We start from the raw sequence: 83819 nt of genomic DNA on the forward strand, positions 1-83819 counted from the left end.
AGCGACGCCGCAGTGCTGACGTCGAGAATTGCGGCGATGCCACCTTTTCCGGAGGTCGTCGGCACGCTACGGAAGTTGAAAGCAATGGGATACCGTCTCTGTATTGCCTCGAATACAGACGACGACATCATTGCCGGCAACGTCGCACAACTCGGCGGCTACATCGACAAGGTCATTACTGCACAACAGGCCGGGGCCTACAAACCAGCGCGCCGGCTGTTCGACTACGCGCACGAACAGCTTGATGTGTCGAAGGACGACGTTGTTCACATTTGCGCCAGCCCGCATCTTGACCATGCGGCGGCGCGAGACATCGGATTTCGTTGTGTGTGGATCGATCGAGGCACGGGTCGACAATTGCTGCCGGACTATACGCCGGACGCGACGTTGCAGACGCTGGACGAAGTGCCGGAACTGTTTGCTACGCTCGGCTGGTAGGCGGTTGTCCCATTGCCCCGATCGTGGTCTGCCGGAATGCATGGAATGTTGCCGGAAGAAGCAAAGCAGCGGCTGAACATGGCCGCTTAGTTTCTACTTCTGAACCCCGTGGAAAACGGGGGGATTACCTGCCGCCATCGTGCTCCGCCGACGGGCGAAACGGCGCTGAGAGCGTCTCCGCATGATCATTGACCGATTTCGCTCATCACGTGGTTGTTACTTGGAAAGCCCTGTCCCAAAAGGCTTTTCAACGCTCTCGACTTGCGAGCAGTCTCTGTTTGCACAATTTAATGGTCAAGATATGATCTTTATCGATCAATTGATATGGGAGCGGCCATCGTGCGAACAGACTTCAGTCTGCGCGACATAGAGATCTTCCACGCAATCGCGACGGCGGGATCGACACGACAAGCTGCGGTACAGCTCGGCATCACGCAGTCGGCCGTCAGCCACGCGCTTGCCCGGCTCGAGGAAGCTCTGCACATTCGGCTTTTCGCGCGCGAGAACCAGCGACTGCAGATATCTCCCGCCGGACGCTACATGCTCGACGAGGCCGTGCAACTGCTCGACAGGTTGAACCGCATCGAGGAGGAAATTTCACTGTTGCAGGAAAGCGGGGTGGCGTCGCTGCGGGTTGGCTGCGCGCCCGGACTGTGCCATCGCTTCGGCCCACAGCTTGTACAGCAGTATGCACAAGCACATCCAGGCATCGGTGTCACACTCGACGTCGCGGCAAGCGGTCGACTCATCTCCGACGTGGAAGGCGGGCGTCTTGACCTGGCGATCGTGTCGTACCAGATCCATGAACCCGGTCTGATCTTCACCCCGGTGTTCGGTGCAAAGATGGTCGCCCTGTTGACACGCAAGAACCGGCTCGCCAAGCGCAAGCTGCTCACCTATGCCGATCTCGCCGACCAGCAATACATCAAACCCATTCAGTCCGACCACTTGATCTATGACGATTCGAGTGACCGGCGGCAGTTGAGCTATGAGTTGCGCGTCAGCATGAGTTCACTCGGCGAGGTGATTCGCCTCACGCATGGCGTGAGCTTGCTCAACGCACTCACAGCTGCCGAGCTGTGCACCAACCGGGAACTCGTCGCCCGAGCGTTCGATTCCAGTCAGTGGTTCAACTTCTATGTGGTGCATCGCCATGTCATGAAGGACAACCGCGCCGTAGCAGACATCCTCGACATCGCGCAGCGCTACGTACTGGAGACCGCGAGAGGGACGGACTATCCCGACGCATTTTCGATCGACTGAAGCATCGGCGAGATCCGATGTGTCGCGGCATTGACACTGCCGCCATTCGACGCACGAACCGGACATTCACCTGGCAGCGTGGCTAACGTACCCGCTCTGCCCTTGCCGTTGTGCTGGCACAGGCGTATTTGCCGCAAGCGGCTTGATCCGGCGAAGTGGCTGACCGGCTTGCCGCAGCGGCGCAAGAAACATGACCGGGAATTTTTGGCGGCTGAGGCAAGCTTCTTACCGGCCCGGCACCTAGTTAGAATGCTCGCCATCGGTGCGCCAACGAAACCCGGCTACAAATCAGCGTACATCTTCACCCAGCCACTTCTTGCTGATCGCGTCGTACTCCCCATCCTTGTACAGGGTGTCGAGTGCCGCATTGATCGCGTCGCGCAGCTTCGGGCTGTCCTTACGAACCGCAATGCCCACCTTCTCAGGATACAGAAGCGGTCCGACCGACTTCGCGCTGATGTTCTTGTCCCGGATGGTCAAGATGCCTGCGATACGATCCGTGACAAACCCGTCGATGCGACGGTTCTGCAAATCGATCAGGACGTCCGGCAGTCCCTTGTACGTTTTGAGTTGCACGTCGGGCTGGTTTTTGCGCAACCACGCCTCGTAGGTTTCGCCAAGGACCACGCCGACCACCTTGCCCTTCAATTGATCGACGCTCTGTACACCGCTGCTCTTCGGCACAAACAACTGGGCGCCGGATCGATAGTAGCTCTGTGTGAAATCGACTGCTTTCGCCCTTTCCTCGGTTATGGCCATGCTGCCAATGATCGCGTCAAATTTCCCCGCCAACAGTCCGCCGACGATGCCATCCCATGCAGTCGTCACCGGTACCGGCTTCGCACCCAGCTTCGCCGAAATCCGGTCGCCAATATCAACGTCGAATCCCTTGAGTTGACCCGATTCATCGACAAAGTTGAACGGCGGGTACTTGCCGCTCATCGCAAACGTCAACGATCCGGTGCGCTTCACCTTGTCGAGGTCTTCTGCATGGGCTGAGAAACTCGCGAAGCCAACCAGCGTCGCGCAAGCGGTGATCATGAATGACTTAAGGAAGATCATCCTACGGCTCCTAAGTGGTGTTGCTAACACGTACAGTTGGAATAATCGGCAGATCCGGACGTGTCCGCCGTCACCGGTAGTCCACCTCGAACAACGCGGCGGCTCCCTGTCCGCCGCCGATACACATCGTCACAACCACATACTTGACCCCGCGGCGCGCGCCTTCGAGCAACGCATGACCCACCATCCGTGTGCCGGTCATCCCGTATGGATGGCCAAGCGCGATGCTGCCGCCATTCACGTTGACCGTTTCGTATGACAGTCCGAGCGCGCCGACACAATGCACGACCTGCGACGCGAACGCTTCGTTGAGTTCCCAAAGGCCCACGTCCGCGACCGATAGTCCCGTGCGTTCGAGTAGCCGGCGCACGGCGGGCACCGGCCCGACGCCCATCTCGTCGGGCCGACACCCGGCGACCGTGCACGCGACCATCCGCCCGAGCGGCGGAGTTGATAGCGTGTCCAGCATCGAGTCGGACACGACCGCGCACGCCGCCGACCCGTCGGCCAGCGCGCAAGCGTTACCGGCCGTCACAGTACCGCCATCGCGCACCGCATCGAGCGCGGACAGGGCGTCGATGGTCGTCCCCGGCCGTCCGCACTCATCGGCCGTCACACGCAGCGCGCGCGGGGAACTCGTACCGGTCGCCTTGTCATGCTCGAGTTTGAGCACGTCAACCGCGACGATCTCGTCGTGCAGCAGTCCGGTCTGTGCCGCATGCGCGGCGCGTTGCTGGCTGATGACTGCATAGTCGTCCTGCGCTCGACGCGACACGCCGTACCGGCTGGCAACGATGTCGGCCGTATCGACCATGGGCATGTACGCATCCGGATGCTGCTCGAGCAGCCGTTCATCCTGCTGCCTATGCCGATTCATGTGCGCCTGTACGAGGCTGATCGACTCGACGCCGCCTGCGAGAATCGCGCCTGCGTCGCCGCCGGCAATGCGCGCCGATGCGAGTGCGATCGACATCAGTCCGGACGAGCACTGCCGGTCGACAGTCATGCCAGGGGTCGTCACGGGCAGGCCCGCAGCAAGCGCAGCGAGCCGACCGATGGTGTAGTACTGCGTACCTTCCGGCAGCGCGCACCCCAGGATCACGTCGTCGATTCGTTCAGGATCGATACCGCTGCGCGCCACTGCCCCCCGCAACGAAAATGCCGCGAGTGTCGGCGCCGTCGTATCGTTGAACGCACCGCGAAACGCACGGCCGATGGGTGTGCGCGCATAGCCGACGATCCATGCATTGCGTGAGAATCGGGTCATTCGAGTTCCTCTTCAACCGTGAAATCGGCTTCGGTAATCGTGCGCAATTCGCGTATGCTCAACTCACTGAGACGCTCGATAAGTCTTAGCCCTTCGTCACCACACGCGAACACCGCATGCTCCGTGATGATCATTGACACCCGCCGTCTCACGGTGAGCGGCAGCGTACAGTGCGTGACGATCTTCGGCTTGCCGCTCTTGTCGACGTGCGGCATCGTGACGATCACTCGGCGCGCCTTCTGTGCCAACTCGGCGCCGCCGCCGATGCCGGCAACGAGGCTACCCGGTACAAGCCAATTCGCAAGGTCGCCGTGCGCGGACACCTGCAGCGCGCCGAGAAATGTGATGTCGATCAGCCCGCGGCGGATCATTCCAAACGATGCCGCGCTATCGACGATCGAGCCGCCCGGCACGATCGACACGTACCCGCCTCCCGCATCGATCAGATGGCTGTCGAGATCGTCGGGATTCGCGAGCGCGCCAACGCCGACGATTCCATTCTCCGAGTGGATCCAAGCTGCCGACGGATCGTCGAGAAACGATGGAATCAGCGTCGGCAAGCCGATACCGAGGTTGATCAGCTGACCTCGCGCGACTTCGCGTGCGGCGCGCCGCGCGATCACGTGGCGCGGGTCAACGCTGGATGGGGCGGTATTCATCGAGGTCTCCGTCGATTTGAATCAAGCCGTGCACGTGAATGCCGGGCGTATGCACGCTACCAGGCGCGAGCGGCACATCGGCGATCGTGAGCGTTTCAACGAGAACGTGATCCGCCGCCATTGCCATCAGCGGCGAAAAATTTCGCGCGGCACCGCGATAGCTGAGATTGCCGTACGTGTCGGCGCAATCGGCGCAAAGCAATGCGAAGTCGGCTCGCAGCGCCGGCTCGAAGTACAGCGTCCGCCCTCCGACCGTGATCGACTCGCGCGATGCGCCCAACTCGGCTGGCAACTCGATGTCCGTGACGACGCCAGGCAGCCCGACGCCCGCGCAGCGAATGCGTTCAGCGAAGAGCCCCTGCGAAAAGAATTCGACCTGCAGCGTGCCGGCGATATGCGCACGCCGCGCGGGGCCACTCAGGCCGAGATGCGTGGTCAACAGCCGACTTACGATGCCCGCCTCGATCAGTTGCGACACGCCGTAGCCGTCCTGGTTCGCGTCGTTCTTGATGATCGTGAGGCCCTGCTTGCGCTGCCGTTTCAGCTCCGCAAGTAGCGAAAACGGCGTACCGGGCGACCCGAACCCGCCCACCATGATCGATGCGCCATCCGGAATCTGCGCGATCGCATCGGCCAGTTGCATGCGTTTGCTCATTGCACCCGCCTCAACGCGCCACTGCTCGGAACGCTTCGTCGAGCCCCGCGACGATTTCGTCGCATTGCGCACGCGTCGTGATGAGCGGCGGCGCAATCAACGTATGGTCACCCGTCTCGCCCATCAGCGACTTGCGCGGATAGATAATCACGCCGTGTTCGCGTGCGACTCGCGTCACCTGCTCGCCGAACTTCAGCGAAGGCTCGAACGGCGTTTTTGCGGCGCGGTCAGCCACATACTCGATCGCGAGCAGGAAGCCACGGCCGCGCACGTCGCCGATGAAGTCGTATCTATCCGCGAGCTGTGCGAGTTGGCTCCGCAGATATTCACCGGTTGATGCAGCGTTCTCGACAAGCCCGTCACGCTCGATCACGTCTATCACCGCGAGCGCCGTCGCGCTCGCGAGCGGATTGCCCGCGTAGGTGTAGCCGTGCTGGAAGCCGCCCGCCGCGAGAATCGGATCGGTCAGCTCCGCACGCGTGACGATCGCGGAAGTCGGATAGTAGCCGGCACCGAGTCCTTTCGCGAGACACAGGATGTCGGCCTCGACGTTCCAGTGCTGGAAGCCGAACCACCGCCCCGTGCGACCGACACCCGTCATCACTTCGTCGAGAATCAGCAGGATTCCGTGCTGCGAGCAGATCTCTCGGATGCGCGTGAAATACACGTCGTGCGGCACCTCGGCGCCGGTACTCGCCCCCCCGATCGGCTCCGCGATAAACGCCGCGACGTTGTGCGCGCCGACTTCCCGAATTGCTGCATCGAGTTCGTCTGCACAGTCGAGCGCATGCTGCTCGGCGCTCTTGCCGTCGGGGACCCGATACTGCGTCGGCGACGCGATCTTCGGATAGAGCTGGAACATGGGCTCAAATGGCTTCGTCAGCGGTGTATAGCTGGTCATCGCGAGCGCACCCATCGTTGAGCCGTGATAGGACGGCTTTCGAGCGATGAATACGTTACGCTGCGGCTCGCCCATACACACCCAGTGCTGTCGTGCGAGCTTAAGTGCCGACTCGACCGACTCGGAGCCGCCACTCGAGAAGAACACGCGATCGAAGCGCCCACCGACGAGGCCGATCAGCCTGTCTGCCAGATCGAGTGCCGGCTGGTTTTCGAATTGGGTGCGATACGCGAACGCGACCTTGTCGAGTTGCGCGAGCATCGCGTCACGGATCGCCGGATGTCCGTGTCCGAGCTGCGCGACGATCGCACCAGAGCACGCGTCGATATAGCGCTTGCCACCGGTATCCCACGCATAGATGCCCTCCGCACGCGCGATTGTCGGCAGTTGCACGGCGGCCTGGTAGAAGAGATAGTCGCTCATTGAAGTCCTTTGCTTGGTTTACGCGTGATTGCTATCTCGCACTCAGCGGATGTCGGCGAGGAACGCCTGCGTGCGCTCATGCGACGGTTGATGGAAGATTTCAGACGGACGGCCCGCCTCCACCACTCGGCCGTCCGCCATGAATACGACACGGTCGGCTACACGCTCGGCGAAGCGCATCTCATGCGTGACAATCATCATCGTCATGCCCGCCTTTGCCAGGCGCTCCATCACGGCCAGCACGCCGCCGACCATCTCCGGATCGAGCGCGGACGTCGGTTCGTCAAACAGCATCGCGTCCGGCTTCAGCGCGAGCGCCCGCGCGATCGCGACACGCTGTTTCTGGCCACCGGACAGATTCCCCGGATACACGTGCTGCTTGTCGAGCACGCCGACGTTGTCCAGCAACGCGCGCGCTTCGTCACGCGCCTGTGACGCGCCCAGCCCAAGCAGCTGCATCGGTGCCAGCGTCAGGTTTTCGAGCACCGTCAGGTGCGGAAACAGGTTGAAGTGCTGAAACACCATGCCGACTTTCATGCGCATCGCATTCAGGTAGCGCTCTTGAGCGCGATGGCTACGACGCGGATCGTTGACGAGGCTGCCCAGCACTCGCACCTCACCCGCCGTCGGCGTTTCAAGATGATTCACGCAGCGAAGCAGCGTGCTCTTGCCCGAGCCGCTCGGGCCAATCAGCACGACGACCTCGCCCTTGTGAACGTCGAGCGAAATGCCCTTTAGAACGTCGAGCGCCCCGTAAGTCTTGTGAATGTCGCGCAGCGCGATCTGTGGTTCCGACCGTGTCATGCGCGACCTCCCTTCAGGATCAGGCGTCGTTCCATCTGGCGCAGCAGCAGGCTCGTGCCGGTCGTCAACAATGCATAGATCATGGCGCAGGCAAAGTAGAGTTCGAATGGCTTGAAGGTCGCACCGACGAGCTGCTGCGTGCGCATGAACAGCTCCGCAAGCGTGATCGTCGACACGAGTGACGTGTCCTTGGTCAGGATGATCAGGTTGTTGCCGAGCGGCGGCACGATCAGCTTCAGCGCCTGCGGCAGAACGACAAGACGCATCGTCCGTGCCGCTCCGAAGCCGAGTGAGCGGGACGCCTCTATTTGCCCGTGCGGGATCGAGAGGATGCCTGCACGAATCGTTTCCGCGTTGTACGCACCCACGTTGAGTGCGAGTCCGATCACGCCGGACGCAAACGGCGACAGTTCGATCCCAAACTGCGGCAAACCGAAATAGATGATGAAGAGTTGCACGAGCAGGGGCGTCGAGCGAATCAGCCAGATATACGCGCTCATTGCATCGCGCAGTATGCGATGTCGCGACAGTTTTCCGAGCGCGGCACCAAGGCCTATCGCGAGACCAAACACAGTCGCGAGCAGCGTCAGTTGTACCGTAACGCCGGCTGCTTCAACCAGCATTGGCAAGTACTTGAGAACGAGTTGGAAATCGAACATGGTGTGATCGACCAGCGCGTTTCATCGAATGTGCGAAACAGCGCTGAGAAGTGTCTCCGTATCAGGATTGACCTATTTTTTTCATCACCATCGCGCTGCCGCAAAGTGCCGACGGCATAACGGTTTGGTAACGCTCTTGACTGGTCGGCAGTCTCTCTTTGCATAATTTTTTGGTCAAGATATGATCTTTATCGATCAATTGATACGGAACCGGATATCACGCGAGCGACCTTCCGTCGTCACGGTATCGAGGCTGATCACACTAGCTGAAACAAGCATGTTCCAAGGAAGAAGTGAAGCAGTCGGGCTGGATGCGGCGTGTGCAGGCAACTCGTATTACTGGGCAGCGCGAGCCGGTTTCGTTTCGGCAGCCATGAAGCCAGCGCCGATGCAGATAGCGTTCGCCGCAAGCAGATACGCGACAGGGGACAGCGGATTGCCAGTCGTGCCGATTAGCCAAGTGATGATCAGTTGCGCGGTACCGCCGAAAAGCGACACTGCGACTGCATACACGATCGAGAAACCCGTCGAGCGAACCTGCGAAGGAAAGCTCTCTACGATCAGCGCCGCACCGCTCATTCCATGGAGTGCGGAGAGAACCGAAATGGTGCTCAGGAATACTAGCGGCGTCGGATGCGAGACGATCAGGCTCAGCGCGGGAAAGATCAGCAAGAGCAACGCCACGCGTGGTCATATCAGCACCGTGCGTCGGCCAAAGCGATCGCACAGTCGCCCACCCGCGACCGCAAACACCGCGAGCGCGATACCGGTGACGAGCGTCGCGAGCATCGCCACGCCGCCGGGCAAATGCAGGTGGAATGATCGGGATTTTCATCTAGACGGATTGTTATGAGTTTGACAAAACGTCTAGTTATGGCCAAACTGCCCAGCATGCCAAAGAAAATCACTGGACCCAACATGCCGAAGAAGACTCCCGAACAGCAGCTACTGCTTGGGCAGATCAAACAGGTCGCGGAAGGGCTGGCCCAGACCTTCGCCCCATTTACCGAGGTCGTGGTCCATGACCTCCTCGACCCGGAGCACGCGGTGCTCGCGATCCACAACAATCTGTCAGGTCGAGAAGTCGGGCAACCCGCGACTGAACTGGGGCTTGCGCGGATCATGGACGCTGCCTACGAGCCGATCATCGCCAACTATCCGAATCAGTTCGCGGATGGCCGCCAGGTGAAGAGCACTTCCATCGGCATCAAGGACTCCAAAGGCGACTACATTGCCGCGTTGTGCATGAACGTCGACCTCACGCTGTTCCGAGGGTTTCAGAACATGCTGAGCAGCTTCATGGCGGTCGAGGGCACCACGCCTGCCAGGGAATCGCTGGACCCCGCTAGCGCCGATCTCATTCGCACCCGTATCGACGCGTTCGCCGCACGCATGGCGTCGACACCGCGCTCGCTCAAGCCGGAGGACCGCCGCTCGCTCCTGAAGGAGCTCAAGGCGGCCGGCCTGCTCGAGGTCCGTCGGGCGATGGACACCATTGCCGTCTATCTGGGCGTCTCTCGCGCAACGGTGTACAGCGATGTCAAATGACGCCACGCTACTTCTCGTCAACAAGCATGTCGTCGATCAATTGCTCGTCCCGGACGACGTGATCGCGGTGGTGCGCGAGGCTTTCGAACTGCACGGACAGCGCGCGGGCCGCGTATTTCCGGTCGTGCGCGAGCAACTGAGCAAAGGCGGTATCTTCGGTATCAGCGTGTTCGACATGACTGGCCTAGCCTTGCAGGATTTGACCGTTGCTCGATTGATCCACCGCCGCGCCACTAAACTCGGCGTCGGCGTCACCGTGGCGTGGCCGTGGTGACCGCTCCCGGCCTGGACCCGGAATCCGGACGATCCGCGATGATGGCTCGCACCGTGCATGCTCGCCTTCATCGCACGGCCCGGTGCGACCACCGCACGCGGCCCATCGCGGCTTCTGCCGATGATTCGCCGAAGCCAAGGACTCCTTGCGTTTGGCTCGCCAAGGGACAGATTTTCGTCAATCAATTGCCTTACCGTAACACCGCCAACGTCACAGCCATCATCGTCTTGCTCTTGCAGCGATCCGGTATGTGCCAACGAGGAGTCGGAAAACGTGAAACCGCACTATGTTGAGCCGCTCAGCGGCACCACTTATCCCCTAGACACGCCTCGGTGGTGTTCGGACGACCGCAGACCGCTCCTGATCTCGCCGCTGGCTGGAATTTCCCGGGATGACATTGACCGACACCTTCGCTCTCAATGGCGCTATCGCGCATCGCTTCCAGTCGAGATCGTCGCTCCCATCTCCATGGGGGAAGGGTGCACCCCTCTGATCCAGAAGACGTGGGGCGACCACCGGCCGCATTTCAAGCTGGAGTGGTTTAGCCCGACAAGCAGCTTCAAGGATCGCGGCACCACGGTGATGCTCTCGATGTTACGGCAACAAGGTATCACGTCGGTTCTGGAGGACAGTTCTGGCAATGGCGGAGCGTCGGTGGCGGCTTATGGTGCTGCAGGCGCCATGCGCGTGAAGATTCTGGCGCCCGCATACGCGTCGCCCGCGAAGATCGCCCAGATGCGAGCCTATGGGGCGGAGGTACAACTGGTCGACGGGCCTCGACAGGCGTGTGAGGATGAGGCCGTCCGGCAGTCCGCGAGCATTTTCTACGCCAGCCACAATTGGCAGCCATTTTTCCTCGAAGGGACCAAGTCGGTCGGCTACGAGATCTGGGAGGATCTCAACTTCGAGGCGCCGGACAATATCGTCATGCCTGCAGGCGCGGGCAGCAATGTACTCGGCTGTTATCTGGCGTTCTCGGAACTGATGCGCGCGGGCCAGATTCACAAAATGCCCAAGCTCTTCGTTTGCCAGCCATTGAACTGCTCTCCTATCGATGCCAGCTTCCAGGCGGGCGTCACGACTCCCGTTCCGCGCGAGGTGCGAAAGACGGTCTCCGAGGGGACGGCCATCGCCCATCCTCTACGGCTGGCGCAGGTAGTCAACGCTGTCAGAGATACGGGTGGCACGACCGTGGCTGTGGAAGAAGAAGCAATCGCCGAAGCGCTCCGGCGGATTGCGCGACTAGGCCTGCTGCCGGAGCTGACTTCGGCAACTGCGGTTGCAGGATTTGATCGGCTCGGGCAACTTGGGGCGATTCGGGCGCGAGAGGAAACGGTTGTCCTCCTGACAGGCACGGGTATCAAGAACGCCGGAGCCATCGCGGATATGTACTCGGACATTCTCGACACTCCTGTCTAAAGGTCAAATTCAATGAAAATCGGACTCCTCAATTGCGGCGGCACCATCACGGAAAGCTATCAGATTGATGGGACGATCAAGCGTCTATTGGCACGCGATCTGATCGTATTGAGCGGTCAAGCAGACTGGATCGGACGTGACATCGATCCTGTCGATAGCTGCGATCTGACTTTCGCCTCACTTTGCCACGCTCGTGATGTCATGCGGCAGGATCGCGAGAGCGAGGCTTTCGTCATGTGCTGCGGCACTGACGCAATGGAAGATGTCGCCTATGCTGCCGCTCTGCTTTTTGATCGCGACCGGCCTGTCGTCTTGACCGGTGCGGCGATCCCCGGCGGTAATGCCAACGCAGATGGTCCGCGCAATCTGGCGGACTCTGCAAACCTGGCACGGGTCATGCCGAAGGGCGCGAGCGTCCTCGTGGCCTTCGCCGGACGGATTTTCGATCCGGTCTCGATCGTCAAGGTATGGCCGCAGGCCATTCAGCCCTTCGGACCGGAAACAGCGATTCGCGGCTCCATCGAGGCCGACATCGTCGCGCTCACGGGGTCGTGCATCGTTGACGAGAGTTACGCAGAACTCGGCGTATCCGAACTCGGCGCCCGCGTTGCGATCGTCATGGAAACCTTCGGGTCACTCGTTGGCTTTCCGGATATCGCCGGACTCGACGGTATCGTCGTGGCCGGCAAGGGTGCAGGGGGCTTCTCGGCGCAGTCCGAGCGATTGCTGAGCGAAGCCGCTGCGCATATCCCTGTCGTACTATCAACACGCTGCGCCCATGGTTTCCGGGTCAATTCAGCCGTAACCAAATATGCTTACGATCGCGCTCACAATCTCGGCCTGACCACGGCAGGCTATGACGGTCTTAACGCATCAAAGGCACGAATTCGGCTCATAGCGGAGCTTGGCCGTGCAAATCGCCGCGAAACGGCTGGGCGCTGATCGGCGCCTCGTCTCCTTCTGGCCCGTTTGAGCATCTTTCTCTGTCAATCACGGTCGCGATTCACCGCTTGCCATGCCCTCATACCGAGCGCACGACAAAAACGCCGCCGGGGCCGGCGGCCATTCAAGGATTTCAGCAAAGATCCACTCGCTCGCGTGCGGGCGCGGGGGCTTCGCGGCTCCCGCGTCGGCCTGCTTCCATTACATTTTCTCGACCCCGATCAGCGTCCGCTTGCCTTTGACATACTTGTAAAGTGAGATGGAGCTGTCCTTCAGGTCGCCGTGCTCGTCGAACCGGATATTGCCGATCAGTGTGTTGAGATTCGTCGAGGGCATGGCGGACAGGATACCGGCGCGCGTGATCGAGTTTGAGCGTTTCATGGCATCAACGATCACGTAGACGGCGCTGTATGCGACCGGCGAGTAGACCACCGGATCGTGACCGTACGCTGCCTTCAGTTCCTTGGCGAACGCGGCGCTGCCGGCCATTGCGGCCAGATCGCCACCCGCGACCGAGCACACCAGGTTGTCCGCGGCGCTGCCGGCGAGCCTGGCCAGGTCGGTCGTGCAGACACCATCGCCCGCCAGGATCTTGGCGGAGACTGCCAACTGCATGGCCTGCTTGGCGAACGGGCCGCCGGTGGCGTCCTCGCCGCCATACATGATGGCGTCGGGGCGTTCGGCCTTGATCTTGGTCAGGATGGCCTTGAAGTCAGTGGCCTTGTCGTTGGTAGCGTCACGCGACAGCACCTGGATGCCTGCGGCCTTGGCGGTCTTCTCGAACTGGTCCGCAAGGCCTTGCCCGTAGGCCGTGGCGTCGTCGACGATGGCGACCGTCTTGACCTTCTGGCTTTGAGCGTACTTGGCCAGCGCGGGGCCTTGCTGCGCGTCGGTACCGATCACGCGGAAGGCGGTCTTGTAGCCTTGCAGCGTGTACTGCGGGTTCGTAGAGCCCGGGGTGATCTGGGTGACACCGTTGTCGCGGTAGATTTTGGACGCGGGAATGGACACGCCGGAGTTCAGGTGGCCGATCACGGCCACGACGCCGTCGTCGGCCAGCTTCTGCGCGACGTTCGTACCGATCCTGGGATCGGCTTGGTCATCCAGCGATTCGATTTCCAGGACGACCTTCTGGCCACCGATCACCAGATTGCCGGCCTTGTTGATTTGCTGGACCGCGAGCTTGGCGCCATCGGCCGCATCCTGACCCATGTGGGCAATGTTGCCGGTCAGCGGTTCGGCGCTGCCGATCTTTACGATCACGTCTGCGAGAGCAGCTTGACCGCAGGCCATGGCGATGCAGGCGAGAGGCAGTGCGGCGTTGATGGGTTTGAGTTGAAATTTCATATGCTTGAGCCCCTTGTTGAACTGCGTTGCTGTTGAAAAATGCATGCGGCGTCTCCTATCGAAGTTTCGACATTGGCGACATTTTCGAATGTGAGTATTCGCCAGAACAGCCCATCACTCGTGAGCAGACAAATTAGCATTCCGTAGCGTTGTGATCGGGAACCTGACCGCTCGTTAGCGATCCGTCCGTCCCATGGGACACCTCTTTCTAGAAAGATTATCTAGAATTAAATAAAATGTATTGTAGGGGTAAACGCTGAGTCATTGTCCGGAATTGATCGGGGCTGAACTATGTACTGATAGACAGGAACACCAACCACCCGCCCCACCATTCCCCAATCCCCGTACCGGCAATCGTCAAACAAACTGTACCGGTACTGTACATAAAACCGTCGCTACACTGACTCCATCCCAGTCCCGAACACGAATGGAGAATCCGCGATGGAATTCCTCACCCTGAGCGCGCTGCCCGCCGGCATGCTGTTCGCGCTCGTCACGACGATCACGCCCGGCCCGAACAACACGATGCTGCTCGCATCCGGCGTCAATTTCGGCTTCCGCCGCACGATGCCGCACCTGTTCGGCATCAGCATCGGCGTCGCGATCCTGATGCTGTGCGTCGGCTTCGGGCTCGGCGAAGTGTTCCGCCGCGTGCCGATCCTGTACACGATCCTCGAAGTCGCGAGCGTCGCGTACCTGCTGTACCTCGCGTGGCGCATCGGCACGTCGGGCGAAGTGAAGGCGCAAGGCGCCAAGCCGCGGCCGATGACGTTCCTCGAAGCCGCCGCGTTCCAGTGGGTCAATCCGAAGGCATGGATGATGGTGCTGACCGCCGCGACGACGATCCGCCTGTCCGCCGACTACGGCATGAATGCCGCATGGATGGCCGTCGTCTTCATCCTGATCGGCTTCCCGTGCATCAGCCTGTGGGCCGCGTTCGGCCTCGGCCTGCGCCGCTTCCTGTCGAACAGCCGCGCGCTGCGCATCTTCAACGTGACGATGGCCGTGCTGCTGGTTCTGTCGCTGTACCCGCTCGTCGCGCACCTGCTGCCGCAGTAAGCACTCACCGCGCGCCCGTTGAGCTTCGCCCCATGCAGGCGTACCCTTTTGGTACGGGCGCGTGCAACCGCTTCGGCGGTCGCACCGTCGCTGCATGGAGAGTGTCGATGAAGCCAATGCTGAAAACCGGCGAACACATCGAGGGCATGCACTGGACGGCCGAGTATCACCCGCTCACGCACGACATCCGCGTGCTGCGCGAAAACATCGAAGTGGGTACGTACTGCGCGCCGCCCACGCTGTTCGGCGACGAGGAAGAGATGGGCGCCGCGAATCATGCCGATCACCGCAGCCAGGAGGCCGCGCTGCGCGCGTATCTGCGCAACTTCGTCAAGGAGCACGACGCCGAGGAGTAACGGCGCGATGTGCCGAAACGACGACGGGCCGCCGAAGCGACCCGTCCTGTCGTTGCGTGTCGGCCATCTTGCATCCCACCGCAGCGACCTCCGCACACGCAGGGCCGGCGCATCGCCCCGGCCCCGCTCCCGCTCAATGCCCGAGCGATTCGATCTTGCCGGCCGGCTGCGCGACGCCGTGCGGGCGTGCTCGCTGCTTGATCAGCAACGCGGCGCACGCGAGCAGGCCTGCGACCGCGATCGTCGCGAACACACCCGCGAACGAGAAGTGCCGGCGCGTCAGCTCCGCCACGAGGAACGAGCCGGCGATCCCGCCGAAGCGGCCGACACCGAGCATCCACGCGACGCCCGTGCCGCGCCCTTCGGTCGGATAGAACGCAGCGGCGAGCGCCGGCATCGACGATTGCGCGGTGTTCATCAGCACGCCGGCCACGAACACGACGAGCACGAGCAACCCGACGTTCCCCGCCGCCTGCCCGATCGCATACACGCTGATCGCGGTCAGCGCGTAGCACACGGCGATCACGCGGTTCGCGTTGAAGCGGTCCATCAGCACGCCGCACAGCACGGCGCCGACGCCGCCGAGCGGGAACAGTGCCGAAATCAGCGTCGCGCTCTTCGGCGTGAGGCCCGCATCCTTCAGCAGGATCGGCATCCAGTTGATCGACGCGTAGAAGATCACGAGGCCCATGAAGTAAGCGATCCAGAGCATCACCGAGCCGACGATGTACGAGCGCGACAGCACGACGCCGAGGCCCTGGCTGCCGGTCTGCGGCGCCGCTTCGGTCATCGCGAACGAGCCGGCGTTCAGCGCATCGCGCGAGATGCGTGCGAGCGTCGCGCGGATCCGGTCCACGCTCTTCCCGTGCGCGACCATGAAACGCACCGATTCGGGCATCTTCAGCAGCAGCAACACGCCGAGCAGCAGCGGCGTCACGCCGCCGAGCATCAGCACGCTGCGCCAGCCGAAATGGGGGATCATCCACGCGGCGAGAAAGCCGCCGAACGCCGCACCGAGCGGGAAGCCGCAGAACATCAGGTTGATCACGGTCGCGCGGCGCTTGTCGGGGCAGAACTCGCCCATCATCGTGACCGCGTTCGGCATCGCGGCGCCGAGGCCGACGCCGGTAACGAAACGCAGAATCGTCAGGTGTCCGATGGTCGTCGAAAACGCGGACGCAAAACACGCGGCGCCGAACAGCAGCACCGAGCCGACCAGCAGCGAGCGGCGCCCGAGCCGGTCGGACAGCGGGCCCGACACCAGCGCGCCGCACGCGAGGCCGAACAGCGCGGCGCTCAGCACGGGGGCAAGATCGGGTTTGGTGAGGTTCCATTCGCCGAGCAGCGACGGCGCGATAAAGCCGATCGCGGCCGTATCGAAGCCGTCGAGCAGCACGATCACGAAACACATCAGAAACACGAGCCACTGAAAGCCGCCGAACGGCTGCTCGTTGATGAAGGTCTGGACATCGACCACAGGTGCGCGATTCATCGCGAGTCTCCTTGTCGACCGAAGCTGGCGCTTGTGCGCTGCCGCGGTCCCATTTAACGCCGATACGAACAACGCGGCCACCTGGCCGCGTGTTTCCTTGTGCGCGCGCCGATTCGCCGCCGGCGCGTCATGCTTCGTCGAGACACCTGCCGGCTGCGGCAGGCGTCGCGATCGGGTCACGTCCGGCGCGAGCCGGCCATGTCATGCAGCCTGTTGCTCAGCCGCATTAAGCGGCCCCACCTAGGCGGCCCCATCCTGTTCCTTGAAGATCTTGTCCGCGAGATGGAACGCGGAGTTCGCGGCCGGCACGCCGCAATAGATCGCGGTCTGCAGCAGCACTTCCTTGATCTCGTCGCGCGTCACGCCGTTGTTGCGCGCGGCCCGCAGGTGCAGCGCGAGCTCCTCGCCGCGGTTCAGCGCGACCATCATCGCGATGGTCAACAGGCTGCGCGTATGACGCGGCAGGCCTTCGCGGGTCCAGATCTCGCCCCACGCATAGCGGCTGATCAGGTTCTGGAATTCCTCGGTCACCTCGGTGCGGTTCTCGATCGAACGATCGACGTGCGCGTCGCCGAGCACCGCGCGGCGCACCTTCATCCCTGCTTCGTAACGTTCCTGTTCATCCATCGTCGGTGCCTCATGCGGTCAGGAATTCGAGCAGCGCGCGGTTGAAACCGTCGGTGCATTCGATGTTCGAAATGTGCGCGGCGTCGAATTCGACGTGACGCGCGCCGGGAATGGCGGCAGCCAGCGCACGGCCCTGGTCGGGCGGCGTCGACATGTCCTTGTCGCCGGTCACGACGAGCACCGGCAGCGCGATGCCCTTCACTTCCTCGCGCAGGTCGGCGGCGTTCAGCGCGTCGCAGTTCGCCGCGTAGCCGTCCTTGTCGGTATGCACGAAGGTGTCGCGGATCGCGTCGAACAGTCGCGGCTCGCGCCCGACGAACGCGTCGGTAAACCAGCGCGGCAGCACGGCGTCGGCCAGCGCGGCCATCCCTTCGGCGCGCGCCTTCTGCGCACGCGGCGCCCACACTTCCGGCGAGCCGATCTTGGCCGACGTGTTCGCCAGCACGGCGCGCACGATGCGCGACGGGAAGCGCGCGGCGAGCGCGGCGCCCGTCAGCCCGCCCATCGAAATCCCGCAGAAATGCGCGCGGTCGATGCCGACGTGGTCGAGCAGGCCGATCACGTCGCCCGCGAGCTGGTCGACCGTGTACGAGCCGGCCGGCGCTTCGGAATGGCCATGGCCGCGCGTGTCGTAGCGCAGGATGTTGAAATGCTGCGTGAGCGGACGAATCTGCGGCGCCCACATCTGCAGGTCGGCGCCGAGCGAGTTCGAGAAGACGAGCCACGGCGCGTCGTCGCGCGCGGCACGGTCGATCCGGTAATGCAGTTTCACGCCGTTGACAGTGGCGAAGGGCATCAATGTTCTCCTGGTTATTGCGCGCGCGCGTGCAGCGCGAGCACGGCGTCGACGTAGGCCTGCGCCTCGCCGACGTAATGTGCGGGATCGAGCAGCCGCGCGAGCGCGTCGCGCGACAGGTGGGCAGACACGGTCGCATCGGCGGCGAGCACGTCGAACAGCGTCGCGCCGGTGCGCACCGCTTCCTTCGACGCGTGCTCGACGACGTGATGCGCATCGAGCCGGCCGATCCGGTCGCCGAGCGCGAGCATTACCGCTTCGCCGAGAATCAGCCCGTGCGTCAGATCGAGGTTCGCGGCGAGGCGTTCGGTGTTCACGTCGAGGCCCGCGACGATCTGCGCGATTTGCGCGAGCGCGCCGCCGGTCAGGCGTGCCAGATCGGGCAGCGCGTCCCATTCGGCCTGCCAGCCGCCAAGCGCGCGCTCGTGCTCCTGCACCATCCCCGCGAACACGGTCGCGACGAGGTTCGGCGCGCGCACCGCGGCCGTCAGCACGGCCGCGCAGCCGACCGGGTTGCGCTTGTGCGGCATCGTCGACGAGCCGCCCTTGCCGGCGGCCGCCGGTTCGCCGAGTTCGCCGACTTCGGTCTGCATCTGCAGCGACACGTCGCGCGCGATCTTGCCGAGCGTACCGGTCAGCATGCCGAAGCACGACGCGGCTTCCGCGATGCGGTCGCGCTGCGTATGCCACGGCACGGCCGGCACGGCGAGCTTCAGGTCGGCCGCGAGCGCGGCGCTCACGCCGGACGCGTGTTCGCGCAGGCTCGCGAGCGTGCCGGCGGCGCCCCCGAACTGCAGCACCAGTACGCGCTCGCGCAATGCGGCGAAGCGCGCGCGATGGCGCAGCAGCGCATCGAGCCATTGAGCGAATTTGAGGCCGAGCGTGATCGGCAGCGCCTGCTGCAGCCACGTGCGGCCGATCATCGGCGTCGCGCGATGCGTGCGCGCAAGCGTCGCGAGCGACGCGCACGCTCCGTCGAGCAGCGGCTCGAGCACGTCGAGCGTGTCGCGCAGTTGCAGCACGGTGGCGGTGTCGATGATGTCCTGGCTGGTCGCGCCCCAGTGCACGAACTTCGCGGCCTCGGCGTCGTCGGCCTTCACTTGCGCGGTGAGCTGCTTGACGAGCGGAATCGCGAGATTGCCGCCGAGCGCGGCGCCGTGGGCAAGCGCATCGGCGTCGAGCCGATCGGCATTGCATGCGCGTTCGATCGGCGCGACCGCGGCGGCGGGAATCACCTGCTGCGCGGCGAGTGCACGCGCGAGCGCGGCTTCGACGTCGAGCATCCGCTGGATCGTCGCGCGGGGCGACCAGATCCGGTTGAGCGGCTCGGTGCCGCAGATGAGGGAGGTCAGGCGGGCGCTGTCTTCGAGCATGGCATCAGAGTAGGGGAAACGGCGTGCGCCTATTGTCTACCCAAGCGTGCCGGCGTGCGCTCGAGCGAGCGGGCCGGCACGCTCGCGGGTCAGGCCGCGGCCTTGCGCGTCGCGTCGATCAGCGGCACGCCGGTCAGCTTCTGCAGTTCGTCGAACGACAGGTCGGTGAAGATCTCGCTCACCGCGAGGCCGTCGGCCGTCACGTCGAGCACGGCGAGATCCGTATAGATGCGGCTCACGCACTGCACGCCGGTCACCGGATATGAGCACGCCGCGACGATCTTGCTCTCGCCCTGCTTCGTCAGGTGCTCCATCATCACGAACACCTGCTTCGCGCCGATCGCGAGGTCCATCGCGCCGCCGACGGCCGGAATCGCATCCGGCGCACCGGTGTGCCAGTTCGCGAGGTCGCCGTTCGCCGACACCTGGAACGCGCCGAGCACGCAGTAGTCGAGATGGCCGCCGCGCATCATCGCGAACGAATCGGAGTGATGGAAATACGCGCCGCCGGTGAGCAGCGTCACGTGCTGCTTGCCGGCGTTGATCAGTTCGTCGTCTTCCTCGCCGGGCGCGGGCGCCGGGCCCATGCCGAGCAGGCCGTTCTCGCTGTGCAGGAAGATTTCCTTGCTCGGGTCGAGGTGGTTCGCCACCAGCGTCGGCACGCCGATGCCGAGGTTCACATACGCGCCTTCGGGGATGTCCAGCGCGACGCGCTTGGCCATTTCATCGCGGGTCAGTCGTTTCATCTTGGTCTCCTCAGGCGGCTTGGGATGCGGCACGTTCGGCGGCCAGCTCGGCCGCATGCGCGGCCTGCGGCACTTCGACGACGCGCTGCACGAAAATGCCCGGCGTCACGATGTGTTCCGGGTTCAGCCCGCCAAGCGGCACGACTTCCGACACCTGCACGATCGCGACCTTTGCGGCGCTGGCCATGATCGGCCCGAAATTGCGCGCCGTCTTGCGATACACGAGGTTGCCCCAGCGATCGCCCTTGTACGCCTTCACCAGCGCGAAATCGGCGTGGATCGGCGTCTCGAACACGTACGACTTGCCGTCGATCACGCGCGTTTCCTTGCCTTCCGCGAGCTTCGTGCCGAAGCCCGTCGGCGTGAAGAAGCCGCCGATGCCGGCGCCCGCCGCGCGGATGCGCTCCGCGAGGTTGCCCTGCGGCACGAGCTCCAGCTCGATTTCGCCGGCGCGGTACAGCGCGTCGAACACCTGCGAGTCGCTCTGGCGCGGGAACGAGCAGATGATCTTGCGCACCCGCTTCGCCTTGAGCAGCGCCGCGAGGCCCGTCTCGCCGTTACCCGCGTTGTTGTTGACGATCGTCAGGCCGCGCGCGCCCTGCTCGATCAGCGCGTCGATCAGCTCGGACGGCATGCCTGCCGTGCCGAAGCCGCCGATCATGATGGTCGCGCCGTCGTGGACGTCCGCGACCGCCGATTGAAGCGATTCGAAAATCTTGTTGACCATGTCTCTTCCTGATACGAACCCGCGGCACGATGCGCGGCCTGTCGAGGGGACACGCGCGTCGCGCGTGCCGCGCCGGAGGCCTTAGTCGACCCTCGGCTTTTGTTCGCTATTCGAACCGAGATTCGATTAGCGAACGATGGGCCGATCATAGAGTCGCGCACAGCGCGTTGTCAAGGCGGGATCCCTCGGGGGTCGCCGCATCGTCGAACGGCAGGCCGACGTAGTTTTCGGCCAGCGACTGCGCGGCGGCCCGCGAGCGGGTCACGTATTTCAGTTCCGCGAGCTTCAGCCGGTTGACGAACGGCGTGTCGTCCGGCGACGCATGCAGCATGTTCGTCATGAAGTACGAGAAGTGCTCGGCGCGCCACACGCGCTCGAGGCAGGTCGCCGAATAGCGCTCGAGCGGCGTCGCGTCGCCGTTCCGGTAGCGCGCGCCCAGCGCGCGGGACAGCGCGCGGACGTCGGCCACCGCCAGGTTCATCCCCTTCGCGCCGGTCGGCGGCACGATGTGCGCGGCGTCGCCGGCGAGGAACAGCCGCCCGTGCTGCATCGTCTCCGACACGAAGCTGCGCATCGGCGTCACGCTCTTCTGCGTGATCCGGCCCTCGGTCGGCGTCCAGCCGGTGTCGTTCGAGAAGCGCGTGTGCAGTTCGTCCCAGATCCGCGCGTCGGACCATTCGGCGAGGTTCTCGTCGGGCTTGCACTGCAGGTACAGGCGCGTGACCGTCGGCGAGCGCATCGAAAACAGCGCGAAGCCGTTCGCGTGATGCGCATAGACGAGCTCGTCGAGCGACGGTGCCGCGTCGGCGAGGATGCCGAGCCACGCGAACGGGTAGACGCGCTCGAACGTATTCAGCCGCTCGGCCGGAATCGTCTGCCGCGCGATGCCGTGGAAGCCGTCGCAGCCGGCGATGTAGTCGCAGTCGATGCGGTCGGCGCGGCCGTCCGCGTGCTTGAACGTGACGAACGGGTGCTCGCTTTCGACGTCGTGCAGCGCGACGTCGCTGACTTCGAAGTGCATCTGGTGGCCATGCGCGTCGCCGGCCGCGATCAGGTCGCGCACGACTTCATGCTGGCTGTAGACGGTAATCGCGCGGCCGCCGGTCAGGCCGCTGAGGTCGATGCGATGGCGCCGGCCGGAGAACAGCAGCTCGATCCCGTGATGCTCGAGCCCTTCGCGGCGCATCCGGTCGCCGAGGCCGGCTTCGTTCAGCGTGTCGACCGTGCCCTGCTCCAGCACGCCGGCGCGGATGCGGTTCTCGCAGTATTCGCGCGAACGCGCTTCGACGAGGATGGAATCGACGCCTTGCAGGCGCAGCAGGTGGGAAAGCAGAAGGCCGGACGGACCGGCGCCGATGATCGCGACTTGGGTACGCATTGTTCGTCTCCAGAACATTGGTTCGAGTAATGGAACACATTTGAGCGCTTTCCCGACTATGCGGCAACGCGATTCAGGAGATATGTTGTATGCGTTTTTAAGATACTGGCCCTGGCGATGGAACCGCTCGATCTGAACCTGATTCCGTACCTCGTCGCGCTCGACGACACGCGCAACGTGAGCCGCGCCGGCGACCTGCTCGGCGTGAGCCAGCCGCGCGTGAGCACGGCGCTCGGCCGGCTGCGCGCGTATTTCGGCGATCCGCTGTTCGTGCGCACGTCGCGCGGGATGGAGCCGACGCCGCGCGCGCTCGCACTGCTGCCCGCCGCGCGCGACGCGCTCGCGCAGATCGAGCGCGGCCTGGTCGCGCCGCACGACTTCGACCCGGCGGCGAGCACGCACACGTTCTCGATCGCGCTGTCGGACGTCGGCGAGATCGTGTTCCTGCCGAAACTGCTGCAGGCGTTCGCGACGCGCGCGCCGTATGCAAACCTGCGCTCGGTCTCGCTCGCGCACGACGAAGTCGGCCGCGGGCTCGAAGCCGGTTCGATCGATCTCGCCGTCGGCTACTTCCCCGATCTCGACGGCAACAACTTCTTCCAGCAGCGTCTGTTCACGCACCGGTTCGTCTGCCTGATGCGACGCGGTCATCCGCTCGAACAGGCGCGCCCGTTCACCGCCGAGCAGTTCCTGTCGTGCGGCCACGCGGTGGTGCGCGCCGAGGGGCGCAGCCAGGAGGTGCTCGAGAAGTACCTCGCGAAGCAGCGCATGCAGCGCCGCGCGGTGCTCGAGACGCCGCACTTCATGAGCCTGCCGTTCATCCTGAGCCGCACCGACCTGATCGCGACGGTGCCGCACGCGATCGGCTATGCGTATGCGGCCGAGCATGCGTTCATCGTGCCGGTCGAGCCGCCGTTGCCGCTGCCGCGCTTCGACCTGAAGCAGCACTGGCATCGCAAGTTCCACAACGACCCGCGCACCGCGTGGCTGCGCGGCGTCGTCGCGTCGCTGTTCAACGACGAGCAGGACGAATGGCCGAAGTGAATGCAGCCGGACGGCCGGTAAGCGGCGAGCGGCGGCGGCCCGCACGCACGACCCGCGAAAGCATGAAACAATGGCCGGATCGCGCCGCCACGGGCGGCTGTATTCGATGGAGCCACTAGATGGGTAACGGAAAGAAAACCGCGCCGCCCGAGCCGGGCGCATCGCGGCCGAGCCGGGAAGAAGCCGAGGATGCCGTTCGCGTGCTGCTGCGCTGGGCCGGCGACGATCCCGCGCGCGAAGGCCTGCTCGACACGCCCGCACGCGTCGTGCGCGCGTACGAAGAGTTCTTCGCCGGCTACGCGCTCGAGCCGCGCGACATCCTCGCGCGCACCTTCAGCGAAGTCGACGGCTACGACGAGATGATCGTGCTGAAGGACATCCGCTTCGAAAGCTACTGCGAACACCACATGGTGCCGATCATCGGCCGTGCGCACGTCGCGTATCTGCCGAACCATCGCGTCGTCGGCATCTCGAAGCTCGCGCGCCTCGTCGATGCGTTCGCGAAGCGTCTGCAGATCCAGGAAAAAATGACCGTGCAGATCGCCGACACGCTGTTCGACGTGCTGCAGCCGAAGGGCGTCGGCGTGATTCTCGAAGCCGCGCACCAGTGCATCTCGACGCGCGGCATCCACAAGCCAGGCGTCGAAATGGTCACGTCGCGCATGCTCGGCACGTTCCGCACCGATCCGTCGACGCGGCGCGAATTCCTGTCGATCGTCGCGAATCCTTCTTCAGTCAACCTGACGAATACGTAATGCAGTCTACGAAGCAAGCGGCGAACGCGCCCGTCGTGCTCGTGACCGGCGCCGCGCGCCGGGCGGGGCGCGCGTTCGCCGAGTATTTCGCCGCGCACGGCTATCGCACCGCGGTGCACTACGACCGCTCGGCCGATGCCGCGCAAGCAGCCGCCCGCACGATCGCCGAGCGCGGGCACGATTCGGTCGCGCTGCAGGCCGACCTGTCGGATGCCGCGCAGATCACCGCGCTGATCGACCAGGTCTACGCGCGCTTCGGCCGCCTCGACGTGCTGGTCAACAACGCGTCGGTGTTCTGGCAGGACCACTTCCCGAGCTTCGACCTCGCGGCGTTCGACCAGGCGTGGGCCGTCAATTGCCGCGCGCCGATCCTGCTCACGCGCGCGTTCCACGAGCGCGCCCGCGCGGCCGGCACGCAGGGCGTCGTCGTCAACGTGGTCGACCAGAAGATCAAGGAAAACTTCCACCGCGACCACTTCAGCTACACGGTCGCGAAGGCCGCGCTCGGCAACCTCACGCAGATGCTCGCGCTGTCGGCCTCGCCGGTGCTGCGCGTGAACGCGGTGTTCCCAGGGCTGATGCTGCCGAGCGATGACCAGACGCAGGCCGACTTCGAACACGCGAGCCGCGCATCGACGCCGCTTGCGCGCATCGCCGGCCCCGACGACGTCGCGAGCGCGATCCTGCTGCTCACGGGCAGCGCGTACAACGGCGTGGATTTCGTCGTCGATGCGGGGCAGAACCTGATCCGCGTCGACCAGGACGTGCTGTACAAGCACCGCTCGCCGGCCGGCAAGCACTGAGGCTTCGATGAACGGCGGCTGCGCGCCGCCTTCATCCGCTAGGTCGAACGGGGCCGCGCGCCGGCTTCATGCGCCGGGTCGAACGGGCTGCGCGCCGCCTCCATGCGCCGAGCCGAGCGGGCTTCGCCCCGCTCACGCCCGACAGCGGCCCGGCCGCCGACCACTCCGCCTCATCCATTGCGTTGCGCAGAGCGACGCGCGTGCGTTCGCGCACCGCGTTACGGCTTCTCGGCGCTCCCGCCTTCCCGAACCTTGCCCTGCGCGACACTCGTGCCGGGCGGCACGCTGTGCGTGAGCCACACGTTGCCGCCGATCACCGAGCCGCGCCCGATCGTCACGCGGCCGAGAATCGTCGCGCCCGCGTAGATCACGACGTCGTCCTCGACGATCGGGTGCCGCGCGTTGCCCTTGACCAGCGTGCCTTCGCCGTCGGCCGGGAAACTCTTGGCGCCGAGCGTGACGGCCTGGTACACGCGCACGCGCTCGCCGATGATCGCGGTTTCGCCGATCACGACACCGGTGCCATGGTCGATGAAGAAGCTCGGGCCGATCTGCGCGCCCGGGTGGATGTCGATGCCGGTAGCCGAGTGCGCGATTTCATTGATGAACCGGGCGAGCAGCGGCACGCCGAGTTGGTGCAATGCATGCGCGAGCCGATGGTGCATCATCGCCAGCACGCCGGGGTAGCACAGCAGGATTTCGGTGATGTGCTGCGCGGCCGGATCGCCGGCATACGCAGCCTGGATGTCGCTGACCAGCAGCGCGCGGATCGCCGGCAACTCCCGCCCGAATTCCCGCGCGATCTCGAATGCGCGCTCGTCGAGCTCCGCGAACGGCGTGTCCGCATGCTCGGGCAGGAACGGCAGCGCGCGGCGAATCTGCTCGGACAAAACGCGCAGCGTGCTTTCCAGTGTATGGCCGACGTAATAGTCGACGCTCTCATCGGTAAGATCGGGCGCACCGTAATGTGTCGGAAACATTGACGCGCGCAGGCCGGTGACGATCTTGCAGATCGCGTCGCGCGACGGCAGTTCGCGAATGCCGCGCGGATGACGCGTGCGATGGAGTTCCTCGCGCGACTCGCGCAAACCGGCGACGATTTCTTCGAGGCCCCACTGACGGGCGGGTGATGTCGACATATGCCAATGCAGGCAGCCGCGCGGAGTGGCACGGCCGCTAATAAAGTGACGGGTTCCGCAAGATTACCGCGTTTTTCGTCCGGCAGCGGCCCGCGGCGGGTCGGCCGGATGGCCAATCCTGCCGGTGCGCGACGGCGTCAGATCGTGATGCTGCTCGCGTCGATCCAACGCACGGCCCAGTCGCGCGCGTGCGCGATCGCGTCGCCTTCGTCGTTGAACTGGAGTTCGATCGGGAAAAAACGATTGGCCACGAGTTCCCCGTCGCTCGATCGGGAGATCACGACATAGGGCTTGAACGACCCGTCACTGGTGCGCGCGGGCGCGCAATTCAACAGATAACCGCGGTGCGTGAACGCAGTAGTCGCTTGCATGAATCCGCCACCTCTAGTCCCTTGCTTTGTTGTTCACTACCCGTCTTTAAGGGTGCTGCGGCCCCCGGTGCGGGTAGAGGCGGCGAGGTCGCTTTCCCTGTCGCCGCTTCGCAGGAAAAGAATCATACTCTGTAGCAAACGGGTGTTCTAGCTCAAATAAATCATGACAAATCAGTGCGCGTCACGCGACCGCGGCGATCGCCCGCGCGCCTTTTCCCCGTCGTGCCCGGAACGGGACTTGCTAAGATCCGGAGCGCTTCGCCGCCAGGAGAGCCGCGATGGAATCGTCAGCTCAAGCGCACACCGCGCGTCCGCGCAGTATCGAACTCGACAACGACGACACGCACGACAGCACCGTCGACACCGACGGCAAGAACCGCGAGGCGTCGCGTCTTGCAGCCGGCGGCGCGATCTCGCCCGACCAGGTCACGCGCAGCAACGCGTCGCTCGTCAACGCGATGCCCGAAGCCGGCGACGGCTTCGCGGGCTTCGACAGCCGACCCGGCGGCAATCATCCGGCGTTCGCGCTGCGGGCCGGCTACACGGTGATCGAGAAAGGTTTCGATGCGCCGCCGCAGAAAGGCGACGCACTGTTCGGCCCGGTTCACCGGATGTACGGCAGCGCGTACTGGCCCGGACACGGACGCCGCCCCGAACGCGTGATCGAGATCGCCGCGGTGCCGAGATAGCGTGCGGCGTTTGAATCGATCGTTCGTTTGCCGGCGTGACGCGCCAGCCGAAGGCCCGCGCGTGCGCGACTCGTGTTCGGTGCGCACGCCTGATGTGCCGTATCGGTATCGATACCGGCGCCGGCTCGCGACGACGCGCGGGCGCACCGCGACTTTCGATCGATGTGAATGCATCGATGTTGATCGAAATCAGGGCGCTCGCGGTGCGGTTGCGGTTCAATGGACGCATGCGCGCGGGATTCGCCGAAGCGGACGTTGTCATGCATCGGCGGACGGCACTGCATGTCGCGCCATCGCGCGACGCCGGTGCGGCCGCCGTTGGCAACGATGCGGTATCCGCACGGTGCGCGTGCGCCGCCGCCTCGCCGCAGATTCCCGCAACGCACCGCCCGGACGGTCGACGCGACGCGCGACCCACCTCGTCCGTCACGCGGCGCAACATGCGACGCGCGCATCGCTCGCGATGGCCCGCACCGCAGCGACGATGCAAGCGCCGCGATCGCGCGTGCCGATCGATACGACCGGCACGGCGCTGCAAAGTCCCTGCCGTTGGTTTACTCTGCCTCGCAGCAACGCGCGGCCTGCCCGGCCGTTCGGCCGACTTCCGTTTAACCCGCCACTCGGAGACACTATGTACACGCGTATTCTGGTTGCCATCGACGGCAGCGACACGTCCCGCCACGCATTCGATGCCGCACTCGCACTCGCGAAAGAGCACGGCGCGGAGCTGCAGGCGTTCTACGTCGTCGAGAACGCCGCGATCTACTACAACGTGCCCGGCTACGATCCGTCCGTGCTGCGCGACCAGCTCGTCGCGCAGGGCAACGCGCTCGCGGCCGAGTTCACGAAGCTGATGCAGGCGGCGGGCGTGAAGGGCAAGACGCTGATGAGCGAAGCGTCGTCGCTCAACGACGTATCGACGCTGATCCTCGACGGCGCGAAGGCGTTCGGCGCCGATCTGCTCGTGCTCGGCACGCACGGCCGGCGCGGTTTCCGCCGCCTCGTGCTCGGCAGCATCGCCGAGCAGTGCGTGCGCCATGCAACGCTGCCGGTGCTGCTGATCCCGGCCGCTTCGCACACAGATGAGCAGGAGAGCTGAGCATCTCGGCGCGCACCCCGTGCACACGCGATTGTCCGGCATGCACGGATGCCGGTGCGACGCCGCGCGGCATGCGCGCGCGGTCGCGACGTTTTGTCACCCGACAGCGCCAACTTGCGGTGGGACAATGATTCCGTCGATTCAACGCCGGAGTAAACGATCATGCTGACGCCCGTCGCCACACGCCCCGCGGCCCATTCCCATGCAGGCAGCTGGGCACCCCGCCAGGCCCCGCACTGCTCGTCGTGCGCAATGCGTCATCTGTGCATGCCGCAGGGCCTCGCACCCGAGGCGCTCAGCCGCCTCGAATCGGTCATCTGCGCGGCGCGCCCGGTCAAGCGCGGCGAAGCCTTGTTCCGCGAAGGCGACGCGTTCGACAACCTGTACGCCGTGCGCTCGGGTTCGCTGAAAACCGTCGCCACGCGCCATGACGGCCGCGAACAGGTCACCGGCCTGCACCTGGCCGGCGAAGCGCTCGGCCTCGACGGCATCTGCGACGACACGCACCCGCGCACCGCGGTCGCGCTGGAAGACAGCTCGGTCTGCGTGATTCCGTACAGCGCGCTCAAGTCGCTGTGCTCGGAAGCCGGCACGATGCAGCTGCGCATGCACAAGCTGATGAGCGAACAGATCGTGCGCGAAACGTCGCAGACGATGCTGCTCGGTTCGCTGAATGCCGAAGAACGTGTCGCCGCGTTCCTGCTCGACGTGTCGCAGCGCTACCTGAAGCGCGGTTACTCGCCATCGGAATTCAACCTGCGGATGACGCGCGAAGACATCGGCAGCTACCTCGGCATGACGCTCGAAACGGTCAGCCGCACGCTGTCGAAGTTCCAGAAGCGCGGGCTGATCGAAATGCAGGGCCGCCACGTGCAAATCGTCGACTTCGACGGCCTGCATCACGTCTGACCCGGCTCGGTGCGTGTAATACGCGCCGCACGCCTGCTCCGCCGCGATCAGTCGAGAAACAGCGCGGCGCGCGCCTTCAGCGCCGCGCTGAAATCGTCGAGCCAGCCGATCGACAGGCGCCAGCTCTGCCAGTAAAGCTCGATGTCGACCGTCCGCCCGCGCGACATGTCGACCAGTTCGCCCGCGCCCAGTTGGCGATCGACCATCCGGTCCGGGCACATGCCCCATCCCAGCCCCGTTTCGCACGCGCGCAGATAACCGGCGACGTGCGGGATCCAGTGTTGCGGCGGATCGAGCTCCGCGCGCGTCACGCGCCGGATGAAACGCGCCTGCAGCCCGTCCTTCGGATTGAACATCACGCACGGCGCGCGGCGCAGCGCATCGCGCGTAATGCCCTCGGCGAAATAGCGATCGTGAAACGCCGGCGAACATACCGCGCGATAGCGGATGCGCCCGAGCCGCGTCGACCTGCATCCCTGGATCGGTTCGGCCTGCGCGGTTACCGCGCCCTGCACGCTGCCGTCGCGAATGCGCGCGGCCGTGTAGTCCTGATCGTCGATCACGAGGTCGAGCAGCGTCTCGCGCTCCGTGCAGAACGGCCCGACCGCGTCGATGAACCACGTCGCGACGCTGTCGTCGTTCACGGCCACGCGCAGCGTCGGCCATGCGCTCGCGATCTGGCCCGGCAATGCCGGCATCCGGCCGCCCAGTTCGGCCTCGAGCAACTGCACGCGCTCCGTATGCCGGCACAGCAGCGCGCCCGACGTCGTCGCGATGCACGGCTGCCCGCGCTTGACCAGCACACTGCCGACGCGCTCCTCCAGCAGTTTCACGCGCTGCGACACCGCCGACGGCGTGACGTTCAGCTCCTTGGCCGCCCGTTCGAACGAGCCGTGCCGGATCACCGCCGCGAGGGCGTCGAGCAACGCGTAGTCCAGCATTAGATTTCCTTAATCGACATTAGGTGAATTAGCTTCTCTTATTCGAGGGCTGACCGCAGACTAGCGCCAACCGATTCACCCGTCTACTGCTGTCAATTCCCCATCATGAACTGGATCGCTTTTTCTCACGGCGTGGCCCTGTGCGCGTCGCTCATCGTTACCATCGGCGCGCAGAACGCGTTCGTGCTCCGGCAAGGCATCATGCGCTCGCATGTCGGCAAGATCGTGCTGCTGTGCGCGCTGTCCGACATGATCCTGATCGGCGCGGGCGTCGGCGGCGCGTCGGTGCTCGTCGAGCGCTATCCGACCTTCGTCCACGCGGTGCTGTACGTCGGTCTCGCGTATCTCGCGTGGTTCGGCATCAACGCGCTGCGCCGCGCGTTCAAGCCGGGGCACGACACGCTCGACGTGCGCGGCGACGCGGTCGCGCCGCCGCCGCAGGGCGCGCTCGCGATCGTGCTGATGACGCTCGCGTTCACGTGGCTCAACCCGCACGTGTATCTCGACACGTTCCTGCTGATCGGCACGGCTGGCGCGCGCGAGCCGGAAGGCACGCGGCTCGCGTTCGCGATCGGCGCGATGACCGTCAGCGTCGTGTGGTTCCTCGGGCTCGGCTACGGTGCGCGGCTGCTCGCGCCGTGGTTCCGCAAGGCCGTTGCGTGGCGCGTGCTGGATGGCGCGATCGGCGGGATGGTGCTGTTTCTCGCGGCCGTGCAGTTGCGCTGACCGAACCTTCTGCAAACGGGCGGCGGCCTGCCGCCCGGCTTTCCCTCCGCGTCGGCGCCCCGCCAGCGCACCCTGACTGACTCCCGTCGTACACTCCGCCGCAAAAAAAATTCGCTCCCGATCGAACGTAGCCGCACGGGGCGCTCACGTAGCGGACACGGTATCCGCCATCTGCCGCAAGCCGTCCACCATCGCGGCGGCACGCCGCCTGCACGAATCGAAACGATCGGCGAGAATGTCCGGTGTCCCGCGACCACGGCGGAAGCGCACCGCGCCCCCGGCCGTCCCGCCGCGATCGCCCCGACCCATCTCGCAGTTCAATCCCGCAGTTCAGTCCCGTTACCTGCAGTTATCGGAGAGGAACATGGCACATCGCACCCTCGGTACTTCCAGCATCCAGGTTTCACCGCTCGCCTTCGGCGGCAACGTCTTCGGCTGGACCGTCGACGAGAACGCATCGTTCGCGCTGCTCGACGCGCTCGCCGATACCGGCATCAACTTCATCGACACCGCCGACGTCTATTCGGCCTGGGCGCCCGGCAACAGCGGCGGCGAATCGGAAACGATCATCGGCAAGTGGCTCAAGCGCTCCGGCAAGCGCGAGCAGGTCGTGATCGCGACCAAGGTCGGCGCGCTCGCCGCGCGCGCGGGGCTGAGCAAGGACAACATCCTGAAGGCCGCCGACGATTCACTGCGCCGCCTGCAGACCGACTACATCGACCTGTATTTCTCGCACCGCGATTTCGCCGACACGGCCCCGCTCGACGAAACGCTCGCCGCTTATCAAACGCTGATCGACGCAGGCAAGGTGCGCATCATCGGCGCGTCGAACTACAGCGGCGCACGCCTGCGCGAAGCCGCCGCCATCAGCGCGCGCGACGGGCTGCCCGCATACCAGGTGATCCAGCCGGAATACAACCTGGTCGACCGCGCCGAATACGAACGCGATCTCGAACCGGTCGTGCGCGACCTGAAGCTCGGTGTCGTCAACTATTACGCGCTCGCGAGCGGGTTCCTGTCGGGCAAGTACCGCAGCGAGGCCGACCTGAAGAAGAGCGTGCGCGGCGATCGCGTCGCCGGCTATCTCAATGAGCGCGGGCTGCGCATCCTCAACGCGCTCGACGCCGTCTCGGCGAAGCACGGCACGCAGCCGGCCGCGATCGCACTCGCATGGCAGATCGCGCGGCCCACGATCACCGCGCCGATCGCCAGTGCGACGTCGCTCGAACAGCTCGCGCTGCTCGGCGAAGCGATCCGCGTCACGCTCGATCAGGACGACATCCGCCAGATCGACGCAGCCAGCGCGCCCTGAAGTCGTCGGCGGTCGGCCGCACCGCCGGCGGGCCACGTGATCGTCGAGTTCCGCGGCGGCAAGATGGGTTACGCAGAGGACGTCCCGCTCGGGCTGCCGTCGTCTTCATCGAAGTCGAAGTAAGCCGGCAACGCTTACCCCGAAGCTGCACACGTGTCTTGACTCGCACGGCCGCTTCCGTTGATCCACACGGACATCGATCGCGCCATCACCCGCCGCGCCCCGCTGCAAGCGCGTCACACGCATGCCCCGGGTCTTTCACGGATTGACCGCGGCGTTCGGCGTGGCCGAGACTGCCCCGCTCGGACCGTCATCGGGAGAACGTCATGCCGGACACCAGCACGGAGATCGCCACGATCTCGACGCGCGCCGTACGCGGCGCCGAGCGCGTCGACTTCTGGGTCGACCATGTCGCGCGCACGCTCGTGCGGATCGAATGCAGCGGAAGGTCGTCCGAAGGGATCGATGCGTCGCTGCGCAAACGCGATCTCGGGCTGTTCCGCGCGTGCGACATCGTCGCGAACCGGCACGCGGTCGTGCGCACGCCGCACAACATCCACGCGGACCAGCGTGACGCCGTGTTCATCTGCCTGATGCACGAAGGGCACGGCTATACGTTCCAGGACGTCGACTGCATGCAGCACGGGCCCGGCGACCTCGTGCTGTACGACACGTCGATGCCGTACGGTCACGGCTTTCCCGCCGACATGGCGATGACCGTGCTCGACGTGCCGCGCGACGTGTTCGAGGCGCGCGTCGGCCCGTGGCGCTATCGCAGCCTCGTCAAGATCGACCGCGGCGACGGCGTCGCGTCGTGGGCCGTGCGGCAGGTGTATGCGCTGCTCGCCGCGCCGCCGGAGCCGACGCCCGACGCGCGCGAACGGCGCGCCGCCGCGATCCTCGATCTCGTGCAGTCGATGCTGCGGCTGCATGACGGCGACGCGTCGCCGACCAAGTCGACGGTCCACACGCTGTCGCGCGCGAAGGCGTTCATCGACAGCCATCTTGCCGACGACGACCTCGACAGCCGCTCGGTCAGCCGCGCGATCAACCTGTCGCCGCGCCAGCTCGCGCGCGTCTTCGAGATCGAGGGAATGCCGCTCACGCGCTATATCCTCGCGCGGCGGCTCGAACGCTGCCGCGCCGACCTGCGCGACCGGTCGCTGAAGCACCTGACGGTCAGCGAGATCGCGTTCCGCTGGGGCTTCAACAACAGCGCGCACTTCAGCCGCAGCTATCGCGCGCGGTTCGGCGAGACGCCGAGCGATACGCGCGCACCGGCCGGTGCGTGCTAGCGCCGTTCCCGCTCCCTGCCGCTCGTAGCGCCACTCGCCTCATGTCCCGGCGAGGCAAGCACGGCGTCCACCCCAGTCAAATAGGGCCCCAACCCACTCGCTAAGCTGGCTTCGTGCGCGGCGGCACTCGTTCCGCCGCCCGACAGCAAGGAGAAGAAGCGGGATGGAGACGTACGACCACATCGTCGTCGGCGGCGGTTCGGCCGGCTGCACGGTTGCGCACCGGCTGGTGAAGGCCGGCCGGCGCGTGTTGCTGCTCGAGGACGGCCCGAAGGACGACAGCCTGTTCATCCGGATTCCGGCGACGTTCATCCGCGTGCTCGGCACGCAGCGCACGGTGACGTTCGAAAGCGAGCCGCAGCCGGGCGCGGCGGGACGCAAGACCTACGTGCCGCAGGGCCGCACGCTCGGCGGCGGCAGCTCGGTCAACGCGATGCTGTACGTGCGCGGCACGCGCGACGACTACGACGACTGGGCCGCGCTCGGCTGCACCGGCTGGAGCTGGGACGACGTGCTGCCCGTGTTCAAGCGCGCCGAATCGCATCTGCGGCTCTCGGAGCCGTACCACGGCACCGACGGGCCGTTGAAGGTCGGCGACACGCGCTTCCGGCATCCGCTGAGCCTCGCGTTCGTGAAGGCCGCGCAGGAAGCCGGCATCGCGTACAACGACGATTTCAACGGCGCCGCGCAGCATGGCGTCGGCTTCTATCACACGACGATCTTCGACGGGCAGCGCGGCAGCACCGCGGCCACCTACCTGGCCAACGTGATCGCCGATCCGAACCTGCGCGTGCTGACCGGCTGCCGCGTGACGCGCATCCGGTTCGATGGCCGCCGCGCGACCGGCGTCGAATGGCGCACCACGAGCGGCGCGACGGGATCGGCCACCGCGCGCGCCGACGTCGTGCTCGCGGCCGGCGCGCTGAGCACGCCGAAGCTGCTGATGCTGTCGGGCATCGGGCCCGGCGCGCACCTGCACGCACATGGCATCGACGTGCTACACGACTGCCCGGAAGTCGGCGCGAACTACCAGGACCATCTCGAAGTGTCGATCTACGGCTACAGCCACGCGCCGATCAGCCTGCTGGGCGAAGACCGCGGGTGGAAGGCGCTGCGGCACGGGCTGCAATGGATGCTGTGCCGCTCGGGGCTGCTGACGTCGAACGTCGTCGAATCGGGCGCGTTCGTCGACACGACGGGCAGCGGCCGCCCGGACATCCAGTTCCACGTGCTACCGACGCTCGTCGGCGACGTCGATCGCGAACCGCTGCCCGGCCACGGGCTGTCGATCAACCCGTGCCTGCTCCGGCCGCGTTCGCGCGGCTCCGTGCAGCTGCGCGGCAATGATGCGGCCGCGCCGATCCGCTTCGACAGCGGTGCGCTGTCCGATCCGGCCGATGTCGACCGCCTCGTGCGCGGCGTCGCGCTCGCGCGGCAGATCATGCGCGCGCCGTCGCTCGCACGCATCGTTCGCGAAGCCGAGCCGCTGACCGATGCCGCGCTCACCGACTACGTGCGGCGTCGCGCGAAAACCGTCTATCACCCGGCCGGTACGTGCCGCATGGGCAACGACGCGCACGCGGTCGTCACGCCGCGTCTCGCGGTGCAGGGTGTCGACGGATTGCGGATCTGCGATGCTTCGGTGATGCCGCGCATCGTGTCCGGCAACACGAACGCGCCGACGATCATGATCGCGGAGCGCTGCGCTGAGTTCATGCTGGCGGAGTGACGCGATGCGCATGCGCTTCGCCGCACCGAAACCGAAAGCGGCGCGTCATGCACGCGCCGCCGCCGCCCGCCACCGAATCATCGAAAAGCCAGCATCAGCCCCCGGCCGCACGCGCCGCATCGCGCAGCGCCATCGGCGACGCGCCGTAGCGCTCGCGGATCGCGCGGCTGAAGTGCGCCTGGCTCGAGAACCCCCAGCGAAACGCGATCTCGCCGATGCTCGTCTTGCGCAGCCGCGCATCCGTCAGCTCGCGATGCGCGTGCGACAGCCGTTCCGACCAGATGTGCTGCGTGATCGACTCGCCTTCGGCCGCGAAGAGGCGGCCCAGATGCCGCAGCGACAGCCCGACCGCATCGGCGACGGCTTGTGGTCCGAGCTCCGGCTCGCCGAGATGCGTCGCGATGTACTGCTTCGCGGTCAGCAGGTACGACAGCGACGCGCGCGATGCGCCCGCGCCGTTCACTTCCGTGTCGATGAGCTCCGCGATCAGCGTGCGCGTGTGCTCGACGAACCGTGCGGCGTCGCGCTCGACCGGCGCCTTCATGAACCGCTCGACGCTCGCGCGCAACGTCGCGCCGAGCATCGCGCCCGCGCCCGGCTTCGGCGCGATCCGCAGCGGCAGCGCGGCCAGTTCCGCATCGAAGCGATCGTCGAACGTCGTAATCGGGATATCGATCAGCAGCTGCCGCATCGGCGTCAGGAATCCGAACAGATAAGGCACGCGCGTGTCGTAGACGACGACATCGCCCGCTTCCGCGAGCAGACACCGGTCGTGCTGGATGAAATACGCGCGCCCGCTGACGATCTGGCACGCGAACAGCGACTCCTTCGGCAACTGGCGCACCAGCGCGGGGCTGCGCTCGATCACGTGATCCTGCCCGCTGATGTCGGCGATGCCGAGGCCGGGCAGCGCGATGTCCGTCTTCTCGGCTTCGAGCCCGGCCGGCGACAGCGACGAGCAGCGCAGGCCGACCAGCGTCGCCGCATTGAACGCATCCCAGTACGCCATCCTGTCGCGCGCCGGCACGTCGGCCGTCGAGCCTCGCGTGCGTGAAAGAACGGTCGTATTCGTCACGTCGCCTCCTGCGGGCGGCTGTCGTGCGGAGCCGCACGGATTGGGGGATGGTTCGTCTGGATGCTGATGCGATGCAATGTCCGGCGCGGTCAAGCAATTCGTCCAGCCCAGTCAAGAGCGGCGCGCACCGGCTGGCTAAAGTCGAGCCCACGACAACCCATACAAGGAGACACACCGTGGTCGACAAAGCCGTATCCGAATTCTGGCAAAACATCCCGGCGATTGCCAATCCGTTCAAGCCCGATGCGCTGCCCGAAGCCTATATCCCGAACGCGGCCACCGACGACGAACGCTATTACGTTCCGTTCACCGAAACGGTTTCGTCGCGCCCGCTGTGGATCTCGCCGTCGCAGAACAAATGGTGCGACATCCTGATGGCGAAGGAAGCCGGCCTCGTGAACCGGCACTATCACCCGCACGAGGTGTTCGCTTACACGCTGTCAGGAAAATGGGGCTACTTGGAACACGAATGGACCGCGACGCGCGGCGATTTCGTGTACGAGACGCCGGGCGAAGGCCACACGCTCGTCGCGTTCGACCACCCCGAGCCGATGCGCGCGTTCTTCATCGTCAAGGGCCCGCTGATCTGGCTCGACGAAGAAGGCAATCCCGACGGCTACTTCGACGTGCATTCGTACATCGCGATGTGCAAGGCGCACTACGAGAAGGTCGGCCTCGGCGCGCACGCGATCGAGAAGCTGTTCCGCTGACGCGCGGCGAGGCTCACGATGACGTCCCCTTCCTCCTCTGCCTCCACGCCCGCCTGGACATACGAGAACAGGCTGCTGCTGATCCTGTTCATGACGTTCGGCTTCGTGTTCTTCGACCGCCTCGCGCTGTCGTTTTTGTTCCCGTTCATGTCGGCCGAGCTGCACCTGACGAACGCGCAGCTCGGCATGGTGTCGTCCGCGCTCGCGCTCACGTGGGCGCTGTCGGGCGCCGCCACCGGCGCATGGTCCGACGCGCGCGGTACGCGCAAGCCGCTGCTGGTCGCGGCCGTGCTCGGCTTTTCCGTGTGCTCGGCGCTGTCGGGGCTCGTCGGCGGCTTCGCGAGCCTGATCGCGTTTCGCGCGCTGATGGGCATCGCCGAAGGCCCCGTGCTGCCGCTGTCGCAATCGCTGATGGTCGAGAGTTCGACGCCGAGCCGCCGCGGGCTGAACATGGGCCTGCTGCAGGGCTCGGCCGCCGGCCTGCTCGGCGCGATGATCGGCCCGCCGGTCGTGATCGGCATCGCCACCGCATACGGCTGGCGCGAGGCGTTCTACGTGTCGTGCATTCCGGGCTTCCTGATCGCGTTCAGCATCTGGCGCTGGGTGCGCGAAGTGCCGCCCGGCGGCGTGCGCCACGCGCAGGCGGAAAGCGCGACCACGCATGGCGCTCAGGCAGCCGGCGCCGCCGAGGTCAGCCGCTGGGCATTGCTGAAGGAACGCAACATCCTGCTGTGCGTGCTGATCAGCTGCTTCTTCCTCACGTGGTTCGTCGTGATCATCTCGTTCGCGCCGGTGTTCCTCGTGGAAAGCCGCCACCTGTCGCCGTCCGACATGGGCGTCGTGATGACCTGCCTCGGCGCCGCGTGGGTGTTCTGGGGCTTCGCGGTGCCGGCGATCTCCGACCGGATCGGCCGCAAGCCGACGATGATCGCGTTCGCACTGATCGCGGCCGCGTGCCCGGTCGTGCTGATCCACGTCGGCGCGGTGTGGGCGCTCGGCGCACTCGTGTTCGTCACGTACACGGGGCTCGGCTGCTTCACGCTGTTCATGGCGACGATCCCGGCCGAAACGGTGCCGCCGCGCGCGATCGCGAGCGCACTCGGGCTGATCATGGGCGCCGGCGAGCTGATCGGCGGCTTCGTCGCGCCGACCGTCGCCGGCTTCGCGGCGGACAGGTACGGCCTGCAGTGCGCGATGTGGACGTCGGCCACCGGCGCGATCCTCGCGTGCGTGCTGTCGTTCGGCCTCGTCGAAACCGCGCCGGCCGTGCTGCGCAAGCGCGCGCTCGCAGGCGCCGCCGGCCGCCTCGACACGCAGAACCTTGGAGGACGCTGACATGCGCGCACTTCAATGGCATGGCCCGCGCGACGTCCGTCTCGTCGAAATCGACACGCCGCGCGTCGGCCCCGGCGACGTGCGCATCGCGGTCGCGTATTGCGGCATCTGCGGCAGCGACCTGCACGAATACGCGGACGGCCCCCACGCGATTCCGGTCGACGCGCCGCATCCGCTGTCGCGCCGCACCGCGCCGCTGACGCTCGGCCACGAGTTCTGCGGGACCGTCGTCGAAGTCGGCGAAGGTGTGATGACGCTGCGCGCGGGCGATCGCGTCGCGGTCGAGCCCGAGTATCGCTGCAGCCAGTGCGCGTACTGCCGCGCGGGGTCGTACAACCTGTGCGTGTCGATGGGCTTCGCCGGGCTGATGGGCGATGGCGGGATGGCCGACTTCGCGGTCGTGCCGGCCTACATGCTGCATCGCCTGCCCGACGGCGTGAGCCTCGAACAGGCCGCGGTGATGGAGCCGGCCGCCGTCGCGCTGCACGCGCTGCGGCGCGCCGAACTGCGGCTCGGCGACACCTGCGCGGTGTTCGGGCTCGGGCCGATCGGCCTGCTGCTGATCATGCTCGCGAAACTGCAGGGCGCGACGACGATCGTCGCCGTCGACGTGTCGCCGGAACGGCTCGCGGCGGCCACGCGCTTCGGCGCGACGCATGCGTTCGACGCGCGCGGGCTCGATGCGTACGCGTTGCAGGACGCGATTCGCGCGGCCACCAGCGGCCTCGGCGTCGATACGAGCTTCGAAGCGGCCGGCTTGCAGGCCACGTTCGAATCGGCGCTGCGGGCACTGCGCAAGGGCGGCCGCGTCGTGATGGTCGGCCTGATGCCGCACGCCGGCTTCGACGCGTTCCGCGCGGTCAACGACGAGCTGACCTTCACCGCGAGCGTCGGCTATCGGCATGCGTACGAAGACCTGCTGCGCATCGTCGCGTCGGGTGCGCTCGACCTCACGTCGATCGTCACGCGCACCGTGGCGCTCGAAGATGCCGTCGCCGACGGCTTCGACGCGCTGCTCGCCGATCGCGCGCAGATCAAGATTCTCGTTTCACCCGCGCAGCGGCCGGCCCGCCGCGCCACCACCATCGGGAGTGTCGAGCATGAGTCGTCAGTGGACGTTTGAAGGGCAGTCCGTCGTCGTGACGGGCGGCACGTCGGGCATCGGCGCGCGCACCGCGCTGCGGTTCGCGCAGGCCGGCGCATCGGTCGTCGCGCTCGGACTCGACGCAACCGGCCCGCATGCGCCCGTGCATGCGGGCATCCAGTGCGTGGAGCTCGACGTGGCCGACAGCGCGGCACTGACGCGCATGATCGCCGCGCTGCCGCGGCTCGGCGTGCTCGTCAACGGCGTCGGCATCAGCCGCCACGCGGACGAATACCGGATGGATCAGTTCGAGCACGTGCTGAACGTGAACCTGACGTCGGTGATGCGGGCATCCGACGCCGCGCGGCCCGCGCTCGCGGCCAACGGCGGCAGCATCGTCAATATCGCGTCGATGTACACGTACTTCGGCAGCAAGGACCGGCCCGCGTACAGCGCGAGCAAGGGCGGCATCGCGCAGCTCACGCGTTCGCTCGCGCAGGCGTGGGCCGACCGCGGCATCCGCGTGAACGCGGTCGCGCCCGGCTGGATCGACACGCCGCTCAGCAGCGCTCTGATGGCCGACACGCAGGCGTCGCGCCGCATCGTCGAGCGCACGCCGCTCGGGCGCTGGGGCACGGCCGACGAAGTCGCGGAAGTGATCCTGTTCCTGTGCTCGCCCGGCGCGTCGTTCGTGACCGGCGCGGTCGTGCCGGTGGACGGCGGGTATTCGACGGTCTAGCGCGGCGGGCAGCGCGCGGCACATCGGCAGATCGACACGACATGTCGATGCCGCTGCGCGCCGCCGCTCCCTTTGACTGTCGCTGAACCGGGCCTGCCCGGCTCAGGTTTCTTCATATCAATCAGTAGTCCGACTAAAAATATCCGACTCGATCGGACCATGTGAGGAGCAGTTTGGAGATGACGAAAAAGACCTTTCTGGCGCTCGCGGCCTGCACGCTTCCGGCTGCGGCGTTCGCCCAGAGCAGCGTGACGATGTTCGGCCTGATGGATACCGGCATCAGCTACGTCAGCAACCAAGGCGGCCACGGCGCCGCGAAATTCGACGACAACATCTTCTTTCCGAACCTGCTCGGCTTCGAGGGCAAGGAGGATCTCGGCGCGGGCACGCGTGCGATCTTCCGGCTCGTCAACCAGTATTCGCTCGGCAATGGCGCGATCATCGGCGGCGGGCTGTTCGCGCGCACGGCCTATGTCGGGTTGCAGAACGACCGGTACGGCACGCTGACGCTCGGCAACCAGTACGAATTCATGGTCGATTCGCTGGCCGCCAGCGGCAACGAGATCGCGCAGGATCTCGTCGGCCTGTACGGCTTTCGCAACGGGCCGTTCGACCGGCTCGCGCTGCCGAACAACCCGACCGGCGCATTCGACTGGGATCGCGTCGCCGGCAGCAATCGCGTCGCGAATTCGGTCAAGTACACGAGTCCGTCGCTGTCGGGCCTGACCTTCGGTGCGCTGTACGGCTTCGGCAACGTCGCGGGGTCGATCGGCGCGAACAATACGGTCAGCGTCGGCGCAAGCTACGACAATGGCCCGTTCGGCGCGGGCGCCGCCTATACGAACCAGAAATACGGCGCGGCCGACGGGCTGCCGCTCACCAGCGTGCGCAACTGGGGCGCGGGTGCGCACTACACGGTCGGCACGGTCACGGGGAAGGCGCTCTTCACGACCGTGCACAACGCGTGGAACGGTGCGGGCGCGTGGTCGGCGGAAGCCGGCGCCGCGTGGCGGCCATCGCCGGTATGGGTGATCGGCGCGAGCTACACGTACATGAAGGGCAACGACACACTCGACAACGCGCACGCGCACCAGTTGCTCGCCGCCGTTCAGTACTGGTTGTCGAAACGCACGATGGTGTATGTCGCGGCGGTGCATCAGCGCGCAAGCCGCGGCGGCAACGCGCAGATCAACGGCGTGATGGACGCGAACGGCGCGTCGAGTGGTGCGTTGCAGTCGATCGCGCGGATCGGATTCAGTACGCGGTTCTGACGGGAAAGGGAGCGTTGGCCACGGCGACGATATGCAGCGATTCGCGGACGAACCCCATCATCCGCTGCCGTTACCCGATGCAAAAAGGGCTGGGTTCCGTGCAATCCAGAACCCAGCCCGATCAGCCCCGGCCGCCGGGGCTTGCTTCAGCCACGTTGGTTAGCCGATGCTCACGCCATGAGCTTCGGCGAGCGGCTTCAGGCCGCCGGCGAAACCCTGGCCGATCGCCTTGAACTTGAACTCGTCGTTGTGACGGTACAGTTCGCCGAAGACCATCGCCGTCTCGGTGGACGCATCTTCGGACAGGTCGTAGCGGGCGATTTCCTTGCCGTCGGCCTTGTTCACCACACGGATGAACGCGTTGGAGACTTGGCCGAACGACTGCTTGCGGCTTTCCGCGTCGTGGATGGTCACGGCGAAGACCAGCTTCTTCACATCGGCCGCCAAGCCGGTCAGCTTGACGACGACCTGTTCGTCATCGCCTTCGCCCTGGCCCGAACGGTTGTCGCCGAGGTGCTCGATGGAGCCGTCAGCGGACTTCTTGTTGTTGTAGAAGATGAAGCCGGCATCGCTCAGAACCTTGCCGCTTTCCCCGGTAACGAAGATGGACGCGTCGAGGTCGAACTCGGTGCCGTCGGTGACACGCGGGTCCCAGCCGAGGCCGACCAGCACTTCGCTCAGGCCCGGGGCCTCTTTCGTCAGGGAGACGTTACCGCCTTTGGACAGACTCACAGCCATGGTGCAACTCCTTGTTCGGTTGAATTGAGCGATCAGAAGCTCATGCCGTAGCCATTGGCCAGCGCGCGCAGGCCGCCGGCATAGCCTTGTCCGACGGCGCGGAACTTCCACTCGTTGTTGTTGCGGTACAGCTCGGCGAAGATCATCGCGGTTTCGACCGATGCGTCTTCGGCGAGGTCGTAGCGAACGATCTCGGCGCCGTTGGTCTCGTTGACGATGCGGATGAACGAGTTGGCGACCTGGCCGAAGTTCTGCTTGCGCGCGTCGGCGTCGTGAATGGTGACGGTGAAGGCGATCTTCTCGATGTCGGCCGGCACGCGGCTCAAGTCGACCTTGATGACCTCGTCGTCGCCGTCGCCGGCGCCGGTGCGGTTGTCGCCGGTATGCTCGACGGAGCCGTCCGCGCTCTTCAGCTGGTTGTAGAAGATGAAGTCGGCTTCGCCGCGCACCTTGCCGCCGGCGCCCAGCAGGAAGGCGCTGGCATCCAGGTCGAACTCGGTGCCGTCGGTGGCGCGCGGGTCCCAGCCCAGGCCGACCAGGATCCTGGTCAGGCCCGGTGCTTCCTTGGACAGGGAGAGGTTGCCGCCTTTTTGAAGAGTCAGTGCCATGAGTACAGCTCCTTGTGGTTGCGATGGATTACGGGTTGTCGGCCGATGCCGTGACGGAAGCGGTGCCCTGCTTCCGGTTTCTTAAAGCTCGAAGTCCGCCGGGCTCAAGCCGAGCTCCCGGCAGATCAGGCGACAGGCAGCCTTCTCCTTGTCGTCGAAGTTGCCGTCCGAACCGCCGATGGCGATGCACACCCGCACCAGCAGGCGCGCTTCGCCATCCTTGCCCTTGATCTTGCTGATGATCTTCAGGGCCTCGGCCTGGCCGATCTGGAAGTCGAACTCGAACTTCCCGCAGGCGTCGGTGAACACCTTGATCACATCGGTCAGGTTGAAGACCTTGAGTTCCGGGGAGTTGTTGATGAAGCCGACCATCTTCATCTTCTCCTCGGACTGGATCTCGCCATCGGCGGCCGCGATGAGCGCGCAGCCGTTGGCGACCGCTTCCATGAAGGCCCGGTTCTTGAACTTGGCGACTTCCGTCGTCAAGGTTTCGCGCGCTTTCGCCGCGTTGGTTTTCAGCCACTCGAGCATGGTTTCCTCCTCGTTGGGCGGAGCCCGCCGGCCCCGCCGGACATATTGGTTACTTGGAGCCGGCGGCCCAGCGCATCCCCCAGCCGTTGGCACGGTCCATCTCTTCGTGCCCGCGGTGGAAGTCGACGCGGCGGGTGACCTTGACCGAGCCGCCCACGTTTTCGAGCAGGGCGATCGCGCACATGCCGTAGCGGCCGCCCTCCTCGTTCAGCCGCACCTCGATCTCCGGCTGGCCGGGAACGAAAATGGTGACCACCCCGTCGGTCGCCTTCCAGTTCGGCGCGCCCTCGTAGATGAACGCGTAGACCAGGATGCGTTTGATCTGGCTCCAGTGCTTGCCGTTGATGTGCAGCCACTCGCCGCCTTCGACGGAGCCGGTGCGGTCGTCACCCATGAGCTGGATGTAGGGCTCGTCGTTCAGGGCTCCGAAGGTGTTGCCGAGCGCCTGGACGGCGCCCTTGTAGCCGTCCTGCAGTTCGAACAGGCAGCCCACGTCGAGGTCGACGGAATTGCTCTTGCCGAACAGGCCGCCCAGCAGGCCGCCGCCGCTTCCGTTTCCGCGGTTCCAGTTCAGGTTCACCCTGATCTCGCCGAAACCGGCTGCGGGCTTGTCGAGGCTGATGCTGGAGCGAGACTTGTCCAGCGTGACCTTGCTCAGGCTGACCGTCGATTTCGGCGGGGCCGGAGGAACGGGAGCCGGAGCCGGCGTGGCAGCAGCAGCGGGGGCCGGAGCCGGAGCGGAGGCCGGCGCGGCGATGTCGACACCGAAATGCTTGGCCAGCGGCTCCAGACCACCCGCAAAACCTTGACCGACGCAGCGGAATTTCCACGCGCCCTGCCGCAGATAGAACTCGCCGAGGATCAGCGCGGTCTCGGTCATGCCGTGCGTCGGAATCTGCGCTTCGATGCCGCCGGTGACGGCCATCGCCAGCGTCGACACGCGATCGAAGGCGGCCTTGTTCTCGTAGATGGTCGCGGTCAGCGCAACCTTCTCGACGGCGGGGTCGACCCGGCCGAGGTCCAGTGTGAACGCGGCTTGACCCGCGGCACTGCCGGTCAGTTCGACCGCCCCGCCCAGGATGCGGGTCTGGCCGTAGAAGCACATGTCGCCGTCACCGCGGACTTTGCCCGTGGCGGTCAGCGCGAATGCGGAGATGTCGATGTCGGTGCCCGGGATCGGGGCGTAGCGGATGTCGACGCGAAGTTGGCCGGTGGCGACCGGCGCGTTGCCGCCAGGAACCAGCGTGGTCATACGCGCACCGCCTGAATGGCCAGGTTGACGAGGTCTTCGGCGGTGCGGCCGTTGGTCGACTGGCCGATCGCCTTGAACTCCCAGCCGCCGTTCCCGCGACTCAGGCTCGCCATCACCACGCCGGTGTGGCGGCCTTTCTCGGCCAGGTTGAAGCGCGCGAGCTCCTGGTTGCCGGATTCGTTCACGATGCGGCAGTACGCATTCTCGACCTGATCGAAGGTCTGGCCGCGGAAGCTGTTCACCGTGAAGACCAGATGCTTCGCCATCGCCGGCAGGTGCTGCAGGTTCACGGAGATGGTTTCGTCATCGCCATCGCCCTCGCCGGTCAGGTTGTCGCCCGAGTGTTCGATCGAGCCATCCTTCGAAGCCAGCTGGCGGAACCAGACGACATCGATCGGCGCGTAGTCGCCATCCAGCACGATGCACGACGCATCGAGGTCGATCGAGTCGTTCCCGCCACCCAGCATCCTGGACAGGAAGCCGCCGCTCTTCACCGGATCCCAGCCCAGGCCCAGGCTGACCTTGCTCAGGCCGGTGCCGGCCGTTTTCTCCAGCGAGATGCTCTGATTCTTGCTCAGGGTGAGTGCCATGATTAACGCTCCTTGTTGGTTTTCAGTGTTCGTTCGGGGTGAAGAGGCCAGGAAGCGCCTCTCGATCCCGGCTTTCTTGAACTGCGGGTATTGATTGCCCCACGCTCCAGGCGGCGGGCCGCTTCCAACCTGGAAATGCGAAGCGGGAACGGGCGCAGCGTGTCCGCCCGCGAGCCGGCTTCATGCGTGTCGATACGCATCAGCCGACCTCCGCGAGACGGATGCTGGGCTCGCTGCACGCAACCACGGCGGGCTTCACCCCGAGCCATTTGGCACGCTCGAGGATGTTGGTCGCCCACTTGTGATGGGTGGCGGGTTCGCACATCGCGTCGTTGTGCTTGAACACCGCCCGCGCATCCTGATCGACGATCAGCCTGGCGGCGTTGAGATCCTCCAGGCTGACGCGCAGTGCGTCCTGGATGAGGCCGATCTGGCGCGGGTGAATGGCGGTCTTGCCCACCAGGCCGTGAGCGATATCCAGTTCCAGTTCGGCTGTCAGGAGATCCGGTGTGGCGAGCTGCTCGAATACCGGGGCGGTCAGCGAAAAACCTTGCGCGCCCATGACGCCGGCCAGCATCGGGATGACGTAACTCATCGGGGTGTCGTAGAGCGTCCTGGCCGGGTTGCGGCGCAGCCCGAGGCACCCCATGAGGTCGTTGCCACCGATCCGCAGTGCGATGATGCGTTCGCCCAAGCCGGCTTTCAGCGCATGGCCCAGTTCGACCATCGCACCCGGGTTGTAGACGTCGGCCGTCTCGAGCGTGGGCATGAGGAGCAGGTCCGGATTGTCGACCGCTTGCTCCCAGCAGCCCAGGCTCTTCAACGTCAGCTTCGGCACCACGAAACCGTCCACGTGCTTCATCAACGGCCAGTCGTTCAGCACCGCCCCCATCCCCGCGTCGCGGGGCCGGACGAACAAGAGCGGGCGTTGCACAGGGCGTCCGCCGCGCGCGTCGATCTCCGCGAGAAGTGCCCGTAGGTTCGCCAGCGCGCACTCGACATCGATCGCCGCCACGGCGTCTTCCAGGCACACCACGAGCGAGCGGAGCTCGGGGAGCTTGCTGCCGAAGACCATGTCCGGAATGTCGTCACGGGTGGCCGGCATGTATAAGGTCGCGCCCAGCGCGAACGGCGAAATGGCCTTCATCGGTTCGCACTCCGGATGATGGTGGCTGCCCGGTAAGGACCCAGGTCCGAGCCGGCCTCTTCGACGGCCACGCCCGCGCACTCGGCGAGATGCATCAGCAACTGCACATCGGTGTCGCCGCGATCGCGAACCAGCACGTGGTCGGGTACACGACGAAGGACGGCGCGCGTCGCCTCGGCGATACCGGGCTTCACGCGGTTCATGTTGGCGATCCCGAAGCGCGCCGCCAGTGAATGCACCACGCTGCCCGCTTGCGCTTGAAGCGTCACGCGCTGATCGGCGGTCCACGGCGCGGCCTGCGGCACCCCGCCCAATGCGGCGCGCTCGGCGTCGATCTGCTCGATGAATTCGCGGGTGACGTCGTGCTCGTGCAGATGGTCGTACGTCACGCAGCCATGCAGGCCGCCTTGCGCCGGCCAGATGGAGCGCGATATCAGGCCCGATACGGTCGCGCCCAGAATGCCGGACGGAATCACCCAGTCCTCGGCCGACGCGGCCAGCCACGCGCGGCCGCACGGATCCGCCAGCACGACGAGGCGCGGCGCTTGCGGAAAGCGTTCGTCGGCGCCGAGCGTGCGCGCGAGTTCGCCGGCAATCGCGCCCTTGCCGGTCCAGCCATCCACGAACACGATGTGCTCGGCACCGTGGAGACGGATGATCCCGTCCAGGGCCACCGTGTCGATGCCGCGGTCGCGGATGATGCTGACGCCGTAGTGGCGGACGTCGCGCCCCATCGCGACCAGTGCACGGCGCAGCAGCACGCCCAGCGGCAGTCCGGCGCGAACGAAGGAAACGAGTGCGATGCCCGGGCCGGTGCAGGCCGCGTTCAACGCCAGCGCCAGCGACTGCACGCCGGTGGCCATGCGCTTGCCGTTCTGCGCCAGCGCACGCGCGTAGAGGCGCTTGTGCAGGCCCGTTGGCGCATGCTCGGTGCTGATCATCTCGGAGTAGTGCTTGCGGTTCGTCTGGATCAGGCGTTCCTTCTCCAGCACGTCCGTCGCCGGCATGTTCATGGGTTGCAGCAGGCAATGCACGTCGTCCGCGGCGTAACTGCCGCTACCGACGGTGACGACGGATGCAAACGGATCACGCATGGATCAGCCCCTGCGCGACCTTCGCCAGCTGGCTGCGGGCCGGCGTAGCCCACATGTGGCAAAGATCCATGAAACCGAGGTCGGTGATGCTGTCACCGAAGGCCAGCACCGGACGTTCGCCGTTGCGCTCGCAGTCGCGGCGCAGCCATTCCCGGGCGGCCGCGCGCTTGTCCAGCCCGTCGGGCAGGAACGCCAGGTTGTTGCCGTTGGCGTGGATATGCATGCCGTCCAGCAGCCCGCGGGCCTGAACTTCGGCAAGCACCGTGGCGAGCACGGCGTCGTCGGATGCGTTGTGCTTGGTCACCACGTAGTGGCACAGCCCGTCCTCCGCCACGACCCAGCCGCGCAGGGAAACGCCGAGCGCCTGGCCGATCCGCAGCGTGGCTTCACTCAGTGCCGGTAGACGATCCTGGAAGGCCCGCAGCGCTTCCGTCATCCGGCCGTGCCAGTCCGGGTCGGGCGTGCCGTCGGCGCGCAGGATCACGCCGCCGTGCGAGCAGATCGCGCCATGCGTGAACGGCAGCTTCACGCGGCGGTAGGCCTCGACACTGCGCGCGGTGACGGGAACGACGTCGGCACATGCCAGCAGCCAGCCGATGAAGTCGTGCTGCACCGGGGTCATGTAGCCGTTCGGCTGGCCGTGCACATCCACGCTCGCCGCGGTGCGTGGCGCGCCCTCCGGCATCTTGCGCGCGGTCTGGAACAGGGTGTCGTCGAGATCGACGAGCACCAGCGGACGCTTACCGGCCATCGACGATGACCTCCGCGCCGAGGGCCTCGACCAGCGCTGCGGACAACGCCTGCGCGGGCGTTTCAGTGCAGATCAGCACCCGGTCGAACTGGCCGGGCTTCACGTTGTAGAGGAAGTTCGGGATGCCGACGCCGTAGTTGTCCGGGAAGGAAAGTGCGTGCTCGATCGCGTGGCCCAACGCGATCGGGGAACGGGTGGTGGCGCTGAAGCAAACGTCCGCGCCCGCGCCTTCCAGGCGCTCCGCCAGCAGGAAAGGCCGCCAGACGAATTCGCCGGTGCCGATCACGATGCACTTCTCGCCCGGCGCGACCCGAAGGCCCGGCGCAAGGGTGTCGTCCACGTTGCGCACGCCCAGTCGCCCCCAGTCGTTCAGCGGCGATAGCCGCCATTCGCCGACCGAGACTGCGCCCACGTCCGGCATGTCCGGCAATGGCGCGCGCGCGTCTTCATGGAACTGATAGGAACCGCGCATGAGCGACACCGACGTGGCCGATTCGCCGATGGTTTTTCCGACGGCCCCTGCGGACCAGTCGGTCAGGACACAGGTGACGACCCGCTCAATTTTCGCGAGGCCGGCCTCCGCCAGCGCGCGATGCAGGTTGACGAAGGTCTTGCCGGTGGACGCTTCATCGTCCACCAGCACCAGCGATCTGGCCTGCAGCATCATCTCCCGCACGTCGGGCTCGACCGGCATGTGGATCAGGTGGGCACTGGCGTGGCTATGCTCCTCCTCGAAGCGGGCGAAGAGATCGGTGCCGAGCGGATGGCGGGTGCTGATCAGATACACGGTATCGGGGCGGGTCGCGCCGAGTGCGCGATGCACACCGGCACCGAGCCCGACGGCGGTTTCCGCCATGCCGATCACGAGCACGGGGCCAGGCAGGTCCGCTGGAATCTCTGCTGCCAGACTCTCGAAGCTGGCGGACATGACGGACGGACGCACCGGTATGTGCCGACCCAGCACCTTGGACACGAACAGGAAGGCCCGCTTCGGGTTGCGGCGCTCGGCGAAGCCGAAGAGCGCGGACGGCGGCAGGACGGCATCGTCGACCTGGACTTCGAGCAGTCCCCGCATCAGCTGTGCGCGGAGGGACACGGGTACGACAGGACGTTCCATAACGGCTTCCTAAATTGGCGCGAGTCGGCAAACCCGGTACCGCGGCCTCGGGATTGAAGTCGACGTGCTGCTACGGGTTCCGCGCCTCGATGCGCCATAGGCATGGCTGCACCTCCCGGGATATCTGCGCTGTGGTGAAGGTCTTGCCCGACGGCGTTCTGGCGGCGGTCACGCCGCAGGCATCCAGGAAGGCCAGTGCGAGGCCGGCCTTCACCGCGAAATTCATGTTCTGTGCATCCGCGACCGTCGAGGTGACCATCCCCACGACCGCACCGGACGTATCGAACAGCGGACTGCCGCTCGATCCCGGCTGGATCGGGGCCGTGAACTGCAGCAGGCTGGCGTCGTTGCGCAGGCCGAACAGCGCGGAGACGCCGCCCTGGGTGACCTGCAGGCCCCCGCCGGTCAGGCCGGCCAGCGGGAAACCCATCGCGACCACCTGATCGCCCAGGTCGCAGCCCGTGCCGTCCCCGAAGGAGACTTGCTTGAAGACGGGCGCACCCTGGACGCGCAGCAGCGCCAGGTCGTTCCGGCAGTCGACCACCACGGGCTCCGCGCGGTGCCGGCCCTCGAACGAAGCGATGTGGATTTCCTGCATGTCCTCGATGACATGCGCACAGGTGAGAACGTGTGTCGGACTGACGGCGAAGCCGGTGCCGGTGGCAGAGCGGCACGCATCGGAGGTGCGTGAGCGCCGCTCGGGATGGGTGTCGTCGATCGCGAGCCCGATCCTGCGGCCGAGCGCGGAAAGGCCGTAGGCCGACCCCTCGGCCAGCGCGCGGAACTTCCATTGCTGGTTGCGGCAATAGAACTCGCCGATGATGATCGCCGATTCGCCGTTCTCGGCGAGGTTCAGGCTGAGTTCGATCTGGTTGTCGATCCGCAGGTGAACGGAGCGGAGTTCGCTCACCGGACCGACGGCCGAGAACGTGTACACGACAACGCATACGCGATCGGCGCCGACCGGAAGCGCAGCAAGGTTCAGCTGGCAACCGATGCGCTCCTGGCTTCCGCTCCAGGCCATCCACCCTTGTTCGACCTGGAACAGGGCCGGATCGCCCTTCGGCTGACGCTTGTCGTCAACCGGGAGCAGAGCGACGGCAGCATATGCCCCGAAGGCCGAGGGGTTCGCGCATTCGAGCGTCCAGGAGCATTGCGGTGCTCCCAAAGCGGTATTTGCGCCAGGCGCCAGTACCATCATCCCCGAGTCGCTCCTTGCATTGGCATCCATACAGAATTAATACAGTCACCATACAAAATATTTGTGACATGGTATCAAAGTTAAGGATTTATGTAAGGAAGATGCAAGCCGTCTTGGCCAATCGGGATACGTCGCCCTGAAGTGAGGTTGCGTTCTGGTCGGACGTCGCGGTTTCCTGCTTCGTTGAATGGTCAGGCGAGGCGATTCCGTTGCCGAATGTGAAGATTCGGCGGGTTCTGGGTGGTGCCCGCCCGGGCACGTCTCGAGCGCGCCCGCTCCGACAGGAGTGTCGGGTCTCAGCGAACGGGCTTCCAGCGCCCTATGGAAATCAGGGTGTTAGGCACATTCACTGAGCATTTCTCGGTCGCGAATTCTCATCATTCGGTGTCGCGGCCTAGTTGCAAATTATGGCCAACCGCGCCGACCGGGCAGCCCTCCCTGACGGGGTCGTGGCCGGAATGCACCTCACGTCCTCACTTTGAGACCGGGGAGAGAAAACACCGGAATGTCCCCCGCTCCCCGTACCCGCCACCCGCCGCCCGCCGCCCGCCTCGCGCGATCAAAAACGAATGGTCACCGATTTCGGCTCGGTATAAGCGTCGATGAACGACGAACCATACTCGCGTCCGATACCGGACCCTTTTGCGCCGCCGAACGGAACGGCCGGGTCGACCAGCGTATGCATGTTCACCCACACGGTGCCGGCTTCGATGCGCGGCACGTAGCGCAGCGCCTTCGACAGGTCGTTCGTCCACAGGCTCGCGGTAAGCCCGAACGGCGTGTCGTTCATCATCGCGATCAGTTCTTCGTCGTCGTCGAACGGCACGAACGCGCCGACCGGCCCGAAGATCTCGTTGCGATACGAAGCCGATTCCAGCGAGCGAGGCAGCACGATCGTCGGCTTCACGTAGAAGCCGTCACGCGCATACGCGTCGCCGCCGGTAACGATCGTGTCGCCTTCCGTGCGCGCGAGTGCGAATGCGTCGAGACACTTGCGGAACTGCGGTTCGTTGCAGACGGGGCCGATCATCCCCGCGTCGTCCATCGGGTCGGCCGGCTGGAAGCTGTCGAGACGCGCCTTCATCCTCTCGACCACCTCGTCGAATTTCGTGCGATGCACGAAGAAGCGCTCGGCGGACGCGCACACCTGCCCGCTATGCAGGAAGCCGGCTTCGACGATGCCGTCGAGAATCTTGTCGACCGGCGTATCGGGCAGGAACGCCGCGGCATTCTTCCCGCCCAGCTCGAGCGTGAAACGCGTGAGGTTCGCGTTCACGGCTTGCTCGCCGATGATGCGGCCGGTCGGCACCGACCCCGTGAACGATACCTTCGCCACGCGCGGATCGCGGATCACCTTCGCGCCGACCTGGCCGGTGCCGTTGATCACGTTGAGCGTGCCGGGCGGCAGGCCGGCTTCGGTCGCGAGTTCGGCGATGCGCAGCATCGTGAGCGGCGTGAATTCCGACGACTTGATCAGCACCGTGTTGCCGGTCGCGAGCGCCGCGCCGAACTTCCACACCGGGATCATCACCGGAAAATTCCACGGAATGATCCCGAACACGACACCGAGCGGCTCGCGCAGCGTGAACGACGTGTAGCGCTCGCCGTTCATGCTCGGAAACGACGGCGCAAGCGTTTCGCCCGCGATCTTCGTGGCCCAGCCCGCGTAATAGCGCAGCCAGCGCGCGGACCACCCGACCTCGATCACGCGCGACAGCCCGATCAGCTTGCCCGACTGCGCGGTTTCGATCTGCGCGATCTCTTCGCCGTGCGCGTCGATCAGATCGGCGAAGCGCAACAGGATGCGCTCGCGATCGGCCGGCGTCAGGTTCGCCCACTCGCCGTGAAATGCGCGATGCGACGACGCGAGCGCGGCTTCGACGTCGTCGTCGGTCGCCTGGGCAACCGAGCCGATCGCCGCGCGCGTCGACGGGTCGCGCACGTCGATGCGTTCGCCGCAGCCGGCCACCGCACGGCCGTCGATGTAGTGACCGTGTTCGCGCGCGAGAAACGCTTTGACTTCGTCCAGCATCCGAACCAGTGCCATCTGTATTCCTCCGGAAATTCCGTTGAATGTGAAGGTGCGTGGGAAATTTGAAAGGCCCGATCAGGCCGCATAAGCAACCAGTCCGATGCCTTTTCGGCGAGCGCGATGTGGCGCGAGCCAGCCTGTTCGATCCGACAGCACAGCTTGCCGACCGCCGCTCGATTCTAGGGACGCGCCGCGCGCGCCGATCGGCGTTGCGTGCATACTTTTGGGCCGAGCGTGCAGATCGATGCCGCGCCGCCGCGGCCGTGGAAAACATGGAGAAACCACGATTGACGCCGCAGCATCAGGCTCCCGACAATGGCGGCGTCTGAACGCGCGTCGCCGCCGTTTGCATTACCCTTGACGCGTTCCCCGGCCCACTCCCTCTTCGGCAATGCCACACGAACTCGTCGTCGACGCCAGCAACAGCAGCGCGAACCTGCGCGCGCTGATCGCGGACAGCTTCCTGCCGCTCGTCTTTCACGACCCCGGCCCGCAATTCCGGATGTCGGTGCGGGTGGCGACCGTGGGCGGGCTGCGGATGGCGGACGTCGACACGAGCGCGATCCGCGTCGATCGCGACCGCTCGCTCGCGTCGCGCGCCGACAGCGACTGCTACAAGATCCTGTTCCAGATCGCCGGACAAAGCCGCGTCATGCAACGCAATGCGACGTCGACCGTCAATCCCGGCGAGTGGGTGATCTACGATGCGACGCAGCCGTACATGATCGAATCGGCGAACGCGTCGCGCTTCGTCGCCGCGCTGACGCCGCCGAGAAGCGGCACGATGTGGCGCTGGTTCGTGGAGCGTGCGGGCGTGCAGGTGCGTCGAACCGTCGGCAATGCGCAGCTGGCGCTTCAATCGATCCATTACCTGATGGACGGGCAGGTGCCGAACGATCCGGAAAGCCTGTTCGGCTTCGAGCAGTCGACGCTGATGCTGCTCGATTCGGTGATCCGCCGCGAGGCGAGCGATGCGCTGACCGGCGCCGATGCGCGCAGCACGACGCTGCGGATGAATGCGGAACGCTATCTGTCGCACCACTACAGCGATCCCGATTTGTCGCCGGGCAAGCTGGCGAGCGCGCTGAACGTATCGCGGCGCACGCTGTACAGCGCTTTAGCCGCAACCGAGCGCACGCCGCAGAGCCTGATTCAGGAATACCGGCTGCAGGCGAGCCGGCGCGCACTGGAAGATCCGGCCGATACCCATCGCACGCTGCTGGAACTCGCGATCGCGTGCGGCTTTTCGGACATCACGCATTTCGGACGGGCGTTCAAGGCGCGGTTCGGGTGTAGTCCGGGCGCATATCGTGTCGCATACCGAACGATCGCGGGGGAGTGACGCGCGTCATCGCGTGGTGCCGCGTGGCGTACGGCGGATTCGTCGGGCCGGCGAACATCGCGACGGGATGTGTGCCGTCTGTCGATATGCCCCGCCGTCAGCGAGACTACCGGTCGCTGGGTCCAGGCGAACGAATCAGGAGCTGGACGCGGAAGCGATACTCGGCGCCCGGTGGCAATACACGGAGTCCCGTCCCCTGCCAGCCCTGCGCGGATAGATTGACAGCATCGGCAACATGCGAAACCGGCTCCAGACAAAAATAAGGACTGCCACCCGGCGCGTGCAGGATGAAATGATCGAGCGGATCGTCCGCCAATAGCGTCAGGCAGCAACCATTGTCGTACTGGACCGTGGTCTCGCGATGCCAGCCACTGTAGTAGACGCTCAAACCCTCGACCGGCAATGCACGGCCGCTGCTGAAGTCCTCGGCCGATGTGACCGGTGTGCGACGAATGGCCACCTCGCCCGCATCCACTGGCCATATATCGGTTGCGCTGAATTGGATACGGGCGCCTGGCATCCGGGAAAAATACGGATGGAACCCACCGCCCGCCGGCATCGCGCCGTCGCCTTCGTTGCGCAGGACGATCTCAGCCTCGAGCCCGTCGGGCGTGAGCGTCAAGGTCTGCTCTGCGAAGAACGGCCACGGCCAGCCGCCGACCACCGGCGTGTAGCGGAAATTGAGCGTAGCGGATGTTGCCGCCAACTTCTCGACGTGCCACGCCCGCGTGTGCCCGACGCCGTGCATCGCATGCGCCTGTCCCGCGTGTGGCGCAAGGCGAATCTCGCGCCCCTCCCACATGAAGCAGCCGTTGCGGATGCGGTTGGAAAACGGCAATAACGGATAGCAGCCAGCCTTGGGCCACAACTGATCGTTGAAGCCCTTCTGCAGGTATTCCTGTGGAATGGGCGCCAACCAGTCCGTGCGCACGCCCGCGCTGTCAATAGAGGCAAGCGACGCGATTCGGCCACCGGCAGACGGCGCAATGTCCATCGCCAAGGTGCCGCAACGTAGCGTATATACGGGACCAGGGGCCATCCAGGTGCCGTCCAGCCCCGAGCTGGATTCCATTTGCGGCAGCGGGTCGGGCATGCAATCAGTCTCCAAACGGCCCTTCCTTGACGAATGCTCCGCCCTGAAACCATCCTGCTGGGTCATCGATGGGCAATGCTGGAGCAGACTCCACCTTGGCACGGTATTGCTCGGAGCTCTGGGTCGGCGCAAAGCCCAACACCGCGGGCCGGTTGTCCCACCAGAGATCCCGATTGGCGGATACGCCGTAGACGATGGCATGGCCGACCCGCGGCACGAACAGCGCACGAACGATCAACTGCTCCAGGTCTTCATAGCCGAGCCAGGTGGAGAGCATGCGGCGATCCGCGGGTTCAGGATACGACGAGCCGATACGCAAACACACCGTTTCAATGCCATAGCGGTCGAAGTAGAAACGGGATAGTTGTTCGCCAAAGGCCTTGCTCACGCCGTAGTACCCATCCGGACGCAACGGCACGCGGGCGTCGATCACTTCGCCCTGCCTGTAGTAGCCGATGACGTGGTTCGAACTGGCGAAAACCACGCGGCGTACACCGTGCCGGCGCGCGGCCTCGTACAGGTGAAAAACGCCCTGTATATTGGCCGGCAGAATTTCTTCAAACGGGCGCTCCACCGACACCCCGCCCATGTGGACGATCGCATCGACGCCCTCGACCAGCGCATGCACGGCCGCGCCATCCGCCAGATCGCAGCGCACGACTTCTTCCTGCATCGCCGCAGCGCCAACATCCACGATATCCGATACGCGCACGATGTCGGCGTAACGCCTGAGGCGGTCGCGCAGCACCTTGCCGAGCTTGCCACCGGCGCCGGTCAGCAACAGACGATGACAATGTGCAGGAACTCCCGCGAGCGGGTCGTCGGAGGAGTCGGGTGTCGAGCGGTTCTGTGTTGAATTCATTTGTATCGGTGTTGTCTGCGATAAAACCAAACGTTCACACGCGTGGCCTGCGTGAACGACACCCTGACTGACCCGGTCGCGAGATTCCCGCAACCGGTTCAGGACACTCAGAAGCGACGAATCTCGACCACCGGGTCGTCGTGACGCGCCACCTCACCGGGTGCTGGCGCCGCACACGGGATGGATGCGCCCGCGCGCGCGAACACCGGAAGCTTGTCCAGCGGCGCGTCTACCGTATGCCACTGTCCGCTCGCAAACGCCGCACCGGTTTCGAAGTCGAACCAAGCTTGACCATCCGGGAGCGCAGGCAGGTAAACACGGCGCGTGACGGCACCAGGTTCGACGACAGGCGCAACGAGCAACGCTGTTCCCAACATGAATTCGTCGCAATCCTGCAGGCATTGAGCGTCTTCCGGGAAATCGTAGAAAGTCGGACGGATGATCGGCTCGTGGTGCGTACTGGCGCGTTCGAACAACGACCACATGTAGGGGATGAGTCGATAGCGCAGCTCGATGGCACGCGTAATCAACGGCGTGACCTCGGGATGCAACCACGGAACAGTCGTGATGCCGCCTTCCTTCCATGAGTTCATGATCATGCGCGGATTCAGACTGCAAGCCTGGGTCCATCGCAGGAGCAACTCGGGGTCCGGCACGGGTCCGTGGAAACCACCCACGTCATGGCCAATGTTGAACATGCCGGACAGGCTCATCTGCAATCCCGTGCGGATGTTCCAGCGCAGCGTGCGCCAGCTCGTGGTGTTGTCACCGGACCAGGTCTGCGCGTAGCGCTGGATACCCGGCATGCCGCTACGGGTGACCGTATATACCGGCTCGTCCGGGCGGTACGCCCGTTGCGCCTCGAACGTGGTACGCGTCATCAGCAGCGGGTGCAGGGCGCGAGCGCGATGCATGGGGATCGCTTGTCCAAAGCCGGCGCACTGCGCGTTTTCATCCTGGATCGCGTATTCGTTGTTGTCGTTCCAGCCAACGTCGATTCCGTAATCCAGCACCTGGCGTTTCAGGCCATCCTGCCACCAGCGAATCGCTTCTGGAGAAGTGAAATCCAGATGCGATCCCTGGCCATCCCAAAACGGCTCGATTACCGGCTCGCCGGTACGTGCATCCGTAATGAAAGCGTGATCGGCCTTGGCCTGGTCGTAGGCTGGATGGTCGTCCAACAGGCAGGGCTTGAGATTCGCGATGATTCTCATGCCATGGCGATGAAAGCGCTCGTTGAGCCCCTTCGGATCGGGAAACTTCTCGTTATTCCACGTGAATACATAACGACGCTTACCACGGCTGGAATATCCCGAGCCGTAGTGAAACGACGAAACGGGCACCCGATGCGCGACTGCCTCATCGATGAAGGCGGTCAGCTGAGCCTGGCCGTCGGGCGCATCCGTCAGCCCCATCGCTGTTTGCGCGAAGCCCAGCGTCCAGCGCGGCGGCAGGTATGTGCCGCCGATCAGCTTCACGAACTGCGCCGTGACTTCAGCGGGCGTTCTACCGACCATCAGGTAGTAGTCCAGATCGCCATCGTCGATTTCGACATAACGATAGAGGCCATGGTAGTTGTCCTGCTCGCAACCGAGGTCGAACGTGCAGGCGGCGAGCGTGTCGTAATAGATGCCGACCCACTGACCGTTCGCAGCACGGCTCATCACGAACGGCCAATGCTTGTATTGCGGATCGCCGCGCTCGGGGTCAACGCCTAATGAGTCGAACGCCATCGTGCGCAACCGACGGCCGTGCAAATTCAACGCACCGGTCTTGTCGCCCAGGCCGAAGAAATGTTCACCGACATCACGTGCCAGATAGTGCCGCACGAGGCCACCGCGCGACTGTCGCAGGTACGCGGTCGTTTCACGATCGCGGACAATCGGTGTTTCAACGCCGAACGCGTGCCATTGCAGCCGCAGCGGCGCGCTTTGCAGCGTCACGGCGAGATGCGCGGTGCCGAAACGGTTGGCCTCGGCCCACGTGGCCGGACGATCGAAGCCCGACAGATCGTCGCGCGAGCGGCCTTCCCACTGCACGTCGGTGCCGGGCGTGGGCGCGATGGCCCAGGTACGCGGTTCGCGCCAGTCCCCTGTCGGACGTAGCGACACGCGCGCCATCGTCTCGGACAGAAAGTGCACACTCAGCTCACCGCCGTCGTCGAGGCGGGCATGGGCCGTCTGAGCGCTAGGGTCGCCTTTAATTGACCAAGGTTCGGATTGCCAGGGTTTCATTGAGAGAAGGACTCCAGTTGGCTGTTGGACCGCGCGGCATTGCCGGCCGCGTCGAAGGTGTGAACGAGACCTGCCGGGGCTTGCAGCCATAAGGTCTGTCCCGGGGCGGGCGTTTGCTGCAACGTCAGCAGCGCTTCCACGCTGGTGCCGTCGGCGAGCTGTCCCATCATCAGCGTGTTCGCGCCCAGATATTCGGTGCTGCGCACCTGCACCGACAGACCCGTGCCTTGCGGGGCAAGCTCCAGGTGTTCAGGACGTACGCCCAGGATGTCGTCGGGCGCGCGCGCGACCACACCCAGACCGGCAGCGATGGCCGCGGGAATGAAGTTCATCCGCGGACTACCAATGAATCCGGCGACGAAGGTGTTACAGGGACGCTCGTAGAGCTCCTTCGGCGAGCCGATCTGCTCGACGCGGCCATCGCGCAGCACGACGATGCGATCGGCCATCGTCATCGCCTCGACCTGGTCGTGCGTGACATAAACCATGGTCGTGCGAAGGCGCTTGTGCAAATCACGCAACTCGGCGCGCATCGATACGCGCAACTCGGCATCGAGATTGGACAACGGCTCATCGAACAGGAAGATCTTCGGTTCGCGAACGATCGCGCGACCAATGGCCACGCGCTGGCGCTGGCCGCCCGAGAGCTGGGTGGGTTTGCGCTCGAGCAGCTTGTCGAGCCGCAAGATCGTTGCGGCCTGACGCACCCGCTCTTCGATCACATTGCGTTTGACGCCCGCATTTTCGAGCCCGAAAGCCATGTTCGCGTAGACGGTCATATGCGGATAGAGCGCGTACGACTGAAACACCATCGCACAGCCGCGGTCGGCTGCACCGATGTTGTTGACACGCTGGCCGCCGATGAGGATGTCGCCGCCCGTGGCGGTTTCGAGTCCGGCGATCAGCCGCAACAACGTCGACTTGCCGCAGCCGGACGGGCCGACGAAGACGACGAATTCGCCATCCTCGGCTTGCAAGCTGACTTGCCGGATGACATCCACGTTCTGGAAGGTTTTGGCGACGGATCGCAGTTCGAGGTTAGCCACGATAGAGATGTGCGATTGGGTTATTTGACGCCGGCACTGGCGATGCCGGTGGTGATATAGCGCTGCAGGAAGACGAAGATTGCCGTGACCGGCAGCAGCGTGATGACCGTCATGGCCAGCAGGTAATTCCACTGGGTGTTGAGTTCGCCGTTAAAGGAATTGAGCGCGAGCTGCAACGTGAAGGTATGCGACTTCGACAGCACGACGAGCGGCAGCAGAAAATCGTTCCAGCGCCACATGACCGAGAAGATCGCGAGCACCGCCAGCGCGGGCGCCGAAAGCGGCAGAATGATGCGCCAGTAGATGCGCCACTCGCTCGCGTGATCCATGCGTGCCGCCTCGATCAGTTCGTCTGGAATGGTCAGCATGTACTGACGCAACAGGAACACACCGGTCGGCGTGGCCACGGTCGGCAAGATCACGCCCCACAGCGAATTGAGCAAGCCCGCCGAGTTGATGACGAGGAAAACCGGAATCAGGATGATGGTCGGCGGGATCATCAGCGTGGCGATGATCAACAAGAACACCGCTTTCTGACCGCTAAAGCGGTACTTCGACAGCGCGAATGCCGCCATCGAGTTGACCAGAAGCGTGAGCAGCGTCGCCACCACCGTGATGAACAGGCTGTTCCAGAAATACTGGCCGAAGTCGAATTTGGCAAATAGCTCCGTATAGTTGCCCACGGCCCAACCGACATGCTGGACGGGCACGCGGTTCTTGACGTTCACCTGTTGCGTATGGTCGGGGTGCGCCGGGTCGACCATCGTGGCCATGATGCCGATGCGGCTGACCTGCGCCATTTCATGCGGGCGGCCCTGTTCGTCGCGTACGGTGAAAAGCGGCAGCGGCTTGTCGTGACCCGCGACGCGCACGGTCGTCTGCGTGTAAGGCAGGAAAGTAGGCGGAAACTGACCGATCGACGCTTCGGTCTTGAACGACGACATCACAAGCCACAGCACCGGACCGAACATGACGAAGAGCCCGACAACCAGATAGGTGTAGCTCAGCACGTCGGTCCAGTGCAGGGACTTGCGGTCACGAGTGCGGGTGAAGAACTGGAGAACGGCGGACATTAGCGCACCTTTTGTCCGGCCTCGGAGGCGCGGGTCAGTTTGAGTTGCATGAGAGTCAACACGATCAGCAGGGCCGCGAGAGACAGCGATGCGGCAGCCGCCAGTCCGTACAGGTGGATCTGCTCGGCGAAGCCTTTTTCATAGATGTACTGAACGATGAACGTCGTCGCTGATCCCGGCCCGCCACCCGTGAGCACGAATACCTCGTCGAACATCTGGACGCCCCTGATCATTGCCAGCACCAGCACGACGATGAAATTGGGCATCAGCAAGGGCAGCGTGATACGCATGAGTACGCGCCACGGCGAGGCCCGGTCCATTTCGGCGGCTTCGTACAAATCACGCGGGATCGCTTGCAGGCCGGCCAGCAGGATCAGCGTGTAGAAACCCATGTGTGCCCAGATCGACACGCAGATGGTCCAGAAGAAAGCCCAACCGCCATCGGTCAACCAGTCCACGGGCTGTCCACCGACGCCGACGAGTACGGCGTTGAATACGCCCTGGCTTTGCAGCAGCCATCTCCAGATGAGTGCCACGACCACCGGCGACAGCAGCACCGGGTAAAAGAACACGCCGCGCCAGAATCCGCGCCCGACGATCTTGCGATTGAGCACCAGCGCGGTGAGCAACGAGAAGGTCACCATCAGCGCGACCTGGAAGACGGTAAATTTGAGCGTGTTGGTGATCGCGCGCCAGAAGACGTCTTCACGGCAGCTCTGGATATCGAGGTAGTTGCTGCACTCGTAGAGACGCAGGAAGTTTTCGGCACCCGTAAACGGCCGCTGCGACGGCAGCAGTTCGACCCCACCGGTTACCGAATAGACAACGTTGAGTACGATTGGCAGGAACGTAAAGATACCGAAGAGCAGCAGGTTGGGCGCAACGAACAGCCAGCCCAGTTTCGACAGTCCCAGCGAGCGCTGGCACAGGCGAAACGGCAGCTCCAACAGATTGAAGAACCAGGCGAAGTATTTCACGGCATCGAAGGTGAGGTAGATGAATCGTGATGCCGTTCCACGATGAGCGTCCATCGTGGAACGGCCAGGCAACACTTACTTCTGGGCCTGCTGGACAGAACCCTTCATGTCGGCCGCGATCTTGGCGACCGCGTCGTCGACGCTCAGCTCGCCGACAATCGCCTGGGTGACGCGGGAGACGGTGGGCATCTGAAGCGCGCGACTGAATTTATAGCCCTGCAAGCGGTAAGCCACCGGCGAGAGGCTGCCCACGTTCGCGGTGAACACCTTCAGTGCGGCGCGGGCCGCCGGCGATGCGTTGGGATAATCGACACCCTTTGCAGCCAGCCCCGTGGACGCCGGGATGTTGCCGCTGCGGCTGATGAACTCCGCATAAACCGGCGCGGACGCCATATAGTCGAGGAACGCAGCCGTTTCCTTGGGCGACTTCGACGTCTTCAGCGCAACCCAGGCCGCGCCGCCGGGCATGCCGGAGCACGCGGCCGGGCCACACGGGTTCGGTACCGCGATCCAGTCGAACTTGTTGTCGACCTCCTTTTGCAACCGGCTGATCTGCCAGGAGCCGGATAGCGCCATGACCACGTTGCCATTGGCGAACTCCCCGATCGTATCCGCGTAACTCGATCCGCCCGAACCAATCCAGGCATCCCGCAACATGGTGCCGTCCTTGTTCCACGCGACGAATTTGGCGATCGTATTGCGATATCCGGCATCGAGCACAAGGTTATCTTGCGCATCGAAGATCGCGGCGCCATTGCTGATAGCGGGCCCGGCAAAACGGTGGCCGGAGCGATCCCACGCCATCGCGGCTTTGGTCTCGGTCGCCTTGGCTACCCGGCGCGTTGCGTCTGCCCACTGGTCCCAGCTGGCCTTGGGGCCGGGCAGCGGGATCTTGGCCTGCTCGAAAAGTGTCCTGTTGACGAATGGCCCGGTGACCGTCAGTTGAGACATGAAGCCATAGAGCCCATTGCTCTTCGCACTGGGGCGCAGCCAGGCGGCCGTGGTGCCGAAGTTGGTATCCCAGTAGCTCCGATCCTTGATGTAGGGGGAGATGTCGAGGTAGTACTTCGACAACCCACCCAGATCGGTAACACGGGCGATGTCGGGCCCGTGGCCAGCAGCCAGTTGCACCGGCAACTGCTCCATGACCGTCTTGAACGGCACCGTGTCGACGATGACCTTGATGCCGGGATGCTGTGTTTCGAAGCGTTGCGCGAATGCTTTGGTCAGATCGCATTCGTTGCCGTCCTGATAGCACATGACGCGAACCTCTGCGCCGAAAGTCGCCGTCGAACCGGCAACAAGGACAGCCATCAGGGCGATACGGAGGGTGCGCTCAACGGTTGCCACGGTGTCTCCTTTTTTCATGATTTGCTGCTTTAGCGGTAGATGCCGAAGCATGGCGACACCGCTGAACTGGGGCGCCCATTATCAGTCATCGTACCATATAGAACTGCGGCTATAATTAGGGAAAACTCGATAATTTCCTGCAAATTCGCCTATATTCACGCCTCATCATTCATACGACTGTGCGGCTTGTGCGCGATACTGTCGTACGACGACGCACGAGGACCTTGCCGACGGCATCGCGCTAGCGCCCGATGTCATGCTCTCCGCTCGACATCCGGTCGCGACCCAAAATTCGCCCCACGCGCCAACCACCGACCCGCCTTACCCGCCCTCGCAATACCGCGACAACCATATCCGTTATTGCTTCAAGCACGATGCGCCAGCATCCCATCGAGAGCGGGTACGGCACTGCTCGTTGACCAGCTAATATCTTAGTGCTTTAATGTTCCGAGTGTAACAGCAATCGAGAGATCATGAAAATCATTCGTGTCACCGTGACCCCCATCGCATTCAAAGACGCACCGTTGCTCAACGCGGCCGGAATCCACGAGCCCTATGCGCTGCGCTCCATCATCGAGATCGAGACGGACTCAGGTCACATCGGTCTCGGCGAGAGCTACGGCGACGCACCGGCGCTCGCGGTGCTCGATGTGGTAAAGAACGAGCTGATCGGCCTCGATCCCTTTCACCTGAACCGCCTGCGCGAGATCGTCGTCGGCGTCGTGGCTCGCATGTCGCCTGCAAGTGCGGCCGGCGCGGAGCTCGCGCCGGGCTCACATGCCAGCAAGGCGGTCAGCAACGCTTACTCCGCGTTTGAGGTTGCCTGCCTCGATGCGCAAGCGCGTTACCTCAACGCGCCGCTCGTCGACCTGCTAGGTGGAGCGGTGCGACAGGAGGTGCCGTTCAGCGCATATCTGTTCTTCAAGTATGCCGAGCACATCGACAGCCCATACGCCCCGGATACGTGGGGCGAGGCCATCAGCGAGGAACAAATCGTCGAACAGGCGCGGCGCATGATCGACAACTACGGTTTTCAGAGCATCAAGCTGAAGGCTGGCGCGCTGGAGCCGGAGCATGAAGTCGCGTGTATCAAGGCACTGAAGGCCGCATTTCCGGGCGTCCCGCTGCGGATCGACCCGAACGGCAACTGGTCGCTCGCTACCGCGCTACGGATGGCCGATCTGTTGGGCGACGATCTGCAGTACTACGAAGATCCGACGCCGGACCTCGTCGGCATGGCGGAACTGCATCGCCGAACGGGGATGCCGCTCGCGACCAACATGGTCGTCACCGATTTCGACGAATTCCGCCGTAGCGTCGCACTGAACAGCGTCCAGATCGTGCTCGCCGACCATCACTACTGGGGCGGACTGCGCGCCACCCAGCAGCTCGCCCGCATGTGCGACACATTCGGGATCGGCGTATCGATGCATTCGAACTCGCATCTGGGAATCAGCCTGATGGCGATGACTCACGTCGCAGCGTCGGTCGAGAACCTGTCGTACGCGTGCGATACGCACTATCCGTGGCAAGAACCGAACGAGGAGGTCATCAAGGGCGGCAAGGTGCCGATCCGCGGCGGTTGCGTGCAGCTGACCGATGCACCGGGGCTCGGACTCGAGATCGACCGCGACCAGCTCGGCACGCTCCACGAGTTGTACCAAACCTGCGGGATCCGGCAACGCGACGATGTCGGCCAGATGCGCAAGTACCGGCCGGACTGGCGGAACGTGAAACCGCGCTATTGAGCGCGTCAGTGATCGGTCAGGAAAGTCGGATGGGTGGCGCGGATCTGATCGATCTGATGGAGCGTGCCGGACAGATGCTTGCGTACCGCAGCCTGCGCAGCATCGGGATCACCTTTTTCGATTGCCAACAAAATCTCCGTGTGATCACGGACGACAGCCTTCGTCTTGCCCTCCACCGGTAGGTGCAAACGACGAAGGCGATCGATATGCCCGCTCAAACGCCGCACCAGACTCCACAGCTGCGGCACGTTCGCCGCCTCGTACATCTGCCGGTGAAACGTCTTGTCCGCGAGATCGAACGCCTCGTAGCGAGCCAGATCGCTCAATCTCTCCTGTTCAGCGAGCGTCGCACGAAGCCGCTCAACCAGATCGGCTTCGTGTTGTTCCGCGAGCGTGCGAACGACTTCCAGCTCGATCGAGCGGCGCAAAAATAACGCCTGCTGCGCGGAAGCGACGCTGATCCGGCTGACCACGGTCGCGTGCTGCGGAAAGATATCCACCAACCCCTCCTCTCCCAGCTTGGTCAACGCGTCCCGGACGGGTGTCTGACTTAACCCATACTGGGCCGCCAATTCAGTGCGCGACAGTATCGTGCCCGGGGCCAGCTCAAGGGAAATGATCATTTCTCGCAGCCGTTCGAACACCTGCGGCGCGGCGTGGCGCGTCCGATCCAGGGGGGCAAATGTGGGGGAGACGTTGCTGGACTTCATGTGTGACAGAGATCGACAGGACAGGGCAGATTCTACCGGGTAGCCTCTCACTAAGATACTAGTACCCGAACGCACATCAGCTACGGCAGGTCGGATTCGATACACGGCTAGGTATTTCCCCCGAAACACACTAATACATTAGTGCCCTATGATTCGATTGCGGCCCTGGCTCAAGCCTGTGGTTTGGTCGCGGAACATTGGGGCATGAACGTCGGGCTGGCATGACGTGTATGCGCTCCATCGATGAACGGTCGCAGAATTAATTAATACCCCGAAATATTCTAGGAGAGCACGGGTGAGGAGACTTCGCTATGCGCACGGCGGCGCCACATTGATTGCGAGTTGTATTTCGCTCTTTGCACACGCACAGAGCAGCGTCACGCTGTTTGGCGTCGTGGACAACGGTATCGGCTATACGAGCAACCAGAAAGGCCACTCGAACATTCAGATCCGCGGCGGTCAACTCAATGCCGACAAGTTCGGTTTGCAGGGCAAGGAGGATATCGGCGGCGGAACCGCCGTGATCTTCAAGCTCGAGCAAGGATATGACATCAATACCGGGGCACAAGCCGTCAGCGGGCTCGCATTCAACCGCCAGGCGAACGTCGGCATCACGAACGATCGCTACGGCACATTGTCGGCAGGCCGGCAATATACCCCGTACTTCTTCCTCCTGGGGCCGATGGCCCCGGCGGCCTACCTGTCGGGGTCGGCCGCTCATCCCGGCGACATCACCAACCTCGACGCCGACTTTCGCGTGAACAACTCGGTGTCCTACATGTCGCCCACGTGGTCGGGTTTCGCGTTCGGTGCCATGTACGCCTTCGGCGGCACACCAGGCAGCGTTTCGAGCGGCAATACGTTCGATGCCGCGGTCAAGTATGCGAATGGCCCGTTCAGCGCCGGCGTAGGCTACCACCGCATGAAGAATGCGACTGGAACCACCAATGCGTGGGCAGGCACAAGCAGCTTGCCGACGTCGGCGATCAATACCGGATACGTGTCCGCCGACACGGTCCAAATCATCGGCGTCGCCGCGCAGTACAGCACCGGCAACGTGAATGTCGGCGCAAACTACGCGAACGTCCAGTATCGGCCCAACGGATCATCCTCATTCACCAGTACAGCAACGTTCAACGTCGCCGGCACATACGTCAATTGGCTGGTGAGACCTGACATATCGCTGAACGCTGCGTACTCCTATACCGCTGCGCGAGCGGCAAACAACATCACCGACCCGGCACGTTACCACCAGATCTCGGCAACCGAGCTGTACCTGCTGTCGAAAAGAACCGCCATTTACTTCGTTCAGAGTTATCAAGTGGCAACCGGCAAAACGCTGGGCTCGGGTGGTATCACGAACCCCATCAGCGCGGTCGCGTCCGTCGGCGATGCGCAAAATGGTGCACCGTCTTCGAACGGACATCAGTTCCTTGCGATACTCGGCATCCGGTCATTTTTTTGACGGGGAATTCTGGAAATGTGGTGAGCCAGGCGTCGAGTCGATGACTTGAACGGGGCGGAAAACAATTGCCTCCGTCTTGTCATCGGCCTTGCGCCAGTGCTCCCGCATTAGCGCCTTCTGGCTGTCTGTATAGTAGATCCGCCGTCTCTGCCTCATTGCAACACGCGTCACTGCCGTGTAACTTCAGCGTGTTGCATCGACGGGTTGAATCCGCACCTTAAAGCTGCCGGTGACGGCGGAGTGGGTCGAATCGCCGCCGTCCATCATTACCTTTGAGCAGCACGCGCTGATCGTGAAGCGTTCAACGGGGATAAACAGAAGACGCGCGACCAGAACCGGTCGCGCGGCAAAAGCAGACGGGAATGAATAATCGCCGAAGAAAAACGTTACGATCCGCCGCCGGCCAGAATCTGCTCGACGGCCATCGAGCGCGCCGCTTCTTCGGCCTCTTCAGGGGTGTCGAACACGCTGTCCGACACGTGGACCAGATGCCATTCGGGTCTGTCGGAAGCGTCGCGGAAAATGCGGAAGCGCGCGCAATAGCCGCGCGGTGTGACCGGGACCACGTCGATTTCGACGGATGCGCCTTCTATCTGATGTCTGACGAAGCCGTCCATGCTGCCCTCCTGACGCCACCGTTGAACGCAGAAATCCTAGCATGACGGGTTCGATACGGCGGGTGCATTGCAGCATGCGGGGGTCGCCTTCAGCGGCCTTCCAGGACAACGCCAGGCTGCGCAACAGGTGCCGTTGGCACGGCACCGCCTGAATTATTCGGTCGACTCGTCCTCGCGGACGGCTCTTCGCGTCGCGCAACGTGGCGTCGGCGAGACGCCCCAATGGCACGTTCCGCGCGCTGCTGTAACCGGGACAGTGGGTCCCTCGCCCAAGGCGGGCGTGGTGAATGGCCGCGGCCAGGCAGGCATGACCGGCTCTTGTCGACCCATCGCCGACGTTCAACGACGCTCGCTTCTACGTCAGCAATTTGTCGGTTTGCAGACGTCTGCGGGAGCGAGCCTCGGCGCAATCGCCTCCGGCACATGCGTGGCCTGCTGTCCGTTCCTGAAGCGGAACGCCCACCGAACTGAACTGACCGACGTTGCGGCCTGCCGGTGGCACTGGTACCGCAGCGGGGTCCGCATTTTCTGCAATGACCCTCTTGAACCCGTGGCGCCCAACTAGCTGAACCGGAGGATCGTCATGGTGGCAGCAAGGCCTGGCTCGTTGTCAGCGAACGCCAAAAAACCATGGTGCAGCGTCGCCACCGCTTTGACGAGCGCGAGCCCGAGTCCGACGCCAGGGGTCCCCCGGCTGCGGTCGCCGCGATAGAACCGCTCTGTCACCTTGGACCGTTCGGCGAACGGGATACCGGGCCCGTCATCCGACACCGTGACGTCGATACGATCGTCACGCTCACACAACGACACCTCGACCTCGCCGTCGTCCTGCGCGTACTTCAGCGCGTTGTCGATCAGATTACCGATCGCTTGCGCGAGCAGCAACGGGTCGACGTCGGCCAGCACCGCCGTTTCCGAACATAGCAACAGCGTCAGCGAAATGCCGCGCAACTCCGCGACGGGCTGATAGAACTCGACGGCATCCGACAGGATGGTCACGACGTCACTTTTGACAAAACCCGAACGCCGCACGCCCGCATCGATCTCGGCGAGACGAAGCAGCGCATTGAAAATGCCGATCACGCGGTCCACGTCGGCTATCGCCACTTCGAGCTGGCCCAGCGTGTCTTCGTCGCCCTTCTTGCGCAGCCCGAGCAACAGCACCTCGAGTCTCGAACGCAGCTCGGTAAGCGGCGTGCGCAGATCGTGCGCAATCGCGTTCGACACATTGCGAACGCCGTCCAGCACTTCGATCAACGCGTCCTGCGCCTGGATGCGCGTCCTGATCTCTTCTTCGAGCCTCGCGTTCTGTTCCTGCTGCAAGCGTTGCAATGCATGCAGCTTCAGATGCATCTGCACGCGCACGGCCACTTCTTCCATTTGCAGCGGCTTGGTCACGAAGTCCATCGCGCCGACGCGGAAACCCGTGATCTTGTCCTCGGTCTGCGTCAGCGAGGTCATGAAAATCACGGGGATATCCCGCGTGACGGGATTGTCCTTGAGCGCGCGGCAGGTCTGGAAACCATCGATGCCGGGCATCACCACGTCGAGCAGGATCAGGTCGGGCTTGACCAGTTCGGCGCGGCGCAGCGCCTCGTGGCCGTCGCGCGCGACGGCCACGCTCAGCCCTTCGGCTTCCAGCGTATCGACGACGAGCGCCAGATTCGCCGCCGTGTCGTCGACCACGAGCACGACGGGCGCGTCTTTGTTGTGCTCTCGCATCGTCAACTCCCTTCGCTGTTCAGATGATGTTCGATCAACGAAAGCAGAGCCTGCGATTCGTAGGTCATGGCAAGTTGCCGCAAACGCGCGGCGAACGGTTCATACTTTTCATGCGAACTCACAAGACGATCGGCGTGCCGGCTGATGTCGCGCATCGAGCCGAGCAGCGCATAGCGGTGCAGCGCCGTCATTTCCTCGCGCGGCGGGATGATCATCGGCCGGTCAGCTTCGCAGGATGGGTCGGCTCCCTGCTGTGTCACCAGGCCGAGCAGCCTTGCGATCGAGCCCAATAGGCGGTCGAGATTGAGCGGCTTTTCGAGAAACACGTTTGCGCCCGCGTCGATGCTCGCGCGTGCGTTCTGTTCGGACGCGTCGGCGGATACGACGATCACGGGCGTCGCTGCCAGTGCTGGCGAACGGCGCAGATGGTGCAGCGTTTCTATGCCGCCCATCAACGGCATCACCGTGTCGAGCACGATCAGTTCGGGCGCGCACGCTGCAGCCTTGTCGAGTGCATCGCGCCCATCGCTGCTTTCGATCACACGAAAGCCGGCCTGTCCCAGCACTTCCGCGAGCAGCGTGCGGTTCGCGGGGACATCGTCGACCACCAGAATGGCGCGGCCCGCGCCATCGAGGCTGCCCGCCCGAACACGCGGTACGCATTCGTCCAGCCCGGCCGCCGACGCGGGCGCATCCAGTTCGAAACCAAACACGCTGCCCTCGCCGGCCGAACTTGTGACTTCGATCTCGCCGCCCATCATGCGGACGAGTTGCCGGCTGATCGCGAGACCCAGCCCCGCGCCGCCGCTGCGCCGCGTGTGATCGCCCGCCTGTTCGAACGGTTGAAAGATCGCTTCCAGCCGGTCGGCGCTCACGCCGATACCGGTATCGCGCACCGCGAAGCGCAGGCGCCCCGCCTCGCCTCGGCTGACCGACAGCGTGACCCCGCCGTGGTCGGTGAACTTGACGGCATTCTCGAGCAGATTGAGCAGCACCTGGCGTAGCCGGCGCTCATCGACACGGACCACGGCAGGAAGATCGGGCGCGGCCACATAGTTCAGCACGAGGCGCTTTTGCTGCGCGCGCACGGCGACGATTTCCGCGATCGTCTCGAGAAACCCGCGCAGCGACACTTCGCCGACCTGCAGTTCCAGCTTGCCGGCACCCAGACGCGCGAAGTCGAGAATATCGTTGATCAGCGTCAGCAGATGCTGCCCGCTCTGCTCGATCACACCGACACTCGCCAGCTGGCGCGTGTCGAGCCGCGCGTCACGCTGCAGTATCTGCGCATAGCCGAGAATGCCGTTGAGCGGCGTGCGCAGTTCATGGCTGATGTTGGCGAGGAACTGGTCCTTCGCGCGGCTGGCCGCTTCCGCCGCGTCCTTCGCGACGCGCACCGTGTCTTCCAGCGCCTTGCGCGCGGAGATGTCCTGAATGATGACGATGACGTGGGTCGTCTGACCTGACGCGTCCTGCTGAAGCGCAACCGACAGCGTTACCCACACGCGCGCCCCGTCGAACCTGACAAGCGGCACCTCCTCCGAATAATGTTTGAGCTTGCCTTCCGTCAGCAGGCGGAACCGGTCGATGCTCGCCACGCTGAAATCAGCATCGATCAGCTCGTGCAGACGTCGCTGTTGCAACGCGTCCCGCGGCCAGCCGACGATCTCGCGCGACCGATGATTCACACGCAGAAAGCGCCCATCGAGATCGCAATGCACGACGCCGACCGCGGCGTTTTCGAAGGTGCCTCGAAAGCGCTCTTCGCTCGCGCGCAGCGCCTGCTCGGTCATTTTCAGTTGCGTGATGTCGACCAGACTGCCGACGAAGCGCACCGGCTTGCCCGTCGCGTCGCGGCGCGCGGTGCCGCGCACCAGCACCCAGCGGTCGGTGCCGTCGCGATGCCGCAGCCGGTTCTCCAGTTCGAACAAGCCGTCGCCGCTTTCGAGGAACGACGCGACCGCGCGATCCGTGCTGTCGCGATGATCGGGATGCAGCACGCTCATGTACGCTTCGTAATCGAGGCGCGCTTGCGGCGTGTCGAAGCCGAGCCACTCGTAGATGTTCGAATAGCGAGCGAAGCCGAGCTTGTAATCGCCTTCGGGCATGTCGATTTCCCACACGCCGACATTCGAGCCGTACATCGCCATTTCGAGCCGCGCATTGGTCTCGCGAAGAATTTCCGCTTCCTGCGCGCGGCGCTTTTGCGTCACGTCGCGAAACACGATCACGATGCCCTGACGTACGCCGCGTTCGTCCGTCATCGGCGTGCCCGTGCATTCGACGGGCAGGTCGCTGCCGCCGCGCACGCGCAGAACGGCGCGCGCGGGCAGCCCGCCGTCGCGCGCGGTTTGCAGCACGGCGGCCATCGGATCGTCGATCAGCGCGAGCGTGTTCTCATCGTGCAGACGGAAAACCTCGCGTAGCGGCCGTCCCGTCGCTTCGCTGCGCGACCAGCCCGTCAGCGCTTCGCCGGCGAGATTGACAAAGGTGACGAGGCCATCGACATCGGTCGACAGCACGCCGTCGCCGATACTCGACAGCGTGATCGCATAGCGCTGCTCGCTCTCGCGCAAACGCCGCTCGGCGCTGTGCTTGTAAAGCGCCATTTCGACGACGGTACGCAACTGCGTGTCGTCGAAGGGCTTGAGCACGTAGCCGTACGGTTCCGCTGCCGTCGCGCGGCGGATCGTCTCTTCGTCCGCATAGGCGGTGAGAAACACGACGGGAATGTCGCGCGCTTCGCGGATACGCCGCGCGGTATCGATGCCGTCCAGTTCGCCTTCGAGCCGCACGTCCATCAGCACCAGATCCGGCTTGCTGCCTGCGGGCAGCGTGTCGAGCAACGCGAGCGCTTCTTCGCCGCTACCCGCGCTGCCGACCACAACATAGCCCGCGCGGTTCATCTGTTGCGCGATATCGCGTGCAACGATGCGGTCATCCTCGACGATCAAGATTTGCGCGCTGGTCATGGCGTGTGGCCGTCAACGTTCGGCTGCATTGAAGTGAATGGTGAAAGTGGTGCCGTGCTGCTGCGCGATATCGACGCGGCCGCGCAATTGCAGCGCGAGGTCGTGAACGAGGCGCAAGCCGAGCGTTTCATCGCGTTCGAACGAAAAATCAGGCGCGAGGCCGACGCCGTCGTCGGCGACGATCAACGCGCAGCGCTGGTCGTCGATCGCCTTGAGCTCGACCTTGAGCACGCCGCCGCGCTGATCCGGAAACGCATGCTTGAGCGCATTCGACACCAGTTCGTTGATGACGAGACCGCACGACACCGCGCGGTTCATGTCGAGCTGAATGTCGTCGACGTCGATCCGCAGGTCGACGCCCAGTCGCCCCATGTCGTAGACACGTGCCAGATGACCGCATAACGTCTTCACGTGCGCCGTCATCGCGATGCGCGCGAAGTTGCCCGCGCGATACAGGTTCTCGTGCACCATCGCCATCGAGCGTACGCGATTGCGGCTGTCGGCGAACAGCTCGGCCACGGCCTTGTCCGTCACGCGCTCCGCTTGAAGATTCAGCAGGCTGCTGATCAGTTGCAGATTGTTCTTCACGCGATGATGCACTTCATGCAGCAGCGCATCTTTCTCGGCGAGCAACGCTTGCTTCTCTTCGAGCGACGCATTTTCGAGCGACACGGCCGCCTGTGACGCAAGCAGCCCGAGCACGGCGAGACGCGCGGGCGTGAACACGCCCGGCGCGAGTTCGTTCTCCAGATACAGCACGCCGATCAGCTTCGACTGCTTGACGAGCGGCAGCGACAGCACCGAACGCGAATGCTGCGCGGCGAAATGCTCGTCGGTCGACCAGGTCTGGTCGGAGAATGCATCGTCGATCAGCAACGCGCGTTGCGTGCGAATGCTTTCGAGCAGCACGGCGCTCGACAGATCCTGCGCATTCACCGGCCTGCTGTCGAAGCGCACTTCCGTGCCTTCGCGCGCCGCCACCGCGGTTGCTTCGATCCACAACGCGTCGGCGCGCGGCAGCACGAGCAGCGCGCGCCGCGCGCCCGCATGTTCGAGCATGATGGTCATCAGCGTGCGCATCAGACGCTCGGGAATCAGTTCGCCGGAGATCGCCTGCGACGCCTTCATCACGGTATCGACGTCGATATGTTCGGCGACGATGCCGGGCGTCGGCGCCTGCTCGACGGGCTCGCGCAGCAACTCGGCATGACGCCCGTCGAGCGACTTCACGCGCGCCATCGCGCCCCAGCGCAACCACGCGCGGCGCGCGTTGCGGACATACGCAGCCGCCGTCGTCGCAAAGCCGCGCGCCAGATAGAACTTCGCGGCGATCTCATGCGCGAGCGCTTCGTCGTGCGGGAAATCATGCTTGCGCGCGAGACGGATCGCTTCTTCGTAGTGATTCATCGCTTCGAACTCGCGGCCCGCAATGCGCGCGATTTCGCCGCGCATCAACGCCGCGCGGCTGCTGAAGTTGCTCGGGCAGTGCTGGGCCCACAGCGCCAGCTGCCGCTGATGCGTGGCGAGCTTGTCCAGATTCCCGGCCTTGGCGTTTTCCGGCGCGCCGTCATGCCAGCGTGCGCGCGCGAGCCCTGCAAAGAACTGATACTCGGCGATTTCGAAATGACCCGACGATGTCCACAGCAACGGCGACGCCTTGCTGTCCGCATGCATCGCGCCGTCGATATCGCCTGCCAGATAGCGCGCCTGCAGCTTGCGGATCCAGTACCAGCACGCCGCGATCGCGAGACTCGGATCGCCGTCGACGCGCTTCTCGAACGCGGCATCGCCGAACGGATCGGGAAGTGGGTCATGCGCGTCGAGGTTGCCGCGCAACGAACGAATCAGCGCGAGCTGCGCGGTGATGATGTCGACGATCAGGCCGAACTTCGCGGCCTGAACGATCTGCAGACGACGCTGCGCTTCCTGCTCGACTTCCGCGAGCGGCTCGCCCGCGGCGATCAGCGTCGTGACCGTGCAGCAGCTGCTGAAGCCGATGTAGGTCAGATCGCCGCCTTCGCTCGCGACTTCGAACGCGCGGCGCAGCAACGGCAAACCGGTACGGATCGGCCGCGTCCACGGCGTCACGTGATACGCGAAGCACATGTAGACGCGCGCCTTGAAGCGGTCCAGTCCGCGCTTGTCCACGAGCGCGAGGCCGAGCTGGCCGAAGCGGTAGCCCGCGTCGTAGTCGTCGAACAGCGGACCCGCGACCATGCCGAGATACGCATAGCCGAGCGACGACGCATCGCTGTTGCCGTACAGCAGGCTCAGGTTCGCCATCCGGCACAGCACGAGACACACGAGCTTTTCATCGCTGAAGAACGCGGGCGGCAACACGGCCGTCAGCACGTTCATCGTCGCGGCCAGTCCGGCATCGTCGAGCAAGGGCAGATCGACCAGCGTTTCGATCGGCGCGCCGCCGATACCCTGCAACAGCGTGTCGTATTCTTCGCGCGCCGCGTCGCGGCCCGGATGCGGATTCCAGTCGATGCCGACATGCCGCAGATAGTCGAGGCACGTCTGCACCGCGAGGTTCATCTGATCGAGCGCCGTGTACAGCGTGACGCGCAGAAACGTGACGGCCGCGCGGTCGGCCAGCGTGCGCGCGCGCGTGTCGAGCATCGACAGCCGTTCGTCGCTGCTTGCCGTGGCGCCCGTCAGAAACTCGCATTCGGCGCGCTGGCTTTCCAGCTGGAATTTGCGCGCATAGTCGGCGTCCCAGCCGCTTTCGCCGAGCAGTTCGCTGCCCGTCGACAGGTACGCGAGCGCCGAGCCATACGCCGACGACGCGCGTGCGCGCTGCCCCGCTTCGAGATTGAAGTCGACCACGCGCGCACGTTCGACGGGATCGTCGAGTAAAGGAATGACGCGGTTGTACTGGTTGACGATCTCGAAGATGCTGCGCGCTTCGTCCGTAGCCGGCTGCGCCGCGAGAATCCGGCCGATCCGCAGATGCGCGTGCGCACGCTGCAGCGGCGGGATCAGTTCATACGCTGCCTCGTGCACGCGGTCGTGCACGAACGCATAGCCTTCGCGGCTGCGGTACAGCAGGCCCGCCTCGACGCCATCGGCGAGTGTCGCAGCCACCTGCGCGTCGTCCAGGCCGCTGATGCGCGACAGCAGCGGCGACGTCGCGCGGCCGCCCAGACACGCGAACTGTTCGAGCAACGCCTGCGTGCCGCGCGGCAACCGTTCGATCTTGCCGACCATCAGATCGACAATGCTGTCCGCGAAACGCGCTTCGCGCAGCCGTTCGTTGTCCCACGTCCAGATGCGGCACTCGAGATCGAACGCGAGGAAACGCTCGTCGGCGAGAAACTGCAGAAACTGCACGACGTAGAACGGATTGCCACCCGTGCGTTCGAACACGAGACGGCTCAGGCCCTCCAGTTCGGGCCGCGTGGTCTTGAGGGCGTCGCCGATCAGATGCGCGACGTCGTCGGGTTGCAGCGGCGTCAGCATGATTTCGTCGACACGCGTGCCCGTCTGCCGGATCAGATCGACCGTGCGTCTGAGCGGATGCGCGACGCCCACTTCGTTGTCGCGATACGCGCCCACCACGAACACGTTGCACACGCCCGGCCCGCACAGCTGTTCGAGCAGGCCGAAGGTGCCCGCGTCGCTCCATTGCAGGTCGTCGAGAAACAGCACGAGCGGCTGGCCGTCGCACGGGAACGCAGCGATGAAGCGCGTGAACACAGCGAGAAAGCGCGCGCGTGCTTCCTGCGGCGCCAGTTCGGGCACGGGCGGCTGCGGCCCGACGATCGCCTCCAGCTCGGGAATCAGCTCGACGATCAGCTGGCCGTTCGCGCCGAGCGCATCGTGCAGGCGCTGGCACAGGTCCGCGTGTGCGCGCATGCCGTCGTCGATCAGCTCGCGGATCAGCGTCTGGAACGCCTGTGCGAGCGTCGCATACGGAATGTCGCGCTTGTAGCGTTCGAACTTGCCCGACGCGAACCATCCGCGCGACGCTGCAGGCGTCATGCGCAACCCGCTCACGAGCGTCGATTTGCCGATGCCCGAATAGCCGGACACCAACGCCACGCCCGTCTCGCCGCTCTGCACGACGCGCTCCAGCGCGGCTTCGAGCTTGTGCTGCTGTTTCTGGCGTCCATAGAGACGAAACGGCCGTTGCAGCTGATCGGGCGCATCGGACGCACCCGGCGCAAACGGCTCGACGTTGCCCGATTTGCGCCATGCGTCGAGACAGCGCCGCAGATCGTGTTCGAGGCCTGCTGCCGTCTGATAGCGCTGCGCGGCGTCTTTCGACAGCAGGCGTGCAACGATCGCGGCCAGTGGCGCGGGCACGCCGTCAATGCATTCGGCCACTGGCACGGGCACCTGCGCCGTATGGCAATGCAGCCATTCCGCAGCCGAAGCGGCCCGATACGGCAACTTCCCCGTCACCATTTCGTACAGCACGACGCCGAGCGAGTACAGATCGGCACGCGAGTCGGACCAGCGGTTCATCAGCCCGGTGCGTTCGGGCGACAGATAGGGGAGCGCTTCGACGGCGATCGTGGGCAGGCCGTCGCGCGGACGCTCGCGCGGCGCACTGGAGACAAGGCCGAGACCCGTCAGCGCGATCGCTTGGGTCGCATCGTCGATGAGAATGTTACCCGGCCGGATGTCGTTGTGCGTGAGGCCGCGGCTGTGCAGCGAGCGCAGCGCCGACGCGAGGTTCACGGCAACGGTCAGGAACCGGCCTATGGGCAACGGCCCCGCTTGCGCGATGCGCAGCGATCTGCCGCCCGGATCCTCGAGCACGAGCGTCACGTTGCGCTCGTCGCGCAGCAGCGCGTGAGGTCGCGCGACATTCGCGCCGTCGAGCATGCCGCGCAGCTGATACGCGTGCTCCAGACGCTCGTGGCTTTCCGGCTGCGGCTGCGATGCCGACAACGTGACCGTCAGCCAGCTATCTGACGCCTCCTGGCTCGTCAGGCGAGACAGCACGAACTGACCATCGTCGCTCAATGTCGTTCTGTCGTAGCCCGTGAGCATCATGGTTCCATCCTCGCGAGACGCGCTGGTCACGCAGCGGCAGTGAGCATGTAGCCCGCGTTGCGGATGGTCCGCAGCAGCGAGCGCTCGAAGCCCGTGTCGATCTTCTGGCGCAGCTTGCTCACGTGCACGTCGATGACGTTCGTTTGCGGATCGAAATGGTATTCCCAGATGTTTTCGAGCAGCATCGTGCGGGTGACGACTTGCTCCGCGTGGCGCATCAGATATTCGAGCAGCTTGAATTCGCGCGGCTTGAGCACGATTGCAGTGCCCGCGCGCGTCACTTTCCGCGATAGCAGGTCCATGCAGAGATCGCCGACCTTGAGCTTCGTGTCAAAGCCGTTGTCCTGCGAACGCCGCGCGAGCGCTTCGAGCCGCGCGACGACTTCGCCGAACGAAAATGGCTTGACGACGTAATCGTCGCCGCCCGCCTTCAGCCCGCGAATCCGTTCGTCGACTTCGTCGAGTGCGCTGAGGATCAGCACGGGTACCTTGCTGCCCGACGCGCGCAGCGCCGCGACGATCCTGAGTCCGTCCATACCGCCGGGCAGCATGCGGTCGAGCACGATCGCGTCGTAGGATTCGCCGATCGCGAGCGCCATGCCATCGCGGCCGTTGTCGGCCCAATCGACGACGTGGCCGGCTTCAAGCAGGCCTTTCTTCAGAAAGCCCGCCACCTGCTGATTGTCTTCGACCAAGAGAATTTTCATTGCTGGATTCGCGGCCCGTCAGTCACGCGTCGTGTGCGCCCTGACAAAAAGGCCGCCGACGTGTGCAGGTCGGGCGAAATTGTGCACCGTCGCGCTGACCTTTCATTATCCCCTCGACGGGACAGATGAAGCGACAACCCCGTATTAAATTTTTTTAATCAACGTGCGCGTGGGTGCGTGCCGCCGCTTGCCGGGGGGCTCGGCGGCATCCGACCGCGCACATTAACAAACGTTAACGGTATCGCCACCCTCCGAAAAGCCGCCGCTTCATAAGATGACGGTGTGAAATTCACACGCGCCGAGCCGCGCGGGCACGTGCAACCCATTCACTCTCTGTCGGATGATGCTTATGAACCCGGTCATGGAACAGTCAGCTAGGCCGCAGTATCGAAGCACCCCCGAGCCTTCCGTCATCGCGTTGGGTGAATTCGAACTGAACCTCGGCATGCGTGCGCTGTGCAAGGCGGGGCACGAAGTGCCGCTCGGCTCGCGTGCGTTCGACATTCTATCGGCGATCGTGCTTGCAGCCGGGCGGATCGTGTCCAAGGACGAACTGATGGAGACCGTATGGCCGGGTGTGTTCGTCGAAGAAAGCAACATCCATGTGCATCTGAGCGCGGTCCGTAAAGCGCTCGGCGACCATCGTCAACTGATCGACACCGTACCGGGGCGCGGCTATCGATTCAAGGTATTCGACGGCGTGCCGGCGGAGCCTGGACGCGACGCACCGACCGAGCGGCATGCGCCGCTCTTGCGCAACGCGGATGCAATGTCCGCGGCGAGGCATCGATTGCCGGGCAGAAGAACGCTGTTCGGTCGCGCCACGGCTCTCGATGAAATCGAGGGCCTCTTTGCGCTCAGCCGCGTGGTCACGCTGACGGGGCCAGGCGGCGTCGGCAAGACCTGCCTCGCCATTGAACATGCGCACCGCACGATCGCCGCCGGCACGTCCGATGTCGTGTTCATCGACCTCGAGGAAGCGGGATCGCTCGCGGCCGTCTCGCAGATCGGGCCAGCGCCCTCGCCGGCCGCCGGTACACTGCTCGTACTGGACAATGCAGAGCACATCGTTGACGAGGTGGCGGACCTCGTGGAACGGCTGATCGGCCAATGGCATGGCTTGCGCGTGCTGCTCACGAGCCGCGAGCGCCTTCGCATCGCGCCCGAGATTGTGTTCCGCGTCGAACCGCTCGCGCTACCGGCAGACGAGTCGTGCCGCGACAGCCTGATGCAGTCGCCTGCCGTCGCGCTGTTCCTGGAGCGCGCAAGCCGATGCGGCGTGCGAGTTGACGACGAGCATCAACTCAGGATCGTCGCTGAAATCTGTCGCCGGCTCGACGGGCTTCCTCTCGCGATCGAGCTCGCCGCCGGGCGTGCGTCCGTATTGGGTCTCGAAGGGGTGCGCCAGCGTCTCGAAGAGCGCTTTCTGCTTCTCGCAGGGGGTTATCGCACGGCGCAGCCGCGACACCGAACATTGCGCGCCGCGTTTGACTGGAGTTTCCAGCGGCTCACGCACAACGAACAGGCCGTCGTTCTTCGCATCGCACGGTTCAACCATGCGTTCACGCTGGATTCCGTGTACGCCGTCGTTTGCGACGACAGTGTCGACCGCACGACCGCGCTCGACTGCATCGCGCAACTGGTCGAAAAGTCGATTCTCGACGTGAGCTTCGTCGGTGTCACGGCAACCTACCGTCTCTCGGAATCGGCTCGCACGTACGCACTTGCGCTCGGATCGGGTAATGAGCCATGCAATGTCGCGAGGCAGTGCGCCCGCTACGCGCAGTGAGCGACGGATGACCGTAGTGACGGTTCAGCGGCAATTTTGAATAAATGCGAGCATTGCCGATCCGGCGGGCCGGGCTGCGTGCCAGCGGAGTGGTCGCGCTGAAGGTCAACGATGTCGACCGTGAGCGCGCGACTTCGGGTAGAGAGCAGGTCAAGGCGCACGCTCTCCGTTTGCCAGACGGGCAGCATATCCATCAAGCCAGCTTCGCCTGGCATGCACTCTATCTGTCTTGCCTGTGCCTTCGATGCCTCCAGCACCGGTTCGATAAACATCGGAAAGTGGTGGATCGCACGACCGTCCACCAGCCTTGCCGTGCAATCGCGCGAAATCCCGCCCCATCCCGCCCCATCCCGCCCCCGATAATCTCCTTGACGACCTATCTTTCGATATATATCTTTAGATATGTTTTACGACATATAGGACACGATCATGCGACACAACCCCTCCCGCGGCCATGCCGGATGCGACGGTCATCGTGCGCATGCCGGCCCTGAATGGTTCGCCGGTGTCTGGCACGCGATCGGCCGCCATCGGCGCGGCCACGATCCGTTCGGTGGCGGCGGCCCGTTCGGTGGCCGCGGCGGACGCGGCGGCTTTGGCGATTTCGGTGACGACGGCATGCCGCGCGGCCGCCAGTTCAGCTCCGACGATCTTCAATTGCTGCTGCTCGCGCTCGTCGCCGAGCAGCCGAGCCACGGCTACGAGCTCATCAAGGCGCTCGACACCCGCTCGAACGGCTTCTACAGCCCGAGCCCCGGCATGGTGTACCCGGCACTCACGTATCTCGAGGAAGTCGGCTTCGTCGCGTCACAGGCGGAAGGCAACCGCAAGCGCTACGCCCTCACCGACGCCGGCCGCGCGCATCTCGATGCGCAGCGCGAACGGGTCGACACCCTGTTCGCGCGCCTCACGCATCTCGCGCGCAAGATGGAGTTCATGCGCCGCGCATTCGCCGGCGAAGCGGCAGGCGGCGAAGCACCGGACGACGCACAGCCCGGCTGGCTGCCGGAGTTCGTCGAAGCCCGGCTCGCGCTGAAGCGCGCGCTGCTGCACAAGAGCGCGGCCGACGCCGACGAACAACGCCGCATCGCGGCCATCATGCGCCGCGCCACTGCCGAAATCGAAGGCGGCCCCGGCGCGTAACCCGCGCCGCCCCGTCAAAACCCAAGGAGAACGGATTGATCCCAAACACATCCGAACGCGCGGTCACCCGCGTGCGCCATACCCTCAAGTTCCGCCTGCTGCAGGTCGTGCGCGTGCACGCCGTGACGCCGCACTTGCTGCGCGTCACGCTTGGCGGCCCCGACCTCGCGGATTTCGAATCGTCGTCGTTCGACGATCACGTGAAGGTGTTTTTCCCGCCGCCCGGCGCCGACCGACCGGCGCTGCCGACGCTCGGCGCGAATGGGCCCGAGTTTCCGGAAGGCGAACCGAAGCCCGTCGCGCGCGACTTCACGCCGCGCCGCTTCGACCGCGCCGCCTGCGAACTGGATCTGGAATTCGTGCTGAACCATCCCGGCCCCGCATCGCAATGGGCCGCGCAGGCGCGCGTCGGCCAATGGCTCGGCATCGGCGGCCCGCGCGGGTCGTTCGTGGTCCCGATCGATTTCGACTGGCATCTGCTGATCGGCGACGATACGGCGCTGCCGGCGATCGCACGGCGTCTCGAGCAATTGCCGGCCGGCTCGCGTGCAGCGGTGGTGCTGGAAGTCGCGGATCGCACCGCGCGGATCGCGTTTGATACGCGCGCCGACGTGCATGAAATCTGGCGGTTTCGCGCCGAAGCGGTCGCCGCGGACGAAGACCTGCTGCTGACCGCCGTGCGCGAGTTGCCGCTGCCGCCGTCCGGCGACGGTTACGTGTGGGCGGCCGGCGAAGCGCAGTCGATGCGCGCGGTGCGCCTGCACCTGACGGGCGAACGCGGGGTGCCAAAGTCGCGGATCCGCGCGGCGGCCTACTGGAAGCGCGGCGCGGCGGCCGTGCACGAGACGCTGGAAGACTGACCGCGCAAGCACGCCCGCCGGCGGGGTTGGCATCGGCGATGCGGCTGGTATATATGTATGTGAGCGGCGCCGCTGTCGGACGACAGCCGCCGCAGCCCGTACAGGAGCGCCCGGTCATGACAAAGGAAAACCACGCGTCGCCGTTCCTTCGCAACCTGAAGATCGTCGGATATTGCGGCCTGGCCGCGATCGTGCTCGCGCTATTCGTCGCGATGTGCGCGATCCTGAAGGAAAGCTCGCTCGAACGCGACGCCGCCCAACATCCGGGCGAGACGCCGGAACTGCACGAAGCGGGCGGCGGCACGTCCGCTTCGACCGAATCGGCCAAGACGCCCGACTGACGGCGTCCGGCCCGTACTTCTCCTGTTGTCCGGCTCAGGGCGCCCGCTCGCGCCCCATCATCACTGCGTGCACCGCGTCGCCGATTCGTTCGAGCGGCTCGACCACACGTTGCCCATACAAGTGCGCGGCCAGCGCGCCGGCCGTGCCGACCAGCACACCACCCGCCATGTCGAACGGCCAGTGCACGCCCGCATACACGCGGCCCCACGCGATCGCCGCGGCCATCGCGACCATCACGAATCCGGTCAGCCGCGTCGTACCGGCGAGCAGCATGCCGACCGCGACGCTCCATGCGAACGTCATGTGATCGCTCGGAAACGAGCTGTCCGGCGCGTGCGGAATCAGTTGCGTGCCGACGCCCGCCATGAACGGCCGCGGCGAGAACCAGAAATGCCCGAGCACCTGCGCGAGCGCGAGCGCCACGCAAGCGCCGACGCCGGCTTCGACCGCCTGACGCCGCGTCGGCCGCTCGCCGAAGATCCAGGTGAGCAACAGCATGACGGGCAGCGCATAGACGAGCCAGTCGGCGGCGAAGATCGCGAGGCGGGCCACGCCGGGGTTCGGCGCGGCGCCGGCATTGATGGCGGAAAACAGGGTGAGATTGAGGTTCTGCATGAATCCGGTTGCGTGGAACGTGAGTGGGGACCGGTCGTGCCGGTCGGATGCGAACGATGCTAGTGCTCACTCGCTTAAGCGGCGCTTAATGCGCCGGACGACCTGCACCGATTTCGGGAGACCCGAACCGGGGCCGGTTCGCCGCGGCGAGCGCACTTAGAACCTGCACTGCAACACAAGTTCACACAATTGTCACATTCTCGCGCGACCGTCTCCCGTAAAAACTCACCATTCATCCCGTAAAGGCTCACCTTTTTCACATCGTGGCGGCATTGACGGCCGCGAATACCGGGCCGCCGTGCGAAATCCATGCCGTTTGTGTCGCTCACCTCAACATTTACATCGCCACTACGTCGAAAACGGCAACAATTATTTCCAGATGCGGCATCGCACAACGGCAGCGCACAGGCATACGATTACGTCCACTCATCCACGAAGCGATCAACAACAAGGAGTCCGCATGAAACCCAGCGATGTCCGATCGAAAGCGTTTGCGATGCCGTTGACCAGCCCTGCGTTCCCGATGGGCCCGTACCGTTTCGTCGATCGTGAGTTTCTGATCATCACGTACCGCACCGATCCGGACCGCCTCCGTGAAATTGTCCCCGAGCCGCTGCAGGTCAACGAGCCGCTCGTGCATTACGAATTCATTCGCATGGCCGATTCCACCGGCTTCGGCGACTACACCGAAAGCGGCCAGGTGATCCCCGTCGAATACAACGGCCAGGCCGGCGGCTACACGCTCGCGATGTATCTCGACGATCACCCGCCGATCGCCGGCGGCCGCGAGCTGTGGGGTTTCCCGAAGAAGCTCGCGTCGCCCACGCTGCACGTGAACACCGATCACCTCCTCGGCACGCTCGACTTCGGCAAGGTGCGCGTCGCGACCGGCACGATGGGCTACAAGCACAAGGAACTCGACATCGACGAGCAGATGAAGCGCCTCGCCGGCCCGAACTTCCTGCTGAAGATCATCCCGCACGTCGACGGCACCGCACGGGTGTGCGAACTGGTGCGCTACTACATGCAGGACATCAAGATGAAGGGCGCGTGGACGGGCCCCGCATCGCTCGAGCTGGCGCCGCACGCGCTCGCGCCGGTGGCCGATCTGCCGGTCCTCGAGATCGTCGAAGCACGCCACCTCGTCGCAGATTTGACACTCGGCCTCGGCGAAGTCGTCTACGATTACCTGGCTCAGTAACACGTCCGTCCTTTCTCCCTGTCAATCCTTTCACCACGGGAAATTCGAAATGAGCAACCTGAATGGCAAGACCGCAGTCGTCACGGGCGCCGCGAGCGGCATCGGCAAGGAAATCGCACTCGAACTCGCGAAAGCGGGTGCGGCCGTCGCGATCGCCGACCTGAACCAGGACGGCGCAAACGCGGTGGCCGACGAGATCAACAAGGCAGGCGGCAAGGCAATCGGCGTCGCGATGGACGTGACCAACGAAGACGCCGTGAACAGCGGCATCGACAAGGTGGCCGAAGCGTTCGGCTCGGTCGACATCCTTGTATCGAACGCCGGCATCCAGATCGTCAACCCGATCGAGAACTACTCGTTCGCCGACTGGAAGAAGATGCAGGCGATCCACGTCGACGGTGCATTCCTGACGACCAAGGCCGCGCTCAAGCACATGTACAAGGACGATCGCGGCGGCGTCGTGATCTACATGGGTTCGGTGCACTCACACGAGGCGTCGCCGCTGAAGTCGGCGTATGTGACGGCCAAGCACGGCCTGCTCGGTCTTGCCCGCGTGCTGGCGAAGGAAGGCGCGAAGCACAACGTGCGCTCGCACGTGGTGTGTCCGGGCTTCGTGCGCACGCCGCTCGTCGACAAGCAGAT

Annotated in this window: 74 protein-coding genes and 3 pseudogenes (1 of these 77 cut by a window edge); 32 read left to right on the forward strand and 45 right to left on the reverse strand. The window is 64.7% G+C overall.

Going from position 1 to position 83819, the window contains the following annotated elements:
* Positions 1–438: the 3' portion of a haloacid dehalogenase type II gene (locus O1Q03_RS05145; RefSeq protein ID WP_269501960.1), read on the forward strand. Its footprint begins 267 nt before the window's first position; the window shows 438 of its 705 coding nt (coding positions 268–705); its start codon lies off the left edge, out of view; the stop codon is at positions 436–438.
* A gap of 324 nt (positions 439–762) precedes the next feature.
* A complete protein-coding gene (locus O1Q03_RS05150; RefSeq protein ID WP_269501961.1) occupies positions 763–1701 on the forward strand; it encodes a LysR family transcriptional regulator in 939 nt (312 codons plus the stop codon).
* A gap of 288 nt (positions 1702–1989) precedes the next feature.
* On the opposite strand, the gene O1Q03_RS05155 is transcribed toward O1Q03_RS05150, so the two are convergent.
* The 8 genes and pseudogenes from O1Q03_RS05155 to O1Q03_RS05190 form a co-directional block, all read right to left on the reverse strand.
* Positions 1990–2763 carry an ABC transporter substrate-binding protein gene (locus O1Q03_RS05155; RefSeq protein ID WP_269501962.1) on the reverse strand — a complete coding sequence of 258 codons (774 nt, stop codon included), beginning with the start codon at positions 2761–2763 and terminating at the stop codon, positions 1990–1992.
* 70 nt (positions 2764–2833) lie between these two features.
* A complete protein-coding gene (locus O1Q03_RS05160; protein ID WP_269501963.1) occupies positions 2834–4030 on the reverse strand; it encodes an acetyl-CoA C-acyltransferase in 1197 nt (398 codons plus the stop codon).
* Positions 4027–4689: a 3-oxoacid CoA-transferase subunit B gene (locus O1Q03_RS05165; protein WP_269501964.1), complete on the reverse strand. Its 663-nt coding sequence runs from the start codon at positions 4687–4689 to the stop codon at positions 4027–4029. Before O1Q03_RS05165 ends, O1Q03_RS05160 begins: the two co-directional genes overlap by 4 nt.
* On the reverse strand, positions 4664–5344 hold the full coding sequence (locus O1Q03_RS05170; RefSeq protein WP_269501965.1) for a CoA transferase subunit A: 681 nt from the start codon (positions 5342–5344) through the stop codon (positions 4664–4666). Before O1Q03_RS05170 ends, O1Q03_RS05165 begins: the two co-directional genes overlap by 26 nt.
* A 10-nt stretch (positions 5345–5354) precedes the next feature.
* Complete coding sequence (locus O1Q03_RS05175) at positions 5355–6668, reverse strand: aminotransferase family protein (protein ID WP_269501966.1); 1314 nt, start codon at positions 6666–6668, stop codon at positions 5355–5357.
* A gap of 42 nt (positions 6669–6710) precedes the next feature.
* A complete protein-coding gene (locus O1Q03_RS05180) occupies positions 6711–7472 on the reverse strand; it encodes an amino acid ABC transporter ATP-binding protein (RefSeq protein WP_269501967.1) in 762 nt (253 codons plus the stop codon).
* Complete coding sequence (locus O1Q03_RS05185; protein WP_269501968.1) at positions 7469–8131, reverse strand: amino acid ABC transporter permease; 663 nt, start codon at positions 8129–8131, stop codon at positions 7469–7471. The genes O1Q03_RS05180 and O1Q03_RS05185 overlap by 4 nt, the downstream gene beginning before the upstream one ends.
* Before the next feature lie 336 nt (positions 8132–8467).
* Positions 8468–8944 (reverse strand): annotated as a pseudogene (locus O1Q03_RS05190) (MFS transporter); the annotation flags it as partial.
* 105 nt (positions 8945–9049) lie between these two features.
* On the opposite strand from O1Q03_RS05190, the gene O1Q03_RS05195 reads away from it, so the two are divergent.
* The 4 genes and pseudogenes from O1Q03_RS05195 to O1Q03_RS05210 all read left to right on the forward strand — a co-directional run bounded on the left by O1Q03_RS05195 (position 9050) and on the right by O1Q03_RS05210 (position 12314).
* Positions 9050–9679: a helix-turn-helix transcriptional regulator gene (locus O1Q03_RS05195; RefSeq protein WP_269501970.1), complete on the forward strand. Its 630-nt coding sequence runs from the start codon at positions 9050–9052 to the stop codon at positions 9677–9679.
* A pseudogene (locus O1Q03_RS05200) lies at positions 9669–9857 on the forward strand (ornithine cyclodeaminase family protein); the annotation flags it as partial. The gene O1Q03_RS05195 and the pseudogene O1Q03_RS05200, both read left to right, overlap by 11 nt.
* Positions 9858–10226: 369 nt before the next feature.
* Entirely contained in the window at positions 10227–11372 is a 1146-nt protein-coding gene (locus O1Q03_RS05205) for a threonine synthase (protein WP_269501972.1), read from the forward strand.
* Between the two features lie 12 nt (positions 11373–11384).
* The gene (locus O1Q03_RS05210) at positions 11385–12314 is read left to right on the forward strand and encodes an asparaginase domain-containing protein (protein ID WP_269501974.1); all 930 of its coding nucleotides are present in this window, start codon (positions 11385–11387) and stop codon (positions 12312–12314) included.
* Positions 12315–12515: 201 nt separating this feature from the next.
* On the opposite strand, the gene O1Q03_RS05215 is transcribed toward O1Q03_RS05210, so the two are convergent.
* Complete coding sequence (locus O1Q03_RS05215) at positions 12516–13661, reverse strand: branched-chain amino acid ABC transporter substrate-binding protein (RefSeq protein WP_269502070.1); 1146 nt, start codon at positions 13659–13661, stop codon at positions 12516–12518.
* A 441-nt stretch (positions 13662–14102) separates the two neighbouring features.
* On the opposite strand from O1Q03_RS05215, the gene O1Q03_RS05220 reads away from it, so the two are divergent.
* A complete protein-coding gene (locus tag O1Q03_RS05220) occupies positions 14103–14720 on the forward strand; it encodes a LysE family translocator (RefSeq protein ID WP_269501975.1) in 618 nt (205 codons plus the stop codon).
* A gap of 107 nt (positions 14721–14827) precedes the next feature.
* Positions 14828–15076, forward strand: a complete 249-nt coding sequence (locus tag O1Q03_RS05225) for a hypothetical protein (RefSeq protein ID WP_269501976.1) — start codon at positions 14828–14830, stop codon at positions 15074–15076.
* A gap of 133 nt (positions 15077–15209) precedes the next feature.
* Here the strand turns inward: O1Q03_RS05225 and O1Q03_RS05230 are convergent, their stop codons facing one another.
* The 7 genes from O1Q03_RS05230 to pobA form a co-directional block, all read right to left on the reverse strand.
* On the reverse strand, positions 15210–16568 hold the full coding sequence (locus tag O1Q03_RS05230) for an MFS transporter (protein ID WP_269501977.1): 1359 nt from the start codon (positions 16566–16568) through the stop codon (positions 15210–15212).
* Positions 16569–16808: 240 nt separating this feature from the next.
* Complete coding sequence (gene pcaC / locus O1Q03_RS05235) at positions 16809–17195, reverse strand: 4-carboxymuconolactone decarboxylase (protein WP_269501978.1); 387 nt, start codon at positions 17193–17195, stop codon at positions 16809–16811.
* A gap of 10 nt (positions 17196–17205) precedes the next feature.
* Entirely contained in the window at positions 17206–17991 is a 786-nt protein-coding gene (pcaD, locus tag O1Q03_RS05240; protein ID WP_269501979.1) for a 3-oxoadipate enol-lactonase, read from the reverse strand.
* A 14-nt stretch (positions 17992–18005) separates the two neighbouring features.
* A complete protein-coding gene (locus tag O1Q03_RS05245) occupies positions 18006–19364 on the reverse strand; it encodes a 3-carboxy-cis,cis-muconate cycloisomerase (protein WP_269501980.1) in 1359 nt (452 codons plus the stop codon).
* 89 nt (positions 19365–19453) lie between these two features.
* On the reverse strand, positions 19454–20110 hold the full coding sequence (locus O1Q03_RS05250; protein ID WP_269501982.1) for a 3-oxoacid CoA-transferase subunit B: 657 nt from the start codon (positions 20108–20110) through the stop codon (positions 19454–19456).
* A gap of 10 nt (positions 20111–20120) precedes the next feature.
* Entirely contained in the window at positions 20121–20837 is a 717-nt protein-coding gene (locus tag O1Q03_RS05255; RefSeq protein WP_006756646.1) for a 3-oxoacid CoA-transferase subunit A, read from the reverse strand.
* Between the two features lie 145 nt (positions 20838–20982).
* Positions 20983–22215, reverse strand: coding sequence for a 4-hydroxybenzoate 3-monooxygenase (gene pobA, locus O1Q03_RS05260; RefSeq protein ID WP_269501986.1), 1233 nt, complete (start codon positions 22213–22215; stop codon positions 20983–20985).
* A 117-nt stretch (positions 22216–22332) separates the two neighbouring features.
* On the opposite strand from pobA, the gene O1Q03_RS05265 reads away from it, so the two are divergent.
* From O1Q03_RS05265 to O1Q03_RS05275, 3 genes and pseudogenes are all read left to right on the forward strand, one after another.
* Positions 22333–23259, forward strand: a complete 927-nt coding sequence (locus tag O1Q03_RS05265; RefSeq protein WP_269501988.1) for a LysR family transcriptional regulator — start codon at positions 22333–22335, stop codon at positions 23257–23259.
* A gap of 119 nt (positions 23260–23378) precedes the next feature.
* Positions 23379–24014 carry a GTP cyclohydrolase I FolE gene (gene folE / locus O1Q03_RS05270; RefSeq protein ID WP_269501990.1) on the forward strand — a complete coding sequence of 212 codons (636 nt, stop codon included), beginning with the start codon at positions 23379–23381 and terminating at the stop codon, positions 24012–24014.
* Positions 23924–24742: pseudogene (locus tag O1Q03_RS05275) on the forward strand (SDR family oxidoreductase); the annotation flags it as partial. The gene folE and the pseudogene O1Q03_RS05275, both read left to right, overlap by 91 nt.
* A 293-nt stretch (positions 24743–25035) precedes the next feature.
* Here the strand turns inward: O1Q03_RS05275 and epsC are convergent.
* On the reverse strand, positions 25036–25956 hold the full coding sequence (gene epsC, locus O1Q03_RS05280; RefSeq protein ID WP_269501991.1) for a serine O-acetyltransferase EpsC: 921 nt from the start codon (positions 25954–25956) through the stop codon (positions 25036–25038).
* Between the two features lie 137 nt (positions 25957–26093).
* Entirely contained in the window at positions 26094–26327 is a 234-nt protein-coding gene (locus O1Q03_RS05285; protein WP_269501992.1) for a hypothetical protein, read from the reverse strand.
* Positions 26328–26605: 278 nt separating this feature from the next.
* Between O1Q03_RS05285 and O1Q03_RS05290 the strand changes: the two genes are divergently transcribed.
* From O1Q03_RS05290 to fnr, 3 genes are all read left to right on the forward strand, one after another.
* Positions 26606–27016: a DUF3005 domain-containing protein gene (locus O1Q03_RS05290; protein WP_269501993.1), complete on the forward strand. Its 411-nt coding sequence runs from the start codon at positions 26606–26608 to the stop codon at positions 27014–27016.
* Positions 27017–27647: 631 nt separating this feature from the next.
* Positions 27648–28115: a universal stress protein gene (locus tag O1Q03_RS05295; RefSeq protein WP_269501994.1), complete on the forward strand. Its 468-nt coding sequence runs from the start codon at positions 27648–27650 to the stop codon at positions 28113–28115.
* A 162-nt stretch (positions 28116–28277) separates the two neighbouring features.
* Positions 28278–29024 (forward strand): fumarate/nitrate reduction transcriptional regulator Fnr, encoded by a 747-nt coding sequence (gene fnr / locus O1Q03_RS05300; protein ID WP_269501996.1) that lies wholly within the window; start codon positions 28278–28280, stop codon positions 29022–29024.
* A 47-nt stretch (positions 29025–29071) separates the two neighbouring features.
* Here the strand turns inward: fnr and O1Q03_RS05305 are convergent, their stop codons facing one another.
* Positions 29072–29965 (reverse strand): LysR family transcriptional regulator ArgP, encoded by an 894-nt coding sequence (locus tag O1Q03_RS05305; protein WP_269501997.1) that lies wholly within the window; start codon positions 29963–29965, stop codon positions 29072–29074.
* Between the two features lie 105 nt (positions 29966–30070).
* On the opposite strand from O1Q03_RS05305, the gene O1Q03_RS05310 reads away from it, so the two are divergent.
* The 4 genes from O1Q03_RS05310 to O1Q03_RS05325 all read left to right on the forward strand — a co-directional run bounded on the left by O1Q03_RS05310 (position 30071) and on the right by O1Q03_RS05325 (position 35027).
* Complete coding sequence (locus tag O1Q03_RS05310; protein WP_269501998.1) at positions 30071–30691, forward strand: LysE/ArgO family amino acid transporter; 621 nt, start codon at positions 30071–30073, stop codon at positions 30689–30691.
* 364 nt (positions 30692–31055) lie between these two features.
* On the forward strand, positions 31056–32003 hold the full coding sequence (locus tag O1Q03_RS05315; RefSeq protein ID WP_269502000.1) for an aldo/keto reductase: 948 nt from the start codon (positions 31056–31058) through the stop codon (positions 32001–32003).
* 326 nt (positions 32004–32329) lie between these two features.
* Complete coding sequence (locus O1Q03_RS05320; protein WP_269502001.1) at positions 32330–33298, forward strand: helix-turn-helix domain-containing protein; 969 nt, start codon at positions 32330–32332, stop codon at positions 33296–33298.
* A gap of 163 nt (positions 33299–33461) precedes the next feature.
* Positions 33462–35027, forward strand: coding sequence for a GMC family oxidoreductase (locus O1Q03_RS05325; RefSeq protein WP_269502003.1), 1566 nt, complete (start codon positions 33462–33464; stop codon positions 35025–35027).
* A 94-nt stretch (positions 35028–35121) separates the two neighbouring features.
* Here the strand turns inward: O1Q03_RS05325 and O1Q03_RS05330 are convergent, their stop codons facing one another.
* Entirely contained in the window at positions 35122–36102 is a 981-nt protein-coding gene (locus tag O1Q03_RS05330) for a helix-turn-helix domain-containing protein (RefSeq protein WP_269502004.1), read from the reverse strand.
* Between the two features lie 176 nt (positions 36103–36278).
* On the opposite strand from O1Q03_RS05330, the gene O1Q03_RS05335 reads away from it, so the two are divergent.
* The 5 genes from O1Q03_RS05335 to O1Q03_RS05355 all read left to right on the forward strand — a co-directional run bounded on the left by O1Q03_RS05335 (position 36279) and on the right by O1Q03_RS05355 (position 41241).
* Positions 36279–36812, forward strand: a complete 534-nt coding sequence (locus O1Q03_RS05335; RefSeq protein WP_269502005.1) for a 2,4'-dihydroxyacetophenone dioxygenase family protein — start codon at positions 36279–36281, stop codon at positions 36810–36812.
* A gap of 18 nt (positions 36813–36830) precedes the next feature.
* Positions 36831–38147, forward strand: coding sequence for an MFS transporter (locus O1Q03_RS05340; RefSeq protein ID WP_269502006.1), 1317 nt, complete (start codon positions 36831–36833; stop codon positions 38145–38147).
* A 1-nt stretch (position 38148) separates the two neighbouring features.
* On the forward strand, positions 38149–39270 hold the full coding sequence (locus O1Q03_RS05345) for a 2,3-butanediol dehydrogenase (protein WP_269502007.1): 1122 nt from the start codon (positions 38149–38151) through the stop codon (positions 39268–39270).
* A complete protein-coding gene (locus tag O1Q03_RS05350) occupies positions 39248–39970 on the forward strand; it encodes an SDR family NAD(P)-dependent oxidoreductase (protein ID WP_269502008.1) in 723 nt (240 codons plus the stop codon). The genes O1Q03_RS05345 and O1Q03_RS05350 overlap by 23 nt, the downstream gene beginning before the upstream one ends.
* A 179-nt stretch (positions 39971–40149) precedes the next feature.
* Positions 40150–41241 carry a porin gene (locus tag O1Q03_RS05355; RefSeq protein WP_269502009.1) on the forward strand — a complete coding sequence of 364 codons (1092 nt, stop codon included), beginning with the start codon at positions 40150–40152 and terminating at the stop codon, positions 41239–41241.
* 159 nt (positions 41242–41400) lie between these two features.
* Here the strand turns inward: O1Q03_RS05355 and O1Q03_RS05360 are convergent, their stop codons facing one another.
* The 11 genes from O1Q03_RS05360 to O1Q03_RS05410 all read right to left on the reverse strand — a co-directional run bounded on the left by O1Q03_RS05360 (position 41401) and on the right by O1Q03_RS05410 (position 52317).
* A complete protein-coding gene (locus O1Q03_RS05360) occupies positions 41401–41979 on the reverse strand; it encodes a TerD family protein (RefSeq protein ID WP_269502011.1) in 579 nt (192 codons plus the stop codon).
* 32 nt (positions 41980–42011) lie between these two features.
* The gene (locus tag O1Q03_RS05365; protein WP_269502012.1) at positions 42012–42587 is read right to left on the reverse strand and encodes a TerD family protein; all 576 of its coding nucleotides are present in this window, start codon (positions 42585–42587) and stop codon (positions 42012–42014) included.
* A gap of 81 nt (positions 42588–42668) precedes the next feature.
* Positions 42669–43118, reverse strand: a complete 450-nt coding sequence (locus O1Q03_RS05370) for a tellurite resistance TerB family protein (RefSeq protein ID WP_269502013.1) — start codon at positions 43116–43118, stop codon at positions 42669–42671.
* Between the two features lie 49 nt (positions 43119–43167).
* Positions 43168–44370 carry a TerD family protein gene (locus O1Q03_RS05375; RefSeq protein WP_269502014.1) on the reverse strand — a complete coding sequence of 401 codons (1203 nt, stop codon included), beginning with the start codon at positions 44368–44370 and terminating at the stop codon, positions 43168–43170.
* On the reverse strand, positions 44367–44960 hold the full coding sequence (locus O1Q03_RS05380) for a TerD family protein (protein ID WP_269502015.1): 594 nt from the start codon (positions 44958–44960) through the stop codon (positions 44367–44369). The genes O1Q03_RS05375 and O1Q03_RS05380 overlap by 4 nt, the downstream gene beginning before the upstream one ends.
* 199 nt (positions 44961–45159) lie before the next feature.
* Entirely contained in the window at positions 45160–46107 is a 948-nt protein-coding gene (locus O1Q03_RS05385) for an HpcH/HpaI aldolase/citrate lyase family protein (protein ID WP_269502017.1), read from the reverse strand.
* Complete coding sequence (locus tag O1Q03_RS05390; protein ID WP_269502018.1) at positions 46104–47201, reverse strand: cysteine protease StiP family protein; 1098 nt, start codon at positions 47199–47201, stop codon at positions 46104–46106. Before O1Q03_RS05390 ends, O1Q03_RS05385 begins: the two co-directional genes overlap by 4 nt.
* Positions 47194–47952: a trehalose phosphatase gene (locus tag O1Q03_RS05395; protein ID WP_269502019.1), complete on the reverse strand. Its 759-nt coding sequence runs from the start codon at positions 47950–47952 to the stop codon at positions 47194–47196. The genes O1Q03_RS05390 and O1Q03_RS05395 overlap by 8 nt, the downstream gene beginning before the upstream one ends.
* Entirely contained in the window at positions 47942–49069 is a 1128-nt protein-coding gene (locus tag O1Q03_RS05400) for a phosphoribosyltransferase domain-containing protein (RefSeq protein WP_269502021.1), read from the reverse strand. The genes O1Q03_RS05395 and O1Q03_RS05400 overlap by 11 nt, the downstream gene beginning before the upstream one ends.
* A 70-nt stretch (positions 49070–49139) precedes the next feature.
* Positions 49140–50270: a trypsin-like peptidase domain-containing protein gene (locus tag O1Q03_RS05405; RefSeq protein ID WP_269502022.1), complete on the reverse strand. Its 1131-nt coding sequence runs from the start codon at positions 50268–50270 to the stop codon at positions 49140–49142.
* Between the two features lie 559 nt (positions 50271–50829).
* Positions 50830–52317 carry an NAD-dependent phenylacetaldehyde dehydrogenase gene (locus tag O1Q03_RS05410; RefSeq protein ID WP_269502023.1) on the reverse strand — a complete coding sequence of 496 codons (1488 nt, stop codon included), beginning with the start codon at positions 52315–52317 and terminating at the stop codon, positions 50830–50832.
* Positions 52318–52693: 376 nt separating this feature from the next.
* On the opposite strand from O1Q03_RS05410, the gene O1Q03_RS05415 reads away from it, so the two are divergent.
* Complete coding sequence (locus O1Q03_RS05415; protein WP_269502025.1) at positions 52694–53644, forward strand: helix-turn-helix domain-containing protein; 951 nt, start codon at positions 52694–52696, stop codon at positions 53642–53644.
* A gap of 106 nt (positions 53645–53750) precedes the next feature.
* Here O1Q03_RS05415 and O1Q03_RS05420 read toward each other — a convergent pair whose 3' ends face one another.
* The 7 genes from O1Q03_RS05420 to O1Q03_RS05450 all read right to left on the reverse strand — a co-directional run bounded on the left by O1Q03_RS05420 (position 53751) and on the right by O1Q03_RS05450 (position 62297).
* Complete coding sequence (locus tag O1Q03_RS05420) at positions 53751–54737, reverse strand: aldose 1-epimerase (protein WP_269502026.1); 987 nt, start codon at positions 54735–54737, stop codon at positions 53751–53753.
* Between the two features lie 4 nt (positions 54738–54741).
* Complete coding sequence (locus tag O1Q03_RS05425) at positions 54742–55599, reverse strand: NAD-dependent epimerase/dehydratase family protein (RefSeq protein WP_269502027.1); 858 nt, start codon at positions 55597–55599, stop codon at positions 54742–54744.
* Positions 55600–55706: 107 nt separating this feature from the next.
* On the reverse strand, positions 55707–57833 hold the full coding sequence (locus tag O1Q03_RS05430; protein ID WP_269502028.1) for a glycoside hydrolase family 31 protein: 2127 nt from the start codon (positions 57831–57833) through the stop codon (positions 55707–55709).
* Entirely contained in the window at positions 57830–58879 is a 1050-nt protein-coding gene (locus O1Q03_RS05435) for an ABC transporter ATP-binding protein (RefSeq protein ID WP_269502029.1), read from the reverse strand. Before O1Q03_RS05435 ends, O1Q03_RS05430 begins: the two co-directional genes overlap by 4 nt.
* A 20-nt stretch (positions 58880–58899) precedes the next feature.
* Positions 58900–59952, reverse strand: coding sequence for a carbohydrate ABC transporter permease (locus tag O1Q03_RS05440; RefSeq protein ID WP_269502030.1), 1053 nt, complete (start codon positions 59950–59952; stop codon positions 58900–58902).
* Positions 59952–60983: a carbohydrate ABC transporter permease gene (locus O1Q03_RS05445; protein WP_269502031.1), complete on the reverse strand. Its 1032-nt coding sequence runs from the start codon at positions 60981–60983 to the stop codon at positions 59952–59954. Before O1Q03_RS05445 ends, O1Q03_RS05440 begins: the two co-directional genes overlap by 1 nt.
* Positions 60984–61004: 21 nt before the next feature.
* The gene (locus tag O1Q03_RS05450) at positions 61005–62297 is read right to left on the reverse strand and encodes an ABC transporter substrate-binding protein (RefSeq protein WP_269502032.1); all 1293 of its coding nucleotides are present in this window, start codon (positions 62295–62297) and stop codon (positions 61005–61007) included.
* Positions 62298–62752: 455 nt separating this feature from the next.
* On the opposite strand from O1Q03_RS05450, the gene O1Q03_RS05455 reads away from it, so the two are divergent.
* The gene (locus O1Q03_RS05455) at positions 62753–64027 is read left to right on the forward strand and encodes a glucarate dehydratase family protein (RefSeq protein ID WP_269502033.1); all 1275 of its coding nucleotides are present in this window, start codon (positions 62753–62755) and stop codon (positions 64025–64027) included.
* 5 nt (positions 64028–64032) lie between these two features.
* On the opposite strand, the gene O1Q03_RS05460 is transcribed toward O1Q03_RS05455, so the two are convergent.
* On the reverse strand, positions 64033–64737 hold the full coding sequence (locus O1Q03_RS05460) for a GntR family transcriptional regulator (RefSeq protein WP_269502034.1): 705 nt from the start codon (positions 64735–64737) through the stop codon (positions 64033–64035).
* A 295-nt stretch (positions 64738–65032) separates the two neighbouring features.
* Between O1Q03_RS05460 and O1Q03_RS05465 the strand changes: the two genes are divergently transcribed.
* Positions 65033–66202, forward strand: a complete 1170-nt coding sequence (locus O1Q03_RS05465; RefSeq protein WP_269502035.1) for a porin — start codon at positions 65033–65035, stop codon at positions 66200–66202.
* Between the two features lie 386 nt (positions 66203–66588).
* On the opposite strand, the gene O1Q03_RS05470 is transcribed toward O1Q03_RS05465, so the two are convergent.
* The 5 genes from O1Q03_RS05470 to O1Q03_RS05490 form a co-directional block, all read right to left on the reverse strand.
* A complete protein-coding gene (locus tag O1Q03_RS05470) occupies positions 66589–66819 on the reverse strand; it encodes a hypothetical protein (RefSeq protein WP_269502036.1) in 231 nt (76 codons plus the stop codon).
* A gap of 561 nt (positions 66820–67380) precedes the next feature.
* The gene (locus tag O1Q03_RS05475) at positions 67381–68511 is read right to left on the reverse strand and encodes a hybrid sensor histidine kinase/response regulator (protein ID WP_269502037.1); all 1131 of its coding nucleotides are present in this window, start codon (positions 68509–68511) and stop codon (positions 67381–67383) included.
* Between the two features lie 32 nt (positions 68512–68543).
* Positions 68544–71513, reverse strand: a complete 2970-nt coding sequence (locus O1Q03_RS05480; RefSeq protein ID WP_269502038.1) for a response regulator — start codon at positions 71511–71513, stop codon at positions 68544–68546.
* 12 nt (positions 71514–71525) lie between these two features.
* Complete coding sequence (locus tag O1Q03_RS05485) at positions 71526–76520, reverse strand: AAA family ATPase (RefSeq protein ID WP_269502039.1); 4995 nt, start codon at positions 76518–76520, stop codon at positions 71526–71528.
* A 26-nt stretch (positions 76521–76546) separates the two neighbouring features.
* Positions 76547–77227, reverse strand: coding sequence for a response regulator transcription factor (locus O1Q03_RS05490; RefSeq protein WP_269502041.1), 681 nt, complete (start codon positions 77225–77227; stop codon positions 76547–76549).
* Positions 77228–77588: 361 nt separating this feature from the next.
* Here O1Q03_RS05490 and O1Q03_RS05495 point away from each other — a divergent pair, with 361 nt between their 5' ends.
* The 4 genes from O1Q03_RS05495 (at position 77589) to O1Q03_RS05510 (ending at position 81360) form a co-directional block, all read left to right on the forward strand.
* Positions 77589–79016 carry an ATP-binding protein gene (locus O1Q03_RS05495; protein ID WP_269502042.1) on the forward strand — a complete coding sequence of 476 codons (1428 nt, stop codon included), beginning with the start codon at positions 77589–77591 and terminating at the stop codon, positions 79014–79016.
* Positions 79017–79445: 429 nt separating this feature from the next.
* Positions 79446–80159 carry a PadR family transcriptional regulator gene (locus O1Q03_RS05500; RefSeq protein ID WP_269502043.1) on the forward strand — a complete coding sequence of 238 codons (714 nt, stop codon included), beginning with the start codon at positions 79446–79448 and terminating at the stop codon, positions 80157–80159.
* 38 nt (positions 80160–80197) lie between these two features.
* A complete protein-coding gene (locus O1Q03_RS05505) occupies positions 80198–81019 on the forward strand; it encodes a siderophore-interacting protein (protein WP_442865748.1) in 822 nt (273 codons plus the stop codon).
* A 116-nt stretch (positions 81020–81135) separates the two neighbouring features.
* The gene (locus O1Q03_RS05510) at positions 81136–81360 is read left to right on the forward strand and encodes a hypothetical protein (protein WP_269502046.1); all 225 of its coding nucleotides are present in this window, start codon (positions 81136–81138) and stop codon (positions 81358–81360) included.
* Positions 81361–81394: 34 nt separating this feature from the next.
* On the opposite strand, the gene O1Q03_RS05515 is transcribed toward O1Q03_RS05510, so the two are convergent.
* On the reverse strand, positions 81395–81976 hold the full coding sequence (locus O1Q03_RS05515; RefSeq protein WP_269502047.1) for an undecaprenyl-diphosphatase: 582 nt from the start codon (positions 81974–81976) through the stop codon (positions 81395–81397).
* 460 nt (positions 81977–82436) lie between these two features.
* On the opposite strand from O1Q03_RS05515, the gene O1Q03_RS05520 reads away from it, so the two are divergent.
* Both O1Q03_RS05520 and O1Q03_RS05525 read left to right on the forward strand, forming a co-directional pair.
* Complete coding sequence (locus tag O1Q03_RS05520) at positions 82437–83177, forward strand: acetoacetate decarboxylase (protein WP_269502048.1); 741 nt, start codon at positions 82437–82439, stop codon at positions 83175–83177.
* A gap of 49 nt (positions 83178–83226) precedes the next feature.
* On the forward strand, positions 83227–83819 hold a 593-nt coding region (locus tag O1Q03_RS05525; protein ID WP_269502049.1), incomplete at its 3' end, for a 3-hydroxybutyrate dehydrogenase.

The sequence above is a fragment of the Burkholderia sp. IMCC1007 genome (assembly GCF_027257875.1).
In the GTDB taxonomy this organism is placed as follows: domain Bacteria; phylum Pseudomonadota; class Gammaproteobacteria; order Burkholderiales; family Burkholderiaceae; genus Burkholderia.

Bases quoted from the DNA above. Each gene is read 5' to 3' on its own strand.
- O1Q03_RS05150 (WP_269501961.1), top strand. From the start codon at position 763: ATGGGAGCGGCCATCGTGCGAACAGACTTCAGTCTGCGCGACATAGAG.
- O1Q03_RS05155 (WP_269501962.1), bottom strand. From the start codon at position 2,763: ATGATCTTCCTTAAGTCATTCATGATCACCGCTTGCGCGACGCTGGTT.
- O1Q03_RS05160 (WP_269501963.1), bottom strand. From the start codon at position 4,030: ATGACCCGATTCTCACGCAATGCATGGATCGTCGGCTATGCGCGCACA.
- O1Q03_RS05165 (WP_269501964.1), bottom strand. From the start codon at position 4,689: ATGAATACCGCCCCATCCAGCGTTGACCCGCGCCACGTGATCGCGCGG.
- O1Q03_RS05170 (WP_269501965.1), bottom strand. From the start codon at position 5,344: ATGAGCAAACGCATGCAACTGGCCGATGCGATCGCGCAGATTCCGGAT.
- O1Q03_RS05175 (WP_269501966.1), bottom strand. From the start codon at position 6,668: ATGAGCGACTATCTCTTCTACCAGGCCGCCGTGCAACTGCCGACAATC.
- O1Q03_RS05180 (WP_269501967.1), bottom strand. From the start codon at position 7,472: ATGACACGGTCGGAACCACAGATCGCGCTGCGCGACATTCACAAGACT.
- O1Q03_RS05185 (WP_269501968.1), bottom strand. From the start codon at position 8,131: ATGTTCGATTTCCAACTCGTTCTCAAGTACTTGCCAATGCTGGTTGAA.
- O1Q03_RS05195 (WP_269501970.1), top strand. From the start codon at position 9,050: ATGCCGAAGAAGACTCCCGAACAGCAGCTACTGCTTGGGCAGATCAAA.
- O1Q03_RS05210 (WP_269501974.1), top strand. From the start codon at position 11,385: ATGAAAATCGGACTCCTCAATTGCGGCGGCACCATCACGGAAAGCTAT.
- O1Q03_RS05215 (WP_269502070.1), bottom strand. From the start codon at position 13,661: ATGAAATTTCAACTCAAACCCATCAACGCCGCACTGCCTCTCGCCTGC.
- O1Q03_RS05220 (WP_269501975.1), top strand. From the start codon at position 14,103: ATGGAATTCCTCACCCTGAGCGCGCTGCCCGCCGGCATGCTGTTCGCG.
- O1Q03_RS05225 (WP_269501976.1), top strand. From the start codon at position 14,828: ATGAAGCCAATGCTGAAAACCGGCGAACACATCGAGGGCATGCACTGG.
- O1Q03_RS05230 (WP_269501977.1), bottom strand. From the start codon at position 16,568: ATGAATCGCGCACCTGTGGTCGATGTCCAGACCTTCATCAACGAGCAG.
- pcaC (WP_269501978.1), bottom strand. From the start codon at position 17,195: ATGGATGAACAGGAACGTTACGAAGCAGGGATGAAGGTGCGCCGCGCG.
- pcaD (WP_269501979.1), bottom strand. From the start codon at position 17,991: ATGCCCTTCGCCACTGTCAACGGCGTGAAACTGCATTACCGGATCGAC.
- O1Q03_RS05245 (WP_269501980.1), bottom strand. From the start codon at position 19,364: ATGCTCGAAGACAGCGCCCGCCTGACCTCCCTCATCTGCGGCACCGAG.
- O1Q03_RS05250 (WP_269501982.1), bottom strand. From the start codon at position 20,110: ATGAAACGACTGACCCGCGATGAAATGGCCAAGCGCGTCGCGCTGGAC.
- O1Q03_RS05255 (WP_006756646.1), bottom strand. From the start codon at position 20,837: ATGGTCAACAAGATTTTCGAATCGCTTCAATCGGCGGTCGCGGACGTC.
- pobA (WP_269501986.1), bottom strand. From the start codon at position 22,215: ATGCGTACCCAAGTCGCGATCATCGGCGCCGGTCCGTCCGGCCTTCTG.
- O1Q03_RS05265 (WP_269501988.1), top strand. From the start codon at position 22,333: ATGGAACCGCTCGATCTGAACCTGATTCCGTACCTCGTCGCGCTCGAC.
- folE (WP_269501990.1), top strand. From the start codon at position 23,379: ATGGGTAACGGAAAGAAAACCGCGCCGCCCGAGCCGGGCGCATCGCGG.
- epsC (WP_269501991.1), bottom strand. From the start codon at position 25,956: ATGTCGACATCACCCGCCCGTCAGTGGGGCCTCGAAGAAATCGTCGCC.
- O1Q03_RS05285 (WP_269501992.1), bottom strand. From the start codon at position 26,327: ATGCAAGCGACTACTGCGTTCACGCACCGCGGTTATCTGTTGAATTGC.
- O1Q03_RS05290 (WP_269501993.1), top strand. From the start codon at position 26,606: ATGGAATCGTCAGCTCAAGCGCACACCGCGCGTCCGCGCAGTATCGAA.
- O1Q03_RS05295 (WP_269501994.1), top strand. From the start codon at position 27,648: ATGTACACGCGTATTCTGGTTGCCATCGACGGCAGCGACACGTCCCGC.
- fnr (WP_269501996.1), top strand. From the start codon at position 28,278: ATGCTGACGCCCGTCGCCACACGCCCCGCGGCCCATTCCCATGCAGGC.
- O1Q03_RS05305 (WP_269501997.1), bottom strand. From the start codon at position 29,965: ATGCTGGACTACGCGTTGCTCGACGCCCTCGCGGCGGTGATCCGGCAC.
- O1Q03_RS05310 (WP_269501998.1), top strand. From the start codon at position 30,071: ATGAACTGGATCGCTTTTTCTCACGGCGTGGCCCTGTGCGCGTCGCTC.
- O1Q03_RS05315 (WP_269502000.1), top strand. From the start codon at position 31,056: ATGGCACATCGCACCCTCGGTACTTCCAGCATCCAGGTTTCACCGCTC.
- O1Q03_RS05320 (WP_269502001.1), top strand. From the start codon at position 32,330: ATGCCGGACACCAGCACGGAGATCGCCACGATCTCGACGCGCGCCGTA.
- O1Q03_RS05325 (WP_269502003.1), top strand. From the start codon at position 33,462: ATGGAGACGTACGACCACATCGTCGTCGGCGGCGGTTCGGCCGGCTGC.
- O1Q03_RS05340 (WP_269502006.1), top strand. From the start codon at position 36,831: ATGACGTCCCCTTCCTCCTCTGCCTCCACGCCCGCCTGGACATACGAG.
- O1Q03_RS05345 (WP_269502007.1), top strand. From the start codon at position 38,149: ATGCGCGCACTTCAATGGCATGGCCCGCGCGACGTCCGTCTCGTCGAA.
- O1Q03_RS05350 (WP_269502008.1), top strand. From the start codon at position 39,248: ATGAGTCGTCAGTGGACGTTTGAAGGGCAGTCCGTCGTCGTGACGGGC.
- O1Q03_RS05355 (WP_269502009.1), top strand. From the start codon at position 40,150: ATGACGAAAAAGACCTTTCTGGCGCTCGCGGCCTGCACGCTTCCGGCT.
- O1Q03_RS05360 (WP_269502011.1), bottom strand. From the start codon at position 41,979: ATGGCTGTGAGTCTGTCCAAAGGCGGTAACGTCTCCCTGACGAAAGAG.
- O1Q03_RS05365 (WP_269502012.1), bottom strand. From the start codon at position 42,587: ATGGCACTGACTCTTCAAAAAGGCGGCAACCTCTCCCTGTCCAAGGAA.
- O1Q03_RS05370 (WP_269502013.1), bottom strand. From the start codon at position 43,118: ATGCTCGAGTGGCTGAAAACCAACGCGGCGAAAGCGCGCGAAACCTTG.
- O1Q03_RS05375 (WP_269502014.1), bottom strand. From the start codon at position 44,370: ATGACCACGCTGGTTCCTGGCGGCAACGCGCCGGTCGCCACCGGCCAA.
- O1Q03_RS05380 (WP_269502015.1), bottom strand. From the start codon at position 44,960: ATGGCACTCACCCTGAGCAAGAATCAGAGCATCTCGCTGGAGAAAACG.
- O1Q03_RS05385 (WP_269502017.1), bottom strand. From the start codon at position 46,107: ATGAAGGCCATTTCGCCGTTCGCGCTGGGCGCGACCTTATACATGCCG.
- O1Q03_RS05390 (WP_269502018.1), bottom strand. From the start codon at position 47,201: ATGCGTGATCCGTTTGCATCCGTCGTCACCGTCGGTAGCGGCAGTTAC.
- O1Q03_RS05395 (WP_269502019.1), bottom strand. From the start codon at position 47,952: ATGGCCGGTAAGCGTCCGCTGGTGCTCGTCGATCTCGACGACACCCTG.
- O1Q03_RS05400 (WP_269502021.1), bottom strand. From the start codon at position 49,069: ATGGAACGTCCTGTCGTACCCGTGTCCCTCCGCGCACAGCTGATGCGG.
- O1Q03_RS05405 (WP_269502022.1), bottom strand. From the start codon at position 50,270: ATGATGGTACTGGCGCCTGGCGCAAATACCGCTTTGGGAGCACCGCAA.
- O1Q03_RS05410 (WP_269502023.1), bottom strand. From the start codon at position 52,317: ATGGCACTGGTTCGGATGCTGGACGAAGTCAAAGCGTTTCTCGCGCGC.
- O1Q03_RS05415 (WP_269502025.1), top strand. From the start codon at position 52,694: ATGCCACACGAACTCGTCGTCGACGCCAGCAACAGCAGCGCGAACCTG.
- O1Q03_RS05420 (WP_269502026.1), bottom strand. From the start codon at position 54,737: ATGCCCGACCCGCTGCCGCAAATGGAATCCAGCTCGGGGCTGGACGGC.
- O1Q03_RS05425 (WP_269502027.1), bottom strand. From the start codon at position 55,599: ATGAATTCAACACAGAACCGCTCGACACCCGACTCCTCCGACGACCCG.
- O1Q03_RS05430 (WP_269502028.1), bottom strand. From the start codon at position 57,833: ATGAAACCCTGGCAATCCGAACCTTGGTCAATTAAAGGCGACCCTAGC.
- O1Q03_RS05440 (WP_269502030.1), bottom strand. From the start codon at position 59,952: ATGTCCGCCGTTCTCCAGTTCTTCACCCGCACTCGTGACCGCAAGTCC.
- O1Q03_RS05445 (WP_269502031.1), bottom strand. From the start codon at position 60,983: ATGGACGCTCATCGTGGAACGGCATCACGATTCATCTACCTCACCTTC.
- O1Q03_RS05450 (WP_269502032.1), bottom strand. From the start codon at position 62,297: ATGAAAAAAGGAGACACCGTGGCAACCGTTGAGCGCACCCTCCGTATC.
- O1Q03_RS05455 (WP_269502033.1), top strand. From the start codon at position 62,753: ATGAAAATCATTCGTGTCACCGTGACCCCCATCGCATTCAAAGACGCA.
- O1Q03_RS05460 (WP_269502034.1), bottom strand. From the start codon at position 64,737: ATGAAGTCCAGCAACGTCTCCCCCACATTTGCCCCCCTGGATCGGACG.
- O1Q03_RS05470 (WP_269502036.1), bottom strand. From the start codon at position 66,819: ATGGACGGCTTCGTCAGACATCAGATAGAAGGCGCATCCGTCGAAATC.
- O1Q03_RS05480 (WP_269502038.1), bottom strand. From the start codon at position 71,513: ATGACCAGCGCGCAAATCTTGATCGTCGAGGATGACCGCATCGTTGCA.
- O1Q03_RS05485 (WP_269502039.1), bottom strand. From the start codon at position 76,520: ATGATGCTCACGGGCTACGACAGAACGACATTGAGCGACGATGGTCAG.
- O1Q03_RS05490 (WP_269502041.1), bottom strand. From the start codon at position 77,227: ATGAAAATTCTCTTGGTCGAAGACAATCAGCAGGTGGCGGGCTTTCTG.
- O1Q03_RS05495 (WP_269502042.1), top strand. From the start codon at position 77,589: ATGGAACAGTCAGCTAGGCCGCAGTATCGAAGCACCCCCGAGCCTTCC.
- O1Q03_RS05500 (WP_269502043.1), top strand. From the start codon at position 79,446: ATGCGACACAACCCCTCCCGCGGCCATGCCGGATGCGACGGTCATCGT.
- O1Q03_RS05510 (WP_269502046.1), top strand. From the start codon at position 81,136: ATGACAAAGGAAAACCACGCGTCGCCGTTCCTTCGCAACCTGAAGATC.
- O1Q03_RS05515 (WP_269502047.1), bottom strand. From the start codon at position 81,976: ATGCAGAACCTCAATCTCACCCTGTTTTCCGCCATCAATGCCGGCGCC.
- O1Q03_RS05520 (WP_269502048.1), top strand. From the start codon at position 82,437: ATGAAACCCAGCGATGTCCGATCGAAAGCGTTTGCGATGCCGTTGACC.